At 70.9% G+C, this 110658-nt stretch carries 119 protein-coding genes and 1 pseudogene (2 of these 120 cut by a window edge); 67 read left to right on the top strand and 53 right to left on the bottom strand.

Annotated elements, in window-relative coordinates; all coding sequences use genetic code 11:
• Positions 1-991, top strand: partial view of an N-acetylmuramoyl-L-alanine amidase family protein gene (locus BLQ62_RS24370; protein ID WP_083350814.1) — the 3' portion only. The gene continues 434 nt to the left of window position 1, outside the view; the window shows 991 of its 1425 coding nt (coding positions 435-1425); its start codon lies beyond the left edge, outside the window; its stop codon occupies positions 989-991.
• Positions 992-1071: 80 nt separating this feature from the next.
• A complete protein-coding gene (locus BLQ62_RS16895; protein ID WP_068529373.1) occupies positions 1072-1965 on the top strand; it encodes an SDR family oxidoreductase in 894 nt (297 codons plus the stop codon).
• On the opposite strand, the gene BLQ62_RS16890 is transcribed toward BLQ62_RS16895, so the two are convergent.
• Positions 1948-2544, bottom strand: a complete 597-nt coding sequence (locus BLQ62_RS16890) for a TetR/AcrR family transcriptional regulator (RefSeq protein ID WP_068567927.1) — start codon at positions 2542-2544, stop codon at positions 1948-1950. The two genes, BLQ62_RS16895 and BLQ62_RS16890, sit on opposite strands and share 18 nt — an antisense overlap.
• 130 nt (positions 2545-2674) lie before the next feature.
• On the opposite strand from BLQ62_RS16890, the gene BLQ62_RS16885 reads away from it, so the two are divergent.
• From BLQ62_RS16885 to BLQ62_RS16865, 5 genes are all read left to right on the top strand, one after another.
• The gene (locus BLQ62_RS16885) at positions 2675-3208 is read left to right on the top strand and encodes an NAD(P)H-dependent oxidoreductase (protein WP_068567923.1); all 534 of its coding nucleotides are present in this window, start codon (positions 2675-2677) and stop codon (positions 3206-3208) included.
• A gap of 386 nt (positions 3209-3594) precedes the next feature.
• Positions 3595-3843, top strand: a complete 249-nt coding sequence (gene nrdH, locus BLQ62_RS16880; RefSeq protein WP_068567921.1) for a glutaredoxin-like protein NrdH — start codon at positions 3595-3597, stop codon at positions 3841-3843.
• Positions 3844-3845: 2 nt separating this feature from the next.
• On the top strand, positions 3846-4295 hold the full coding sequence (gene nrdI / locus BLQ62_RS16875; protein ID WP_068529387.1) for a class Ib ribonucleoside-diphosphate reductase assembly flavoprotein NrdI: 450 nt from the start codon (positions 3846-3848) through the stop codon (positions 4293-4295).
• A complete protein-coding gene (gene nrdE, locus BLQ62_RS16870) occupies positions 4292-6472 on the top strand; it encodes a class 1b ribonucleoside-diphosphate reductase subunit alpha (RefSeq protein ID WP_068529391.1) in 2181 nt (726 codons plus the stop codon). Before nrdI ends, nrdE begins: the two co-directional genes overlap by 4 nt.
• A gap of 131 nt (positions 6473-6603) precedes the next feature.
• Complete coding sequence (locus tag BLQ62_RS16865) at positions 6604-7038, top strand: B-4DMT family transporter (protein ID WP_068529397.1); 435 nt, start codon at positions 6604-6606, stop codon at positions 7036-7038.
• Positions 7039-7055: 17 nt separating this feature from the next.
• Here BLQ62_RS16865 and BLQ62_RS16860 read toward each other — a convergent pair whose 3' ends face one another.
• The 10 genes from BLQ62_RS16860 to BLQ62_RS16815 form a co-directional block, all read right to left on the bottom strand.
• Positions 7056-7868 carry a hypothetical protein gene (locus BLQ62_RS16860; RefSeq protein WP_068567918.1) on the bottom strand — a complete coding sequence of 271 codons (813 nt, stop codon included), beginning with the start codon at positions 7866-7868 and terminating at the stop codon, positions 7056-7058.
• The gene (locus BLQ62_RS16855) at positions 7865-8512 is read right to left on the bottom strand and encodes a hypothetical protein (RefSeq protein ID WP_068567916.1); all 648 of its coding nucleotides are present in this window, start codon (positions 8510-8512) and stop codon (positions 7865-7867) included. The genes BLQ62_RS16860 and BLQ62_RS16855 overlap by 4 nt, the downstream gene beginning before the upstream one ends.
• The gene (locus BLQ62_RS16850; protein WP_068567914.1) at positions 8509-9771 is read right to left on the bottom strand and encodes an MCE family protein; all 1263 of its coding nucleotides are present in this window, start codon (positions 9769-9771) and stop codon (positions 8509-8511) included. Before BLQ62_RS16850 ends, BLQ62_RS16855 begins: the two co-directional genes overlap by 4 nt.
• Positions 9768-10847, bottom strand: a complete 1080-nt coding sequence (locus tag BLQ62_RS16845) for an MCE family protein (RefSeq protein ID WP_082756784.1) — start codon at positions 10845-10847, stop codon at positions 9768-9770. The genes BLQ62_RS16850 and BLQ62_RS16845 overlap by 4 nt, the downstream gene beginning before the upstream one ends.
• Complete coding sequence (locus BLQ62_RS16840) at positions 10844-12235, bottom strand: MCE family protein (protein WP_068567910.1); 1392 nt, start codon at positions 12233-12235, stop codon at positions 10844-10846. Before BLQ62_RS16840 ends, BLQ62_RS16845 begins: the two co-directional genes overlap by 4 nt.
• Positions 12232-13281: an MlaD family protein gene (locus tag BLQ62_RS16835; RefSeq protein ID WP_068567908.1), complete on the bottom strand. Its 1050-nt coding sequence runs from the start codon at positions 13279-13281 to the stop codon at positions 12232-12234. The genes BLQ62_RS16840 and BLQ62_RS16835 overlap by 4 nt, the downstream gene beginning before the upstream one ends.
• Positions 13278-14369, bottom strand: a complete 1092-nt coding sequence (locus BLQ62_RS16830) for an MCE family protein (protein WP_068529417.1) — start codon at positions 14367-14369, stop codon at positions 13278-13280. The genes BLQ62_RS16835 and BLQ62_RS16830 overlap by 4 nt, the downstream gene beginning before the upstream one ends.
• Positions 14366-15700, bottom strand: a complete 1335-nt coding sequence (locus BLQ62_RS16825; protein WP_068529420.1) for an MCE family protein — start codon at positions 15698-15700, stop codon at positions 14366-14368. The genes BLQ62_RS16830 and BLQ62_RS16825 overlap by 4 nt, the downstream gene beginning before the upstream one ends.
• Positions 15700-16461, bottom strand: a complete 762-nt coding sequence (locus BLQ62_RS16820; RefSeq protein ID WP_231857703.1) for an ABC transporter permease — start codon at positions 16459-16461, stop codon at positions 15700-15702. The genes BLQ62_RS16825 and BLQ62_RS16820 overlap by 1 nt, the downstream gene beginning before the upstream one ends.
• 78 nt (positions 16462-16539) lie before the next feature.
• The gene (locus BLQ62_RS16815; protein ID WP_082756790.1) at positions 16540-17274 is read right to left on the bottom strand and encodes an MlaE family ABC transporter permease; all 735 of its coding nucleotides are present in this window, start codon (positions 17272-17274) and stop codon (positions 16540-16542) included.
• A 525-nt stretch (positions 17275-17799) separates the two neighbouring features.
• Between BLQ62_RS16815 and BLQ62_RS16810 the strand changes: the two genes are divergently transcribed.
• Entirely contained in the window at positions 17800-18405 is a 606-nt protein-coding gene (locus BLQ62_RS16810) for a flavodoxin family protein (RefSeq protein WP_068567902.1), read from the top strand.
• Complete coding sequence (locus BLQ62_RS16805; protein ID WP_331711120.1) at positions 18402-19001, top strand: Dps family protein; 600 nt, start codon at positions 18402-18404, stop codon at positions 18999-19001. The genes BLQ62_RS16810 and BLQ62_RS16805 overlap by 4 nt, the downstream gene beginning before the upstream one ends.
• Positions 19002-19093: 92 nt before the next feature.
• On the opposite strand, the gene BLQ62_RS16800 is transcribed toward BLQ62_RS16805, so the two are convergent.
• Together BLQ62_RS16800 and BLQ62_RS16795 are read right to left on the bottom strand one after the other, a co-directional pair.
• On the bottom strand, positions 19094-19273 hold the full coding sequence (locus BLQ62_RS16800; RefSeq protein ID WP_331711119.1) for a CDGSH iron-sulfur domain-containing protein: 180 nt from the start codon (positions 19271-19273) through the stop codon (positions 19094-19096).
• 47 nt (positions 19274-19320) lie between these two features.
• Positions 19321-20091 carry a HemK2/MTQ2 family protein methyltransferase gene (locus tag BLQ62_RS16795; protein WP_082756782.1) on the bottom strand — a complete coding sequence of 257 codons (771 nt, stop codon included), beginning with the start codon at positions 20089-20091 and terminating at the stop codon, positions 19321-19323.
• Between the two features lie 191 nt (positions 20092-20282).
• Between BLQ62_RS16795 and BLQ62_RS16790 the strand changes: the two genes are divergently transcribed.
• From BLQ62_RS16790 to BLQ62_RS16780, 3 genes are all read left to right on the top strand, one after another.
• On the top strand, positions 20283-21314 hold the full coding sequence (locus tag BLQ62_RS16790) for an iron-containing redox enzyme family protein (RefSeq protein WP_068567898.1): 1032 nt from the start codon (positions 20283-20285) through the stop codon (positions 21312-21314).
• Complete coding sequence (locus tag BLQ62_RS16785; RefSeq protein WP_068567896.1) at positions 21314-22057, top strand: hypothetical protein; 744 nt, start codon at positions 21314-21316, stop codon at positions 22055-22057. The genes BLQ62_RS16790 and BLQ62_RS16785 overlap by 1 nt, the downstream gene beginning before the upstream one ends.
• 137 nt (positions 22058-22194) lie before the next feature.
• The gene (locus tag BLQ62_RS16780) at positions 22195-22686 is read left to right on the top strand and encodes a DUF6098 family protein (RefSeq protein ID WP_231857700.1); all 492 of its coding nucleotides are present in this window, start codon (positions 22195-22197) and stop codon (positions 22684-22686) included.
• 1 nt (position 22687) lies between these two features.
• On the opposite strand, the gene BLQ62_RS16775 is transcribed toward BLQ62_RS16780, so the two are convergent.
• Positions 22688-23485, bottom strand: a complete 798-nt coding sequence (locus BLQ62_RS16775; RefSeq protein WP_068530477.1) for an SDR family oxidoreductase — start codon at positions 23483-23485, stop codon at positions 22688-22690.
• 181 nt (positions 23486-23666) lie between these two features.
• Here BLQ62_RS16775 and BLQ62_RS16770 point away from each other — a divergent pair, with 181 nt between their 5' ends.
• The 8 genes from BLQ62_RS16770 to BLQ62_RS16735 all read left to right on the top strand — a co-directional run bounded on the left by BLQ62_RS16770 (position 23667) and on the right by BLQ62_RS16735 (position 29201).
• Positions 23667-24077, top strand: coding sequence for a ChaB family protein (locus tag BLQ62_RS16770; protein ID WP_068529439.1), 411 nt, complete (start codon positions 23667-23669; stop codon positions 24075-24077).
• Between the two features lie 139 nt (positions 24078-24216).
• Positions 24217-24618 (top strand): ATP-binding protein, encoded by a 402-nt coding sequence (locus tag BLQ62_RS16765; RefSeq protein WP_133298598.1) that lies wholly within the window; start codon positions 24217-24219, stop codon positions 24616-24618.
• 50 nt (positions 24619-24668) lie between these two features.
• Positions 24669-25397 (top strand): SigB/SigF/SigG family RNA polymerase sigma factor, encoded by a 729-nt coding sequence (locus BLQ62_RS16760; RefSeq protein WP_231857699.1) that lies wholly within the window; start codon positions 24669-24671, stop codon positions 25395-25397.
• A 169-nt stretch (positions 25398-25566) separates the two neighbouring features.
• Positions 25567-25893, top strand: coding sequence for an STAS domain-containing protein (locus BLQ62_RS16755; RefSeq protein ID WP_139184233.1), 327 nt, complete (start codon positions 25567-25569; stop codon positions 25891-25893).
• Between the two features lie 74 nt (positions 25894-25967).
• Complete coding sequence (locus BLQ62_RS16750; RefSeq protein ID WP_414929927.1) at positions 25968-26534, top strand: hemerythrin domain-containing protein; 567 nt, start codon at positions 25968-25970, stop codon at positions 26532-26534.
• Entirely contained in the window at positions 26534-26842 is a 309-nt protein-coding gene (locus BLQ62_RS16745; protein ID WP_068529450.1) for a hypothetical protein, read from the top strand. The genes BLQ62_RS16750 and BLQ62_RS16745 overlap by 1 nt, the downstream gene beginning before the upstream one ends.
• 29 nt (positions 26843-26871) lie before the next feature.
• A complete protein-coding gene (locus tag BLQ62_RS16740; RefSeq protein WP_068567893.1) occupies positions 26872-28962 on the top strand; it encodes a catalase in 2091 nt (696 codons plus the stop codon).
• A 5-nt stretch (positions 28963-28967) separates the two neighbouring features.
• Entirely contained in the window at positions 28968-29201 is a 234-nt protein-coding gene (locus BLQ62_RS16735; protein ID WP_231857698.1) for a hypothetical protein, read from the top strand.
• Positions 29202-29259: 58 nt separating this feature from the next.
• Here BLQ62_RS16735 and BLQ62_RS23885 read toward each other — a convergent pair whose 3' ends face one another.
• Complete coding sequence (locus BLQ62_RS23885) at positions 29260-29397, bottom strand: hypothetical protein (protein WP_160126302.1); 138 nt, start codon at positions 29395-29397, stop codon at positions 29260-29262.
• Between BLQ62_RS23885 and BLQ62_RS16730 the strand changes: the two genes are divergently transcribed.
• Genes BLQ62_RS16730 through BLQ62_RS16720 form a run of 3 tightly spaced genes read left to right on the top strand, consistent with a single transcriptional unit; the run spans position 29378 to position 33552 of the window.
• Entirely contained in the window at positions 29378-30142 is a 765-nt protein-coding gene (locus BLQ62_RS16730; RefSeq protein WP_269451329.1) for an alpha/beta hydrolase, read from the top strand. The two genes, BLQ62_RS23885 and BLQ62_RS16730, sit on opposite strands and share 20 nt — an antisense overlap.
• A gap of 35 nt (positions 30143-30177) precedes the next feature.
• Entirely contained in the window at positions 30178-31491 is a 1314-nt protein-coding gene (locus tag BLQ62_RS16725; RefSeq protein WP_231857697.1) for an ATP-grasp domain-containing protein, read from the top strand.
• Positions 31492-31512: 21 nt separating this feature from the next.
• A complete protein-coding gene (locus tag BLQ62_RS16720) occupies positions 31513-33552 on the top strand; it encodes a CocE/NonD family hydrolase (RefSeq protein WP_068567887.1) in 2040 nt (679 codons plus the stop codon).
• Between the two features lie 62 nt (positions 33553-33614).
• Here BLQ62_RS16720 and BLQ62_RS16715 read toward each other — a convergent pair whose 3' ends face one another.
• The 7 genes from BLQ62_RS16715 to BLQ62_RS16685 all read right to left on the bottom strand — a co-directional run bounded on the left by BLQ62_RS16715 (position 33615) and on the right by BLQ62_RS16685 (position 37266).
• On the bottom strand, positions 33615-33956 hold the full coding sequence (locus tag BLQ62_RS16715; RefSeq protein ID WP_231857696.1) for a low affinity iron permease family protein: 342 nt from the start codon (positions 33954-33956) through the stop codon (positions 33615-33617).
• 125 nt (positions 33957-34081) lie between these two features.
• Complete coding sequence (locus tag BLQ62_RS16710; RefSeq protein ID WP_068529466.1) at positions 34082-34282, bottom strand: hypothetical protein; 201 nt, start codon at positions 34280-34282, stop codon at positions 34082-34084.
• A gap of 102 nt (positions 34283-34384) precedes the next feature.
• Positions 34385-34636: a hypothetical protein gene (locus BLQ62_RS24200; protein ID WP_082756779.1), complete on the bottom strand. Its 252-nt coding sequence runs from the start codon at positions 34634-34636 to the stop codon at positions 34385-34387.
• 9 nt (positions 34637-34645) lie between these two features.
• Entirely contained in the window at positions 34646-35062 is a 417-nt protein-coding gene (locus BLQ62_RS16700) for a CBS domain-containing protein (protein WP_068567885.1), read from the bottom strand.
• A 117-nt stretch (positions 35063-35179) separates the two neighbouring features.
• On the bottom strand, positions 35180-35836 hold the full coding sequence (locus BLQ62_RS16695) for a PAS and ANTAR domain-containing protein (RefSeq protein WP_068567883.1): 657 nt from the start codon (positions 35834-35836) through the stop codon (positions 35180-35182).
• A 147-nt stretch (positions 35837-35983) separates the two neighbouring features.
• Entirely contained in the window at positions 35984-36586 is a 603-nt protein-coding gene (locus tag BLQ62_RS16690; RefSeq protein ID WP_068530484.1) for an LON peptidase substrate-binding domain-containing protein, read from the bottom strand.
• Between the two features lie 50 nt (positions 36587-36636).
• Positions 36637-37266, bottom strand: a complete 630-nt coding sequence (locus tag BLQ62_RS16685) for a hypothetical protein (protein WP_068567881.1) — start codon at positions 37264-37266, stop codon at positions 36637-36639.
• A 120-nt stretch (positions 37267-37386) separates the two neighbouring features.
• Here BLQ62_RS16685 and BLQ62_RS16680 point away from each other — a divergent pair, with 120 nt between their 5' ends.
• From BLQ62_RS16680 to BLQ62_RS16665, 4 genes are all read left to right on the top strand, one after another.
• Entirely contained in the window at positions 37387-38127 is a 741-nt protein-coding gene (locus BLQ62_RS16680) for a maleylpyruvate isomerase family mycothiol-dependent enzyme (protein WP_068567879.1), read from the top strand.
• Positions 38128-38322: 195 nt separating this feature from the next.
• Positions 38323-39327: a class 1b ribonucleoside-diphosphate reductase subunit beta gene (gene nrdF / locus BLQ62_RS16675; protein WP_068529480.1), complete on the top strand. Its 1005-nt coding sequence runs from the start codon at positions 38323-38325 to the stop codon at positions 39325-39327.
• 74 nt (positions 39328-39401) lie between these two features.
• Positions 39402-40001, top strand: a complete 600-nt coding sequence (locus tag BLQ62_RS16670) for a hypothetical protein (protein ID WP_139184231.1) — start codon at positions 39402-39404, stop codon at positions 39999-40001.
• Between the two features lie 79 nt (positions 40002-40080).
• Positions 40081-40323 carry a DUF1272 domain-containing protein gene (locus BLQ62_RS16665; RefSeq protein ID WP_197467321.1) on the top strand — a complete coding sequence of 81 codons (243 nt, stop codon included), beginning with the start codon at positions 40081-40083 and terminating at the stop codon, positions 40321-40323.
• 26 nt (positions 40324-40349) lie between these two features.
• Here BLQ62_RS16665 and BLQ62_RS16660 read toward each other — a convergent pair whose 3' ends face one another.
• The 6 genes from BLQ62_RS16660 to BLQ62_RS16635 form a co-directional block, all read right to left on the bottom strand.
• Positions 40350-40730 carry a hypothetical protein gene (locus BLQ62_RS16660; protein WP_139184230.1) on the bottom strand — a complete coding sequence of 127 codons (381 nt, stop codon included), beginning with the start codon at positions 40728-40730 and terminating at the stop codon, positions 40350-40352.
• Positions 40731-40837: 107 nt separating this feature from the next.
• Complete coding sequence (locus BLQ62_RS16655; protein WP_139184229.1) at positions 40838-41482, bottom strand: hypothetical protein; 645 nt, start codon at positions 41480-41482, stop codon at positions 40838-40840.
• A gap of 70 nt (positions 41483-41552) precedes the next feature.
• Complete coding sequence (gene ligD / locus BLQ62_RS16650; RefSeq protein WP_068567870.1) at positions 41553-42500, bottom strand: non-homologous end-joining DNA ligase; 948 nt, start codon at positions 42498-42500, stop codon at positions 41553-41555.
• A gap of 10 nt (positions 42501-42510) precedes the next feature.
• The gene (locus BLQ62_RS16645) at positions 42511-44034 is read right to left on the bottom strand and encodes an FAD-dependent oxidoreductase (RefSeq protein ID WP_068567868.1); all 1524 of its coding nucleotides are present in this window, start codon (positions 44032-44034) and stop codon (positions 42511-42513) included.
• A gap of 93 nt (positions 44035-44127) precedes the next feature.
• Positions 44128-45132, bottom strand: a complete 1005-nt coding sequence (locus tag BLQ62_RS16640) for an AurF N-oxygenase family protein (RefSeq protein ID WP_414929928.1) — start codon at positions 45130-45132, stop codon at positions 44128-44130.
• 338 nt (positions 45133-45470) lie between these two features.
• Positions 45471-46415, bottom strand: coding sequence for a TroA family protein (locus BLQ62_RS16635; protein ID WP_068567866.1), 945 nt, complete (start codon positions 46413-46415; stop codon positions 45471-45473).
• A 279-nt stretch (positions 46416-46694) separates the two neighbouring features.
• On the opposite strand from BLQ62_RS16635, the gene ctaD reads away from it, so the two are divergent.
• Positions 46695-48398, top strand: coding sequence for an aa3-type cytochrome oxidase subunit I (gene ctaD / locus BLQ62_RS16630; protein ID WP_115391330.1), 1704 nt, complete (start codon positions 46695-46697; stop codon positions 48396-48398).
• A gap of 90 nt (positions 48399-48488) precedes the next feature.
• Positions 48489-49718, top strand: a complete 1230-nt coding sequence (serB, locus tag BLQ62_RS16625; protein ID WP_115391331.1) for a phosphoserine phosphatase SerB — start codon at positions 48489-48491, stop codon at positions 49716-49718.
• Between the two features lie 5 nt (positions 49719-49723).
• Here the strand turns inward: serB and glgX are convergent, their stop codons facing one another.
• Positions 49724-51868, bottom strand: coding sequence for a glycogen debranching protein GlgX (gene glgX / locus BLQ62_RS16620; protein WP_068567860.1), 2145 nt, complete (start codon positions 51866-51868; stop codon positions 49724-49726).
• Between the two features lie 40 nt (positions 51869-51908).
• On the opposite strand from glgX, the gene BLQ62_RS16615 reads away from it, so the two are divergent.
• From BLQ62_RS16615 to BLQ62_RS16590, 6 genes are all read left to right on the top strand, one after another.
• Positions 51909-52766: an ABC transporter ATP-binding protein gene (locus BLQ62_RS16615; RefSeq protein WP_068567858.1), complete on the top strand. Its 858-nt coding sequence runs from the start codon at positions 51909-51911 to the stop codon at positions 52764-52766.
• Complete coding sequence (locus BLQ62_RS16610) at positions 52763-53401, top strand: NUDIX hydrolase (protein WP_068529503.1); 639 nt, start codon at positions 52763-52765, stop codon at positions 53399-53401. Before BLQ62_RS16615 ends, BLQ62_RS16610 begins: the two co-directional genes overlap by 4 nt.
• A 66-nt stretch (positions 53402-53467) precedes the next feature.
• Positions 53468-54256, top strand: a complete 789-nt coding sequence (locus BLQ62_RS16605) for an enoyl-CoA hydratase/isomerase family protein (RefSeq protein ID WP_068529506.1) — start codon at positions 53468-53470, stop codon at positions 54254-54256.
• A gap of 100 nt (positions 54257-54356) precedes the next feature.
• Positions 54357-55319, top strand: a complete 963-nt coding sequence (locus BLQ62_RS16600; RefSeq protein WP_068529509.1) for a class I SAM-dependent methyltransferase — start codon at positions 54357-54359, stop codon at positions 55317-55319.
• Between the two features lie 16 nt (positions 55320-55335).
• Complete coding sequence (locus tag BLQ62_RS16595; RefSeq protein ID WP_068529512.1) at positions 55336-56490, top strand: class I SAM-dependent methyltransferase; 1155 nt, start codon at positions 55336-55338, stop codon at positions 56488-56490.
• Positions 56491-56585: 95 nt separating this feature from the next.
• On the top strand, positions 56586-57746 hold the full coding sequence (locus BLQ62_RS16590) for a pyridoxal phosphate-dependent aminotransferase (RefSeq protein ID WP_068567856.1): 1161 nt from the start codon (positions 56586-56588) through the stop codon (positions 57744-57746).
• A gap of 1 nt (position 57747) precedes the next feature.
• Here the strand turns inward: BLQ62_RS16590 and BLQ62_RS16585 are convergent, their stop codons facing one another.
• Complete coding sequence (locus tag BLQ62_RS16585; RefSeq protein ID WP_170842922.1) at positions 57748-58509, bottom strand: alpha/beta hydrolase; 762 nt, start codon at positions 58507-58509, stop codon at positions 57748-57750.
• A gap of 278 nt (positions 58510-58787) precedes the next feature.
• Here BLQ62_RS16585 and BLQ62_RS16580 point away from each other — a divergent pair, with 278 nt between their 5' ends.
• Together BLQ62_RS16580 and metA are read left to right on the top strand one after the other, a co-directional pair.
• Positions 58788-59342, top strand: a complete 555-nt coding sequence (locus BLQ62_RS16580; RefSeq protein WP_068529520.1) for a TetR/AcrR family transcriptional regulator — start codon at positions 58788-58790, stop codon at positions 59340-59342.
• A 91-nt stretch (positions 59343-59433) separates the two neighbouring features.
• Positions 59434-60345 carry a homoserine O-acetyltransferase MetA gene (gene metA, locus BLQ62_RS16575; RefSeq protein ID WP_068567854.1) on the top strand — a complete coding sequence of 304 codons (912 nt, stop codon included), beginning with the start codon at positions 59434-59436 and terminating at the stop codon, positions 60343-60345.
• A gap of 13 nt (positions 60346-60358) precedes the next feature.
• Here the strand turns inward: metA and map are convergent, their stop codons facing one another.
• The 3 genes from map to BLQ62_RS16560 form a co-directional block, all read right to left on the bottom strand.
• A complete protein-coding gene (gene map, locus BLQ62_RS16570) occupies positions 60359-61126 on the bottom strand; it encodes a type I methionyl aminopeptidase (protein ID WP_068529526.1) in 768 nt (255 codons plus the stop codon).
• A gap of 18 nt (positions 61127-61144) precedes the next feature.
• Complete coding sequence (locus BLQ62_RS16565; RefSeq protein ID WP_068530502.1) at positions 61145-62107, bottom strand: acyl-CoA thioesterase; 963 nt, start codon at positions 62105-62107, stop codon at positions 61145-61147.
• Between the two features lie 165 nt (positions 62108-62272).
• Entirely contained in the window at positions 62273-63640 is a 1368-nt protein-coding gene (locus BLQ62_RS16560; RefSeq protein WP_068567852.1) for an outer membrane protein assembly factor BamB family protein, read from the bottom strand.
• 96 nt (positions 63641-63736) lie between these two features.
• Between BLQ62_RS16560 and BLQ62_RS16555 the strand changes: the two genes are divergently transcribed.
• Positions 63737-64492, top strand: a complete 756-nt coding sequence (locus tag BLQ62_RS16555; protein WP_068529531.1) for an acyltransferase — start codon at positions 63737-63739, stop codon at positions 64490-64492.
• A gap of 21 nt (positions 64493-64513) precedes the next feature.
• Here the strand turns inward: BLQ62_RS16555 and BLQ62_RS16550 are convergent, their stop codons facing one another.
• The 5 genes from BLQ62_RS16550 to BLQ62_RS16530 are packed head-to-tail and all read right to left on the bottom strand — an operon-like array spanning position 64514 to position 68976.
• Positions 64514-65041, bottom strand: coding sequence for a GNAT family N-acetyltransferase (locus BLQ62_RS16550; protein ID WP_068529533.1), 528 nt, complete (start codon positions 65039-65041; stop codon positions 64514-64516).
• A 2-nt stretch (positions 65042-65043) separates the two neighbouring features.
• Positions 65044-65307, bottom strand: a complete 264-nt coding sequence (locus BLQ62_RS16545) for a hypothetical protein (RefSeq protein WP_068529536.1) — start codon at positions 65305-65307, stop codon at positions 65044-65046.
• 60 nt (positions 65308-65367) lie between these two features.
• On the bottom strand, positions 65368-66678 hold the full coding sequence (locus BLQ62_RS16540; protein ID WP_068567849.1) for a glycosyltransferase family 4 protein: 1311 nt from the start codon (positions 66676-66678) through the stop codon (positions 65368-65370).
• A gap of 1 nt (position 66679) precedes the next feature.
• Complete coding sequence (locus tag BLQ62_RS16535; RefSeq protein WP_068567934.1) at positions 66680-68215, bottom strand: 1,4-alpha-glucan branching protein domain-containing protein; 1536 nt, start codon at positions 68213-68215, stop codon at positions 66680-66682.
• 20 nt (positions 68216-68235) lie between these two features.
• On the bottom strand, positions 68236-68976 hold the full coding sequence (locus tag BLQ62_RS16530; protein WP_082756777.1) for a class I SAM-dependent methyltransferase: 741 nt from the start codon (positions 68974-68976) through the stop codon (positions 68236-68238).
• Positions 68977-69182: 206 nt separating this feature from the next.
• Between BLQ62_RS16530 and BLQ62_RS16525 the strand changes: the two genes are divergently transcribed.
• The 4 genes from BLQ62_RS16525 to BLQ62_RS16510 all read left to right on the top strand — a co-directional run bounded on the left by BLQ62_RS16525 (position 69183) and on the right by BLQ62_RS16510 (position 73242).
• Entirely contained in the window at positions 69183-69962 is a 780-nt protein-coding gene (locus BLQ62_RS16525; protein ID WP_068529549.1) for an electron transfer flavoprotein subunit beta/FixA family protein, read from the top strand.
• Positions 69963-69997: 35 nt separating this feature from the next.
• A complete protein-coding gene (locus BLQ62_RS16520; RefSeq protein WP_068529552.1) occupies positions 69998-70954 on the top strand; it encodes an electron transfer flavoprotein subunit alpha/FixB family protein in 957 nt (318 codons plus the stop codon).
• A gap of 155 nt (positions 70955-71109) precedes the next feature.
• The gene (locus BLQ62_RS16515; protein ID WP_068567847.1) at positions 71110-72564 is read left to right on the top strand and encodes a catalase; all 1455 of its coding nucleotides are present in this window, start codon (positions 71110-71112) and stop codon (positions 72562-72564) included.
• 39 nt (positions 72565-72603) lie between these two features.
• Positions 72604-73242 carry a response regulator gene (locus BLQ62_RS16510; protein ID WP_082756776.1) on the top strand — a complete coding sequence of 213 codons (639 nt, stop codon included), beginning with the start codon at positions 72604-72606 and terminating at the stop codon, positions 73240-73242.
• Between the two features lie 425 nt (positions 73243-73667).
• Here BLQ62_RS16510 and BLQ62_RS24365 read toward each other — a convergent pair.
• Positions 73668-73928 (bottom strand): annotated as a pseudogene (locus tag BLQ62_RS24365) (histidine kinase); the annotation flags it as partial.
• A gap of 706 nt (positions 73929-74634) precedes the next feature.
• Here BLQ62_RS24365 and BLQ62_RS16500 point away from each other — a divergent pair.
• The 3 genes from BLQ62_RS16500 to BLQ62_RS16490 all read left to right on the top strand — a co-directional run bounded on the left by BLQ62_RS16500 (position 74635) and on the right by BLQ62_RS16490 (position 77996).
• Entirely contained in the window at positions 74635-76167 is a 1533-nt protein-coding gene (locus BLQ62_RS16500) for a multicopper oxidase family protein (protein ID WP_331711118.1), read from the top strand.
• Positions 76168-76247: 80 nt separating this feature from the next.
• Entirely contained in the window at positions 76248-77453 is a 1206-nt protein-coding gene (locus BLQ62_RS16495) for a DUF418 domain-containing protein (protein WP_082756774.1), read from the top strand.
• Positions 77454-77549: 96 nt separating this feature from the next.
• Positions 77550-77996 (top strand): hypothetical protein, encoded by a 447-nt coding sequence (locus BLQ62_RS16490; protein WP_068567841.1) that lies wholly within the window; start codon positions 77550-77552, stop codon positions 77994-77996.
• A gap of 25 nt (positions 77997-78021) precedes the next feature.
• Here BLQ62_RS16490 and BLQ62_RS16485 read toward each other — a convergent pair whose 3' ends face one another.
• Positions 78022-78621 carry a TetR/AcrR family transcriptional regulator gene (locus tag BLQ62_RS16485; protein ID WP_068567839.1) on the bottom strand — a complete coding sequence of 200 codons (600 nt, stop codon included), beginning with the start codon at positions 78619-78621 and terminating at the stop codon, positions 78022-78024.
• 23 nt (positions 78622-78644) lie between these two features.
• Between BLQ62_RS16485 and BLQ62_RS16480 the strand changes: the two genes are divergently transcribed.
• Complete coding sequence (locus BLQ62_RS16480) at positions 78645-79133, top strand: HXXEE domain-containing protein (RefSeq protein WP_068529573.1); 489 nt, start codon at positions 78645-78647, stop codon at positions 79131-79133.
• A gap of 142 nt (positions 79134-79275) precedes the next feature.
• On the top strand, positions 79276-80676 hold the full coding sequence (locus BLQ62_RS16475) for an MFS transporter (protein WP_068567835.1): 1401 nt from the start codon (positions 79276-79278) through the stop codon (positions 80674-80676).
• Here BLQ62_RS16475 and BLQ62_RS16470 read toward each other — a convergent pair.
• Entirely contained in the window at positions 80661-81971 is a 1311-nt protein-coding gene (locus tag BLQ62_RS16470; RefSeq protein WP_068567832.1) for an oxygenase MpaB family protein, read from the bottom strand. The genes BLQ62_RS16475 and BLQ62_RS16470 overlap by 16 nt on opposite strands.
• Before the next feature lie 130 nt (positions 81972-82101).
• The gene (locus BLQ62_RS16465; RefSeq protein WP_068529582.1) at positions 82102-82530 is read right to left on the bottom strand and encodes a MarR family winged helix-turn-helix transcriptional regulator; all 429 of its coding nucleotides are present in this window, start codon (positions 82528-82530) and stop codon (positions 82102-82104) included.
• Between the two features lie 97 nt (positions 82531-82627).
• Here BLQ62_RS16465 and BLQ62_RS16460 point away from each other — a divergent pair, with 97 nt between their 5' ends.
• The 8 genes from BLQ62_RS16460 to BLQ62_RS16425 all read left to right on the top strand — a co-directional run bounded on the left by BLQ62_RS16460 (position 82628) and on the right by BLQ62_RS16425 (position 89404).
• Positions 82628-82990: a hypothetical protein gene (locus BLQ62_RS16460; protein ID WP_068567830.1), complete on the top strand. Its 363-nt coding sequence runs from the start codon at positions 82628-82630 to the stop codon at positions 82988-82990.
• Between the two features lie 59 nt (positions 82991-83049).
• Positions 83050-83868 carry an NUDIX hydrolase gene (locus BLQ62_RS16455; RefSeq protein WP_068567828.1) on the top strand — a complete coding sequence of 273 codons (819 nt, stop codon included), beginning with the start codon at positions 83050-83052 and terminating at the stop codon, positions 83866-83868.
• Positions 83869-83971: 103 nt separating this feature from the next.
• Complete coding sequence (locus tag BLQ62_RS16450; RefSeq protein ID WP_068529590.1) at positions 83972-84772, top strand: GNAT family N-acetyltransferase; 801 nt, start codon at positions 83972-83974, stop codon at positions 84770-84772.
• Positions 84773-84774: 2 nt separating this feature from the next.
• On the top strand, positions 84775-85647 hold the full coding sequence (locus BLQ62_RS16445; protein ID WP_068529594.1) for a lysophospholipid acyltransferase family protein: 873 nt from the start codon (positions 84775-84777) through the stop codon (positions 85645-85647).
• Between the two features lie 54 nt (positions 85648-85701).
• Complete coding sequence (locus BLQ62_RS16440; protein WP_068567826.1) at positions 85702-86907, top strand: cysteine desulfurase family protein; 1206 nt, start codon at positions 85702-85704, stop codon at positions 86905-86907.
• Positions 86907-88004: a tRNA 2-thiouridine(34) synthase MnmA gene (gene mnmA, locus BLQ62_RS16435; RefSeq protein WP_068567824.1), complete on the top strand. Its 1098-nt coding sequence runs from the start codon at positions 86907-86909 to the stop codon at positions 88002-88004. Before BLQ62_RS16440 ends, mnmA begins: the two co-directional genes overlap by 1 nt.
• The gene (locus BLQ62_RS16430) at positions 87997-88998 is read left to right on the top strand and encodes a uroporphyrinogen decarboxylase/cobalamine-independent methonine synthase family protein (protein ID WP_068567822.1); all 1002 of its coding nucleotides are present in this window, start codon (positions 87997-87999) and stop codon (positions 88996-88998) included. The genes mnmA and BLQ62_RS16430 overlap by 8 nt, the downstream gene beginning before the upstream one ends.
• Before the next feature lie 22 nt (positions 88999-89020).
• Positions 89021-89404: an Atu4866 domain-containing protein gene (locus tag BLQ62_RS16425; RefSeq protein WP_068567820.1), complete on the top strand. Its 384-nt coding sequence runs from the start codon at positions 89021-89023 to the stop codon at positions 89402-89404.
• Here the strand turns inward: BLQ62_RS16425 and BLQ62_RS16420 are convergent.
• Together BLQ62_RS16420 and BLQ62_RS16415 are read right to left on the bottom strand one after the other, a co-directional pair.
• The gene (locus BLQ62_RS16420) at positions 89391-89801 is read right to left on the bottom strand and encodes an MmcQ/YjbR family DNA-binding protein (RefSeq protein WP_068529610.1); all 411 of its coding nucleotides are present in this window, start codon (positions 89799-89801) and stop codon (positions 89391-89393) included. The genes BLQ62_RS16425 and BLQ62_RS16420 overlap by 14 nt on opposite strands.
• A 50-nt stretch (positions 89802-89851) precedes the next feature.
• Positions 89852-92269 (bottom strand): hypothetical protein, encoded by a 2418-nt coding sequence (locus BLQ62_RS16415; RefSeq protein ID WP_115391332.1) that lies wholly within the window; start codon positions 92267-92269, stop codon positions 89852-89854.
• A gap of 187 nt (positions 92270-92456) precedes the next feature.
• Here BLQ62_RS16415 and BLQ62_RS16405 point away from each other — a divergent pair, with 187 nt between their 5' ends.
• A complete protein-coding gene (locus BLQ62_RS16405; protein ID WP_244499918.1) occupies positions 92457-93323 on the top strand; it encodes a TIGR03619 family F420-dependent LLM class oxidoreductase in 867 nt (288 codons plus the stop codon).
• A 25-nt stretch (positions 93324-93348) separates the two neighbouring features.
• Here the strand turns inward: BLQ62_RS16405 and BLQ62_RS16400 are convergent, their stop codons facing one another.
• Both BLQ62_RS16400 and BLQ62_RS16395 read right to left on the bottom strand, forming a co-directional pair.
• Complete coding sequence (locus tag BLQ62_RS16400) at positions 93349-94557, bottom strand: tetratricopeptide repeat protein (RefSeq protein WP_068567812.1); 1209 nt, start codon at positions 94555-94557, stop codon at positions 93349-93351.
• Complete coding sequence (locus tag BLQ62_RS16395) at positions 94554-95804, bottom strand: AAA family ATPase (RefSeq protein ID WP_068567810.1); 1251 nt, start codon at positions 95802-95804, stop codon at positions 94554-94556. Before BLQ62_RS16395 ends, BLQ62_RS16400 begins: the two co-directional genes overlap by 4 nt.
• 147 nt (positions 95805-95951) lie before the next feature.
• On the opposite strand from BLQ62_RS16395, the gene ligA reads away from it, so the two are divergent.
• Positions 95952-98045, top strand: coding sequence for an NAD-dependent DNA ligase LigA (gene ligA, locus BLQ62_RS16390; protein ID WP_068567808.1), 2094 nt, complete (start codon positions 95952-95954; stop codon positions 98043-98045).
• On the opposite strand, the gene BLQ62_RS16385 is transcribed toward ligA, so the two are convergent.
• Positions 98038-98691: an ACT domain-containing protein gene (locus tag BLQ62_RS16385; RefSeq protein ID WP_068529621.1), complete on the bottom strand. Its 654-nt coding sequence runs from the start codon at positions 98689-98691 to the stop codon at positions 98038-98040. The genes ligA and BLQ62_RS16385 overlap by 8 nt on opposite strands.
• A gap of 131 nt (positions 98692-98822) precedes the next feature.
• Between BLQ62_RS16385 and BLQ62_RS16380 the strand changes: the two genes are divergently transcribed.
• Genes BLQ62_RS16380 through gatA form a run of 5 tightly spaced genes read left to right on the top strand, consistent with a single transcriptional unit; the run spans position 98823 to position 102787 of the window.
• Positions 98823-99440: an antibiotic biosynthesis monooxygenase gene (locus BLQ62_RS16380; protein WP_068529624.1), complete on the top strand. Its 618-nt coding sequence runs from the start codon at positions 98823-98825 to the stop codon at positions 99438-99440.
• Between the two features lie 49 nt (positions 99441-99489).
• Positions 99490-100425: a helix-turn-helix domain-containing protein gene (locus BLQ62_RS16375; protein ID WP_068567806.1), complete on the top strand. Its 936-nt coding sequence runs from the start codon at positions 99490-99492 to the stop codon at positions 100423-100425.
• The gene (locus BLQ62_RS16370) at positions 100422-100967 is read left to right on the top strand and encodes a dihydrofolate reductase family protein (RefSeq protein WP_068529630.1); all 546 of its coding nucleotides are present in this window, start codon (positions 100422-100424) and stop codon (positions 100965-100967) included. Before BLQ62_RS16375 ends, BLQ62_RS16370 begins: the two co-directional genes overlap by 4 nt.
• A 21-nt stretch (positions 100968-100988) precedes the next feature.
• Positions 100989-101285 (top strand): Asp-tRNA(Asn)/Glu-tRNA(Gln) amidotransferase subunit GatC, encoded by a 297-nt coding sequence (gene gatC / locus BLQ62_RS16365; RefSeq protein WP_068529633.1) that lies wholly within the window; start codon positions 100989-100991, stop codon positions 101283-101285.
• A gap of 2 nt (positions 101286-101287) precedes the next feature.
• A complete protein-coding gene (gene gatA, locus BLQ62_RS16360) occupies positions 101288-102787 on the top strand; it encodes an Asp-tRNA(Asn)/Glu-tRNA(Gln) amidotransferase subunit GatA (protein ID WP_068529635.1) in 1500 nt (499 codons plus the stop codon).
• 324 nt (positions 102788-103111) lie between these two features.
• Here gatA and BLQ62_RS24360 read toward each other — a convergent pair whose 3' ends face one another.
• Positions 103112-103237: a hypothetical protein gene (locus tag BLQ62_RS24360; RefSeq protein ID WP_273546467.1), complete on the bottom strand. Its 126-nt coding sequence runs from the start codon at positions 103235-103237 to the stop codon at positions 103112-103114.
• Here BLQ62_RS24360 and BLQ62_RS16355 point away from each other — a divergent pair.
• Positions 103237-103548, top strand: a complete 312-nt coding sequence (locus tag BLQ62_RS16355; RefSeq protein WP_068567805.1) for a transposase — start codon at positions 103237-103239, stop codon at positions 103546-103548. The genes BLQ62_RS24360 and BLQ62_RS16355 overlap by 1 nt on opposite strands.
• A gap of 32 nt (positions 103549-103580) precedes the next feature.
• On the opposite strand, the gene BLQ62_RS16350 is transcribed toward BLQ62_RS16355, so the two are convergent.
• The 5 genes from BLQ62_RS16350 to BLQ62_RS16330 all read right to left on the bottom strand — a co-directional run bounded on the left by BLQ62_RS16350 (position 103581) and on the right by BLQ62_RS16330 (position 107109).
• Positions 103581-104054 carry a DoxX family membrane protein gene (locus BLQ62_RS16350; RefSeq protein ID WP_068529642.1) on the bottom strand — a complete coding sequence of 158 codons (474 nt, stop codon included), beginning with the start codon at positions 104052-104054 and terminating at the stop codon, positions 103581-103583.
• Positions 104055-104328: 274 nt separating this feature from the next.
• On the bottom strand, positions 104329-104760 hold the full coding sequence (locus tag BLQ62_RS16345; protein WP_068567801.1) for a carboxymuconolactone decarboxylase family protein: 432 nt from the start codon (positions 104758-104760) through the stop codon (positions 104329-104331).
• A 79-nt stretch (positions 104761-104839) separates the two neighbouring features.
• Positions 104840-105319 (bottom strand): RrF2 family transcriptional regulator, encoded by a 480-nt coding sequence (locus BLQ62_RS16340; protein WP_068567799.1) that lies wholly within the window; start codon positions 105317-105319, stop codon positions 104840-104842.
• A gap of 33 nt (positions 105320-105352) precedes the next feature.
• A complete protein-coding gene (locus BLQ62_RS16335) occupies positions 105353-106495 on the bottom strand; it encodes an alpha/beta-hydrolase family protein (RefSeq protein ID WP_139184228.1) in 1143 nt (380 codons plus the stop codon).
• A gap of 50 nt (positions 106496-106545) precedes the next feature.
• Positions 106546-107109, bottom strand: coding sequence for a phospholipase A2 (locus BLQ62_RS16330; RefSeq protein WP_160126304.1), 564 nt, complete (start codon positions 107107-107109; stop codon positions 106546-106548).
• A gap of 112 nt (positions 107110-107221) precedes the next feature.
• Here BLQ62_RS16330 and BLQ62_RS16325 point away from each other — a divergent pair, with 112 nt between their 5' ends.
• The 4 genes from BLQ62_RS16325 to BLQ62_RS16310 all read left to right on the top strand — a co-directional run.
• Entirely contained in the window at positions 107222-108493 is a 1272-nt protein-coding gene (locus BLQ62_RS16325) for a sensor histidine kinase (protein ID WP_068529655.1), read from the top strand.
• A 10-nt stretch (positions 108494-108503) separates the two neighbouring features.
• Positions 108504-109160 carry a response regulator gene (locus BLQ62_RS16320; protein WP_068567794.1) on the top strand — a complete coding sequence of 219 codons (657 nt, stop codon included), beginning with the start codon at positions 108504-108506 and terminating at the stop codon, positions 109158-109160.
• Between the two features lie 60 nt (positions 109161-109220).
• The gene (locus BLQ62_RS16315; RefSeq protein WP_068530511.1) at positions 109221-110252 is read left to right on the top strand and encodes an ATP-dependent 6-phosphofructokinase; all 1032 of its coding nucleotides are present in this window, start codon (positions 109221-109223) and stop codon (positions 110250-110252) included.
• 83 nt (positions 110253-110335) lie between these two features.
• Positions 110336-110658 carry the beginning of a hypothetical protein gene (locus BLQ62_RS16310; protein WP_068529661.1) on the top strand. 850 nt of this gene lie beyond the right edge of the window, so the window shows 323 of its 1173 coding nt (coding positions 1-323); the start codon lies at positions 110336-110338; its stop codon lies beyond the right edge, outside the window.

Genomic DNA, 110658 nt, shown 5'->3' with positions numbered 1-110658 from the left:
GGCCCAGCGCGGCTTCCTGCTCGAGACCCCCGCCCCGGCTGCCGACGGCAAGGCCACGCCGCAGCAGGCGGTCAGCGATCCGGCGACCACCGTGATCCGCGACGCCTCCCGCGCCGGCGGCTTCGTGCCCGCCGAGTACCTCGGCGGCAAGGACGGCATCGCGAAGACCACCAACGCCCTGGCCTCACTGGTCAACATCCCGCTCGTCTACGCCAACCTGGGCAACCTCGCCAACGCCGACGATGCGGCGCTGCTGACCTCGCGCGAGGGGCAGACCCAGTACGCCTCGGTGCTCACCAACGGCGTGATCCAGCAGCTGACCGGCAAGGTCGTGCCGGGCGGCGTCGTCGATCAGCCGGTGCAGCAGCCCGTCGCGCCGCAGGTCGACCCTGCCGTGCCCGTGACCCCGGCCGCGCCCGCCGCCCCGGCTGCGGCAGCTCCGGCCGCCCCGGCCGCCGCCGCGCCCGCCGCTCCCGCCGCCGCCGCTCCCGCGGCCCCGGCCGCCGCGGCTCCTGCGGCACCCGCCCAGACCCCGATCGTCCCGGCCGTGCCGGGTGCACCGGCCGCCGCGGCGCCCGTGGCACCGAGCACCGGCGGCACCGCACCGTCGCCGATCGTCTCGGGCGTGCCGATGCTCCAGGGCGGTGCACCCCAGGCCGGGGCCGTCGCTCCGGCCGCCCCCGCCGCGCCGGCTCCGGCCGCCGCGCCGCAGGGCACGACGGTCACGATCCCGGGCCTCGGGCAGCTCGCGCTGCCGCAGCTGCCCACGATCTCGATCCCCGGACAGGCCCAGCCGCTGGGGGTGAACACCCTGTTCGAGATGGGCCCCAAGGCCGCCGAGTTCCTGACCAGCACGCAGGGGCAGCAGCTGGTGAACACCCTGATCTCGAGCCCGCAGGCGTTCAACTCCCTGCAGTCCGCGCAGGGACCGGCCGCCGCCCAGGAGATCCTCAAGGCGATCCTGAGCGCCGGCGCGCTGCTGCCGAAGTAGCACACGCTGCACCGACTTCCGTCGGGGACGTCACGCCCCGGCGGAAGCGGTAGCGCGGCCCGATCTGGCAAGCTGGCGACATGGCATTGCGCGATATCGTCCGGCTCGTCCACATGAGCACGCCGGTCAAGGACCTGAAGGGGAAGAAGGTCCTCGTCACCGGTGCGGCCAGCGGGATCGGCCGCGCTACCGCGAATCTTCTCGCGGCGCACGGCGCCGAGCTGGTGTTGACCGACATCAACGCCGAGCAGCTCGACGCCGTCACCCGCCACGTCACCGCCCTGGGCGCGAAGGTCATCGCGTCCAGGGCGTTCGACGTCTCCGACTACGACGCCGTCCGGGCCTTCGCCGACGAGGTGCACGCCGCCGCCGGCTCCCTGGACGTGGTGATGAACGTCGCGGGGATCGCGGTGTGGGGCACCGTCGAGAACCTGACGCACGAGCAGTGGCGCAAGACCGTGGACGTCAACCTCATGGGCCCGATCCACGTGATCGAGACGTTCGTCCCACCGATGATCGCCGCCGGCCGCGGTGGTCAATTGGTCAACGTCTCGTCCACCGCCGGGCTGATCGCACTGCCGTGGCACGCCGCCTACTCGGCCGCCAAGTTCGGCCTCGTCGGCGTCTCCGAGGTGCTCCGCTACGACCTGCGCCGCCACGGGATCGGCGTCTCGGTGGTCGTGCCCGGCGCGGTGGAGACGGGCCTGGTGAAGACCGTCGAGATCAATGGGGTGGACCGCGGCAACCCGAAGGTGAACAAGGGGATCGACGCGTTCCCGAAGGTGACGGCGGAGAAGGCCGCGCAGGCCATCGTCGACGGCGTCCTGCACAACCGGTTCATCGTCTACACCTCGCTGGACACGCGCTTCGGCTACTTCTGGAAGCGCAAGTTCGCGCTGCCCTACGAGATCGCGATGCGCGTGGCCAACGACCGGTTCGCGTACCTGGCGAAGATCTCAGAGCGCGGTCACTAGGTGCACGTGCTGCGCCCACACGCTCTCGAGCTCGTCCTGTGCGACGCCCGCGGCGAGTTGGTGCAGCACCCAGCCGGGGCTCAGAGTGGCCATCAGCGCGGCCGCCCAGACCGCGGTGCTGTCCGTGCACCCGGCCTCGACCAGCATCGCGCGCACCGTCATCGCCGAGACCCGCCACGGCGGCTCGTCGTAGGGGTCCCGGGCCGCCTGCTCGGCGCCGCGCAGCAGATCCCCGTGGCGCGCGATGAGCTGCATCCGGGCCTTGCCGTACTCGGTGAGGCGGTGCACGGGATCGCCGCCGGGGCCCAGCGGCGGTGGGCCGAACATGAAGCGCTGCTGCAGCTCCGTCTCGTCGTGATCGAGCAGCGCCTGCAACAGGCCCGCGCGCGAACCGAAACGGCGGAACACCGTGCCCTTGCCCACACCGGCCGCCTGCGCCACCGCGTCCATGCTCACCGCGTCGACGCCGCGCTCGGCGAAGAGCCGCTGCGCCGCGTCGATCAGCAGCTCGCGGTTTCGGGCGGCGTCGCGCCGCGGCTCGGCCGCCGGCTGCGCGAGGGGGAGGAGTGGTCCGGTCATCGGATGGAGCCTACCGTGCGGTTTTTGCACTCACCATGATCCCGGGGAAGAAATCCGGACCGAAGTCCGTTAGCGTGTTCGGACGCGGCTCGGGGTGGGCCGCCCGAGAACGTCAGGAGAACTGAGGAACATGTCGGACATCACCGTGCTCGCCGTCGTCGGATCGCTGCGCAGCAGCTCGCTCAACCGTGAACTGGCCGAGGTCGCCGTGGCCAACGCGCCCGAGGGGGTGCGTGTCGAGATCGCCGAGGGCATCGCCGAGGTGCCCTTCTACAACGAGGACATCGACGGGGAGACGGCACCGGCCGCCGCCGCGGCCCTGCGCGACCGGATCGCCGCCGCCGACGCCCTGCTGCTGCTCGCCCCGCCCAACAACGGCACCCTCAGCGCCGTGCTCAAGAACGTCATCGACTGGGGCTCGCGGCCCTACGGCGCCAGCGCGCTCTCGGGCAAGCGCGTCGCCCTGGCGGGCGTCGGACACCGCCTGGACACCACGCTCGCGGACGCCGAGCGTGCCGTCACCATCGCCGGCGGCGAGGTGCCGGAGGGGCTCGTCGAGGAGTTCCCGATCTCCGGTCTCGAGGGGCGGTCGGTGCGCGGGCACGACGCCGTCGCCCGCCGTGCGGGCGACCTCCTCGAGCGCCTCGTGGCACCCGTCCGGTAGCGCCCGCGGAGGGCGGTCCGACGCGCCTGCGGAGCGCGGCTCGACGGTGCCGGGCGTGTCGGATCGGCGTGTCGGCGATCCTCGGCGTGTCCTGGGGATTCACGATGAAAAACGCCCCGAACGGGGTCTTGCGAGCTGGTAATTCCACGAATGTTGTTCGCAAGTGGTTGTGTCGCTTCCTCGGGGGCACCACTAGGTGTAGTGTTCAGTCCACTGCGCGAGCGGACGAGCCGAAAGGCGGTCCGGGAGGTGCGGGGACGTCGTTGAGGAGTCCCTGGGTCGACCGAGTTCACGCAGGTAAACGTGGCGAGAAAACTTGTCAGTCCGTAGGTCGATAATCGGGTTCCGAGCAGTCTTCGGGACCGTCCAGCGAAGGGGAGCCGTCCATGAGCCAGGTCGAGATCACCGTCTACACCAAGCCCGCCTGCGTGCAGTGCAACGCCACGTACAAGGCGCTCGACAAGGCCGGCCTCGACTACCGCGTGGTGGACATCACCGAGGACGCGGAGGCCCGCGACTACGTGATGGCCCTCGGCTACCTGCAGGCCCCCGTCGTCGTCGCCGGTGACGCGCACTGGTCGGGCTTCCGCCCGGACCGGGTCAAGGCGCTCGCCGCCGTCGCCGCCACGGCGTAGCGATGGCTTCGCCCCTCGTCGTCTACTTCTCATCGGTGTCGGAGAACACGCACCGATTCGTGACGAAGCTGGGCATGCGCGCGCTGCGGATCCCCGTGACGCGCGGCGAGGAGCCCCTTACCGTCGACGAGCCGTTCGTCCTGATCACCCCGACCTACGGCGGAGGCAAGCAGGCCACCGCGGTCTCCGGCGGGGGATACGTCCCCAAACAGGTGATCCGGTTCCTCAACGACCAGCACAACCGTTCCCTGCTCCGCGGCGTCGTCGCGGCCGGGAACACCAATTTCGGCGAAGAGTTCTGCTACGCGGGTGATGTGATCTCCCGCAAATGCCGGGTCCCGTACCTGTACCGCTTCGAGCTGATGGGTACCACCGAGGACGTCGAGCGCGTCCGCACCGGTCTCGTCGACTTCTTCACCCGCAACGATCTCAAGGAAAGCGCGCGCTCATGACCGCAACACAGGAAGACCTCGTCCCCTCCGCGAGCCAGTCCGGCGTCCACGGCGGCCCCGGCCACAGCGAGCTGGACTTCCACGCCCTGAACGCGATGCTGAACCTGTACGACAAGGACGGCCGCATCCAGTTCGACAAGGACCGCGAGGCCGCGCGGCAGTACTTCCTGCAGCACGTCAACCAGAACACCGTCTTCTTCCACAACCTGGACGAGAAGCTCGACTACCTCGTCGAGGAGAACTACTACGAGCCCGAGGTGCTGAACAAGTACAGCCGCGAGTTCGTCAAGGGCCTCTTCGACGCGGCCTACGCCAAGAAGTTCCGGTTCCCCACCTTCCTCGGCGCGTTCAAGTACTACACCAGCTACACGCTCAAGACCTTCGACGGCAAGCGCTACCTGGAGCGCTTCGAGGACCGCGTCTGCATGGTCGCGCTCACCCTGGCCGACGGTGACGAGAAGCTCGCCGTGAACCTGGTGGACGAGATCATCGCCGGCCGGTTCCAGCCAGCCACCCCCACCTTCCTCAACTCGGGCAAGAAGCAGCGCGGCGAGCCCGTCTCCTGCTTCCTGCTGCGCATCGAGGACAACATGGAGTCGATCGGCCGCTCCATCAACTCGGCGCTGCAGCTGTCCAAGCGCGGCGGCGGAGTCGCGCTGCTACTCAGCAACATCCGCGAGCACGGCGCCCCGATCAAGAAGATCGAGAACCAGAGCTCGGGCGTCATCCCGATCATGAAGCTGCTCGAGGACTCGTTCAGCTACGCCAACCAGCTCGGCGCACGCCAGGGCGCGGGCGCGGTGTACCTGCACGCGCACCACCCCGACATCTACCGCTTCCTCGACACCAAGCGGGAGAACGCGGACGAGAAGATCCGCATCAAGACCCTGTCGCTGGGCGTGGTGATCCCGGACATCACGTTCGAGCTCGCGAAGAACAACGACGACATGTACCTGTTCTCCCCGTACGACGTGGAGCGGGTGTACGGCGTGCCCTTCGCCGATGTCAACGTCTCGGAGAAGTACCACGAGATGGTGGACGACTCGCGGATCCGCAAGACCAAGATCAACGCGCGCGAGTTCTTCCAGACCCTCGCCGAGCTGCAGTTCGAGTCCGGCTACCCGTACATCATGTACGAGGACACGGTGAACCGGGCGAACCCGATCGCCGGCAAGATCACCCACTCGAACCTGTGCAGCGAGATCCTGCAGGTGAGCACCCCGTCGACCTACAACGACGACCTGTCCTACGCCGAGATCGGCAAGGACATCTCCTGCAACCTGGGCTCGCTGAACATCGCGAAGACCATGGACAGCCCCGACTTCGGCGCCACCATCGAGACCGCCATCCGCGGCCTCACCGCCGTCTCGGACCAGACCGACATCAGCTCCGTGCCGTCGATCGAGTACGGCAACAAGCTGAGCCATGCCATCGGCCTGGGGCAGATGAACCTGCACGGCTATCTGGCGCGCGAGCGGGTCTTCTACGGCTCCGACGAGGGCGTCGACTTCACGAACATCTACTTCTACACGGTGCTCTTCCACGCGATCCGCGCGTCGAACAACATCGCTCGCGAGCGCGGCCAGTCCTTCGGCGGTTTCGAGAACAGCAAGTACGCCTCGGGGGAGTTCTTCGACAAGTACACCGAGCAGGAGTGGAAGCCGGCCACCGACAAGGTCGCCGGGCTCTTCGCCGACGCCGAGATCCACATCCCCACCCAGGACGACTGGCGCGAGCTCAAGTCCGACGTGCAGAAGCACGGGCTCTACAACCAGAACCTGCAGGCGGTGCCGCCCACCGGCTCGATCAGCTACATCAACCACTCCACGAGCTCGATCCACCCCGTCGCGGCGAAGGTCGAGATCCGCAAGGAGGGCAAGATCGGCCGCGTGTACTACCCGGCGCCGTACATGGACAACGACAACCTGGAGTACTACCAGGACGCGTACGAGATCGGCTACGAGAAGATCATCGACACGTACGCAGCCGCCACCCAGCACGTGGACCAGGGCCTGTCGCTGACGCTGTTCTTCAAGGACACCGCCACCACCCGCGACGTGAACCGCGCGCAGATCTACGCATGGCGCAAGGGCATCAAGACCCTCTACTACATCCGCCTGCGCCAGATGGCGCTCGAGGGCACCGAGGTCGAGGGCTGCGTCAGCTGCATGCTCTAAGAGGGTGATTCGTCGCGAGCGCCGGCCGGGAGATCCCGCCCGGCGCTCCGTCGTTTCGGGCTGTTCGGTACGGCGGTCTCGTGAGGAGGCCGACGACGAGCACGCGGGCGCGCGGCGGATAGAATCGGCGCATGAAACCATGGCTGATCCGTGGCATCGCCCTCGCGGCGGTGCAGGTCGTCGTGCGCTCCGCGCTGGCGTGGGGCATCGTCGCCTTCCCGACCCACGGGACCGCGCAGCGCTTCACAGCGGTCGCAGTGGTGGTGGCCGTGGCCATCGTGTTCGGCGGATACGACGGGCTCACCGACGCGCGCCGGTACCCGGTGTCGGAGCAGGGGATCGACCTCGTCGGCCGCTGGTTCAAGGCCGGGTTGTTCGCGGGCGTCGTCTCCGGCGCGGTGTGCTGGGTGCTCGGCACGTGGCTGCTGCCCGGGATCGGACAGGGCTCGCTGCCCTTCGAGCTGGTCGTCGGCGCGTGCTTCACCGCGCTGCTCATCGTGATCCCGGCGTCCCTCGGCACGGTCGTCGGGCGACGACTCGCGGCGAAGCGTCCCGCGCCGGCCTGACGCCCGCGCCGCCGCCGTCAGAGCGGCGTGATCGAGCTGACCTTCCACGCGCCGTCGAACCGGTCGAGTACGAACTTCATGGGCGACTGCATCGTCGCGACGGGCACGCCCTGCGTCGACACCTGCTGGCGGACGTTGAGCAGCACCTCGGCGTGGTCCTCGCGCGCGAGGGAGACACCGGCCGTGAGATCGCCGTCGTCGACCTTGACCTTGACGTCCTGCAGCGCGCCCGCCGTCTGGGTGATCGCGGTCCGCAGCTTCTTGGCCTCGTCGATCATGCCCGGCGTGAGCACCTTGCCCAGGTCCTTCTCCCACGGGCCCAGGTCGTTCATGTCGATCGTGTAGATCTGCGTGGCCGCCTGCTTCGACACCGACACGACCTCGGTGGTCAGTCCGGTGTCCACGAACGCGCGGTTGTCCACGGCCGCGGCACCGGGGCGCGCGATCGCGACGGTCGCCGCTGCCGCGCCGATCACCACGGCCGCCGCGGCGATCGCGATCGGGAGGCGCAGCGACGAGCCCTTCGACGGGCTCTGCTCCGTATCCGGCGCGGACGACGGTTCCTCCGCGGAACGCTTGCCGAGATCGATCTTCTTCTGCAGGGCCGACGGTGCGTCGGCGTCCGGGCCGGCCCCTGCGGGGGCGGGCGCGGTCTCGCCCGCGTCGGCGTCCCCGGAGTCGGACGGTGCGTCCGTGGCGGGCCGGCGCAGCGACGTGCCGCGGGCGACGGGGCGCCGCTTCCCGGCCTGCTTGGGCTCGGTGGCGGACCCGTCCGGCGTCGGCGCCGTCTCGTCCGGCTCGGTGCCCTCGGGCTTCGCGTCGTCGGTCACGGCGTGCCTCCCTCGGTCGGTGCGGGCGGGGTGTCCGACGGTGCAGGCGGGGCCGCGGCACCGTCGGGCGCGGCTCCGGTCGCGGGCCGGGACGGATCCGCGGGCCCGATGGCGGCGCGTTCCTGCAGAGGCTGCATGCCCGACGCCTTCCAGGCTCCGTCGACCTCGGTCATCGACATGACGTAGGTCCAGCGGTAGGCGTTCTCGGCCTGCTTGCCGTTCTCGGACTGCCGCACCACGAGGTACACCAGCACCTTCGCCGTGCCGCCGTCCTCATCGAACTCGATCGGCGCGGCGGACGCGACCACGGGATCGGTCTGCAGCGCGACGCCCGTGTACTGCTTCAGCATGTCCTGGGTGGAGACCCGCTCGCGCTCGTCCCAGTCCTTGCGCAGGTCGCCGGTCATCGCCTCGCCCATGCGCCGCAGCGTGCCGTCGACGTCCTTGGTGTCGATCTTCTGGATGTCGATCACGGCCTGGCGGGCACCGTCGACGGCGGCGTCCCGGGCGGCGGCGCGGGAGTGCTCCGCGTGCTGGCCCCACCAGATCACGCCCACGACGATCGCGGCGATGAGCGCGACGGCGAGCAGGACCAGGGACAGGGCGAGGGCGGGCGTCCTGCGGTCGGTGGCGGGCTGCGTCACTTCGGGTGCCCTCCCAGGATCGTGGCGGCGGCCTGCGCGACGGGGCCGAGGTCGAGACGGTCCGGCGCGATCACCTTCGGCTTGCCGTCCCACGGCTGCGGCACCCGCGGATCGGCGTACCGCGCGCGGTCGGCGCTGCGGACGCCGGTGGGGTTGCCCTGCGGCACGTCGCAGCCGACCTGCGTGTTGAACGGGAACGGATCCCGGGTGATGTCGAAATCCGGGTTCTGCTTCTTGATCTCGTCGATCATCTTCTGCGTCGATTCGTAGCCGACGGTGCACGCCGGCGGGTTGTTCACTTCGAGGACCACACCGTAGTGCAGCAGACCGTCGCCGGGCGAGGTGGCGAAAGCGCCGGACGCGATCATCGGGAACAGGATCAGGATCTGCTTGAGGTTCGGCGCGACGGGGTCCACGGCGGTGAGCTGGGCCGCGAGATCGTGCACCACCTTCGTCACGTCGCCGCCGGCTTGCTGCACCAGGGCGCTGAGCTGCGTCGCCGACAGGTTGCCGGTCTGCAGCAGCCGCCGCACATCGGGATCGCTGTTGGCGAGGGTCGCGGTGACCACCTGGAGGCTGTCGGCCCATTGCCGGATCGCCGACGACTGCTCGGCCTGCGTCGCGAGCGCGGTGCGGCCGTTGGAGATGAGCGAGAGCGTCGGGTCGAGCGTATCGGAGCCGGTCTGCGCCAGGCGCGAGAGCGAGTCGACGAGGGCCCGCAGGTTCTGGCCGTTGCCGCCCAGGGCCACCGACAGCTCGGTGACCACCGTCTTGAGTTTGGCGGGATCGACCGATTCACTGAGCACGGTCACATGCTTGAGGAAGTCCTCGATCGGCTCCTGAATCCTGGTGTCGCGGATGACCGAGCCGTCGGCGAGCAGACCCTTCGACGGTGCGGTGCCCACGGGCAGCTTCCTCGGCACCAGGTCCATGTACTGCTCGCCGATGGACGAGCGCTCCGCGACGACGGCCTGCACGTCGTCGGGCACCGACGGCCTGTTCTTGTCGAGCTGCAGGTCCACCTGCACGCCGTCGGGGACGAGGTGCAGCTGCCCGACGCGCCCGACGGGCGTGCCGCGGTAGGTCACCTCGGCGTTGGTGAAGATGCCGCCGGAATCGCCGAGCATCACCTTGACGGTGTAGACACCGAAGCCGAGCATCTTGTCGATCCGGGCGTACTGAGCGCCGACGAAGGCGATGCCCACGACGGCGAGCACGGCGAAGACGAGCAGCTGACGGCGTTGCAGCTTGGGGATCATCGCGTGCCTCCCTGCGTGGTGGCCGTCGACGAACGACCGGAGCCGGGGCCGTACTTCGGGGTGACCGGGGTCGGGGGACCGGCGCCGGCGCCGAGCGCCTCGAGCTGGTTGATCAGGCGGGTGTCGAGCGAGATGAACAGGTTCATCGAGTCGCCCTTGATCGCGTCCACACCGGCGTCGGGGAACGGGAAGGTGGCGATGAACGGCAGGGCGGTGACGATGTCGTCGGCCGCGCCCGCGAGCGCGCGCAGGGTGGGCCGCAGCGAGAGCAGGTCCTCGATGAGTTCGCGCTGCGACTTCGACAGCACCTCCGTCCCGACCTTGCCGAGTCGGTCGAGCTGCTTGATCATTTCGATGATCTCGGGCCGCTGCTCGTTGAGGATCGCGGTGCCCCGCGGCAGCTCCGCGAGGATCCGGCTGATCTGCTCGGTCTGGCCGGCGGCCCGCTCCGAGAGGCGCGCGACCCCGTCGATCGCGGCGGTGATGTCGGTGCGCTGCTTGTTCAGTCCCGCGATGAGCCGGTCGGTCTGCGTGATCAGCGAGCGCACCCGGTGGGGGTTGCTCATCGCCGTGTTGAGCTCGTCGACGATCGGCTTGAGCTGGCCCACGCCGCCGTCGTTGAGCACCAGCGAGAGCACTCCGAGGACCTGCTCGATCGACGCGTTGGTCTTGTTGGAGGCGGCGCGGATGGTCGCGCCGTTCTGGAGGGCGGCACCGTCGGACCCGCCGGACGAGACGAGCGTGACGTACTTCTCTCCCAACAGGTTCGACTGCTCGATGGCGGCGCGGCTGTCGACGGCCACCTTCACGCCGTCGCGCACCTTGACCACCACGTCGGCGGTCCAGCCGTCCTCGGCGAGGCCGATGGACTCGACCTTGCCGACGGTGGCGCCGCCGATCCGCACGGACGATTCGGGCACGAGGTCCATGACGTTCTCGAACTGCAGGTGCAGCGTCGTCGGGCGCGCGCCCAGCGCGGGGCCGCCGGGCAGTGGGACCGAGTAGATCCCGCCGCAGGCGGTGAGCAGCACCGCCGACATCGCCAGCGCGCCACCGGCGAGGAGCCTGCGCATCATCGCGCGCCTCCCGTCGCCGGGGCCGTGGGCCGGGTGCTCGACGGGGCCGAGGGCTTGGCGGACGCCGAGGGCGTCGCCGACGCGGACGACGGCGCGGGCTTCGCCGACGTCGCCGGGCCCGTGCCCGCCGGCGTGGAGGGGAGCACCCCGTCGACCGACGGTGCCGTGCGCCCGGGCACGGTGCCGGGGACACTGCCGCGCTGCAGGTTCGCGCCCGAGAGAATGCCGAGCGGCAGGTTCAGCGAGGGGGTACGCACTCCGTCCGTGATCTGCTTGGCGATGTTGCCGCACTGCGCGAGCAGGGGGCCGAGCGTCGCCGAGATCTGCGCGAACTGCGGGTTGCCGGGCATGAGCTTGCCGAGATCGGCCAGCTTGCAGGCGGTGCCCAGCGGGTCCTGCAGGTCCGGGAGGTTGGGGCGCAGCGTCAGGGTGCCGGAATCCGGGTCGTAGGCCTGATCGAGGTTGCTCGCGGCGACGGGCAGGTACGACAGGATCTGCGCCTGCGCCGTCTTGGTGTCGTTGAGGACCTTGGTGACCTCGGTGAGCCCCTGCACGTTCGAGCTGAGCGCGTCGCGGTTGTCGCGGACGAAGGCGCCCACGTCGCTGAGGGCGGTGGCCAGCAGGTTCAGCGCCTTGGTGAAGTCCTCCCGCTCGCCGGCGAGGTACTGCGTCAGGTCCGCGAGCTGGGTGTTGAAGGTGCGCACCTGCTTGTCGTTCTCGGCGAGCATGGTGACGAAGGTGTTGAGCCCCTTGACCGTTGCGGCGATGTTGTCCCGCGAGTCCGCCAGCGTGGTGCTCGCCTTGGACAGGCCGGCGATCGCGTCGGCCATGGCCTGCCCGTTGCCGGCGAGGTTCTCGGCGGAGACGTCGAGCAGGTCCGTCAGCGCGCCCTGCTCGCCCGGCTTCGCCTTGTTCGCGCCCTCCGGGCCCAGCGCCTGCGCGAGCGTGCTGATCGAGGCGTACACCTGGTCGATCTCGACGGGCGTCATGGTGTGGTCCTCGGCGACCACGGTGCCGCTCTGCGCCGTCGGACCATCGGTGTAGACGGGCAGGAGCTGGACGTAGCGGTCCGAGATCACCGACGGGGTGACCTGCGCGGCCCACAGGTCCTTGGGGAGCTTCACGCCCCGGTCCACGTGCAACTGCACCCGGACCCGGTCGCGCTCGGGGGTCACCTCGTCGATCTCGCCGACCTTGACTCCGAGGATCCGCACGTCCGATCCGGCGTAGATGCCGACGCCACGGTCGAAGTAGGCGGTCACCCGGGTCGCGCCCATGGTGCGCACGAGCCACCACCCGCAGCCCGCGATCACGACGATCGCGGCGAGCGCGGCCGCCAGGATCGCGAGGCGACGGGGCGTGAGGCCGAGTTTCTCGAGGCTGGTCACTTCTGGCCTCCGTTGGTCAGGAACTCCGAGCGGACCGGCGGGCGGCTGCCCGGGATCACGGGCAGGCCGGGCGGGGTGAGGTTGGTGACCACCGACTCCTGCCAGCGGCCGTTGCCGAAGACGTTGCTGTAGACCTTGTAGAACGGCGCGAGCAGCGTGATCGTGCTCTCGAGGCCCTTCTTGTTGTCCTGCAACAGTTGCACGACCTGGCGCAGCGAGGTCAGCGCCGGGCCGATCTGCTGCTCGTTGTCGCGCACGATCCCGGTCAGGGTGCTCGACAGCGACTGCACGGTGTCGAGCAGCCGGGTGATGTCGTCCTGCCGCTGGTTGAGCGTGGTGAGCAGGGCGCCGGCGTCGGTGATCAGCTTGCGGAAGTTCTCGGTCCTGTCCGCCAACAGCTTCGAGGTCTTACCGGTCTCGGCGAGCAGGCGCTGCAGATCCTCGTCGCGCTTGTTGATCGTCTCGGACAGCCGGGTGATGCCGGTGAGGGATTCGCGCACGTTCGGCGGCGTCTCGCGGAAGGCGTCCGCGAGCGAGTGCATGCTCTGCGCGAGTCGCTTGGTGTCCGTCTTGTCGATCGTGCTGGAGGCGTCGGAGACCGCCGCGACCACGTCGTACGGGGAGGTGGTGTCGGTGATGGTGCGCCGCGGATCGAGGCGGTTCGCGCCGCGCGGGTCCAGGGCCAGGTACTTCTGGCCCAGCACCGTCTTGATCTGGATGCTGGCCGAGGTGTTCTCGCCGAGCCAGACGTCCTTGGCGCGGAAGGTCACTCGTGCCTTCGCGGCCTCGAGATCGAGATCCACCGACTGGACGGTGCCGACCTTCACGCCCGCGACGCGCACCTCGTTGTTCGGCAGCAGCCCGGCCGCCTCGCTGAACAGTGCTGTGTACGTGGTGCCCGCGCCGACGAGGGGCAGGCGGTCGATGAAGAACGCCGACGTCGTCGCCATCAGCAGGAGGATCAGGCCCATCGCGCCGGTCTGCACGGGCGAGCGCCGCTGGCCGCGGCGCCGTTCGCCGGTGGGAGTGGTGGTGGAGTCGGTCATCGCGGATTCCCGTCCCGATAGCACCGCGTGGCGGTGTTCGTGTACACGGGCTGGTTCACCGACGGGATGTCGATCGCCAGCGAGAGGCGGTCGCCCTTGCCGGTGCCGGCGACGAGATCGACGCCGCAGAGGTAGAACTGGAACCAGCCGCCGAAGGAGGCGAGGCGGCCGACCGCCTCGATCTTCTCGGGCAGGAAGTTCAGGGTCTGCGCGATGTCGGCGCTGCGGCCGTTGAGCTTGTCGGTGAGGGCCTTCAGGCCCGCGATGTCGTCCTTGATCGCGCCCCGGGTGGGCGTGAGGATCGACTCGGTCACCGAGGTCAACTGCGAGAGCGAGCCCAGCGAGGAGCCGATGGCGCCCCGGTCCTGCGCGAGGCCGGTCACCAACTGCTGCGTGGTGGTCAGCAGGTCGGTGAACTGCTTGTCGCGCTCGTTGATCGTGCCCAGCACCTTGGTCAGGTTCGTGATCAGCTCACCGATCACCCGGTCCTTGTCGGCGATGGTGTTGGTCAGCGACGAGGTGTTCACCAGCAGGTCGTTGACGGTGCCGCCCTGTCCCTGGAAGACGGTGATGATCTGGTTCGCGAGCTTGTTCACGTCGTCGGCGGTCAGCTGTTTGAACAGCGGCCGGAACCCGTTGAACAGGTCGGTCAGGTTCACCGCGGGGCGCGTGCGCTCGATCGGGATGGTGTCGCCCGGCCGGTAGGGAGAGGTGCGCTCGGGGCCGCGCGCGGGCTCGTCGTCGGTGGGGCTCTGCATCAGCTCCAGGTACCGCTGCCCGACGAGGTTCTTCAGCCGCAGCGCGGCGGTCGCCGTGCCGGGGATCGCATCGCGGTCGGTGAGGGTGAAGGCCACGTCCGCCTGGCCGCGGTCGTGGATCGTGACGTCCTTGACCTGGCCCACGCGCACGCCCGCGATCCGCACGTCGTCGCCGGACTGCACCATCGTCGCGTCGGAGAAGATCGCGTGGTACGCCCGGGAGAACGACAGATCGGACTGCGCGATCGACGAGCCGAGGACGCCCGTCGCCGCGGCGGTGATCACGGCGAAGGCGATCAGCTTGAGCAGGGGACCGGTGATGGGCTTCATCGGATCTCCACCTCCTTGCCGGTGAGGGCGGGAACGAAGGCGGCGGTCAGCCACTCGGGCACGTCGTTGGCGTCGACCCCGGAGGCGGCGCCGAAGGCGGTGCGCGTGGCGCGCGAGTTCTGCGCCGCGACAGCGGCCGTCGGCATCTCCGACGGTGCCGAGACGTCCGGCTCGGGCAGCTGGAACCGGCCGTCCTGCGGGCCGACGTTGCGCAGCGGCGGCGCGTACGAGCCGCCGGCGTGGGGTCCGCCCTTGTAGCCCGGCGTCGGCTTGCCCTTGGCCGCGTTGTAGCAGGCCGGTCCGCGGTCGTCGAACCAGCGCGGCTCGTCCTGGTTGGGCAGGTAGCGGCCGCGCGAGTTGGCGATGATCATCGAGATCCGGGCGCCCGGCTGGTTCGTGCCCTCGCCGACGATCCGGTTGGCCTCGGGCAGAAGGGTCGCGAATCGTTCGAAGGTGCAGCCGAACTCGGGGGAGTAGCGGGCCAGGATGGTCAGTGTGGTGTGGGACTTGTTCGCGACGGTGACCAGCTCCGAGCGATTGGCCTCGAGCAGCCCGGCGGTGCGCCCGGCACCGTCGGCCACCGACGTCCAGAAGGCGTGGAAGGCCTGCTTCCCCGAGACGACGGTGGTGTTCGTCGTGCGGAAGGTGTCGAGTGCGGTGATGAGGTCGGGCAGCGCGTCCGCGTAGGTGTCGGTGACGGTCGCGAGGGACCGCAGGGAGGACTGCAGATCCGGCATCACGGCGTTGACCCGGGTGAAGATGGTGGTGAACTGCTCGAAGGCCGTGTCCAGGTTCTTCCCGTTGCCGGACAGGCCGTTCGCGAGTGCGCCGAGGGTGGCGTTGAGGTCCTCGGGCGGCACCGCGCGCAGCAGCGGCAGGAGCTTGTCGAAGAGCTGATTGAGCTCGGTGGCGTTGCCGGAGGTGTCGGTGCGGATCGTGGCGCCGTCGCGCAGCGCACCCGCCGCGGGGGTGCCGGTGCCGCCCTGGCCTTCGGGCACCTGCAGCGCCACGTAGCGCTGGCCGAAGAGCGTCTTGGGCAGGATGCGGGCGGTCACGTCGCCGGGGAGCTGCCGGGCCTGCTCGGGCTTCAGGCCCATGCGGATCACCGCGTGGCCGTCGCGGACCGAGACGTCGCGCACCGTCCCCACCTCGACGCCCCGCGCCCGGACCTCGGAGTTGACGGGCAGTGAGGCGCCGGCGGTGTCGGTCTCCAGCTCGACCCAGGTGAACGTCTCGAACCGCTGCTGGTACTTGCCGATCGTGACGAACAGGAACAGGGCGCAGACCCCGAAGAAGGCCAGGCCCAGCAGGCGGCGGCGGAGCGTGCGCATCAGGCGATCTTCACGGTCGTCGTGGTGCCCCAGATGGCGAGGCTGAGGAAGAAGTCGAGCAGCGCGATCGCGACGAGGGAGGTGCGCACCGCGCGACCCACGGCCACGCCGACGCCCGCGGGGCCGCCCGACGCGTGGTAGCCGTAGTAGCAGTGCACCAGCACCAGCACGAACGCGAAGACCAGCACCTTGCCGAAGGACCACAGCACGTCGGCCGGGGAGAGGAACAGGTTGAAGTAGTGGTCGTAGGTGCCCGTCGACTGTCCCAGCAGCGTGGTGTTGACGAACCGGGTCATCACGTAGGACGAGAGCAGGCCGACGATGTAGAGCGGGATCACGGCGATGAAGCCGGCGATCACGCGGGTGGCGGTGAGGAAGGCGATGGACGGGATGGCCATGGCCTCCAGCGCGTCGATCTCCTCGGAGATCCGCATGGCGCCGAGCTGCGCGGTGAACCCGCAGCCGACCGTGGCGGACATCGCCAGCGCGGCGACGAGCGGCGTCAGCTCGCGGGTGTTGACGTAGGCGGAGAGGAAGCCCGTCATCACCGAGGCGCCGAGCTGCTGCAGCGCGGCGTTGCCCTGCAGGCCGACGACGACGCCGGTGAACCCGCACAGCATGAGGACCACGCCCACAGTGCCGGCGATCACGGCGAGCGCCCCGCTGCCGAACGCCACCTCGGCCAGGACGCGCCCGACCTCCTTGGGGTAGCGGCGCAGCGACTGCGGGATGAAGCCGATGGACCGGGCGTAGAAGGACATTTGCTCGCCGGCACCGTCGAGCACCTTGAGCGGGGCCTCGGCGGCCCGGCGGACCCTGCGCGTCACGTTCGTCATGGTCTACGAGCCCTTCGCCGGGACGATCTGCAGGTACACCGCGGTGAGGATGATGTTCGCGAAGAACAGCAGCAGGAAGGTGATCACCACGGACTGGTTGACGGCGTCGCCGACGCCCTTCGGGCCGCCGCCCGGGTTGAGGCCCTTGTACGCGGCGACGACGCCGGCGATGAGTCCGAAGACGAGGGCCTTGAGCTCGCCGACGAGGAGGTCGGGCAGCTGGGCCAGCGCGGAGAACGAGGCGAGGTACGCGCCCGGGGTGCCGTGCTGCAGCACCACGTTGAAGAAGTAGCCGCCGACCACGCCGACCACGGAGACCAGGCCGTTGAGGAAGGCGCTGACCAGCATCATGCCGAGGACGCGGGGGACCACGAGGCGATGCACGGGGTCGATGCCGAGCACCTCCATCGCCGCGATCTCCTCGCGGACGGTACGGGCACCCAGATCGGCGCACACCGCGCTGCCCGCCGCGCCGGCGACGAGGAGGGCTGTGACCACGGGCGCGCCCTGCTGCACGACGGCGAGGACGCTCGCGGCGCCGGTGAAGCTCTCGGCGCCGAGCTGGCCGATCAGTGAGCCGGTCTGCAGCGAGACGATCGCGCCGAAGGGAACTGCCACCAGTGCTGTGGGCAGGATGGTGACGCTGGCGATGAACCAGGACTGCTCGATGAACTCGCGGAACTGGAACGGCCGCCGGAAGGTGTTGCGGACGATGCTCGCGAACAGCTGGAAGATCATGCCCACCTGGCCGAGCGCGGAGACGCCGCCCTGCGCGACCTTGGCGACGCCGGTTTGAATGATCGACACGAGCCCTCACAACTGCTAGCCGCACGGAGGCGTCCGAATCCGGATGCCGCCGTGCCCCGAGCCTCCTCGGAGCAGGGGTAGATTAGCGCCTGGCCGCGCCTGGTCACACGCTTGTTGCGGGCCGAAACACGGGCCAACCGACGGAGCTGTCGCCGCTCTATCAGGACTCTGTGTGTCCGCCCCGCCGGCGCGCCCCGGTGGCGGCCGATCACCGCTCGGTCGCGCTGCGCCGGGGCAACGCCCCTTGACCTGGCTGATCGCGTCACGCGCGGGCCGCGCCGCCGGTGCTCCCGGTACGTGAGGCTCGAACACCCGCGCGGGCGTGACGGGCGCGCGGGGACGTTGCAGCCGCACGTGATTCACATCACCATTCTTCTTTACTTGTGAGTAAGATCATGGTCCCGCGATGTCGGCGCACGATGTTTGCGCGCCGCCCCCGGTGGTTACCCCGGTCGCATGACTTCAGCACTCGCGATCACCTGCACCCTCAAGCCCTCGCCCGCGGCGTCGAGCAGCGAGCTACTCGCGCGGCAGGTGCTCGAAGCACTCGCCGGCCACGACGTGTCCGGTTCCCTGCTACGCGCCGTGGACTACGACATCCGGCCCGGGGTGCAACGCGACATGGGCGACGGTGACCAGTGGCCGGCGGTACTCGAGCGGGTCCGCGCGGCGGACATCGTCCTCCTCGCGACCCCCACCTGGCTGGGCCACATGGCCAGTGTCACGCAGCGGGTACTCGAGCGGCTCGACGCGGACCTGTCGGAGACCGACGAGCAGGGGCGTCCGAGCCTGCTGGGCAAGGTCGCGATGTGCGCGGTCGTCGGCAACGAGGACGGCGCCCACAAGATCATCGCCGACGTCTTCGACGCCATGGGTGACCTCGGTTTCACGATCCCCGCTCAGGGCTCGACGTACTGGAACGACGAGGCGATGGGCGGCCGCGACTACCGGGATCTGGACGCGGTCCCGGAGGCGGTCGCCGCGACGACCGCCAACGCCGCGCGGAACGCGGCGCATCTGGCGGCGCTGCTCGGGCGAGCGCAGTACCCGCCTTACCGGTGAGCGCCCGCGCCGCGCAGTCCGGGCCGGCACGCGTCGGCCGCCACGACGGAAAGGAAACACCGATGACCGCCTTTGATGAGAACGTGCCCGCCACAGTGGAGTTCAGCGTTCCGGGGCTGGTGGCTGCCGATGCCGACGAGCTCGTCGGCGTGCTGCGCTACCGGCTCGCCGCCCTGCTCGATCTGTCGTTGACCCTCAAACATGTGCATTGGAACGTCGTCGGCCCGCACTTCATCGGCATTCACACGATGCTCGATGAGCACGCGGAACAGGTGCGGCGCGCAGTCGACGAGACCGCTGAGCGGATCGCGGCGCTCGGTGGCGCCCCGCGGGGGACGCCGGGAGCGATCGTCGCGCAACGGACGTGGGACGACTACCCGCTGGACCGCGCCGATGCCTCGTCCCACCTGCGGGCGCTCGACGCCGTCTACGTCGGTGTCATCGAATCGCAGCGCGAGGCGATCGGTGGCGGTACCGAACGGGATCCCGTCACCCAGGACATGCTGATCGGCCACTGCCGGGTGCTCGAGCAGCTTCACTGGATGGTTCGCGCTCACCTCGAGGGCGAGGACGGCGAGATCGGCCGGGCACGCTGACGGGGCGCTCCTCAAGCTCCCGACCGCCCGCCCCGAGGGGCGCGGTTGCGCCTCCCGGGCGGGCCCTGGGTGGCCCCGTCCGGAGCGCGGGGTCACCCGTCCCGTCGGGGACGCCGTCTCCGGTGGCTGCTGTCGCACAACGGCGGGATGCGCGTGCCGCCACATGTGCACAGTGCGACCACGAAGCGATCGCAGGTCGTCGGGGTACCGTCGGGGCCGACGACCTCGATGGGCCCCTCGACCAGGACGGGACCGCCCGGGACGACGCGCACGCGTCGACGGTGCCCCGTCGGCGGATCCCCGCCGGGCTGCACCGGGCTCACCTGAGCGCTCCGCTCCGCCGCGCACGCAGCACGACGATCTCCTCCCGATCGCACCCGGTCGGGATCACTCCCGCGAGCCCGAGCAGTTCCCGACGGGCGCGGAGGACGGGACCGAACCGGATGGTGCGGCGGCGGACCACGTCCGACGCGAATCCCGCCCCGCGCATCCTGGTGAGCGTCTCCTCGCATCCCGCGAGAACGGATTGGACGATCAGGGCCGTGCCGGTCGGCGCGAGCAGTGCGTCCAGGTGCCCGCAGACGAGATCGAGCACCGCGCGGCCGTCGGGGCCGGCGTTCCAGGCGTCGGCCGGTCCCAGTGCAGGACCGGGAAGGTCCTCACTGCCGCTGGGGGTCGGTACATAGGGCGGGTTGCAGGTGATCACGTCGAACGCCTCGGCCGGCGAGTAGTCGGCCACGCTCGCCAGCCGCACGTCGACGGCGAGCCCGGCCCGTGCGGCGGCCGTCCGCGCCACGTCCACGGCCGCGGGCGACGAGTCGACTGCGGTGACGTGCGCGCCGCGCCGCGCCGCTTCGAGAGCGAGTACGCCCGAACCGGAGCACAGATCGAGAACACGCGCACCCCACAGCGGTAGGTCATCGAGTGCACCCAGCAGGAGCATGGTGTCCTCCTGGGGTGTGTAAACGCGCGGGCCGGTGATCGCCGTCGAGGCCGCCGTCGTGGCGACTTCCGGCTCCGGTTCCGCGACACCGGGCGGCACGTCCGACCTGCCGGGAACCCGTGTCACCGTACGAGTAGTGCTCGTCATCCTCACTCCTTCCGCCGGCGCCACGGATCGCGCCGCTCTCGCCGCATAGCGGGCCGACGGTCCGGTCTACCCCGTGCCGCGTCCGGACAAACCCCGGTCGCGGTCTCCGCCGCACGCGGCCCGACGCCACCGGTTTGAGGTTCGCCCCGAACGGGTACGGGCGACGGACTCGACAGGAACGGTGGTGGAACATGGCACGGATCGCCGAGCCGGTGCGCACTGGGCGAGCGGCGCGTTTGCCCGTCCCGCGAGGCCCGCTGTCCCAGTGGGCGATCAGGGCTCTGGAAACAGGGGCCCCGGACCCGCGACCGCAGATGGCGGGTCACATCCGGGACGAGGGTGCGACGGACGTCTGGGGTGAGGACGCCCAGTTGGCGCTCTTCGTCTGCCAGGAGATGCACTACCGCGGGTGGGGAGGAGTGGATCCCGCGCTGGAGTGGCATCCGGCGATCATCGCCGCGCGGGTCGCTCTCGAGGATGCGCTGCTGACGGCCGTCGAGCGTGAGGTGGAACCGATCACGGACGGCGCCACCGCCTCCGGGGCGCTCGCCGCGCTCGCCCGCGACAGCGTGTACGCCGGAGGTGCTGTGGAACGCCTCGGCGCGGCCGCGGACGCGGCGCGGTTCAGGGACTACTTCGCCGCGCGATCGATCTATCACCTCAAGGAGGCGGATCCCCACGCCTGGGCCATCCCCAGGCTCGGCCCGATGTGCAAGGCGCCCTTCGTCGCCGTGGCCTTCGACGAATACGGTGCAGGGCACGGCAGGAACGTGCACCAGTGCCTGTACGCGGATCTGCTCGACGCGATGGGGATGGCGTCCGGTTACCTCGAGCACCTCGATCGCGTTCCCGCCGCGGCGATCGCGCCGGTGACACTGATGTCCGCCCTCGGTCTGCGTCGGGCGCGCCTGGGCGCGGCGATAGGACACTTCGCCGCGACCGAAGTCGCCTCCCCGCCGGGTTCGGCGCGGATGGTGGCTGCGCTCGAGCGGATCGGAGCGCCCGACGCGGCAGTGCGGTTCTACCGAGAGCACGTCGAGGCCGACGCCGTGCACGAGCTCGTTATGCGGCACGACGTGGTCGGCGGCCTGGTCACCGACGACCCTGGGGCGGAGCGCGACGTCCTGTGGGGAATCGCGGCGTGGCGCCTGGTGGAGGACCGGCTCGACGACGCGCTGCTCGCCGCGTGGCGAAGCGGGAAGACCCTCGTGCGCGATCCGTGATGAGCACCGGCGTCTACATCCCCCTCATTCTCATCCCGCTGTTCGCCCTCGCGGTGGCGTGGAAACAGCTCGCCCTGTCCAAGGACACCACCGGCGGACACGGGTTGACCATCGGCGCGCGGCGGATCGAGCGTGTGCCCGGTGTCGGTCCGACCGGCGTCGGCCGCGACGACCAGTGGAACTCCGTGGAGTTCCGGATCGTCGCGCGCGGTCCGGGGACCTGGTACGACGTGGTCGGGACGATGCTGCGCGAGGACCGCGGCGAAGACGTCGTGGTGGATCGCGTTGCCCGCCTGGACAACACCACCGGCGCGCTCACCGCGACTGTGCAGGTGCGCACCCGTGATCTCGACAGCAGTTGGTTCGTCGTCGACTGGCTGGCCCCGCACGGCGCCGGCGTCCGCAGGCAGGCGTACCGGATCCGCGTGCGGGGCGCGGGCACCAGCCCCGCGCGGGCCCGGCGGCGGCCCCTTCCCTCGGGTGCGGCCGTCTCGCCGATCCTCGGCGACAACCCGTTCGCGGTCCCGGAACTCGAGGAGTGGCGCTGGGATCGCACCTGGAAGGCCCGGTACTGGGTGTGGTCGCTACTCCCCGTCGGGGACGGACGGACGGACGCGACACCCCGATGGACCGCCCGGATCGTGCGACGGTGGCTGCAGGCGGGGTCCTGGCGGACCGTGCACCCGCGTGAACCGGTGCGGACCGGGTGGATGCCCGGCGTCCCCGACGGTACGGAACGGTGACGCGCACGGGAAACCAGGGGGCCGTTGGGGTTTCGGATCTCCCTGCGCCGGGTAGCCGATCGCGGGTGCCCCGTCGCACGGACGGTGGTCGCATCGAGCGCCGTCGAGTGACGGGTCGAGGAACGGAGGGCGGAGCAATGGAGTGCAGCCGAGTGACGGACGAGTGCAGCGCGCCCTTGTTCCGCTGGCACGGTCGCGACGACGACGTGCCCCTGATTCGGTCGCTGGCCGAACTCGTCCGTACGGTACGGACCGGTCCCACGCTCTACGTCCGGTACTCCGAGGGGCCGGCGGCCGATCGGCGGCACGGGCCGAGCCGGGACTACGAGGCCGAGTACGTCCTCCCGGGGCTGTCGGTGGCCACGCTGACCCCCGAGCTGTGGTGGCGCCTGCCGGCTCGGACGTGGATCGTGCGCCGGGTCTGTACGTATCGCGAACTCGATGTCGCGGACCGGTTCGCCTGGGTGCTGACGGGGCGCCGTGTCGCCCGCGGACCTGATCACGAACCACTGGTCAGAGAGGTCCTCCCCGTCGGTCGGCTGACCGATGACGTGCTCGACGAAGCCGCGGACGAGTACCGGCGGCGCCTCGCGGCGGGGAGGGACTCGCGCGACCGCGGCAACCGGTGACTCAGCCCGGAAGGGTCTCGCCGCCGATCGGGGCGAGCGTCTCGCCGGAGTAGTACGAGGACATGGTGCTCGAGGCGAAGAACACGTACGACGGAGCGATCTCGTCGGGGTCGGCGGCCCGGCCGTACGGGGCCTGTTCGCCGAAACCTGCGACCGCCTCTTCATCGAAGGTCGCCGGGATCAGGGGTGTCCAGACCGGACCGGGGGCGACGCAGTTGACGCGGATTCCGCGGTCCACCAGCGACTGCGCCATCGCGTACGTGAACGCCAGCACCGCACCCTTGGTGGCGGAGTAGTCGATGAGGTGGCGGTTGCCCCGTAGCCCGTTGATGGAGGCGGTGTTGATGATGCACGAGCCGCGCGCCAGGAGCGGGAGTGCGGCGCGGGTCACGTGGAAGAAGCTGTCGATGTTGACCGCGAAGGTCCGGCGCCACTGCTCCGTCGTGATCTCGGTGAGATCGCCCGCCGGCTGCTGCGTACCGACGTTGTTGACGATGATGGATAGCGCCCCGAGCTCGGAGTGCGCGCGTTCGACCACCTCGCGGCAGTGGGCGGGGTCACCGAGGTCACCCGCGTACCGCACGCACCGCCGACCCTCACGTTCGATCAGGTCCACGGTGCGCGCGGCGTCGTCGCCTTCGTCGAGGTAGGCGATCGCCACGTCCGCGCCCTCCTTGGCGTAGGCGATCGCCGTCGCCCGCCCGATTCCCGAGTCGCCGCCCGTGATGAGTGCCTTCTTGCCCTTGAGCAGCCCGCGGCCCCGGTAATCGCGCATCTCGTCGCGTGGTTGGTCCTTCATCTCGGCGGTGTCGCCGGGGTACCGGATGGTCTGGCTTCGCACGTTCTCCTCCTTCGACGGTGATCTTCGGCCCAGGCGTACCCGCCTGGGCCGCCGGGCAAACCCGGGCCGCATGTTTGCCGGTACGAAATCCGGGTACGACATGCGGTGGAGCATCGGTACGACGAGAAGGAGGACTGCGATGCCGAAGACCACGGAGCGGGGAACCGCCACGACGGACGAGCTGCCCGGTACCCTGCGACGCTCGAGTGCCAAGGCGCAGCGGACGTTCGCGAAGGCTCACGATTCCGCGCTCGACGAGTACGGCGACGAGGAGCGAGCGCACCGGGTCGCGTACGCGGCGCTCAAGCGCGGCTACGAGCGCGTCGGCGATCGCTGGGAGCGCAAGCCGGGTGGGAAGCGGGGCACGTCGGAGCGCCGCGGCAGGCGTCGCGACGAGCCGACTCACGAGGGCGTCGACGTGAACGCGACGAAGGCGCATCTCGTCGACGTCGCCCGTCGGCTGGAGATCCGTGGGCGCTCGACGATGCGGAAGTCGGAGTTGATCGATGCGATCGAACGCGCCAACGAGCGCGCGAGGAGTGATGACTGATGGTCGGTGCGGACCACCGCGGGCGGGAGCCCGTGCCGCGGTGGCGCCCCGGTACCGGGGAGATGCGCGGCTGTACACGGGAGGGGCGAGCGTGTTAGCACGGAAGGCGCCCATCGATGAACGGAGCCTCATGGCGCACATGGCACGCACCACCCCGACTCACCCTGTCGACCTGCGCGTTCCTGCCGATCTCGTGTACCTCCCGGTGGTACGGGCGGTCCCCGAAGCACTGGCGATCATGCTCGACCTCGACATCGATCGGGTGGCGGACCTCGGGTTGGCGATCGATCAGGTCTGCACCGAGTTGATCGCGGACGCGCTGCCGGACGCGAGGGTCGAGATCAGGGTCGACACCGGTGCGGAGGGGCTGACCACGACGGTCGCCACGCACACCCGGACCGATCGTGCGCCGGACCGATCCGGCTTCGGCTGGCGCGTACTGACGACGCTCACCGAGGGGCTCGAGGTCGGCCGTACCCGGTCCCCGGACGGCGGTTGGTGGACAAGCGTGTCGTTCCAGTCCGCGCGGAGCGCCGTGTAGTGCCGCCGCAACCTCGGGAGCCGCGGCCCTCGAGTGATGACTACGCCGACGTGGCGGTGATCCTGCAGGCCGGGCGACGTGACGGCGGCGAGCGCGCGGCCGCGGCCAGGGACGAGGTCATCACCCGGTGCCTTCCGCTCGCAGAGAATCTCGCCCGGCGATTCGTCGGGCGCGGCGAGCCCTACGACGATCTCGTTCAGGTGGCCCGCGTAGGCCTGGTCAATGCGGTCGATCGCTTCGATCCGGACAAGGGGACCGATTTCCTGTCCTTCGCCGTGCCCACCATGTTGGGTGGTCTGCGGAGGCACTTCCGTGACACGGGATGGGCCACCCGGGTCCCGCGTCGCATGCAGGAGATCCACCTGCGCATGAACGCAGCGATAGCGGAGGCGGCACAGGACCTCGGCCGTACGCCGACGTACCGAGAACTCGCGGAGCGCATGGAGGTCGGCCTGGACGAGGTCCGGGAGGCAGCGCTGGCCGGGAACGGCTACCGGGCCAGATCGATCGATCAACCGGTCGGGGGCGACGACGACCGGTCCGCGCCGGCGGAGCGGATCGGGGAGAACGACCCGGGCTTCGAACTCGTCGACGAATACGCGTCGTTGCGCCCCGCGGTCGAGCGACTCGACGAGCGTGAGCGGACGGTGCTCGCTCTGCGGTTCTACCGGTCGATGACGCAGTCGGAGATCGCCGCACGCCTGGGGATCTCACAGATGCACGTCTCGCGGATCCTCGGCCGCGCGCTGGACCGGTTGCGCGCCCACGTCGCCGACTGACATCCGCCCCTCGTGCGGAGGGCGTTGCAACGGTGAATCCACAGCGGCGTAGTCGGTTTCAGGTTCCACATAGATGGCCGATTTCTGTACAACGCGGTGTGCCTGTGGTACGAACGAAGCAGGTTGAGTGCCGCAGCCGGAACATCACGATCTGTTGCTGGAGGCCCCCATGTCGTCATCCGTCATCGAACACCCCGACGTCTTCCGGATCACAGCGTCGCGGGCATCGTCCTCGTGCACCGAAGTGGTGCCCGAGGGCGACCTCGACGCCGTCACCCTGCCCGCGCTCGTCGAAGCGGTCGACGGGGCACTGCGGGCCGGGGCCCGCGTCGAACTGGATCTCGGCGGCGTGGACTTCATGAGCATCGCCGCGGCCGCGTACGTGTGGCGCCGGGTCGTGCCCCGGAGCGGCGCGACGGTGACGGTCACCGCCGCGAGCGCCGCCGCGTCGCGCGCGCTCGTCGTCACCGGATTCAGCGGCGCCGTCGACGTTTGACGACGCTCCTACGGGGTAGACCTCTGCTGCAGCTCCGCCATAGGCGGACACATCGGACAGAGAGGACGATCACCGTGACGTTCATCAACCCGTACACCTTCATCGACGAACTCGCGTTCCAGCACCAGCGGATTCTGCAACTCTTCGACCGCGTCCGCGAGGGTGAGGCAGAGGAACGCGACGAAACGTTCCTCGAACTGCGCAGGCTGCTCGCCGTGCACGAGGCCGCCGAGGAAGTAGTGGTGCATCCCCGGGCCCGGTCCTCGATCACGTCCGGCCCGAAGGTTGTGGGCGAGCGGCTGTCGGAGGAGCGCGCCGTCAAACGCCTTCTCGCCGAGCTCGAAGGCCTGGGCATGCAGTCCGCGGAGTTCGATGCGAAGCTCGAGGCCCTGCGCGAGATCGTCGAGGGGCATATCGAGCGCGAGGAGCGCGACGAGTTCATCGCACTGCGCAACGAACTCGACGACGACGAGGCCGCCCGTATGGCCGATGCCGTCCGGGTGATCGAGGCCGTCGCTCCCACGCATCCGCACCCGGGGACGGAGTCCGCATCTGCCAACCTGCTCGTCGGGCCGTTCGCGGCGATGCTCGATCGCGCCCGTGATGCGGTCGCGGTGCGCCTGGGACAGGGGGCGCACTGATGCATCATGTCGCACGGCAGTGGGGTGGTGTCGGATTCATCGGCGTCCTGACCGGAATAGGTGTCCTCGCCATCGGGATCAGCGCGACGGCGATCGGCGCGCCGTGGGCCTGGTTCGCGATCGCTGGGGGGATCGCGCTGATCGTCGTCGGCGGCGCGGCCATGGCCGCGGTCTCCCTCACTCACCGCAGGAACGCATGGGACGACCGGGGGCAGCGTGATCCGGTGCTCGGCGAACAACTGAGCCCTGCGGAGGAACGGCGGTACCTGCGGCGCTATCGCAGGGGCAGCGGACGACGGACGCGGTGAACATCGACCACGAGCCGAGGAGGCGGACCATGGCGGACGAACAGATCGAGGCGGTGACCGGGGTCGGCCGCGGCGGTGAGCCGCACCAGGTGGCGGCGGAGGGCCTGACCACCTCGCAGGGGGCGCCGGTACCCGACAACCAGAACTCGTTGCGGGCCGGCGCACGCGGGCCGGCGTTGCTGGAGGACTTCGTCCTACGGGACAAGATCTTCCGGTTCGATCACGAGCGCATCCCCGAGCGGGTGGTGCACGCGCGCGGATACGGTGCGCACGGGGTCTTCGAGTGCACCCGATCGCTCACCGAGATCACCGCGGCGGACCTGTTCGGTGAGGTGGGGAGGCAGACGGAGGTGTTCGTCCGTTTCTCCACCGTCGCCGGCCGGGCAGGATCGTTCGATCTGGCGCGTGACGTTCGCGGTTTCGCCGTGAAGTTCTACACGCGCGAGGGCAACTGGGATCTGGTGGGCAACAACATCCCCGTCTTCTTCATCCAGGACGCGATGAAGTTCCCCGACCTGGTGCACGCGGTCAAGGAGGATCCGGACCGGGGTTTCCCGCAGGCGCAGTCAGCGCACGACACGTACTGGGACTTCGTCTCCTGTCTCCCGGAATCGACGCACATGACTCTGTGGCAGATGTCGGATCGTGCGATACCGCGCTCGTTCCGGTTCATGGAGGGCTTCGGGGTGCACACGTTCCGATTCCTCGCCGACGACGGTGCATCGACGTACGTGAAATTCCACTGGAAGCCCGTGCTCGGGTGCCAATCGGTGCTCTGGGACGAGGCGGTCAAGATCAACGGTGCCGACCCGGACTTCCACCGCCGCGACCTGTGGAACGCGCTCTCGTCGGGGGAGTACCCGCAATGGGACTTGGCGGTGCAGCTGTTCGACCAGGCCACTGCGGACGCTCTGCCCTTCGACGTCCTCGACCCGACCAAGATCGTTCCGGAGGAGAGCGTGCCACTGCAGGTGATCGGCAGGCTCACACTCGACCGGACGGTCGACAACGATTTCGCCGAGACCGAGCAGGTGGCGTTCTGCACGCAGAACGTCGTGCCCGGCATCGGGTTCACCGAGGATCCGCTCTTGCAGGGCCGGAACTTCTCCTACCTCGACACGCAGCTCTCGCGGTTGGGCGGACCGAACTTCACCCACCTCCCGGTCAACCGCGCCCGGTGTCCGATGGCCTTCTTCCACCGGGACGGCCACATGCAGCACGAGGTGCCCTCCGGCCCGATCAACTACGAGCCGAACTCGAGCGATCAGGGCGGGCCGCGTGAGCGCGCGGGCGCGCAGGCACTGACGACTTTCGCCGAACCGGCGGAGGGGGCGAAGACGCGGTTGCGCCCCGAGTCCTTCGCCGATCACTACAGCCAGGCCGCGGTGTTCTGGCACAGCCAGACCCCGGTCGAACAGGATCACATCGTCGCCGCCTACGTTTTCGAGCTGAGCAAAGTGGTGGAGCCGGCGATCAGGACCCGGATGGTCGCGAACCTCCGCAACGTCGACGACGCGCTCGCCGCCCGGATCGCCGCCGGCCTGGGGCTCGAGCTCCCCGGGGCCTCGGCCTGCGCAGTGCCCGTGCGGACCGACCTGCCGGAGTCGCCGTCGGTGAGCATGCTCCGCAACCCGCCGGGGACGTTCGCCGGGCGGGTCCTCGGCGTCCTGGTCACCGATGGTGTCGAGCGCGCGCTCGTCGACGGGCTGCGGCACCGGGCGCGCGACGCCGGCGCCGCGGTTGTGCTCGTCGCGCCGCGAGTGGGTGGAGTGGCGGACGCCGATGGCGATCCGCTCGCGGTCGACGCCCAGCTCGCCGGCGCCCCGTCGGTGCTCTTCGACGCGGTGGCGATCCTCACCTCGATGGCGGGCGCGGAGGAACTGGCCTTCGATCCCGCGGCGCAGGACTTCATCACGGACGCCTTCCACCACAGCAAGTTCCTGGGACTCGGACAGCATTGCGAACCACTGCTGCGCCGGACCGGGCTGTTCGGGAGAACCGACGACGGATGCTTCGTCCTCTCCTCTGACATGGACGCCGGCGCGTTCCTCCGCGCCTGTGCGGAACTGCGCCATTGGCCCCGTACCGCGGTCGGTGGCGCCAACCCTCCGAAGGAGTGATCACGATGCGCTCGCACCCCGATGACATGTCGCCCGACGACGGGAGCGCCGCCATCCCGGGCGGCGCTGAGGCGCTGGATGAGGACCTGCTCGAGCACGACCCGTGGGCCGCGGCACTCGATCCCCCCGACGGCTGGGCGGAGAGTGATCGAGCCGGCATCACCGGTCCCGAGCAACGGGAGGGACCGTCGCTGGAGGAGCGGCTCGCACAGGAGGAGCGAGAGGAGGGCCGACGGTGATCTCGGTTCGCGCACGGTGCGTGAGTGCCTCCTTACGTGCACGACGCAGCAAGCGGTTCTACCGCGACCCCGAGGCGATGATCGCGGGTCTCCCCGCCCGCCAGCGCGTGTCGACGGCGATGCCGCCGTGGTGGATCAGGCGCGGCGCCGAGGTCGGCTCGGCCACCGTCGGCGGGGTGCCGTGCTTGAGTATCACCCCGCCGGAACCCTTCGGGACGCGCGTCCTCCATCTGCACGGAGGAGCGTTCGTGGAACAGCCGGAACACCATCACTGGCGGTTCCTGCGGTGGCTCGCGCTGACCACCGGAGCATCGGTCGTCGCGCCGCTGTACCCGCTGTGCCCCGTCGCGGACCGCCGCGCGATCGACGAGAGCGTGCGGCGGGTGTACGACGGCACCGTCGCCGGACACGACGGCCCCGTGCTCCTTTCCGGTGACTCGGCAGGCGGCCGCCTCGCCCTCGATCTGGCCCGGACCGCGTGCGCCGGTGGTGCTCGCCGGCCCGACGCCCTTCTCCTGAGCTCGCCCTGGATCGACCTGGAGGTGACGGACAGTCGATCCGCGCGGATCGAGCCGTTCGACCCCGAACTCGCGATCCGTGGCCTCCGGATGGCCGGGCGGTGGTACGCCGCCGGGGTACGGGGAGGGCTCGCCGGGACGGACCCGTTCGCGGCGGACCTGTCCGACCTTCCGCCCACCATGGTGTGCTCGGGTACCCGGGACATCCTCAACCCCGACGCGGAACGGCTGCACGGCGTGCTGACCACCGCGGGGGTCGCGGTGACGCTGCTCGAGTCCCCGCGAATGTTCCACAACTGGATCATGCACGCCGTCCCGGAGGGGGCCGCGGCGCGGAGGCGGATCGTCGACTTCCTGCGCGGCCTGGGGATCGCCGCATCCGCGACCGCGGACCTGCGCAACGCGGGGTCCTTCCTGGTTTGACGAGCGGACGTACGGGGAACCCGACCGCCATGGTGATGAACATCTTCGTACCCGGCCTGACCCGCCAGCAGCGCGACGAATTGAGAACCGTCGACGTAGGGAGCGACGTCCGCTTCCATTCGCTGTTGGACGTCGACTCACTCACGCGGGCAGAGCATCTCGACTTCCAGGATCTGCTCCGTCGCGCGCGAGTGGAATTGGACGACTTCGACGGCACGGTCGACGCGATCATCGCTCACTGGGACTTCCCGACGAGCGTCCTCGCGCCGGTACTGGCCGCCGAGCGGTCGCTCCCCGCGCCGTCGGTGGAGAGCGTGCTCTCCTTCGAGCACAAGTACTGGTCCCGATTGATCCAGCGCCGGGCGATCCCGGAGTGCGTACCGCGATTCGCCGCGTTCGACCCGTTCGATCCCGCGATCGAGAAATCCGGTGTGGATCTCCCGTTCCCGTACTGGGTCAAGCCGGTGAAATCGCACTCCTCGCAGCTCGGCTTCGAGGTCCGCGATCGGGCCGGTTTCGAGGCCGCGCTCGATGAGATCAGGCGGGAGATCCGCACGGTCGGAGACGCCTTCGACGAAGTACTCAGCACCATCGACGTGCCCGAGGCCGTACGGGGCGTGACCGGCACGTCGTGCATCGCGGAGGAGATCATCGAGGGGATCCAGGCCGCACCAGAGGTGTCCATGTTCCGCGGCGAGTTCGTGGTGCACGGTCTTTTCGACATGCAGCGCAGCGAGGATGGGCACAGCTTCGATCGGCTGTCCTATCCGGCCCGCTCGGTACCCTCCGACGTCCAGGAGCGGATGCTGGCCGCGACGGAGTCGGTGTTGCGGGAGGCCGGATTCGACAACGGTTGCGCGAACGCCGAGTTCATGTGGGACGAGAGGGTGGACCGGATCAGCATGATCGAGGTGAACACCCGGATCTCGCAGTCTCACAGTGAACTCTTCGTGAAGGTCGACGGTACTTCGAATCACGCCTACGCCACAGCCGTCGCGCTGGGCAGGCGCCCCCACCCCGAGGCGGGCGCGGGCAGGTACGGCGCTGCGACGAAGCATCTGATCGGTGTCCACTCCGATGGCGTGGTCCGGGCGGTCCCCACCCCGGAGGACATCGCTCGGCTCCGCGAGGAATTGCCGGACACGGTGGTGCAGTTGGATGTCGCCCCGGGTGACAGGCTCTCCGAGCTACCCAACCAGGACCCGTACCGCTACGTCCTCGCCACCGTCTACCTCGGCGCCGCCGATGCCGACGGACTCGCCGAGGCGGCCGCGCGGGCGGAGGGCTTCCTACCGTTCCAGATCGACCACGGCGCGGCGGAGCGGTTCGCCCCGCGGCGAACGGCGTGATCGCACACAGAGAGGAGCAGAGTGCGCACAGTCGATGAATTCCCCTGTTCCACAATATCGATCGAGAACGTCTTCATCCCGCTCTCGGACGGGACCCGGCTGGCGGCCCGTATCTGGCTGCCTGTCGACGCCGAGGCGGCCCCGGTGCCGGCGGTGCTGGAATACCTGCCGTACCGCAAACGCGACGACACACGGGCCCGGGATGCGCTGAACCACCCGTACATCGCGGGGCACGGCTACGCCTGTGTCCGCGTGGATCTGCGGGGGAGCGGCGACTCGGACGGAGTGCTGCGCGATGAGTACCTTCCGGTGGAGCAGGAGGACGCCTGCGAGGTGATCGCCTGGCTGGCCGAGCAGCCCTGGTGCGATGGGAATGTCGGGATGATGGGGATCTCGTGGGGCGGATTCAACAGCCTCCATGTCGCAGCGCGACGCCCTCCGGCCCTCCGGGCGATCATCTCGGCTTCGGCGACGGAGGACCTGTACGTCGACAACATGCACTACATGGGCGGATGCCTATTGTCGGACAATCTCTCGGAAGCGACCGTCATGTTCGCGTGTACCAGTCTCCCGCCCGATCCTGCGATCGTCGGCGACCGGTGGCGTCAGATGTGGCTGGAGCGGCTGCGCGGAAGCGGCCTGTGGATCGAGAACTGGCTCGAGCACCAGCACCGCGACGACTACTGGTTGCGCGCATCGGTGAACGAGGACTACTCCGCGATCGAGTGCCCCGTGTTCGCGGTCGGCGGGTGGGCGGACGGCTATACGAACGCGATCTTCCGCTTGATGGAGCACCTCGACGTGCCGCGCAAGGGGCTCATCGGTCCCTGGGGCCACAAGTACCCCCACCTCGGGGTGCCGGGGCCGCCGATCGACTTCCTCGACGAAGTGGTGCGCTGGTGGGACCACTGGCTCAAGGGGGTCCCGAACGGGGTGATGGATGAGCCGATGTTGCGTGTCTGGATGCAGGACAGCGTCGAGCCCAACCCCGCCTACGAGGCTCGGCCGGGCCGCTGGGTCGCGGAGGAGCGTTGGCCCGCACCGGCGATCGGACCCCGTACCTACGAACTCGCCGCCGAGGGGCTCGTCGCACCGGGGGCTTCCGCATTACCGGCCGGGGCGTTCAGCGTGAGCTCGCCGCTCAGTGTCGGTATGGCGGCGGGGAAGTGGGCCTCCTACGCGGCCACCCCGGACCTGCCGACCGATCAGCGCAACGAGGACGGCGGTGCCCTGGTCTTCGATACGGCGCCCCTCGAGAGCCCCGTGGAGATACTCGGCAGGCCCGAGCTGGAGTTGCAGCTCGAGGTCGACAGGCCCGTCGCGCTCGTCGCCGCACGGCTCTCCGACGTCGCGCCCACGGGAGAGGCGACCCGCGTGACGTACGGCGTCGTCAACCTGACACACCGGAACGGCAGCGCCCGCCCCGAGTCGATGGACGTCGGTCGATCGATGCGGATCAGTATGGAACTGAACGGGATCGCTCAGATCGTCCCGGCCGGGCACAGGATCCGGCTCTCCTTGTCGACCTCCTACTTCCCGCTGGTGTGGCCGCCGCCCGAGCCGGTGGTCATGACGGTGCACACCCGTGAGAGCGAGCTGCGGGTCCCCGCGCGATCGCCCCGCGCCGAGGACGAACTGCTGCGTACCTTCGGCCCGCCGACCGCGGCCGCCCCGCTCGCGCTGACACGGGTGTCGCCGGGAGAGCACCACTGGCGCACCACCAACGATCTGGCCACCGGAGGCACCACGCTGGAGATCGCCGACGACGACGGGGAGTACGTCATCGACGAGACCGGCACTGCCGTCACGAGGGCGACCACTGAATGGTTCGGGTTCCGTCGTGACGATGTGACCTCGGCTCGTGGCGAGACCCGCACGCTGCGTCGCTTCCGGCGCGACGACTGGAACATCGAGGTACGCACCCGCACCGTTCTGACGAGTACGCGGAGCACCTTCGTGGTCACCGCGGAACTGGACGCCTATGAGGACGACGGCGACCGTGGGATGCGCCGGGTGTTCGCGGACAGCTGGTTCCGGGAGATCCCGCGACGCAGCGTCTGATCCGTCCGGGCCCGAGCACCCCGCCGCCGCGGACCCCGGTGCGGAGCGGCGCGTCGGCGGGATCACGACGACTCGCGACGCTCCACTCCGATGGCCTCGTCCAACTGGCGCCTCACCGTCTCGGAGCGGACACCGGGGTCCTGGTCGAGGGCCGCCTCGATCAATGCGTTGAGCTTCTGCTGGATCGCGGCGTCCGCGCGGGTCGACTGGTTCTGCACGAGCGCCACGAGCAGGAAGGTGATGATCGTGGTCGCGGTGTTGATGACCAACTGCCAGGTGTCGACGTTGCGCAACACCAGGATCGACGGAGCCCATATCACCACCAGAACGACGCAGAAGCTGAAGAACCAGGCCCGCGAGACCCAGCGGCCGGTCCAGTCGGCGAAGCGGTCGAAGACCGACACGCGCCCGTCGACCGAGCCGGGCAGAAGCGGCGGGCGATGGCCTGAAGTGCTCTCGCGGTCGGACGCGGCGGACGGCGGGGCCCCGTGGGGCCCCGCCGTCGCCGGTTCCTCGCGCGGTGAGTGCGTCACCGGCCGGAGTGGCTGTGCTCGCCACCACGGGCCTTGGCCTCCTCCGGCTGGGCCTCCGCGCCCTTGCGGCCGGCCTCGTGCGGGTCCGCGCCCTCCGTCGAGCCGAACTGGCCCGGGCTGTTCTCGCCGCCCTTGCGGGCCTGCTCCTCGGTGTCGGTACGGTTGCCGAACTGTCCGGGGTTGTTGGGGTCTGCCATTGTGCCTACCTCCTCATGAATTGTGTCGGAAGGGGATTCACGCGAACCCCTGATCCGGGGGTACCCGTCGTCGCGCGGTTCAAACCTCGGTCGACGAGATTCTCACCGCCCGGTTGCGCTGGATGCGCGATCGGTGACCGACTCGTGCCCGTGATCACGGGCGCAGTGCGCGCAACAGAACACCGTCGCGTCGACCTGAACGCCGTGTCCGATGACGCGGCATCCACATCGTGCGCACGAGGGCGCGAACGACGTGATCGCGCACTCGAGACTGTCGAAGTGTCGCGTCGTGCCGCCCCGGATCATCGTGAACATGTCGTCGTACTCGTTGCCGCAGGTGTCGCACGTCGTCATCGGTCGCCCCTAGTCGAAGGACACGGCGGCGACGAGATCGCCGACCCGCTGGTCGGGGAGTGCTCGGGCGATGTCGGCCTGGGCGATGATGCCGACCAGCGAGTGACCGTCGATGACGGGTACGCGCCGAACCTGATGCTCAGCCATCGTCGCGAGTAGCTCGGTGGTGTCGTCGTCGGCTCCGATGGTGACGGCCTCGCCCTGAGCGAGTTCCCCGGCGCGGATCCGCTCCGGATCGTGCCCGCGTGCCACCACCTCGATCACGATGTCCCGGTCGGTGATCATGCCCTTGAGGCGGCCGTCCTCACCACAGATCGGTAGTGCGCCGACGTGCAACTCGCTCATCCGGCGTGCAGCATCGGCCGCCGAATCGGTACTGCCGATGCACTCGACGGTCGGCTGCATGATGTCCCGTGCTCGTGTCATATCCGCTCTCCTTTCCCTCGTAGGACCGTTCTGGCCCGTGGCCGGGGCCTACCCGGAGGGGAGTGCATGCAAACACCGTCGACCGGCCACCGTTGTGGAGGTCGTGCCGGAAGGCGGTCAGTCGATGCGGTGATGGGCCGTGAGCAGGAGATGGTCGAACCGTTCGCGCGCGCTGCGCGAGAGCAACGGTTCCTGGGAGGCGAAATCCTCGATCAACTGCGCAGCGAGCACCCGGAGTTTCACGTTCGTCTCCTGCGAGCGCCACCGCAGGATGTCGAAGGCGCGGTCGGCGGAGACGCCGTAGACGAACATCAGTACGCCCTTGGCACGGTCGATGTCCTCCCGCGCGGCGATGACGTCCGGCATCGTCTCGGCGAGGGATTGCCGGACCTCCGATTCGACGGTCTCCGTGATGTCGATGTAGTACCCCTCCGTGCCGATCACCTCGTGGTCGTCGGAGAGCATGCGGTCCGCGACCACGATGATGTGGTGTACTGCGCCGGCCGTATCGATGATGCGATGCCGGCTGCTGAAGGGATCGCCGGAGGAGAGGGTGTGCCGAACCCGCTCGCGGACGGCTGGAGCATCGTCGGGATGTTTGTGGGAGAGGATCAGCTCGGTCGTCGGTATCACCTCCCCGGGTGCGTACCCGTGCATCCGGGCGACGTCGCCCGACCACTCCCACCGCTCCCCGTCGAAGAAGAGGCGGAAGGCGCCGAACGACTGCGGGGCTCCATCGACGGCCTCCATGGCCTCGTGACCGGAAGGGTGCATGTGCCCATTCTACGGTGGGAAACGCACTGCGCCTGAATGATTCGAATTTCGCAAACCGAAAACGAGAGCATCCTGCCTACTCCTGTAGGAGACGGTCCGCGGTGCTGCGGGCGATGATCCAGTCGGCAATCCGGATTCGACGTCCTCCTATTGCAAACGGAACCGCAGCGTCGCGATCACGTCGTCGAGCGCGTCGGTGAGCACACGCACCCGGTCCGCGGGGCCGGGTGCCGCCAGTGCCCGGTACCGATCGGCGGCCGAGAGCGGCAGTGCGCGGGCGAGGTAGTAGCTGCGCTCCACCGGATTCTCGGGGAGCGTGAGCTTGGGCCAGGAGCGCGGCCGGACGCCTTCGCCCCGTGCGAGCTTCGCGGCGAGCCGCTCGATCTCGTCGCGCTTGCCCAGCAGCGGAATCAGGTCCACCGCCGGCTGGGTCTCGTCGGGCCAGGGCTCCGCCTCGGCGCGCGGGTAGGGATCGTCGGGCAGCCACTGCGTGACGCGAACGCGGTCCGTCCCGTTGCAACTGAGGGTGAACCCGCCGCCCGTGCGCCGGACGTACCGGTCGATGAGCGCCACCGTGCCCACGTCGGTGCGGACGTCGCCGCCGCCCACCTCGCTGCCGCGCTCGATGAGCACCACGCCGAACCGGCCGTCGGTGGCGAGGCAGTGCTCCACCATGTGCCGGTAGCGGGGCTCGAAGACGCGCAGCGGCAACTCCTCGCCGGGCAGCAGCACGGCGCCGAGCGGGAACATCGGCAGTTCGGTCACCGCTACAGCATGCACCCCGTGGGGCGATCCGAGCGTCAGCGGACCTGCAGCCCTCGGATCACCGCGTCGACCTTGCCCCGCGCCTCCTTGTTCGCCTTGTTGGAGCCGCCCAGGAAGTAGGACGTGGGCGTGGTGTCGAGCACGAAGATCGTGAACCAGTCCGTCTCGGCCGGTTCGCCCTGTCGCGCAGCGATGTTGATGTTCAGGTCCAGGCGCGTGCCCTTGACGCCGTCGATGCGCACCGGAGTCGTCTGCCGGTCGGTCGTATCGCGTGCCTTGTCGTCCGTCGTCCTGGCGTCGGGGAAGCGGCACAGGGAGAACGCCAGCGCCATGCCCAGCGTGTCGTGGCTGCCGGGCTCCACTCGGAGGCGGCCGACCTCCACGAGGTTCATCACGTTGCCGCCGGGGGAGTACCGCGCCGACGCGGTGGTCGCGGCGCCGCGGGAGTATCCCGAGCCCAGGTCCCACCCCCCGACCAGCGGCGCGGGGAAGGTGAGGGGTGCGGTGCCGAACCGGCCGCCTGCCGTCGACGGTGCGCCCACGTCGGGCGAGGAGGTGCACGCGACGCTGTTCGGCTCGGCCTGCGCCGCGCCCGGAGGCGCGAGGACGAGTGCGGTCGTGGCGGCGGCCGTGCACGCCGTGGCGGTGAGTGTGCGGATGCGCATGAGTCCCCCGGTCGGATGTGTGAAGCCGAACGATCGAACGCTATCACCAAAGCCTTGATTCTTGGTGGCGAATTCGCGACACCGGAGCGGTGCGCGGCGCGCCGCTCGTAAGGTCGGGGCATGACCACTCAGCTCTGGTTCGACTCCATCGCCGCCGACGGTGCCCGCGTCGCCGCGATCGACCCCGCCCACCTCGCGCTGCCCGTCGCCACGTGCCCGGGGTGGACCGTGCACAACGGCATCGTGCACACCGCTGGGGCCCACCGCTGGGCGACGACCTTCCTGCAGGCGGGGCCCGATTCGCGGGAGCGCTTCATCCCCGACGTCGCCGACGCGCCCGAGGGCGCCGAGGTGCTCGCGTGGTACGCGGCGATCAACGCCGCGCTGCTCGACGAGCTCCGCAAGCACGAGCCCGACGCGCCCGCGCGGGCTTTCATCGGTCGCACCACCGCGTCGTTCTGGATGCGCCGGATGACGCAGGAACTGTCGATCCACCGTTGGGACCTGCAGAACTCGCTGCCCGGCGGCGCCGAACCCCTGCCCGCCGCGACCGCCGCCGACGGCATCACCGAGCTGACCCAGATGCAGATCCCGCTCATCGTCGGCAAGAAGGGGCTGCCGGACGCTCTCACGGGGAAGGTGCTCGCGATCGAGGCGACCGACACCGGTGACCGGTGGACCCTGCGCCTGCGCGCCGACGGGATCGACGTGCTGGATGCGCCCGTCGCGGCGGACCTGACGCTGCGCGGCACCGCGTCGGACCTGGACCTGGTGCTCTGGCGCCGGATCGCGCCCGACGCCGTCGAGCTGGAGGGCGATCGCACCGTACTCGACGGGCTGCTCGACGTCGTGATCATCTGACGGGTGGCCTGCGCGGGATAGTGCTCGCTCAGCGGAGGGGATCCAGCACGGAATGGGGTCGGTCGATCGGCGTCCGCCGGCATGCGACACGCCGAACAGGTCGGATGGCACAAGGTCTTGCGGTTCCTGGAGTTGTCGGCCCCAAGGGGTAGTGTCATGGGCGTTGAAATCCAGCTCCGCGAAAACCGAGGTGTCATGTCTGAAACCGCCGCTCACAGCCCCGCCGACGGAGCCCCGCTCAAGCTTGTCAGTCGGGTCTCGGCGATCAACTGGAACCGCGTCCAGGACGAGAAGGACGCCGAGGTCTGGGACCGTCTGACGGGGAACTTCTGGCTGCCCGAGAAGGTGCCGGTCAGCAATGACATCCCGTCGTGGGGCACGCTCACCGATCACGAGAAGCAGCTCACGATGCGGGTCTTCACGGGCCTGACGCTGCTCGACACGATCCAGGGCACCGTCGGCGCCGTGTCGCTGATCCCCGATGCGCTCACTCCCCACGAGGAGGCGGTGTACACCAACATCGCGTTCATGGAGTCCGTCCACGCCAAGAGCTACAGCGCCATCTTCTCGACGCTGTGCAGCTCGCGTGAGATCGACGACGCCTTCCGCTGGTCGGAGGAGAACGAGCACCTGCAGGCCAAGGCGAACATCGTCATGGGCTACTACAGCGGTGACGACCCGCTCAAGCGCAAGGTCGCCTCGACCCTGCTCGAGTCCTTCCTGTTCTACAGCGGCTTCTACCTGCCGATGTACTGGTCTTCGCGGGCCAAGCTGACCAACACGGCCGACATGATCCGGCTGATCATCCGTGACGAGGCGGTGCACGGGTACTACATCGGCTACAAGTACCAGCGCGGACTCGAGACCGCGAGCCCCGAGCGTCGCGAGGAGCTCAAGGACTACACCTACGACCTGCTCATGGAGCTCTACTCCAACGAGGAGGACTACACCGAGTCGCTCTACGACGAGGTCGGGCTCACCGAGGACGTCAAGAAGTTCCTGCGCTACAACGCCAACAAGGCCCTGATGAACCTGGGCTACGAGGCGCTGTTCCCCAAGGACGCCACCGACGTGAACCCGGCGATCCTCTCCGCCCTGTCGCCGAACGCCGACGAGAACCACGACTTCTTCTCCGGTTCGGGTTCGTCGTACGTGATCGGCAAGGCCGTCAACACCGAGGACGAGGACTGGGACTTCTGATCCCGGACGAGACCCGCCCGCGGACCCACTTCTGGTGGCTGTTCGGGGCGGGTCTTCTCGTGTTCGGGTTCCTCGTGGCGCCGCGGCAGGTAGTGGGGAGCGGCTTCGATGAGCGGGCCGGCGCGGAGTTCCCGTCCTGGCTACAGAGAGGTCACGCTGAGCTGACGCCGGGACTGGCTGCGCTGGTCGATGACTGGCAGCGGTACCACCTGATCAAGGCGCTCTTCGCGCTGCTGCTCGTGGCGCTGGCCCTCTACCTCGGCCATCGAGCGTTGGCGTTGATCCCGACGGTCCTGCTGATCGCGAACGTGCAGGGCATCGTCGCGCCTCTGTCGTCGGCGTTCTCGCTGCTCGGCGATCGGGTATCGGAATCGGACGGACCGCTGGCGCAGGCGCTGTCGGCGATGCGGCGACAACTGCGGGGTGATCGTTCACCCGCCGTGCAGGAGCTCGTCGACGACTTCGCCCGCTACCACCTGGCCGTCGTCGTCATGGCCGGGGTGCTGACGGTGATCCTCGTGGTCTTCGCCGTGCGCGCATGGCGGCAGGATCGTCGCCGCTGGGCGATCGCCACCCTGATCGCTGCCGCGCTCGCCGCTGCGGTCACGGCCGCGAATGTCACGAACACACTCGATCCGGTGAGCGGCTTGCTCGGCTTCCTCGGTGATTTCTAGCGGTTTCCGCGGCGCCATCCAGGGGGTTCGCTCACGGAAACCGCAGGGAACTGCGAGAGTTGAGGCTGAGGAACGGGGGATGATGCTGGAGATCAGGCCGAACTGCGAGTGCTGCGGACGTGACGTGGCGCCGGATTCGCGCGACGTGCTCATCTGCACCTTCGAGTGCACCTGGTGCGGGGACTGCAACCGCGAGAAGCTGCACGGCACGTGCCCCAACTGCGGCGGCGAGCTCGTCCGACGCCCCGTCCGGCCCGCGCCTCTTCTCGCCGAGCACCCCGCCTCGACGGTGCGTGTGGTCAGCGATACCTGTCGCGCGTAGGCGTGCCGCTGCCGAGGTGACAGAACTCAGTGACCTTGCGCGTCGACCGCGATCCACGCGGTCTCGGACGTGCGCGAGATGCGCAGGGTCGTGGTGTCGAATCCGCCACTGCCGGGTGGGTACTCGATGACAAGGAAGTTCGTCGGGCACGGATCCGCCTCCGATGGCACGCACCCCACAGGACTGGGGTCGACCATCCCTGGTGCCTTCGCGACGATCTGTCGATAATCGTCGAAGCGGTCGGCCGGCGCAGAGAAGGTCCCGCGGTAGGACGACCGGCCGACGAACACCGGGTACACGGTCATCGAGTCGAGGTGGAAGCTCGAGGGAATGTGGATGTTCCGGCGCTCGAGTTCCTCGCGGGCCTCCTGCTCACTGATCGTGTGCGGCGGCCCGACGTCGAACATGCCGTTCACGAACCACCGCATGCCAAGGTAGATCGCCGTGAGTACGGCGACGGGCACCAGCAGGACGATGCTCCAGTAGAAGGAGCGTGGCTTCCGTCGATTCGCGGTCATCTCGTGAGCGCGGCTTCCACGCCGATCGCGAACGCCAACGGGAACCGGATCTGTCCGATGTCGCGGGCGGGGCCGACGACGCGCCGCGAAGCGGTGTCGCGAGGCTCGGCGAGCACGCGGCTCACGCGACTGAGCCGGTGCACCTCGAATCGCTGCTGAGCCAGTTCGGGTTGTGTCCTGCGGATGCCGGCGCAACTTCCCTTCGCCGTGGATCGCTGGATCGCCGGGTTGTCTGGTCCGGTGGGGCCACGATGACGGGTTCGCTCGACCGCCACAGTGAAGTCCTTCTCCTCCCCGACCTCGCAGAATGCGATCGGGGCCAGGCCGGGGGTGCGGTAGAGGCCGGCAATGGTCTCGCTCCATACCCGGAACGTGGTGTCGGAGAGGCAACGTCCCTCTTCGCCGAGGCGGCCGGCGCCGCGGTAACCTGCCGGGCAGATCGACCAGGGGCCACGATCGACGGAGTCGGTCACCGACTGGGGCGCCGGCAGCAATGCGGAGTCGAGGAGCTGATCGTCGCAGTCCCCGCAGGGGCCGAGCGCATCGGCGCGCGGCGCGAACGGCCGTGGCGGGTCGGTGGACTCGGACAGCAGCGCGCCGAGGCTGCCTGCGGCGAGGCCGATGACCAGGACCGCGATCACCGCTGCGACGGACTGCCACCGAACTCCCACGCCAACAGTCTAGTGCATACTATGTTGAAGAAATCGAATTCTAGTCGGCGAGGGGGAGGTCGTCGCGGTCGGCCCACTCTACGAGGGTGTCGAGCGAGAACGCCTCGTCGTCGATCTCCGCGTGCAGATCGCCGAGCTCGGCGAAGCGGGCGGGAAGGGTGCGGAGCGTGAAGTCGTCGGGATGGACGTCGGGGATCTCGTCCCAGATGATCGGCGCGGACGCGGTGGCGATCGGGGTGCCGCGCAACGAGTACGCGCATGCGATCGTGTGGTCGCGCGCGTTCTGGTTGTAGTCCAGGAACACCGCGGACGGGTCGCGCTCCTTGCGCCACCACGCCGTCGTCACCTCCGACGGTGCGCGGCGCTCCACCTCCCGGGCGAAGGCGAGGGCGCACCGTCGGACCTCCGAGAACGTCCAGCGGGGCTCGATCCGCACGTAGACGTGCAGGCCCGAGCCGCCGGAGGTCTTCGGGAAACCGCGGATGCCCAACTCGTCCAGCACTTCCCGCACCACGCCGGCCACCGACTGCACCCGCGACCACGGGCAGTCCGGCATCGGGTCCAGGTCGATGCGCCACTCGTCGGGATGCTCGAGATCGCCGGCGCGGCAATTCCAGGGGTGGAACTCGACGGTCGACATCTGCGCCGCCCAGATCACCGACGCGGGCTCGGTCACCACGACCTCATCGGCGGTGCGGCCGAACCGGGGGAAGTAGATCTCCACCGTCTGGAGCCAGTCCGGGGCGCCCGCGGGGATCCGCTTCTGGTGCACCTTCGGTCCGTCGACGCCCTTCGGGTAGCGGTGCAGCATCGTCGGGCGATCGCGCAGCGCGCGGACGATGCCGGGCGCCACGGCCTCGTAGTACCGGACCACGTCGAGCTTCGTGGCGCCGATCGCCGGGAAGTACACGCGCTCCGGGCTGGAGACGCGCACCGCCCGGTCGCCGACGGACAGTTCGATCGGTGCGCCGTGCTCGGAGGAGGCCACGGCGCTGAGACTACGCGCCCAGGAACTTGCCGAGCGGGCGCTTGCGCTTCCCCGACGGGCGGCCCGTGATCACGCCGGCCACGACGTCCTCGGCGAACTTCTCGACCGTCTCCTGCGAGTCGGTCTTGTTCGTACCGATGAAGCCGTTGGGGCCGCGCTTGATCCAGCCCGTGACGTACACGCCGGGCAGCGGCGCATCGTCGTCGCCGAGGACGCGGCCGCCCTCGTTGGGCAGCACCGCGCGACGGTCGTCGAAGGGCAGTCCCGGGACCGGGACGCCGCGGTAGCCGACGGAGGTGAGCACCATGCCGACCGGCAGGTCGATGGGCTCGCCCGTGACGGTGTGCTTGGCGTGCAGCACCAGGCCGTCGTCCGTGGCCTCGATCGACTCGGGCGTGGTGAGGAACCGCAGGCGGATGCGACGGGGCGCATCGGACTGGGTCTCCAGCGACTCGAGCAGCGAGAGCTTGTGCCCGACGAGTTCGGAGTCGCTACCGGCGACCAGCGTCTCGGCGACGTCGGGATCGGGGTGCACGACGACGGTGCGCTCGTCCGCGAGGCCCAGTGCCTCGGGCAGGGTGAAGGCGGCGTGCTCGGGTCCGCGGCGGGCCACGATCACGACCTCCTCGACCTTCGACTCGCGCAGGGCGGCGAGTGCGGCGGGGGAGATGGTGGTGTCCTCGAGCTCGTCCGGGGAGGCCGTGAGGATGCGGGCCGCGTCGAGCGCGACGTTGCCGTTGCCGATGATGACGATGCGGTCGTGCGTCAGGTCGACGGCGTCGCCCTTGTGCTCGGGGTGGCCGTTGTACCAGGCGACGAAGTCGGTCGCGCTGCGGACGTTCGGGAGGTCCTCGCCGGTGATGCCCAGCTTCTTGTCGGTGCTGGCGCCGACGGCGACGACGATCGCGTCGTGCCGGGTGCGCAGTTCCTCGAGGCTCACGTCCGAGCCCACCTCGGTGTTGAGGTGGATCCGGAAGTTCGGGTCCGCCGCGACCTTGTCGAACAGGCCGGAGACCTTGCGGGTGCGCAGGTGGTCGGGCGCGACGCCGAAGCGGGCCAGGCCGTAGGGCGTGGACAGCTTCTCGTAGACGTCGACGGTGACGCCCGGGTAGCGCAGCAACTCGTCGGCCGCGTACATCGCGGCGGGGCCGCTGCCGATCACGCCGACACTGACGACGTTCCCGTCGGGGATCGGAAGGATCTTCGGGGGCACCGTGTGCGCCATCGGCGGCCGGCTGCGTTCCTGCGGGTTGGGACCGCCGAGCGACGAGTTCGCCGGATCGGCGGCGGCGAGCGAGCGGTTGAGCTCGATGTAGACCTTGTGCTCCTCGGGAAGGCGGTGCGCGGGCCCGATCGCGTCCACGGGGCACGCCGTCACGCAGGCGCCGCAGTCGACGCAGGTGGTCGGATCGACGTACAGCATCTCGGCCGTCGCGAAGCCCGGCTCATCGGGCGTCGGGTGGATGCAGTTGACGGGGCACGCGAACGTGCAGGACGCGTCGCTGCAGCAGGACTGGGTGATCACGTGGGGCATGGCGCCTCCTGGCGGGGTCATCCGCATCCGGGCCGGGATACGGGTCCGGCTCGGCGGGTGACCGCCGAGCCGGATATTCGGGGCTGTTGAAGACTACTGCGCCGTGTACGAGGGCTCGCTGCGGAATCGCGAAGCGCGACCGTCGATGCCCAGGACGCGCCACAGCACGCGGGCGACGGGGTTCATCAGGCCGGTGCGCTGCGCGAGCATCCGCACGTCGCCGAAGACCTCGCGCTTGAGGTGCTTCGACTCCGGCGAGCGCCAGAAGATGTCCTTCTTGACCTCGCGCGGGATCTCGAACGTGTCCCAGAACTGCTTCGGCGGCACCATGATGGCGCCCAGCAGGATGCGCATCACCAGCGGCAGGGCCAGCGACAGCAGGAAACGGGGCACCGGGCCGCGCGTGGGGATCTTGTGCTCGAGCAGCTGGTGCGCGAAGCCGATGTGGCGGGCCTCCTCGGCCACGTGGATCTGCATCACGGAGGTCATCGCCGGGTGCTGCGTGTCCGCGGAGCGCAGGAACTGCTTCTGCAGGTGGTCGATCGGCTCCTCGCCGGCCAGCACGCCCATGTAGAAGATGTTCGGGAAGGTCGTCGCCGCGAGCGGGATGATCGGCGAGAGCCGACGGAACCACCACGCGCCACCGGGGACGTCCATGCCCACGCGGTTGACGAACTCCTGGAACATCAGCGTGTGCTGGCATTCCTCCTTCGCCTCGTGCGTGGCGTAGCGGAACTCGGGGGAGTTGTTCGGCTGCACGGCGGTGTACTGCATGATGCCGCGGATCAGGATCGACTCGAACTGCAGGCCGACCTTGGCGACGTTGGCCTGGCGCCACATGCCGATCTCGATCTGCTTCGCCAGCGGCTGCGCCTGGTACCAGGGATGGCGGCCGATGGGGTCGAACCGCGGGTTGCAGACCCAGCGCGGGTCGTCGGGGACGATCGCCAGCTCGGGGGAGTCCCAATCGATGTCGATGTAGGGATCGAAGTTGCGGCGGACCGAGGCCTCCGACAGGTCGTTGAGCGTCTGCTCGTACTCGGCCTGTCCGGCGAACGAGCGACCGCGCATCCGCGCCATGTGCGTCATTCGGGGCATGTTCAGCAGGGCCATGATTGATCCTTTCCTGGCACCCTCTGTCGGCTCGTACCTGCGTGTTCCGCTTCGCTTCTGTGGGAAATCCCACAGACATCTGTGCTGGTAGAAGCCGCGTATGAGATTCAATCGCCTTCAGGCTATCACTTGCGACAAGCATGAATGAAGGCCTGCGCGGGAGGAATCCGTGAACAGGTGTACACCGAGCTCTGGGCCTGCGGTTTTACCCGTCCGATGTGAGGGGCGTCACGGTGATCGGCGGCGGTTCGGCGGTGCGTCCTCGCGCACGACGAGCGCCCCGGGCCGTGGGGCTCCGGGGCGCTCGTCGAGTGGGGTCGGGGCTAGGAGGACGCCTTGATGGTGTTGCTCACGTCGTGCAGCACGATCCCCGCCGCCACGGGGCCGCCCGCCGAGAACCACGCGGAGTCCTGCACCAGGAGCTGCCGCTTCGCGACCACCGCGCGCAGCTTCTTCCACGGCGTCGAGGTCATCACGGCCATGCCGTGCTCGCGCCCCTGATCGCCCTCGTAGCCCACGTAGATCAGGTCGCCCTCGGCGGCGGAGACGTCGGAATCCGACATCTCGACGGCCTCCGGGGTGCGCTGGACTTCGGGACGGACGACCTTGAGATCGGCGAGCACCTGCGCCGCCAGCGCCGAGGTGCCCAGTGCGAGGGACTTGCCGTCGGCGGTGAACCGCACCAGGGAGACCGTGTTGTGCACCGCGTCGATCTTCACGGACTTCTCGGCCGCGTCGCGCTGGTAGGCGTCGAGCACGGCGCGGGCCTCGGCCGGCATGCGCACCGCATCCGCGAGGGCGAGGAAGCTGCGGCGCCAGTCCTCCGACGGTGCCGGGACGGTCACCGTCCGGCCCGCGCGACGGTTCGCCTCCGCCGACCGGGCCGTGCCGACGGCAAGGTCGGCGCGCACGCCGTCGGTGAGCTTCGGGGCCTTGGCGAGCGTCGTGCCGAGGTACGTCGGGACGTCGCCGCCGACGGCCTTCACCCGCTCCTGCAGGCCCAGGGCGCAGAGGCCGTCCAGCAGAGCGGGGTCGGCCACGGCGATCGCGGCGGGTGCGGCGCCGCCGGCGACAGGGGCCGCACACGCCTCGTCCGGCGTCCGGTCGAGGCCGATGATGTTCGCCGACGCGAGGCGGGTGGTCGTGGTGGCGATCGAGGCGAAGGGCTGCTGGATCGGCTCCGACCCGCCGCACGCCGTCAGTGCCGTGCCGGCGACGACGGCGAGCGCTATCGCGGCGCCCGCCCTGGAAGTTCCGACCCTGTTCACGACGACTGTCCTCACCTGTAGTTCCGGCCGTGCGTCACGGTAGCAGCAGCGGCCCTGTGCGCCCGTTCCGCGACGCGAGTACGACGCAGAGTAGGACCGCGAGGACAAGCCCGGGGGCGAGGGGCTACGCTTACCCCACAAGGGTGACGTCCGCCGTGAGCGAACATCGCCCGAAAGACCTGATTGAAGAGGCCGCAAGCCGGTACCGACAGCCGCGGTACCGATAGGCCCAGGGCAGGAGGATTTGTGACCGCGCAAGCGCATCGTCCGGCAGTCGAGGTGACCGCCGCACGTCCGTACCCGCAGCGGACCGGGCCCAAGGGGTCGTTCATCTACAAGCTGGTGACGACGACCGATCACAAGACGCTGGGCATCATGTACATCGTCACGTGCTTCGCGTTCTTCCTCATCGGTGGTCTGATGGCGCTGCTCATGCGCGCCGAGCTGGCGAACCCGGGCCTGCAGTTCCTCTCCACGGAGCAGTTCAACCAGCTGTTCACGATGCACGGCACCGTGATGCTGCTGCTGTACGCGACGCCGATCGTCATCGGCTTCGCCAACTTCGTGCTGCCGCTGCAGATCGGCGCGCCCGACGTCGCCTTCCCGCGACTGAACGCCTTCGGCTACTGGCTGTTCGTGTTCGGCGCCATCATGGTCATCGCCGGCTTCATCACCCCCGGTGGTGCCGCCGACTTCGGTTGGACCGCGTACACCCCGCTGACGGACGCGCTGTACTCGCCCGGCCCCGGCGCCGACCTGTGGATCATGGGTCTCGGCGTGGGTGGTCTCGGCACCATCCTCGGCGCCGTCAACATGGTCACCACCGTGGTCTGCATGCGCGCACCCGGCATGACGATGTTCCGCATGCCGATCTTCACCTGGAACATCCTGGTGACCTCGCTGCTGATCCTGCTGGCCTTCCCGCTGCTGACCGCCGCTCTGATGGGCCTCGAGGTCGATCGCCAGTTCGGCGCCCACATCTACGACCCCGCCAACGGCGGCGTCATCCTGTGGCAGCACCTGTTCTGGTTCTTCGGCCACCCCGAGGTCTACATCATCGCGCTGCCCTTCTTCGGCATCGTCTCCGAGATCTTCCCCGTGTTCAGCCGCAAGCCGATCTTCGGCTACAGCGGCCTGGTCCTGGCCACGCTGGCCATCGCGGCGCTCTCCGTCGCGGTGTGGGCGCACCACATGTACGCCACCGGCGCGGTGCTGCTGCCCTTCTTCAGCTTCATGACCTTCCTCATCGCGGTGCCCACGGGCGTGAAGTTCTTCAACTGGATCCTCACCATGTGGAGAGGTCACATAACGTTCGAGTCGCCGATGCTGTTCTCGATCGGCTTCATCGTGACCTTCCTCTTCGGTGGCCTGACCGGTGTGCTCCTGGCGTCGCCGCCGCTCGACTTCGCGGTGTCCGACACCTACTTCGTGGTCGCGCACTTCCACTACGTGCTCTTCGGCACCATCGTGTTCGCCACCTACGCGGGAATCTACTTCTGGTTCCCGAAGATGACGGGCCGCATGCTCGACGAGGGCCTGGGCCGCTGGCACTTCTGGCTCACCTTCATCGGCTTCCACATGACCTTCCTCGTGCAGCACTGGGTCGGCGCCGAGGGCATGCCGCGTCGTTACGCCGACTACCTCGACACGGACGGCTTCACCACGCTGAACCAGATCTCGACGGTCGGCGCGTTCATCCTGGGCGCCTCGACGCTGCCCTTCGTGTGGAACGTCTTCAAGAGCTACCGCTACGGCGAGGTCGTCACCGTCGACGACCCGTGGGGCTTCGGCAACAGCCTCGAGTGGGCCACCAGCTGCCCGCCCCCGCGGCACAACTTCACCGAGCTGCCGCGCATCCGCTCCGAGCGCCCCGCGTTCGAGCTGCACTACCCGCACATGGTCGAGCGCATGCGCACCGAGGCCCACTCGGGCCCGGGTGTGGGTGACAAGCACTCGCAGGAGCGTGGCGACGCGAAGGTGTAACGCCCCGCTCGTGACCCGAACCGAACGGCGTCTCTCCCCCGTGGGAGGCGCCGTTCGGCGTTCCCGCAGGCGGCGACTACGATTTCCCCCGTGCACGATGCGACCTCGGACCCCACGATCCTCATCACCGTGACCGGCGGCGACAAGCCCGGCGTCAGCTCGGTTCTGTTCGGCGTGCTGGCCCGCGGAGAGGTCAGCGTCCTCGATGTGGAGCAGACCGTCATCCGGGGTCGGCTGACGCTCGGTGTCCTGGCGTCCGTGCACGGCGACCCCGAACACGTGCAGGAGCTCGTCGAGCAGGCGATGGCCACCGTCGGGATGGACGTCGCGGTGGAGATCACCGCCGAGCAGCCGGCGCGCCCCGCCGTGCCCACGCACGCGGTCGTCCTGCTGGGCGCGCCCGTGAGCGCTCGCGCCCTCTCGGCGCTCGCCACCGGGCTCGCCGCCCGCGACGTCAACATCGAGTCGATCGCCGGGCTCGCCGACTACCCCGTGACCGCGCTCGAGCTGATGGTCACGGTGCCCGACGGTGCCGACGAGGCCGCGGTCCGCGCGGGGCTGTCCATCGTCGCCAAGGAGCAGGGCGTCGACATCGCGACCTCGCGCGCCGGCATCGCCCGCCGCTCCAAGCGGCTGATCTGCTTCGACGTCGACTCCACCCTGGTACAGGGCGAGGTGATCGAGATGCTCGCCGCCCGCGCCGGTAAGGAGGCCGAGGTCGCGGCCGTCACCGAGGCCGCGATGCGCGGCGAGCTCGACTTCGAGCAGTCCCTGCACGCCCGCGTGCGCAACCTCGCGGGCCTGCCCGCGTCCGTCATCGACGACGTGGCCGCGGGCCTGCAGCTGACGCCCGGCGCGCGCACCACCATCCGCACGCTCAAGCGCCTCGGCTACCGCTGCGGCGTCGTCTCGGGCGGCTTCACCGCCGTCATCGAGCCGCTCGCGCGCGACCTCGAGCTCGACTTCGTCCGCGCCAACACCCTCGAGGTGGTCGACGGTGTGCTGACCGGTCGCGTCGTCGGTGAGGTGGTCGACCGGCCCGGCAAGGCCCGCGCGCTGCAGGAGTTCGCCGCGACCTTCGGCGTGCCGGTCGAGGAGACCGTGGCCGTGGGCGACGGCGCCAACGACATCGACATGCTCTCCGCCGCCGGCCTGGGCGTGGCCTTCAACGCCAAGCCCGCCCTGCGGGAGGTCGCCGACGCGGCCCTCTCGCACCCGTACCTCGACGCGGTGCTGTTCGTGCTCGGCGTGACGCGCGACGAGATCGAGGCGGCGGACGCCGTCGACGGGCAGGTCCGGCGCGTCCCGATCGAGTACTGAGCGTCTCAGACCTGCTGGAAGGCCAGCACCGTCGGACCGGAGACGGTGACCTCGGCGCGCGACGGGTACACCGTCCGCCCCGACGGCTCGCCCGTGGGGGCGGTGGTGTCGATGATCAGCTCCCAGTCGTGCGTGCACGACGCCGGGCCGCCGAGGACGACGACCGCCTCGCCGCCGGCGTGCCAGACGATGAGCGCGTCCTTCTCCGGTGCCGCGCCGTCGCGGCCGGGCGCGCGGACGTCGGAACCGTCGACCCAGGCCTGCAGCGTGCGCACCTGCGGCGACTGCCACGCCTCGCCGGACATCTCGGCACCGTCGGCGCCGAACCAGGCGAGGTCGGGCTCGCCGTCCTTGGTGGCGCGGCCGTCGAAGAACTCGTGCTGGCGCAGCACCGGCGCCGCCCGGCGCACCGCCGCGACGCGCGCGACGAACGCGGTCAGGTCCGCGTCGGCGGCGGCCCAGTCCACCGCGAAGGCGTCGGCGGCGGGCGTTCCCTCCGGCACGCAGTAGGCGTTGTTGTTGCCGAACTGGGTGTGCCCCAGCTCGTCGCCGCCGAGCAGCATGGGCGTGCCCGTGGAGAGCAGCAGCGTGGCCAGCAGGGCCCGCACGTGGGCCGCGCGTGCCGCGAGGATCGCGGGATCCGTCGTGCCGCCCTCGAACCCGTGGTTCACCGAGTGGTTGTTGTCGGTGCCGTCCCGGTTGTTCTCGCCGTTGGCCTCGTTGTGCTTGCGCTCGTAGCTCACCAGGTCGCGGGCCGTGAAACCGTCGTGGGCCGTGACGAAGTTGATCGACGAGAAGGGCGTGCGGCCCTGCGCGCCGAACAGGTCCTGGCTGCCCGAGACCCGGGAGGCCAGTGCGCCGACCGTCGCACCGCCCGCGAAGAAGTCGCGCACCGTGTCCCGGTAGCGGTCGTTCCACTCGGCCCAGACGGGCGGGAAGCCGCCCACCCGGTAGCCCTCGGCGGTGGCGTCCCAGGGCTCGGCGATGAGCTTGCGGGTGGACAGCACGGGGTCCGCGGCGATCGCGGTCAGCAGCGCCGCGCGGTGGTCGAACGGGATCACCGGGCCCTGCGGCCCCGCCCCCGTGCGGCCGCGGCCGAGGACGCTCGCCAGGTCGAACCGGAAGCCGTCGACGCCGAGCTCGCCGGCGAAGTACCGCAGGCTGTCGAGCACCATCCGCACGGTCGGCGGCGAGGCGCAGTCGACCGTGTTGCCGCAGCCGGTGTAGTCGAGGTCGTCGCCGTCCTCGAGCAGGTAGTAGCCGGGGGCGTCGAGGCCGCGCCAGGACAGCGACGGACCGGCCACCGATTCCTCGGCGGTGTGGTTGTAGACCACGTCCATCAGCACCTCGAGCCCGGCGGCGTGCAGCGCCGAGACCAGCTCGGCGAACTCCTCCACCTCGTGGCCGGGCCGCGCGGCGTACCGCGGGTCGGGTGCGAAGTAGGCCCCCGTCGAATAGCCCCAGTGGTTGCGCATGCCGCGGTCGCGGACCCCGGGCTCGGTGAGGCACGCCTGCACGGGCAACAACTCGACCGCGGTGACGCCGATGCGGCGCAGGTGCTCGATCACCGCCGGCTGGGCCAGGCCCAGGTAGGTGCCGCGCAGCTCCTCCGGGACGTCCGGGTGCCGCGCGGTGTACGAGCCGACGTGCACCTCGCAGATCACCGTCCGCTCCCAGGGCACACCCGGGCCGGGCTCGGGCGCGGGCGGGGCTGCGGTGACCACGGCGAGCGGGATGTCGGCGAGCGAATCCGTCTGCGACGGTCCACCGTCCTCGTCGTAGGGCAGCAGGGCGGCACCGTCGCCGAGGTCGCCCTCGATACGGCGGGCGTAGGGGTCGATGAGGGCCTTGTGCTCGTTGAAGCGCAGGCCGTTGCCGGGGTCCCACGGGCCGGCGGCGCGCAGGCAGTATCGGGTGCCCTCGCCGATCCCGGCGACGAAGCCGTGGTGCACGCCGGCGGTCTGCGCGGGCAGCCGCACGCGTTGCTCGTGCCGCGTACCGGACTCGTCGGTCTCGATCAGGCAGACCCAGACGTCGGTCGCGCGGGGCGCGTGCACGGCGAAGTTCACGCCGCCGGGCTGGGGGACGGCGCCGAGGGGGTGGGCGGCGCCGGGGGCGGGGGAGCGGTGGTCTGTGGACACGGGGACCATCCTGCCAACCGCGGCCGCTCCCGTGCGGCAGGATGGTGATGTGTCCGATCCCGCCGCCTCCGCCGCCCTCCCCGACGAACCCGACCAGGATCTGCTGATCGACTTCCGCGGCGTGAGCCTGCGGCGCGATGGCCGGAACCTGGTCGGCCCCATCGATTGGCGGGTCGAACTCGACGAGCGGTGGGTCGTGATCGGCCCCAACGGCGCGGGCAAGACCTCGCTCATGCGGCTCGCCTCGGCGCAGGACTTCCCGAGTGCGGGTACCGCGCACATCCTCGGTGAGGTGCTCGGGAAGACGGTGGTGCAGGACCTCACCGCCCGGATCGGTGTGTGCTCGGCGGCGCTCGCCTCGCGGGTGCCCGACGACGAGTTGGTGACCGATCTCGTGGTCTCCGCCGGGTACGCCGTGCTCGGCCGCTGGCGCGAGCGCTACGACGAGATGGACATCGGCCGCGCCGTCGACGTGCTCGAGTCGATGGGCGCCGAGCACCTGGCGAACCGTCGCTTCGGCACCCTCTCCGAGGGCGAGCGCAAGCGGGTGCTCATCGCCCGCGCGCTCATGACCGACCCGGAGCTCATGCTGCTCGACGAGCCCGCCGCGGGGCTGGACCTCGGCGGCCGCGAGGAGCTGGTCGCCCGCCTCGACACCCTCGCGCACGATCCCGATGCGCCCGCCACCGTGCTGGTGACCCATCACGTCGAGGAGGTGCCGCCGGGCTTCACGCACGCGCTCATGCTCAAGGAGGGCGGCGTCGTCGCGCAGGGCCTGATCGGCGACGTGCTCACGGCGGAGGTGCTCTCGGAGACCTTCAGCCAGCGCATCCTGCTCGACGAGGTGGACGGCCGGTTCTTCGCCCGCAGGGCGTCGCGCCCCGGCCGGAGGAGGTTGCAGGCATGAGCGGCGACGACGCGGCCCGCGCGGAGGGCGCGGATCACCCGAGGGACCTGCCGGACGTGCCGATCCGCCCGGCGGCCACCGTCCTGCTGCTGCGGACGACGGCCGCGGGCCTGGAGGTCTTCGTGCAGACCCGGGCGAGCGGGATGGAGTTCGCGCCCGACGTCACCGTCTTCCCCGGTGGCGGGGTGGAGCCCGAGGACGGCGACGACCTGCGGATCACCGCGGCCCGGGAGACCCACGAGGAGTGCGGGGTGCGGGTGGACCCGGACGATCTGGTGCCGCTCTCGCGGTGGGTGACCCCGCCCGGCCGGCCGCGCCGCTACGACACGATGTTCTACCTCGCCCCGCTGCCGGCGGGGCAGGAGGCGGAGTGTGTGACCACCGAGGCCGTCGCGGCGGGCTGGCAGCGCCCGCAGGCGGTGATCGACGCGTGGCTCGCGGGTCGCAACAAGCTGATGGCGCCCACGTACTCGCAGCTGTTCCAGCTGCTGCCCTTCGAGACGGTGGAGGACGTGCTGGGCTGGGCCGCGGAGGCGGCGGACCTGACGCCCGTCGCCATCGTCGACGGGATGACGCGCGAGGAACGACGGTTCCCGGGCTGGGCCGAGTACGCGGCCGGGGCCACCATCTACTGACGGACCGCCCGCGTATTTACGTGGACGTCCAACTAAATTTTCCAGCACCCGGTAGCCTCTGGGGTCATGACTGAATTCGTGACCCTCGAGACCTCCGACGAGCACCCCGGCATCGGCACCATCCGCCTCAATCGCCCGCCGATGAACGCGATCAACTCGCAGGTGCAGGCCGAGCTGGTGCAGCTCGCCGCCGAGGTCAACCGTCGCGACGACATCAAGGCCGTCGTCGTCTACGGCGGCCCGAAGGTCTTCGCGGCCGGCGCCGACATCAAGGAGATGCAGGCGATGGGCTACACCGACATGAGCGAGGCCATCGCGCTGCTCCAGGAGGGCCTGTCGGCGATCGCCGCGATCACCAAGCCCACCGTCGCCGCGATCACCGGTTACGCGCTCGGCGGCGGCCTCGAGGTCGCGCTCGGGGCCGACCGCCGCATCGTCGGCGACAACGCCAAGGTGGGCGTGCCGGAGATCCTGCTCGGCGTGATCCCCGGTGGCGGCGGCACGCAGCGCCTGGCCCGCCTGGTGGGCCCCGCGAAGGCCAAGGACATGGTGTTCACCGGCCGCTTCGTCGGCGCCGAGGAGGCCCTCCAGATCGGTCTCGTCGACGAGGTCGTCGCCCCCGACGAGGTCTACAACGCCGCGCTCGCCTGGGCCAAGCAGTTCTCCGGCGCCGCCTCGCAGGCGCTGCGCGCTGCGAAGCAGGCCATCGACCAGGGCCTGGACACCGACCTGAACACGGGCCTCGCCATCGAGCGGCACCTGTTCGCCGGGCTGTTCGCCACCGAGGACCGCACCATCGGCATGACCTCGTTCATCGAGAACGGCCCGGGCAAGGCGAAGTTCATCGGCAAGTGAGTGCCGCCGCCGTGGCGGAGGAACCTGTTCTCTTCCCGCGGGTTGGCGGTGATCTGACCGGGCGGTAACCTGACGGGAACAATCTTTCCGAAAGGCCTTCATGACCGACCAGCAGCCGGCCCCCAACCCGCACGCCACGGCGGACGAGGTTGAGGCCGCATTCGCCGATACGAAGCTCGCCCAGGTGCTCTACCACGACTGGGAAGCCGAGACGTACGACGAGAAGTGGCACATCAGCTTCGACGAGCGGTGCATCGACTACGCCCGCGACCGCTTCGAGGCCGCCACCGGCGGGGAGAACGAGAAGCCCTACGGCCGCGCCCTGGAGCTGGGCTGCGGCACCGGCTTCTTCCTGCTCAACCTCATGTCGGCGGGCGTCGCGGAGACCGGCTCGGTCACCGACCTCTCGCCGGGCATGGTCAAGGTCGCGCTGCGCAACGCGGAGGGCCTCGGCCACACGGTCGACGGCCGCGTCGCCGACGCAGAGACCATCCCCTACGAGGACGACACCTTCGACCTCGTGGTCGGCCACGCGGTGCTGCACCACATCCCCGATGTGGAGCAGTCGCTGCGCGAGGTCCTGCGCGTGCTCAAGCCGGGCGGCCGGTTCGTCTTCGCGGGCGAGCCCACCACCATCGGCGACTTCTACGCTCGCTGGCTGGGCCGGATCACCTGGGGCATCACCACCAACGCCACGAAGTTGCCCTTCCTCGCGGACTGGCGTCGCCCGCAGGCCGAGCTCGACGAGTCCTCCCGCGCCGCGGCGCTCGAGGCCGTCGTGGACATCCACACCTTCGACCCGGATGCGATGGAGGCCATGGCCGCCCGCGCCGGCGCCGTCGACGTGCAGGCCACCACCGACGAGTTCACCGCCGCCTTCCTCGGCTGGCCGGTGCGCACCTTCGAGGCCGCCGTGCCGCCCGAGAAGCTCGGTTTCGGCTGGGCCGGGTTCGCCTTCGGCGGCTGGAAGAAGCTCTCCGCGCTCGACGAGGCCGTGATGCGCCGCGTCGTGCCGCGCAAGTTCTTCTACAACCTCGCCATCACGGGCACCAAGCCCGAGTAGCCGGGGGCGCGCCGGGTTGGACGGGGCCGATCTCGCCTATCTCCGCACGGTCGACGGCGCCGCCGCCGTGACCGCGGCGGATCGTCTGGCGTTGACCGACCACTCGCTCGTCGCCGACGTGGTGACGGTGCGCGGTATCGCCGGGGCGCACGCCCCGGCGGTCATCGAGCAGGTCCGCGCCCGTCGGCGTGCGGCCGACAAGCTCGGCGACGTCGACGGCTGGCTGCTCACCGACGAGGCGGTGCAGCAGGCCACCCCCGCTGCCGTCGCGGAGCACCGTGCGCGCCGTCTGGCATGGCTCTCGGTGCATGATGTGACCTGCTCGATCGGCGCGGAACTGCGGGCACTGGTGCAGGTGTGTCCGCGCGTCGTCGGCAGTGATCTGGACCCGGTCCGCGCGCGGATGGCCGCGCACAACGTGCCCCGTGCACTGGTCTACGTCGCGGACGCCCTCACGCCCACCACCACGGCCGACGTGGTGATCGCCGATCCCGCGCGCCGGGCCGGCGGCCGGCGGATCGTCGATCCCGAACAGATGTCCCCGGCGCTCTCGGCCCTGCGCGGTGCGTACGCCGGGCGGTCGCTGGCGGTCAAGACCGCACCCGGGATCGACTACGACCGGCTGCGCCGTCAGGGCTTCGACGGGGAGGTGGAGATCGTCTCCCTCGACGGCGGCGTCCGCGAGGCCTGCCTGTGGTCGGGCCCCGTGGCGGTGCCGGGGCTCACCCGCGCGACCGTGCTGCGCGGCTCGGGTTCCGGTGGGTACGAGGTGTTCTCGACCGACCCGCACGACGTGGACCCGGAGCCGGCCGGCAAGTACCTGATCGAGCCCGACGGCGCCGTCATCCGCGCCGGGCTGGTGCGGCACTACGCGGCGCGGCACGGGCTCTGGCAGCTCGACCCGCACATCGCCTACCTCACCGGCGACGCCGTTCCCGCGGGGGAGCGCGGCTTCGAGATCCTCGACGCCGGGAAGTTCTCGGAGAAGTCGCTGCGGGCCGAGCTGCGGCGGCGCGACGTCGGGACACTCGAGATCCTCACCCGCGGCGCCGGCGTCGATCCCGACGTGCTGCGGCGGAAGCTGAAACTGGAGGGCTCGCAGCAGATGACCGTGGTGATCACGCGGATCGGTCGCGAGGTCACGGCGTTCCTGACCCGCCCTACCCGCTGAGCCCGTATCGAAACCGCCCCGTTTCGCGTCAGGATGCGCCATGTCGATCCTGAACGAAAAAAGGCCCGGTTTCGGAACGGGGCGGGCGTGAAACGATGGACGGCATGCAGGAATCGCTCCGCTCCGATGTCGAGATGTTCCACGTCATGGACGTGCTGGCCGCGGCAGCACGGCGCCGGGAGACCCACGGCGACGTGATCTCGCTGGCCGCCGGCCAGCCCAGCGCCGGGGCGCCGAAGCCGGTGCTCGCCGCCGCCCGCGCCGCGCTGGACGCCGGCCCCCTGGGCTACACCGAGTCGATGGGGATCGCGCCGCTGCGGGAGAGCATCGCCGCGCACTACGGCCGCGCGTACGGGCTGGACGTCGCGCCCGAGGCCGTCGCGGTGACCACCGGCTCCTCGGGCGCGTTCACCCTGGTCTTCCTCGCGGCGTTCGACGCCGGCGACACCGTGGTCATGGCGCGTCCCGGGTACCCCGCCTACCGCAACACGCTCACGGCGTTGGGCTGCACCGTCATCGAGCTCGACTGCGGCGCCGAGACCCGGTACCAGCCGACCGTCGCGATGCTGGAAGCGCTCGAGACACCGCCGAAGGGGCTCATCGTCGCGAGCCCGGCGAACCCCACCGGCACGATCCTCGCCCCGACGGAACTGGCGGATCTCGCGCGCTGGTGCGAGGCGCACGGGACCCTGCTCATCTCCGATGAGATCTATCACGGCGTGAGCTACGGGCGGCCCACCGCATGCGCCTGGGAGTCCTCGCGCGAGCAGGTCGTGATGGGCTCGGTGTCGAAGTACTTCGCCATGACCGGCTGGCGGTTGGGCTGGATGCTGCTCCCCGAATACCTGCGCCGGCCCGTCGAGCGGCTCACCGCCAACATGACGATCTGTCCGCCCGCGATCAGCCAGTACGCCGCGGTCGCCGCCTTCTCCGACGAGGCGCGCGAGGAACTCGACGGGCACGTCGCCGGCTACGCGCGCAACCGGGAGATCGTGCTCGCCGGGCTGCGCGGGCTCGGGGTCACCGAGGTCGCGCCGCCCGACGGCGCGTTCTACGCCTACGCCGACATCGGTCACCTCACCGACGATTCGCTCGCCTGGTGCGCGCGGGTGCTCGACGAGACGGGGGTGGCGATCACCCCGGGCCTGGATTTCGACACGGCCCGGGGGCATCGCACCATCCGGCTCAGCTTCGCCGGGGCGACCCCCGAGATCGAGGAGGCGCTGGTGCGGCTGGAGCCGGTCTTCCGGCGGTGACTCAGGCCAGGGCGCGGCGCAGGGCGCCGATGGCGAGGTCGAAACCGGCCTGGGCACCGTGGGTCTCGCGCAGCGCGTTGAGCATCATGAAGTCGTGGATGACCCCGCCGACGCGCACGGCCGTCACCGCGTTGCCGGCCTCGCGGAGCTTGGCGGCGTAGGCCTCGCCGCCGTCGCGCAGCACGTCCGCCTCCGCGGTGATGACGGTGGCGGGAGGCAGGTCGCGCAGCTGCTCGACGGTGGCGTTCAGCGGCGAGGCGAAGATCTCGGTGCGCTGCGCCTCCTCGGTCGTGTACTGGTCCCAGAACCACTGCATGGCGTCGCGGCGCAGGAAGTAGCCCTCGGCGAACTCGTGGTACGAGCCGGTCTCGAAGTCCGCGTCCACCACGGGGTAGAGCAGGACCTGTGCGGCCAGCTTCACGTCGCCGCGGGCCTTCGCCTGCAGGGCGAGCACCGCCGCCATGTCGCCGCCGACGGAGTCGCCGGACACGGCGATCCGGGTGCCGTCGAGGTTCTTCTCCGCGCCGTTGTTCACGACCCACTGTGCGACCGCGTAGTTCTGCTCGATCGCGATCGGGTAGCGCGCCTCGGGGGAGAGGTCGTACTCCGGGAAGACGACGGCCGCGCCGGTGCCGACGGCCAACTCGCGGACCAGGCGGTCGTGGGTGTGGGCGTTGCCGAACACCCAGCCGGCGCCGTGGATGTAGAAGATCACGGGCAGGACGCCGGTGGCACCCTTCGGTCGGACGATGCGGGTGCGCACCTCGCCGGTGGGGCCGCCGGCGACGGTGACCCAATCCTCGTCGACCTCGGGGTACGTGAAGCCCTCTGAGGATGCACCTCGTCGACCGTCTTCCGCCCCTCGACGGGGCCGAGGTCGAACAGGTACGGCGGGTTGGCGGTGGCATCGGAGAAGGCCTGGGCTGCGGGCTCGAGAACGGTCATGATCCACTCCTTGGTCGGCTGCGCGGAGAACGTTCGTTCTCCGGCTGGCTGCTACAGTAGGGGAACGATCGTTCTCGCGTCAAGGGGTGGTGGAAGATGGATGCCGAGCAGCAGCGCGCAGCCGTGCTGGAGGCCGCCGAGAAGCTGTTCTACGGCAAGGGGATCCAGGCCGTGGGCATGGACGAGATCCGCACCGCGGCCGGCGTCTCGCTCAAGGCGATCTACAAGCTCTTCCCGTCGAAGGACGCCCTCGTCGCGCAGGTGTTGACGATCCGCGACCGGCGCTGGACCGACGGCCTGCACAAGTACGTCGACAAGGCCCGCACCCCCGAGGCGAAGATCCTGGCGGTCTTCGACTGGCTCGAGGAGATGTTCGCGGACAACGACTTCCGAGGCTGTTCGTTCATCAACAGCTACGGTGAGCTCGGCGCCACCTCGCCCACCGTCGCCGACGCCGCGCAGCACAACAAGGCCTGCTACCAGGACGAGCTCTCGGCGCTGGTGGCCGACGCGGGCCTTCCGGACCGCGTCGCGGTGCAGATCGGGCTGCTCACCGAGGGGGCGCTGACCACCGCGGCGATCCTGGGCCCGGACGGCGTGGTCGACGGTGCGCGCGAGGCCGCCGCGGTGCTGATCGGCGCGCAGCGATGACCGGTGCGCCGGTCCTCTCCGGCCGGATCCGAGGGCGCAGGGCGGATCCGCGCGCGGTGCTCCGGGCGCCGCTGAACTAATCTGGACGACGATGCCTGTCACCGTGCCCCGCGACCTGCCCGCCGCCGCAGTCCTCGAGGCGGAGCAGGTCTTCGTCATGTCCGACGTGCGCGCCGCGCACCAGGACATCCGCCCCCTGCAGATCGCCATCCTCAACCTGATGCCGATGAAGGTCGCCACGGAGACCCAACTGCTCCGGCTGCTGGGGAACACGCCCCTGCAGGTCGAGGTCACACTGCTGCGCACGGCCAGCCACGTCTCGCGGACCACGCCGTCCGAGCATCTCGAATCGTTCTACTCGACCTTCGACGAGGTGGCCGATCGGCACTTCGACGGCATGATCGTCACCGGCGCGCCCATCGAGCGGCTGCCCTTCGAGGACGTCGACTACTGGCCGGAGATGACCAGGATCCTCGACTGGACGCGCACCAACGTGCAGTCCACGATGCACGTGTGCTGGGGCGCGCAGGCAGCGCTCTACCACCACTACGGCGTGGGCAAGCACGAGGTATCGCAGAAGATCTCCGGGGTCTTCCCACACCGTCTGACCGGGACGCGCTCGCCGATCCTCACCGGTTTCGACGACGAGTTCCTCGCGCCGCACTCACGGCACACCGATGTCCACGCCGCCGACGTCGAGGCCACCGGCGCCGTCGACGTGCTCGCGGTGAGCGACGAGGCGGGCATGTACCTCGCGGCCACCGCCGACGGCCGCCAGGTCTTCGTCACCGGACATCCCGAGTACGACGCCGACACGCTCGCGCTCGAGTACCGCCGCGACAGCGGGCAGGGGCTCGAGGTGGCGGTGCCCGCGCACTACTTCCCGGGCGACGACCCCGCGGCCGTGCCGCTGAGCCGCTGGCGCAGCCACGGGCAGCTCCTGTACGCCAACTGGCTCAATCGCTGCGTCTACCAGGAGACGCCGTTCGCGCCGGCGGACTGAGCCGGCGCGGAGATCATGCCGGGGCGGTGAGGATCAGCGGTCCGTCCTCGGTGATCGCGACGGTGTGCTCGCTGTGCGCCGCGCGCGAGCCGTCGGCCGAGCGCAGCGTCCACCCGTCCGGATCGAAGGTGATCTGATCGGTCGTGGCGCAGAACCACGGCTCCAGCGCGAGGGTGGTCCCCGTGCGCAGCAGCATGCCCTTGCGCGCCTTACCGGTGTTCGGGACGTGCGGATCCTCGTGCATGGTGCGCCCGAGGCCGTGCCCGCCGAACTGCGTGTTGACGGGGTAGCCGTACCGCTTGGCGGTCTCGCCGATGACGGACGAGACGGTGCCGAGCTTGTTTCCGGGCCGCATCTCCTCGATCGCCGCGTCCAGGGCGACCCGGGTGCACTCGATGAGCCGCGTGTCCTCCGGCCGCGGGGTGCCCACGCTGACGCTGCGGGCGGCATCGGCGACCCAGCCGTCGATGGAGACGGCGATGTCCACCGTGAGCAGGTCGCCGTCGGCGAAGACGTACTCGTGCGGCAGGCCGTGCAGGCAGGCGTCGTTGACCGACAGGCAGGTGACGTTGCGGAACGGGCCGCTGCCGAACGACGGTGCGTAGTCCCAGTAGCAGGAGACGGCGCCGCGCTCCTCGATCATCGTCCGCGCGCGGTACTCGAGCTCCATGAGGTTCATCCCGACCTCGGCCATGCCGGTGAGCTCCTCGAGCAACTCGGCGATGAAGATGCCGGTGGTGCGCATCTTCGCGATCTCGGCGGGGGTCTTGAGCTCCATCACCGGTGCGAGTCTACGCGGTCAGATCGCCACCATCCTGGTCGCCGCCGAGGCGTCGCGCCGACCGCGGATCGTGATCAGCTCGCGGGCGTGCGCATCGAGTGCCACGTCGCCCGGCAGCCGCGGCGACCACGGCCGCACGGCCGTCGCATCGCCGCCGGCGTCGAGGGCCGCCAGCACGTGCAGGGCGTGCGCCGCGGGCTGCGGCGCGTGCTCGTGCGGCCAGCATGTCGCCAGGTGCACGGAGACGTGCATGGTCTGGCGCCCCGTGTGCAGCAGCCGCGCCGAGACCTCGATGACCTGGCCGATCTGCACCGGCCGGTAGAAGCGCACGCCGCCGACGTACACGGTCACGGCCTCGCCGCCGCTCCAGCCCGCCGCGCACAGGTAGGCGGCGTCGTCCATCCAGCCCATCACCCGCCCGCCGTGCGCCTTGCCGCCCCAGTTGATGTCCGTGGGCGCGGCGAGGAAGCGGGTCCGGCGCCGCGCGGCCTCGCTCGGCAAGTCGTAGTCCACGCGCGCCATCGCCTCCTCGATCCGGCGCCGCACGTCGGCGCGGGCCCGCGCCTCCGCGGCGGCCCGGACGTCCTCGGCGAGGACGGGCTGCCACTGCCGCACGGGCGTCGGCTTGCCGGCCTCGTCGACCGCGACGAAGACGAGCAGGCACGTGCTGGCGACGGTGAAGGTGCCCACCCGCGGATCGGCGGAGGCGACCTCGCACTGGATGTGCATGCTGCTGCGGCCGGTGTGGACCAGCGTCGCCCGCACCTCGACGACATCGCCCGAGGCGATGTCGCGGCCGAAGCCGATGTTGCCGACGTAGGCGGTCACGGAGTAGCCGCCCGACCAGGCGGCGGCGCAGGCGTAGGCGGCCTTGTCGATCCACTCGAGGATGCGGCCCCCGCGGACGCCGCCGCCGAGGGTTGCGACGTCGGTCGGGGCGGCGAGGAACCGCAGGGTGATCCGGCGATCGGTGATGGGCATCGGGCTGAGCTCCTTCGCAGAGCGGTGGGCGGATCGCACCATCGTGGAGGGGTCCACGAACGCACTGCGCACCGGGGGAGCGCGATGAGGAGTCGGTGACGGGCGGGTAACCGCGCGGGTCATCCGGGCGTAACACTGCCCGCGGCCCGCCGGCCGGCGCAGCCGTCAGTCCTTGGCGACGCTGTCGCCCGTGCGGCGCCCGGAGGTGAAGGCGAAGACGGTGCCGTCGTTGCCGACGGTGACGAGCTCGCCGTCGGGACCGATCGAGACGCCGGAGGAGGCCGTGACCGAGTCGGGCAGGTCGAAGGTGCGCAGCGTGGTGCCCGTGTCCGTGCGGAACTCGATGAGCTGCGACTGCACCGCCGCCCACGAGCGCACGACCGCGTATCCGATGCCCCCGCGGATCTGCGTCACCGGGGAGATCATCGCGACGTCCGTGCGCTTGAAGACCTCGCGCACGCTCGAACCCTCGTCCTTGAGCGCGACGAACGAGGCGCGGTGCAGGCCCGGCGCGGCGGGGATGATCGTCCCGTCGGGTGAGACCGACGGCGGCAGCGTGCTCTGGTAGCCGAGGTCGTGCGTCCATTTGGTCTCGCCGGTCTTCGCATCCAGCGCGGCCAGCTTCTCGCCGCGCAGGTTCACGTACAGCGTGGAGCGGTCCGTGGACAGCGCGGGCGAGCCGATGACCCCGCCGGGCAGGTCCGCGCGTTCCCACGCGTACCGCAGGTCGTGCCGGTCGCCGCCGTTCTTGTCGTAGTCGACCGCCATCACCTTCGACGGTCCGCGTCCGCCGCCCCGCTGATCCGGCGCGGCCGCTCCGCTCCCGGCACCGACTACGACGAAGGCGCGCTCGGCCTGCGTGTCGACGGCCGGCGGCCCCGCGACCGGGCAGCCGGGGCCGTTGGTCGCGCAGTCCTCGATGCCGGCGCCGTTGGCGTTCGCCGAGACCTGCGGGAAGAGCCCGATGGCGGCGCCCGCGGCGGTGCCGTCGTGCGTGTCGACCAGCACCATCTGGCCCAGGTGGGTCACAGCGAGCACGGTGTTGTCGCCCGCGAGCTTGATCCACAGCGGCGCGCCCGCGGTGGGGTAGCGCCAGCGCACCTGGTTGTCGGCGTTGAAGCTGTAGAGCCAGCCGGGGATGCCGAGGTAGGTGTACTCGAACTGGTCCACCAGCGGGGCCTGCAGGTCGGCGCCCGGGGCGTCGCGGCGGCAGTAGGTCTTGCGGCCCACGGTGAGCTCGAGGCTGAAGGTGCTGCAGCCGGTCTCGGTGCGGGCGGTCACGGAGACCACACCGCGGTTGGAGATCGCGGGCGCCACGGTGTTCGGTCCGACGAGGTCGCGGTTCCACGCCGGTACCAGCGACGACGCGGCGTCGCGATCGGCGTAGGAGTTGTTGCGCGAATCGCCGTACATGCCGGGCCACGCGGCGGAGTCGTCGGCGTACACCCAGGTGTCATCGGGCGAGCACGAGACCAGCACCGCGGCGGCGGCCACCGTCGCGCCCAGTGTGAGCGCGCGCCTACCCAACCGCATGTGTCTCCCTCGATTCGAACCCACGGATCGCCACACAGACTATCGCGGCGAGGAGTACCGGATCGTCGGGGCGCACCGCCGGATAGGCTCCCCTGCATGACGAGCATGTGGAACGCCCCGTACCGATCGCGGTGGCGGCACGCGCGGCAGGCCGATCAGCAGGCGCGATTCCTGACGCCCGCGTCGCTGCGCTGGGTCCTCAAGAACAAGGCGTACACGCCCTGGTACCTGGTGCGCTACGTGCGGTTGCTCAAGTTCCGGCTCGCCAATCCGCACATCGTGCTCAAGGGGATGGTCTTCCTCGGCAAGAACGTGGAGATCCACGCCACGCCCGGGCTCGGGCGGATGGAGATCGGCCGCTGGGTGCACATCGGCGACTCGAACAAGATCCGCTGCCACGAGGGCTCGCTGCGCATCGGGGACAAGTCCGTCTTCGGCCGCGACAACGTGGTCAACTGCTACCTCGACATCGAGTTCGGCCCCGCCTCGCTCGTCGCCGACTGGTGTTACATCTGCGACTTCGACCACAAGATGGACGACATCCACGTTCCCATCAAGGACCAGGGGATCGTCAAGGGCCCCGTCCGGATCGGCGGCGACACCTGGGTGGGTACCAAGGTCACCGTCACCCGCAACACCCTCATCGGCCATGGCACCGTGCTCGGCGCGCACGCCGTGGTGCGCGGCGAGATCCCGCCCTACTCGATCGCCGTCGGCTCGCCCGCCAAGGTGGTCAAGAACCGCAAGGACATGTGGGACGCGAACGTCGCCGAGCGCGCCGAACTCGAGCGCGCGCTCGCCGACATCGAGCGCAAGAAGGAGCAGGCCCGCGGCCTGCCGGGGAACGCCTGACCGGCGAGGGCGCGGGGCCGGCTAGAGCACGTAGAACGGGCGGGCGTAGCGGAACTCGCCTCGCACGTCCGGCGTGTACGCGCCCAGCGTCCGGACCATGAAGGAATCGCCCGCCCACTCCGGGACGTCGGGCGTGATGCCGAGTTCGGAGCCGGCGACGAAGCCGAACCGCGGGTAGTAGTCCTTGTGCCCGAGCAGTGCCACGAGCCGCTCGCCGAGGGCGTCGGCGGCGCCGAGCGCGGCCAGGATCAGGGCCGAGCCGGTGCCCTGCCCCTGCGCCTCGGAGCGCACCCCCAGCGGCCCCGCGGCCAGCGCGGGCGTCCCACCCACGGCGGCCCGGGTCAGGCAGACGTGACCGATCACCGCACCGTCGTCGTCCTCGGCGACGAACGAGAGCTCGTCGATCCACGCGCCGCTCAGGCGCAGCGCCTCGACGAGGACCACTTCGACGGGCTCCGTCCGCCCGGGCGGGGTCATCGGCGCGAACGCGGAGCGGTGCACGTCGGCGACCGCGGCGGCGTCGGCCGCGGTCTCGTTGCGGACCAGCACGCTCAGCTCTCCACGGCGTCGACGACGGCGCGGACGCGGGGCGAGACCGGCGCGAAGACGTCCAGCACACCGATCGCGCGCAGCTGCGGCACGGCGTCCGCCAGCGCGGCGACGAGCTGCTCGGCCTCGGGCGAGCCCTCCGGCGCCGCCTCCAGCGACTGCGCGTTCCGCACGAACGCGGCGACGGTTCCCTTACGCAGCGGGACGCCGCCGAAATCGGCCGTGTCCTGATCGTCGGGCAGCACGTCTTCCGGTCGTACAGTCATGAATCGACGGTGCCACAGGATTCACGATAATGCACATCGCGCAGGTGGGAGGCCCGGCGCTCACGCGGGGTTGGTCGGATCCCGTTCCGGCAGTGGGCGTTCGTCGATGACGCGGCGCCCGAGCGGGGTGCGCGGGCGGCGCTTGGCGGCGAGGTAGACCTGCGCGGTCTCGCGCGCGACGGCCTCCCAGGTCAGCTCCTCGACCTCGGTGCGGGCCGCGCGTGCCCAGCCGTTCGCGGCGGCGGGATCGTCGAGCACGGTGCGGATCGCCGCCGTCAGGGCGGGCACGTCGGCCGGTTCGACGGACAGGCCGGTCTCGCCGGTGCGGATGAAGTCCGCGAGTCCGCCCGCGGTCGTGGCGATGACGGGGATGCCGGTGGCCGCCCCCTCGAGCGCGACGATGCCGAAGGGCTCGTAGCGCGACGGGATCACCAGCACGTCGGCCGAGTGCAGCTGGGCGACGAGCTCCTCGTGGTCCAGGGCGCCGGTGAACTCCACGGCCCGTAGCACGCGGTGCTCGCGGGCCACCTCGCGCAGCCACGTTGCCTGCGTGCCGTCGCCGGCGACCGTCAGGGTGGTGCCGGGGTGCGTGCGGCGCACCCGGGCCAGCGCCGCGATGAGGTCCTGCACCCCCTTCTCGTACTCGAGTCGCCCGACGTACAGCAGGCGGGGTGCCGCGCTGCGGACGGCCGCGCGGTCCGCGCGATCGCGGTAGGGCCAGGCCGTGGCGTCGATGCCGTTGGCGATGGTGTGCAGTTGCGCGAGGCCCGGCCCGAACAACCGGTTGACCTCGTCGGACATCGAGCGCGAGCAGGTGATCACCGCGTCCGCCTCGTTCGCCAGCCACCACTCGGTGGAGTGCACCTGCCGGTTCACCGGTCCGGAGACCCAGCCGCTGTGCCGGCCCGCCTCGGTGGCGTGCACGGTGGCGACGAGCGGCGCGTCGAAGGCCTCCGCCAGGCCCACGGCCGCGTGTGCGGCGAGCCAGTCGTGCGCGTGCACCACGTCGGGAACCCAGGGCCGCCCGACGCTTCCCGCGCCGTGCAGCGCGTCCTCGCCCGCGGTCGGGTTGTACCCGGCCAAGCGCAACCCGGCCCGCAGCATGGAGTGCCCCATCGACAGCACCCACGGCATCATGTCGGTGCCGAAGTCGAGGGCCAGCGGGTCCTCCGCGGCCATGATCACCCGGATGCCGTCGAGCATCACGTCGGTCGTGGGGTGGCTGCGCGGGTCGGTGCCGGTGGGCTGCCGCGAGACCACGACCACCTCGTGACCCTGATCGCGCAGCTGAAGAGCGAGGTGGTGGACGTGCCGGCCCAGGCCGCCGACGACCACCGGCGGGTACTCCCAGGAGACGAGCAGGACGCGCATGTCAGAACCCTCCCAGCGGTGCCGGCAGGCGCCGCGCGTCGAGACCGGGGAACGGATCGTCGGCGTGGCGCCAGCCGCGGGCGAGCACGACCGCGCGGGTCTCATCACCGCGCTCGGCGGCCTCGGCGATCTCGCGCAGCGCGTGCGCGTGCTTGTACGCGCGGTCACGGGCGTAGCCGGCGGCGGTGTCCTTCGAGACCATGAACGGCCAGTCGGACTGCAGGCACATCAGCGCCTCCTGCAGGACCTGGTCGGCCACCACGTCCCGCGCACCGCGCTGCTCGGCGGCGCGTTTGTCGAGCACGCGCAGCACCGTCGCGGTGATGTCCTCGTTGAGCTCGACGAACTCCTGTACCTGCGGGCCCTCCCAGACCCGCCAGTCCTTGCCCGAGCCCCACGAACTGGCCGGGATCTCGCGCGGCGCGCCGACGAACCCCGCCTCGGCGGCGGAGCGCAGCGTGCCCACCCGCACCCCCGCCTCGGGAAGTGCGCGCAGCACCCGCTCCAACCAGATCGGCCCCTCGTACCACCAGTGCCCGAAGAGCTCGGTGTCGAACGCGGCGACGACGAGGGCGTCGCGCCCGATCCGCGTGCTCTCCTCGCGGAGGCGCGCGACCACGGTGTCCACGAAGTCGGCGACGTGCTTGTCGATCACGGCGTCGGCACGCTCGGGGTCGTACGGCGCCTTCTCCGACTCGGGGACGTTCTTGCCGGTGACCCGGCTGGGCTTGAGTCCCGTGGCGTGATCGTGGGCGTAGAAGTCGCGGTAGGCGGCGTGCCCGGGATACCCGGACTTCGGCGACCAGACGCGGTAGCTCACCGGCAGGTCGCGCCCGAAGGCGAGCACGGACGAGTCGCCGACCGGGCGCGCGAGGGCCGTGTCGCCGCCGAGCGTGGGCCCGTCGACCATGAAGTGCGTGACGCCCGCGGCCTCGTACCCCGTCTCCATCCCGGGTTTGTAGGCGCACTCGGGTGCCCAGATGCCCGTTCGCGCGGGCGATCCCAGGCGGGCGGTGCCGTAGGCGAGGCCCTCGCGCAGCGAGAGCTCCCGCAGGCGCGGGTGCAGCAGGGGCTGGAACGGGTGCGCCAACGGGCCGCCGAGCAGTTCGACGGTGCCGGCGTCCGCGAGGCGGCGCAGCACGGGGGTGCCGCCGTGGCGCCAGCGCGTCTCGAACAGTTCGAGCGCGTGCGCGGCGTTGCGGTGCTCGCGGGCGCCGAGCTCGGCCATCGGCGAGCGGTGCGCCGATCCCGTGGCCGGGCCGTCCGCCAGGGCGGCCTCGTGGGCGCGCAGCTGCCAGTTGCCCAGGTAGTGGTGCATGGCCTCGAGGCAGTACGGGTCGTCGAGCTGGGCCGCGAGCACCGGGGTCACGCCGAGCGTGAGCTGCTCTGTGCGGCCCTCGGCGGCGAGCCGGTCGAGCATCTCCGTCATCGGCAGGTAGGAGGCCGCCCACGACTGGTAGAGCCATTCCTCGCCCACGGGCCACGCGCCGTGGTGGGCGAGCCACGGCAGGTGGGAGTGCAGGACGAAGGCGATCATCCCGGGCTCACGCCCGGCGGTCACGGCTTCCTCGCGTAGAAGAACAGGTCGAGGCTGTCCGGGGCGTCCGCGCGCAGGTCGAAGTCCTGTGCGGCGACGGCGGCGACGTCGTTCGAGAGCTCCTCGGGCCAGGGCTCGCCGGCGAGTGAGCGCTCGATCTGCGCGTCGATGAAGCTGCCGCCGTGGCGGCGGTCCAGCTCGGCCAGTCGCGCGCCGTGGAAGACGCCGAGCTTCTCGGTGACCTCGAGGCCCGCCTCCTCGAGCAGCTCCACGAGCTCCGCCGAGTTCAGCTCCCGGGTGTGGAAGGGATTGAGCGGCGTGTCGCGGCCGGGGGAGAAGGTGACGCGGTTCGGCGTGGAGATCGCGAGCTCGCCGCCGGGGCGCAGGATCCGCGCCACCTCGCGCAGGAACTGCGGCTGGTCCCAGAGGTGCTCGATGACTTGGAAGTTCACGACGGCGTCGACGGAGGCGTCCTCCAGGGGCAGCTCGGCGAGGTTGCCGTGCAGCATCGTCACCGCCGGGTAGGCGGCGCGCACGTGCGCGACGGCCGACTCGTCGTAGTCCAGCGCCGTGACGCTCGCGCCGCCGTCGGCGAGCATGGCGGCGCCGTAGCCCTCACCGCTGCCGGCCTCGAAGACCGACTTCCCGGCGTAGCGGGAAGTGATCGCGAGGTAGGCGATCTCGTGCCGGCGGAACCAGTAGTTCTCCTCGGGGATACCGGGAACTGTTCGCTCGCCGGTCAGGGGCAGCGGGTCACACATTCTTCTCAGCCTAGTCGTCGTGGGGCGTGGGCCATCCCACATGGACAGTTACCAATCGGTAACTTACTCTGGCGTTAAACAGTGTTGTGAGGCGGTGCTACCTTCTACTCGCTGAAGCTGAGGCGGGGGAGGGTTAGCCGTACCTCGCTGCAGTGTGAGAATGTGCCTACGAGTATCCGATCATCGATGGAGGTCGACGAAGACCAATGACGAACGTAGTCGTACTGATCAAGCAGGCTCCCGATCCCGGGTCCGAACGCAAGCTGTCCGATGACTTCACGGTCGACCGGTCGATCGATCCGTGGCTCGAGGAGATCAACGAGCGCGCGGTCGAGGCGGCTCTCCAGATCAAGGAGGCCCACGGCGGCGAGGTCACCGTGCTGACCGTCGGACCCGCGAGCGCGACCGACGCGATCCGCAAGGCGCTGTCCATGGGCGCCGACAAGGCCGTCCACGTGCAGGACGACGCCATGCACGGCTCGGACGCCATTCAGACCGCGTGGGTCATCGCTCGCGCGCTGGGCACCATCGAGGGTGTCGAGCTGGTCATCGCCGGTAACGAGGCCACCGACGGTCGCGTCGGCGCCGTTCCGGCCATCCTGGCCGAGTACCTGGGCCTGCCGCAGCTGACCCACATGCGCACGCTCAACGTCGACGGTGACGCGCTCACCGGCGAGCGGGAGACCGACGAGGGCGTCTTCGCGCTCGAGGCCTCGCTGCCCGCGATCGTCTCGGTGAACGAGAAGATCAACGAGCCGCGCTTCCCCTCCTTCAAGGGCATCATGGCCGCGAAGAAGAAGGAGATCAACGTGCTCTCCCTCGCGGAGATCGGTGTCGAGCTCGATGAGGTCGGCGGCGCGAACGCCGGCACCACGGTCACGGGTGTCACCCCGAAGCCGCCCAAGCAGGCCGGCGAGAAGGTCGTGGACGAGGGTGACGGCGGCACGAAGGTGGCGCAGTTCCTCATCGGCCAGAAGATCATCTGAGACCCTCGAATCCACTCATAAGGAGAGAAGCCGTTATGGCAGACGTACTCGTCCTCGTCGAGCAGGTCGACGGGAAGCTCAAGAAGGTCACGGCTGAGCTGCTGACCGCCGCCAAGGCCATCGGTGAGCCGGCCGCCGTCGTCGTGGGTGCCCCCGGCACCACCGATGCCGTCGCCGATCAGCTCAAGGCCGCCGGCGCCGCCAAGATCTACCGCGCGGAGTCGGCCGAGGCGGCCGAGTACCTGGTCACCCCGAAGGTCGGCGTCCTCGCCGAGCTCGCGGAGAGCCAGGGCGCCGCAGCGGTCCTGACCGCCGCCACGTTCGAGGGCAAGGAGGTGGCCGGCCGTCTCGCCGCGCGCCTCGGCTCGGGCCTGGTCGCCGACGTGATCGCGTTCGGTCCCGGTGGCACCGCCACCCACTCGATCTTCGGTGGCGCGTTCACCGTCGAGGCCACCGCCGGTGGCGACACCCCGGTCGCGTCGCTGCGCCCGGGCTCCGTCGAGGCCGACGGTGTCGCCGGCGCCGGTGAGATCGTCGACGTCGCGGTTCCGGCCGAGGCCGAGAACGCGGTGAAGATCACCTCCAAGGAGCCGATCCAGGGCGGCAACCGCCCCGAGCTCACCGAGGCGTCGATCGTCGTCTCCGGTGGCCGTGGCGTCGGCTCGGCCGAGAAGTTCTCGGTCGTCGAGGAGCTCGCCGACTCGCTCGGCGCCGCCGTCGGCGCCTCGCGTGCCGCCGTCGACTCGGGCTACTACCCGGGCCAGTTCCAGGTGGGCCAGACCGGCAAGACCGTGTCGCCGCAGCTGTACATCGCCCTGGGCATCTCGGGCGCCATCCAGCACCGCGCCGGTATGCAGACCTCGAAGACCATCGTGGCCGTCAACAAGGACGAAGAGGCCCCGATCTTCGAGATCGCCGACTACGGCATCGTGGGCGACCTGTTCGACGTCGCCCCGCAGCTCACCGAGGCTGTGAAGTCCCACAAGGGCTGATCCGCAGTACATTTCGACGAGCCCCGCCCGGATCCCTCCGGGCGGGGCTCCGTCGTTTTCGCTACGGTGGGGGCAGGGCCGCGCCCCGCTCGCCTCTCAGCCCGGCGCGCGTGAACGGCCCTGAACGACAACCACATACGCGGAGGAGACCAGCCATGTCCGAGAACGCGAACTTCACCACCACGGATTCGGGTGCACCCGCCGGGAGCGACGAGCGGTCGTTGACAGTCGGCGCCGCGGGCCCGATCGTCCTGCACGATCACTACCTGATCGAGCAGATGGCGCAGTTCAATCGCGAGCGGATCCCCGAGCGCCAGCCGCACGCCAAGGGCAGCGGCGCCTTCGGCACCTTCGAGACCACCGGCGACGTCACCGCGTTCACGTGTGCGGAGGTGTTCGCGCCCGGCGCCAAGACCGAGATGATGGCGCGCTTCTCGACGGTGGCGGGTGAGCGCGGCAGCCCCGACACCTGGCGCGACCCGCGCGGTTTCGCCCTGAAGTTCTACACCACCCAGGGCGTGTACGACCTCGTGGGCAACAACACCCCGGTGTTCTTCATCAAGGACCCGATGAAGTTCCAGCACTTCATCCGATCGCAGAAGCGCCGCGCCGACAACAACCTTCGCGATCACGACATGCAGTGGGACTTCTGGACCCTCTCGCCCGAGTCCGCCCACCAGGTCACCTGGCTCATGGGCGACCGCGGCATCCCGCGCTCGTGGCGGCACATGAACGGCTACGGATCGCACACCTACCTGTGGGTCAACGCGGACGGCGTCAAGCACTGGGTCAAGTACCACTTCATCGCCGACCAGGGCATCGAGACGCTCACCCAGGACGAGGCCGACCGCCTCGCCGGCGCCGACGGGGACTTCCACGTCCGCGACCTGTTCGAGGCGATCGCGCGTGGCGAGCACCCGAGTTGGACGCTCAAGGTGCAGCTGATGCCCTTCGACGACGCCGCGGACTACCGGTTCAACCCGTTCGACCTGACCAAGGTCTGGCCGCACGCCGACTACCCGCTCCGCGAGGTCGGCCGGATGACGTTGCACACCAACCCGACCGACAACCACGCGCAGATCGAGCAGGCGGCGTTCGAGCCCAGCAACCTGGTCCCCGGTATCGGACTGAGCCCGGACCGGATGCTGCTCGGCCGGGTCTTCGCCTACGCCGATGCGCACCGCGCCCGGCTCGGCGCCAATTACAAGCAGATCCCGGTGAACCGGCCGCACAACGAGGTGCGCAGCTACTCCAAGGACGGCGCCATGCGCATCGACCCCGTGCGGGACCCGGTGTACGCGCCGAACTCGAAGGGCGGCCCGGCGGCCGACTACCCCGGACAGCCGGAGCCGCAGTGGGCGGCCGACGGCGAGATCGTGCGGGCGGCGTACGTCGCGCACCGCGAGGACGACGACTTCTCCCAACCGGGCACGCTGGTGCGCGAGGTGATGGGCGACGCGCAGCGCGACCGCCTGGTCTCCAACGTCTCCGGACACCTGCTCGACGGGGTCAGCGAGCCCGTCCTGGCTCGCGCCTTCGAGTACTGGCGCGCCATCGATCAGCAGATCGGGGAGCGGATCGAGCAGGCGGTGCGCGAGGGGCAGGGCTGACTCCGTTGAGGGCGCCGGTCCGCGTCTAGGATCGGCTGCGTGAGCAGCGTCCTGATCGTCGACGACCAGCGGTTGATCCGCGACGGCCTGAAGATGCTGCTCACCTCCGCTCCCGACTTCAGCGTGGCCGGCGAGGCCACCAACGGCGACGAGGCGGCCCGCGCCTACCGCGAGCTCGCGCCCGACGTCGTGCTGATGGACCTGCGGATGCCGGGTGTCGACGGGGTCCGCGGCATCGAGCAGATCATCGCCGCGGATCCCGCCGCCCGGATCGTCGTGCTCACGACGTTCGACGACGACGAGCACATGTACCCCGCGCTCGCCGCGGGGGCCGTCGGCTACCTGGTCAAGGACATCGCGCCCGAGGCGCTGCTCGACGGTCTGCGGCGCGCACTGGGCGGCGAGGTGCCGATGTCGCCGGGGCCCGCGCGCCGCGTGCTCGACGAGGCCCTGCGCGCCCGGTCCGCCCCGGCCGCGGCCGCCGAGCAGCCCGCCGTCCCGCTCACCGAGCGGGAGCGCGACGTGCTCGCGCTCGTCGCCGAGGGACTGGCCAACGCGGCCATCGCGCGCCGGCTGCACGTCGCCGAGTCCACGGTGAAGGCGCACATCGCGAACCTGCGGCAGAAGACGGGCGCGGGCTCGCGGGTGGAGCTCGCCCGGTTCGCCGGACGCGACTGAGCGCTCGTCAGGCCGCGCGCCGCGGCACCGAGAGTGCGACCACCCACTGCCCGCCGTCGGGCCCCGGCGGTGATGCTCCCGCCGGCCAGTTCGGCGCGCTCGGCCATACCGGTCAGGCCGTAGCCGTGCCCGTGGTGCGCGTGCGCGGGCAAGGGGCTCGCCACGCGGGCCCGCCAGGCGCCGTCGGCCGATTCCACGTCCACCGCGACCTCCGCGCCGCGCGGGGCGTGCTTCATGACGTTCGTCAGGGCCTCCTGCACGACCCGCACGAGCGTCAGCGCGTCGATCGCGGTGGGCTCGCTCCCGCCCAGATCGATCCGCGCGCGGACGTCGAAGCCTGCGTCGACGGTGCGCTCCACCGCGCGGCGCACCTCGGTCTCGGTGTCGTCGATCGTCCGGTCCGCCACCGGATCCCGCTCCCGCATCGCGGCGAGCAGCCGCCGGATGTCGGCGAGGGAATCCGTCGCCGTCTCGTGGATGTCGCTGAGCACCTCGTCGAGTCCGGGGTCGATGCCGGCGTAGACGCCGCGGGCCACGCCCACGCGCAGCGAGATGGCCGACATGTGGTGCGCCATCAGGTCGTGCAACTCCCGCGCCAGCGCGGCCCGCTCGTCCCGTCGGGCGTGCAGCGCCTGCTCCTCGAGCTCGCGCCGCTCCCGCTCGGCCTGGCTGAACCGCTCCCGCATGTAGAGGCCGCCCACCACGGGCAGGCCGACGAAGCTGATCGTCTCGGCCAGCACGCGGATCAGTGTGTGCTGCTCGTTGTCGAGCACGGAACCCGTGATGTAGCAGGCCGCCCAGACGATCGTCGCCGTGACCACTTCGCGGCGGGGCCGCTGGGAAGCGGCGAGCTCGGCCAGGGCGAGCGAGGCGAGGTACGGCACGAGGCCGGCCGGGCCCCACGCCTCCACCGACAGCAGCCAGCCGCCGAGCAGCGACAGGGCGATCGAGACGGCGAACGGCGCGCGCCCACCGAGCGCGAACAGCGCGGCGGCGAGCATCGACCCGGCGATGTACCCGGGCGAGGCGTGGAAGCGCCCGGGGTACACGCTCACCGCCAGCAGGACGGGCACCACCACGAGGGGCGCGACCCGCACGCCGACGGTCCAGCTGGTGCGCGACATGGCTGCACCGTACGACACCGCGGGACCGCGGCAAAGCTGTGACCAGCGTGCATACCGTGGCGATCGGAGGTTGTCAACCCCCTCCCGGCCGATCCGGGGCGGGGATTTCCGTGGCCGAAGGGCGGAGTCGCTCGGCAGCGCGGCCGGCGACGCTGGAAGCCATGATCAACGACATCGCCGAGCGGCCGCACGCCGTCGCCGGCACGAATCGCCGCCGCTTCCTCACCGCCCTCGTCGCCGCCCCGCTCGTGGGGTCCGCCGTCGCCGGGTGTCGCGCGTCGGCATCCCCGTCGGCGTCCTCGGCCGCCGAGCTCCCCGGTGGACGACGGGCGCTGCCGATCCCGCCCCTGGCCCGCTCTGTCGTCGGCGCCGACGGGGTGCGCCGGTTCGACCTCGCCACGCGCGCGGGTTCCGCGGAGATGTCGCGGGGCGGCGCAGCGCGACGTGGGGCTTCAACGGCGAGATCCTCGGCCCCACGCTGCGCGCCCGCGACGGCGAGAAGGTCGCGGTGACGGTGCGCAACGGCCTCGACGAGGCCACCAGCGTGCACTGGCACGGGATGCACGTCCCGGCCCGCGCCGACGGCGGACCGCACCAGATGGTCGAGCCCGGCGGAACCTGGCGGGCGGAATGGACGGTGCGGCAGCGGGCCGCGACGCTCTGGTACCACCCGCATCCGCACGGCGTGACCGAGAAGCACGTCTACCGCGGCCTCGCCGGGTTCTTCCTCCTCGACGACGACGCGCAGGACGCCCTGGGGCTGCCCTCCGAGTACGGGGTCGACGACGTCCCCGTGGTCATCCAGGACCGGAAGTTCGCGCCCGCAGGCGAACTGGACGAGACGGCGCCGGGCGAGACCGGCCTGATCGGCCCGACGGTGATCACCAACGGCATCGCCGGGGCGAGCCTGCTGGTGCGTCGGGACCGGCTGCGGCTACGGCTGCTCAACGGCGCATCGGCGCGCTGCTTCGAGCTGGGATTCGCCGACGGCCGACGGTTCGAGATGATCGCCTCCGACGGCGGCCTGCTCGCCGCACCGGTGGCGACGGACCGGCTGATGATCAGCCCGGGGGAGCGGGTGGAGATCGTGGTCCCGATGGCCGCGGGCGAGCGGGTCGTACTGCGCTCGTACCCGATCACTCAGCGCGGCAGGATCTCCGGTGAGACCGCCCGCGAGTACGGGCAGGACGACACCCTCGATGTGCTCGAACTCGTCGGAGCCGACGACCTCGCGGCGCGCGGCACCGCCGTACCCCGGACACTGAGCACCATCGTCCCGCTCGCCGCGGGCGCCACCGCCCCGACGCCGTCGTCGCGGTCCTTCGACCTGCAGTGGTACATGATCAACGGCGAGCGGATGGACATGAGCCGCATCGACCTCGCACCGACCGTCGACACCACCGAGGTGTGGACGGTGCGCAACAAGGACAACTGGCCGCACAACTTCCACATCCACGACGTCCAGTTCCAGATCGCCTCGTTCAACGGCGGGACGCCGCCGGCGCACCTGCGCGGGTGGAAGGACACCGTCTACCTCGCGCCGGGAGAGAGCTGCGCCCTCGCCCTGCGGTTCACCGACTACACCGACCTGACGATGCCGTACATGTACCACTGCCACCTCCTCTTCCACGAGGACCGCGGCATGATGGGGCAGTTCGTGGTGGCGGCGAAGGGGCGGACCGCGCCGACCCGGTTGGACATGCCCGGCATGTCGATGCCCGGGATGCCCATGCCCGCAGCGCCTTCGGGCGGCCCCGCCGCCGGTCCGTCCGGCGCCGGTGCGGCGCACGGTGGTCATTGATCCCCTCCTCCCTCCCGTCACGGACCCGTCCCGGGTCCCCATCGCGGGTGTCCGACGGCGCCCGCAGGAAGCGAAACATCATGAGTACCATCGCAACACCTCCGGTGTCCGCCCGTCCCGACGACGTGCACGCGGCGCCCTCCTTCGGCGGGCGAGGCTCCGTCGCGCGGATGGTCGGGCTCGACGTCGCCCGCGCCCTGGCCGTGCTCGGCATGTTCTACGCCCACGTCGGCCGCAAGCAGGAGTTCGTGCTGCTGTCACCGTCCACCTGGGACGGCGTCGTCGTCGGGCGGTCCTCCGCCCTGTTCGTCCTGCTCTCCGGGCTCGGCCTGGGGCTGATGACGCGCCGCCGCACCGGGAACGCCCTCGCGACGCGGCGGCGGGAGATCGTCTACCGCGGGGTGTTCCTGTTCTTCGTCGGGGGCGTGCTGGTCACCCTCGGTGTGCACATCTCCATCATTCTCGCCACGTACGCGGTGCTGTTCTGGCTCTCGCTCCCGCTCTTCTCGCTGAGCAGGCGGGCGCTCGTCGCGGTGGTGGCCGGTGCGATCCTGGTGGGCCCCTTCGCGAACGCCGCGGTGGTCGCAATCATCACCCGGTTCGGCGACCCCGACGCCGAGTTCGCGAAGCTGATCGCCACGGGCGACTACCCGGTCCTCATCTGGTTCGCCTACCTCGCCGCCGGTGTGGCGGTCGGGCGCCTGGCCCTCGACGCCGGACCCACCGCGATGCGCCTCGCGGCCGTCGGCGCGACGATGATGCTCGCCTACCCGCTGGCGTGGGCGCTCTCCTCGGTGTCGGGCACCGTCTTCGACGGCTACGGCGGCATGATCACCGCGGGCGGCCGCCCGCCGGCGACCGACGCCGAGCGCGGCGCCTGGGGGTGGGCGTGGAGCGACGGTTACCGGTTCCTCGGCGCCCAGCCGCATGCGGGGACGCAGCTCGAGGTCGTCGGCAACATCGGCTTCGCACTGCTGCTGATCGCGGCGTGCATGCTCGCGGGCGCGGCGGCGCCCCGGCTGCTCGCCCCGGCCGCCCGTGTCGGCCGGATGTCGTTGTCGCTGTACTGCCTGCACATCGTCGCCGTTTTCGTGCTGCTGCAGACCGTGCAGGAATCCCGCCAGGAGGCCTGGCTCGAGACCGATTGGCGCGGAACGGCGATGTGGCTCGCGTTCACGGTGGCGGCGTTCCTCGTCGCGACGCTCTGGTTCCGCACCCGCGACAACGGCCCGCTGGAGCACGTGATGCGCCGGCTTCCGGGACGGCTGGAGAACCGCGAGCGCTGAACGGGCGGGTGTAACGGGCGTCACGCCGGCCCCGACGTCCTTCGTGAAGGACCCGCGACGGCATCCGCCGGAGCGGGACGGACCGGAGGAGGAGACATGCACACGAAGAAACTCGTCACGGCGATCGCGACGGCGGGTCTGATCGCGGGGGTGGGCGCGGCGCCGGCGCAAGCGGCGCCGCTGTCCGTCCCGCAGGTCCCGCTGACCGCCGTCCAGGTCGCGGGCCTGGGGATCCCCCAGCCGTTCACCACCCGGATCGGGGCCGACACGACCGGTCGGCCCGGGGAGGTACGGCTCGCTGCGCACAGTTCCGTCGGCTACAACTCGTACATGTCGCTGGTGCGGATCGACTACCGCAACCTGCGCACCGGTGCCCGCGGCTCGGTCACCGTCAAGCCCTTCACGCTCGGGCAGGTGCCCGAGTCGGCTCTCGCGTCGACGGGCAGTGGCCGTGTCACCTACACGGCACGGTTCGTCAGCACCGGCACCGTCGCGGTGGTGCTGGTCCCCACGCCGGGCAGCGGCGCGTTCGACGTGCCCTGAGCCGGGGTAGGAGGGCGACGGCGGATCACGAAGGGGGTGAGTCGCTCCGGGGGCCGACGGCGGCGAGGGCGAGGTCGAGGAGCGCGCCGGTCTCGCCCTCGTCCGGCACATCGCCCAGCATCAGCCACCGGTAGACGGCGGGGCCGAAGAGGAGGTCGCGCACCTGGTCGTCGGTGACCTCGGGCCGGATCGCGCCCGCCGTCCGGGCCCGGGCGATGGTACCGGCGAGGGCCTCCGCGCGCGGGGCGAGGTAGTGCTCGTGGAGAGCAGCGCGGAGGTCCGGGCGGTGCGCACCGACCGCGTGCACGGCGAGGACCGCGCGGGCCGCGGGGGAGTGGGCGATCCCTGCGAGAAAGGCGGACGCCGACGCCCGAAGGTCGGCGACGGGATCGTCGCTGGTGGCGGGCGTGAGGGGCGGGACCGTCGCGATCAGTGCCCCGACGACGAGGGCGTCGCGGTCCGGCCAGCGGCGGTAGATCGTCGGCCTGCCGACGCCGGCCCGGCGCGCGACCGTCTCGATGGTCAGGCCGTGGTAGCCGACGGTCTGCAACTCGACGAGGACGGCGTCGACGATGGCGCGTTCGACGGCGGCGCTGCGCGGTCGTCCGGGGCTTGCTGAGGGCACGTCCTCAGTATAGATTCCGTTACATGACGGAACGTATCGAAACACCGGTGTTCGCTACGGCGGGCCTGTTCGCGGCCTGGGCGATCCACGACGCGGAGGAGTGGTTCACGATCGGACCGTGGGCGCGGGCGCACGGGCTCCCGGTCTCGGACGGATGGGCGCGCCGAGCCATCGGCGTCATGGGAGCGATGGTCGGGGCGGCGGCGCTCGACGGGGTCCGCACGGGCGGTCGTTCCGCGTGGTACCAGTCGGCCCTGCTCGCCTACGGGCTGCACGGCTTCTCGCACCTCGCGATCGCCGCACGGTTCCAGGGCTACGCGCCCGGCGTCGCCACGACGCCGGTGGCGGTGCTGCCGTTCTGGCTGTGGGCGTCGTCCCGGCTGACTCGCGCCGGGGTGAGGAGGCCGGCCACGGAACTGCTCCCCGGCACCGTCGCGATGCTGGCCGGAGGAGTAGCCGCCTCCTACGGCGCCGCCGCGCTGATGGGCGGAGGCGCCGGGCGCGCGGGCTGAGCGCGCGCCGGGCGGAACGGGCCTACCATCGAGCGGTGCCGCGGAACCGACCGTGGATCGCGGCGGGAACCGTAGGAGCGCAGATGACGAGCCCGGCGGAGCACGTGCGGACGGACCTCCCGGACGCGGAGACGGCGCGGTCGTGACGGAGCGACTGGCGCTGTCGTCGGCGTCGGGCCGCTGGCTGATCACCGCCGCGGCCCTGGGATCGGGGGTCGCCTTCCTGGACGGCTCCGTGGTCAACGTGGCGCTGCCCGCGATCGGCGGCGACCTCGGTGGCGGGCTGTCGGTGCTGCAGTGGGTGCTCGACGGGTACCTGCTGACGCTGAGCGCCCTGTTGCTGCTGGGTGGCGCGCTCGGCGACCGGTACGACCGGCGCCTGGTGTTCCTCGCGGGCCTGGTGCTCTTCACCCTCGCCTCGATCGCGTGCGGACTCGCCCCGACGGGGGAGTCCCTGATCCTGGCGCGGGTGGTGCAGGGCATCGGCGGGGCGCTGCTCGTGCCCAGCAGCCTCGCGATGATCGAGACCGTCATCCGGGTGGAGGACCGCGGCCGGGCGATCGGACTGTGGGCGGGCCTGAGTGGTGTCTCCTCCGCGCTCGGTCCGTTCGTCGGGGGCTGGCTCGTCGACGTCGCATCCTGGCGCTGGGTCTTCCTGATCAACGTGCCGCTCGCCGCGGTGGCGCTGCTGCTCACCGTCCGCCACGTGCCGCGCATTCGCGACGCGCGGGAACGGGGCCCGCTCGACGTGGCGGGCGCCGGCGCCGTCACCGTCGGCCTGGGCGGGGTGACGTTCGCGCTGATCGAGGCCCCGGTGCAGGGATGGACGCCGGTGGTCGTGGCGGCGCTCGTCGTCGGCGTGCTCGGGATCGCGGCCTTCCCGGCGATCGAGCACCGCGCCGCGGACCCGCTCGTCCCGCTGCGACTGTTCCGGTCGGCGCAGTTCACCGGCACCAACGTCGTGACCCTGGCCGTCTACACCGGTCTCGGCGGGGCGCTGTTCCTGCTCTCCCTGCACCTGCAGTCGAACCTGGGGTACTCGGCGCTCGAGGCCGGGCTGGCGTTCGCGCCGTTCACGCTCATCATGCTGCTGCTCTCCGGGCGGATGGGTGCGCTGGCCCAGCGCACCGGTCCGCGGGCGCTGATGACCTGTGGCCCCCTGGTGGCGGGCATCGGGCTGGCGCTGCTGATGCGGGTGGTCCCCGGGGCGGGTTATGCGAGCGGGGTGCTGCCCGGCATCGTGGTCTTCGGGCTGGGCATGGCGATGACGGTCGCCCCGCTCACGTCCACCGTGCTCGCGGCGGTGCCGCCGCAGTACGTCGGCGCCGCGTCCGGCGCCAACAACGCGATCTCCCGCTTCGCGAGCCTGCTCGCCGTCGCCGTGCTGCCCCTCGCGGTCGGGATCACGGATCCGAGCGGGCCGTCGCTGGAGGGCGGCTTCGCGCGGGCGATGCTCGTCTCCGCGGCGCTCTGCGCGGCCGGTGGCCTGGTCGCGTTCCTCACGGTGCGCGATCCGGAGGAGTCGGTTCAGGTGCGGGCGTAAGTCGCTCCGTCGGAGACGAACTCGGGATGACCGTACGTCGCGAGACGCTGGTGGATAAGCCGGGTGAGGTAGATGTCGACGCCGGTGCGCACCACCGGGATCCGGGCGCCGATCTCCGCGGCGATCGTGCGGCCGCCGATGAAAGGGGCGGTGACCGCGACCAGGGCCACGTCGAGCGGGGTGAAGTCCACGCCCATCCGCGCCGCCTTGGCGGGCTTGCCGCTGCAGAAGGCGAGCGCGAACGAGGTCTTGCTCCACGCCTTCTCGACGAGACTCGCCACCTCGTCGAAGGGGCTGTGGCCGGGCCGGAGGTAGGCCTCCATCGATGACCGCACCAGCGCGCCGCAGGTCTCGTCGTCGAAGTCGTCCCGCAGCAGCGCGGCCCGGCCGTTGAAGACCGCGACGATGCCCTTCGGTGTCGTGGGCAGCAGTTCCTCCGGCAGGCCCAGCACGAAGCAGCGGTAGCGGTTGAACTCGACGATCGCGCGTTCGTGGGCGTCGAAGTCGCGCCGCTCGCGGAGCGCCCTGATCGCCAGCAGATAGCTGCCGATGGTGCCCGCCGGCATCTGGTCGACCTGGGGGATCGGGATGCCGTACACCGCGCGGTCCCACGCACCCGGCCGGGTCAGCGCGTGGAAGCGCACCATCGAGTGCATCAGCCGCACCATCGCGGCCGCCTCGAAGCCCTCCCGGTGCCGTTCGAGGGCGCCCGGCAGTGTGGTCACCGCGAAGAAGTTCGCGGTCTCGTTGATCCGCCGCGCCGCGCGCTTGCCGGACAGGGCGCCGGTCAGCGCCATGGGGAGCGCCGCGTAGGTGTTGAGGAAGGTCGCGAGGAAGACGCCGCGCGTGATGAACGGGGACGTCAGTGCAGAGCCGACCCGCGCGAGGCGGGCGCCCTCTTCGACCATCCCCGGATCGCCCCACGCCGGGGTGTCCTCCATCGCGGCGAGGAACGCGCGCAGTTCCTCCGGCGCGTCGGGGACGGCGTCGATCCCTTCCCGACAGGCGCGGCGGAGCATCGAGACCAGGGTCTTGGTCCCGAAGCGCGGCTCCAGCGCGGCGTACGGATCCGCGACGACGTCGCCGAGCAGCGTGGTGGTCGCGATGAGCTCCACGGTCCGCGGGTCCTCGAGCGTCGCGGAGCGCCTGCCGACCCGCGGGCGCAGGGTGGAGCGGACCTCCGGGTCGGCGGTGTGTCGATGGGGCGCGGTGTCGAAGTCGATGTCGCCGTAGAGGTCCGGCTGCAGGGCCGCCTGGGAGCGCACGCGCTCCGCGAGTTCCGGGTAGTGCGTCATGCTGAACGCTCCTTAACTTCCATCCCGTGACTACGACCATGACAGCCGGTGAGTCCGCCGGTCAAGGCATCGCACGAAACCCGTCCGGGGCGGCGCCGGGGCCCGGTCGCAGCGCGCCGTCGGGCCCCGTTCAGTCCTCGGACAGGCGGAGGAGGAGGCGGCGCAGCGTCGCGGCTTCCTCGCCGGAGAGCCGGGCTGCGAGCATCGCGTCCTCCGCCCGACGGATCCCGTCCTTCGCGCGCCGCTGGGCGTCCGCCCCCGCGCCGGTCGCGCTGACGGTGCGCCGTCGCGCGTCGTCGGCCTGCTCGCGCGCGATCAGCCCGCGGGATTCCAAGTCGCTCAGGTGCTTGCCGAGGCGCGTGGTGTCACGCCCCGTGCGGCGCGACAGCTCGACCTGCGAGACCGCGCCGCCGCGCAGCAGCGTGGTGAGGATGGCGTACTCCCACATCGAGACGCCCGCCTCGCGCAGGATCGGCTCCTCGGCGGCCAGCAACCGGCGCCCCAGCACGCCGATCGCCTCCGCCAGGTCGGGCTCGGTGCCGGGTTCCTCGGTCGCCATCGCTCCTCCATGATCCTCTACCGCGGTGCACGGAAATCGTCTACTGTGGTGCACGGTATTGCTGTATCACCGACCATTGGAACCTACTGGGGGCGTCATGGACACATGCGATCTGCACCGGGCGGCCGAGGAGTACGCCGCACTCCTGTCGGAGGCGGTTTCGGCCGACCTCGCAGCTCCCGCCGGGGAGCGCACCGTCGGGGAGCTGACCGCGGCACTGGCCGAGAGCGCGTCCGGCCTCGCCTCCCGTCTCGGGGCCGCACCGTCGGTCGTTCCCGGCGGTGCCGGTCCGCCCGACCTCTACGGCGGCGGTTACGAGCACGCCTTCCGGCGGGCCGTCCAGCGGCTCCGCGCGGCCGCGGCATCGTCGGACGGGCGGGCGTGCGACGAACTCGCCGACCTGATCCGCGAGATCGACAGCGGCGCGGTGGCCCTGCGCGAGGCGCTGCGCCTCGACTGACCGGCGACGGTCCCGCTCGAACCGGACATTCGCGGCCGCCCGTCCGATACGGTGAGCGAATGTCTTCGAACATCGAATCTCCCTCGGCGCCTCCGGTGCCCAAGGACGCCGCCACCGTCGTGCTGGTGCGCGACGGCGCGGACGGGATCGAGGTCTTCCTCCAACGTCGCGTCCAGCAGATGGCCTTCGCCGGCGGTATGACCGTCTTCCCCGGCGGCGGCGTGGACCCCCGCGACGGCGAGGCCGACCTCGCCTGGCAGGGGCCCGAAGCCCCGTGGTGGGCCGAGCGTTTCGGCGCCACCGAACGCGATGCGCGCCAGCTGGTGTGCGCGGCGGTGCGCGAGACCTTCGAGGAGTGCGGCGTGCTCCTGGTCTCCGACGGTGACGGCGGCGCGCCGGACGTCTCCGCCCTCGCGCCCGCGCGGCGCAGGCTCGAGGCCAAGGAGCTCTCCCTCGCCCAGTTCCTCCGCGAGGAGGGGCTGGTCCTGCGCGCCGACCTGCTGCGGCCGCTGGCCCACTGGATCACGCCGAAGAACGAGAAGCGCCGCTACGACACCCGGTTCTTCCTCGCGGCTCTGCCGGCCGGGCAGCAGGCCGACGATCGGACCAGCGAGGTCGAGGAGGCCGGCTGGTGCACGGCGGCGCAGGCGCTCGAGGACTGGTCCGCGGGGCGCCGCTTCCTGCTGCCGCCCACGTGGTCGCAGCTGCGAGCGGTGGCGCGGTACGGCACCGTCGACGAGCTGCTGGCCGCCGAGTGCGTGATCGAGCCGGTCGAACCGGAGCTTCCCCTCGGCGGCACGATCACCTCGTTGCAGTTCGCGGAGGCGGCGGAGTACGTGGCGTCGATGCCGCCGACCATCGGGCGCACCGCGCTGTAGCACCGTCGCGTAGCCCGCTATTCACCCTCGTTCGGCAAGGGTTCACCGACCCGCGCGGTCGCGGTTCACCGCCCCGTCGTCTCCCGCGCCCACCCTGAGCGCCATGAGAACTCCGGGAACACTGGTCACCGGCCGAACCTCTGCCCACGAGACGCTGATCGACGGAGCCGAGTACGAGGTCGTGCTCACCACCCGTGCGGACGACATCGAGACCGTGCAGCGGTTGCGCTACGAGGTCTTCGGCACCGAGCCGGGGTTCGAGGCCTCGATGGCCGGCGTCGTCGACGGCCGGGACGCCGATCGCTTCGACGAGTTCTGCGACCACCTCGTGATCCGGCACAAGCCGAGCGATCAGGTCGTGGGCTGCTACCGGATCCTGCCGCCGCCCGGGGCCATCGCCGCCGGCGGCCTGTACCTGGCAACCGAGTTCGACTTGGATGCGCTCGATCACATCCGGCCCGAGACGCTGGAGATGGGCCGGGCCTGCGTCCGCGCCGACCACCGCACCGGCGGTGTGCTGTGCCTGATGTGGGCGGGCCTGCTCGCCTACAGCGATCTGCGGGGCATCCGGTACGCGATGGGCGCGGTGAGCGTTCCGATGCAGTACGAGGGGTACGACCGCGGTGCGACGGTCCGCGCCGTGCGCGAGCTGGTCGACGCCAAGCACCGCGCGCAGTGGGTGGTGACCCCGCGGAACGAGGTCGAGGAGATCACGGCCGAGCCCGCCTCCCGCCGCACCTTCCCGCCGCTGGTGACGGGCTACCTGCGGATGAACGCGGAGATCCTCGGCGCCCCGAGCTTCGATCCGGTCTTCGACGTCGCGGACTTCCCGATGATCATCGACCGCAGGCGGTTCAACGTCCGCTACCTCGAACGCCTGCAGCAGGCGGCGGGAAGCATCTAGCGATGATCCCCGTCGCGGAACTGCCCCGGCACCCCTGGCAGCAGGTCTCCCCGTGCGACGGGGCGTGCTCCGCCGCTGAGCCGCAGGAGAGCGCGGCGTGGCTGCGCGCGGTGCGCTGGGCGGCGCTGGTGACGGTGATGCTCGCCGGTCTGCTCGCGCTGGCACTGGCCTATCCGTGCGGCGCGACCGCCCGGCGGGTCGTGATCCGCGGCGGCGCCCGGGCGATGCTGTTCGCGATCGGCATGCGCGTGGAGCCGGTGGGCAACGTGCCTCTGCGCTCGCTGGTGGTGGCGAACCACCAGTCGCTGCTCGACATCGTCGCCATCGCCTCGATCGCCCCGGCGGCGTTCGTGGCCAAGGCCGACATCTTCGACGTGCGTCCCGTCGCGGTCCTGATGCGCGCCTTCGGCGCGATCCCGCTGCGCCGTGAACGGCTCAGCGAATTGCCGCGGACCGTCGAGCAGGTCGCGGAACTGCTGGGCAGGGGCCGCACGGTGGCCCTGTTCCCGGAGGGCACGACGTACTGCGGGTTCCACCGCGGGGAGTTCCGGCCCGCCTTCTTCCAGGCCGCGATCGACGCCCGCGTCGACGTGGTGCCCGTCTCGCTGCGCTACTCGATGCGGCTGCCCGGACCGGCGCGCGGCGCCCGGCAGAGCGCGGTCGCGGCGTACGTCGGCGCCGACACCGAGGTCTCCACCCTCGCCCGCGTGATCGGTGCCCGCGGCGTCGCGGTGCGCGTGCACGCCATCGAGGTGATCGACGCCGCGCAGTGGGCCCGCCCGGGGCGCGTGGCACTGGCCGCGCGCGCCGAAGCCGCCGTGTTCGCCGACGCGGAGTTCCTCGACGCCCCCGCGCGCCTGCCTCTCGTGGCCTGACCCGGAAAGGGGCCGGGCCACCGAGAACGGCGGCGGGCGTATTCTTGGGACGCGATGACTCCCGACCGCGAGAACCCCGTCTACCTCGACCACGCCGCGGACACCCCGATGGTGCCCGAGGCGCTGGCGGCGATGGCGCGGGTCGCCGCCCGACCGGGCAACGCCTCGTCGCAGCACGGCTCCGGTCGCCGGGCCCGGCGGATCCTCGAGGAGTCTCGCGAGTCGATCGCCCGCGAGCTGGGTGCCCGGCCGTCCGAGGTGGTCTTCACCGGCGGCGGCACCGAGGCCGTCAACCTCGCGGTGAAGGGGCTCTACTGGGCCCGCCGCGCCGAGAACCCCGCTGCCGTCACGGTGATCGCCTCGGCGATCGAGCACCACGCGGTCCTGGACGCGGTCGAATGGCTCGGCGAACACGAGGGCGCGCGCGTCGTGCTGCTGCCCGTGGACCGGAGCGGCCTCGTCGATCCCGCCGACCTGCGCGCCGCGCTCGACGAGGCGGCGGGCACCGTCGCACTGGTCAGCGTGATGTGGGCCAACAACGAGGTCGGCACGATCCAGCCGATCACCGAGCTCGCGGCCGAGTGCGCCCGCGACGGGGTGCCCATGCACTCCGACGCCACCCAGGCCACCGGTCACGTGCCCATCGACTTCGACTCCAGCGGCCTGGCCGTGCTCACCAACGCCGCGCACAAGTTCGGCGGACCGCAGGGCGTGGGCGCCATGCTCATCGGCCGCACCGTGTCCCTGGTGCCGCTGGCCCACGGCGGCGGTCACGAGCGGGACCTGCGCTCCGGCACTCCGAACGTCGCCGGCATCGCGGGCATGGCCGCAGCGCTGACCACCGCGATCGGCAGGATGGGCGAGGAATCGCCCCGACGCGCCGCACTGCGCGACCGCCTGATCGAGGGCGTGCGCCGTTTCCAGGGCGCCGTCATCAACGGCGGTGCCGCACACGGTGTCCCCGCACTCCCGGGCATCGCCCACGTCTCCTTCGCCGGCTGCGAGGGCGATTCGCTGCTCATGCTGCTCGACGCCCGCGGCATCGAGTGCGCCACCGGCTCGGCGTGCAGCGCCGGCGTCGCCCGGGTCAGCCACGTTCTCGAGGCGATGGGCGCCGACCCCGGCGTCGCGCGTGGCTCGCTGCGCTTCTCCTTCGGCCCCGAGACCACCGAGGCCGACATCGACGCGGTGCTCGATGCGCTGGCGCAGGTCGTCGAGCGCGCCCGCGCCGCCGGGCTCAGCTTCACGGGGGCCCCCTGATGCGCGTGCTCGCCGCGATGAGCGGCGGCGTCGACTCGGCCGTCGCGGCGGCCCGCGCGGTCGAGGCCGGTCACGACGTGGTCGGCGTGCACCTCGCGCTGTCCGAGGCCCCGGGAACCCTGCGCACCGGCTCGCGCGGCTGCTGCTCCAAGGAGGACGCGGGCGACGCCCGCCGCGCCGCCGACGTGCTGGGCATCCCGTTCTACGTCTGGGACTTCGCGGACCGCTTCCGCGAGGACGTGATCGACGACTTCGTCGCCGCCTACGCGGCGGGCGAGACGCCGAACCCGTGCCTGCGCTGCAACGAGAAGATCAAGTTCTCCGCGCTCGCCGAGCGCGCCTACGCGCTGGGCTTCGACGCCGTCGCCACCGGCCACTACGCCCGGCTCGAGGACGGCGAGCTGCGTCGCGCCGTCGACGCGGACAAGGACCAGTCCTACGTGCTCGCCGTGCTCACGGCCGAGCAGCTCGCGCGCGCGATGTTCCCCGTCGGGGACACGCCGAAGCCCGCGATCCGCGAGGAGGCGGCGCGCCGCGGCCTCGCCGTCGCGGACAAGCCCGACAGCCACGACATCTGCTTCATCCCGTCCGGCGACACGCAGGCCTTCCTCGGCGCCCGGATCGGCGTGCGGCCCGGGGCCGTCGTCGATGCCGCGACCGGCGAACGGCTCGGCGAGCACGGCGGCGTGCACGAGTTCACCATCGGGCAGCGCAAGGGACTGGGCCTGCCGGGCCCGGGACCCGACGGCGCGCCCCGCTACGTCACGGCCATCGACGCCGAGAGCGGCGAGGTCCGGGTCGGCAGCGGCGAGCAGCTCGACGTCGCCCGGATCGTCGCCGACGGTGCCGTCTGGACCTCGGGGGCCGCGCCCGCCGCCCCGATCGAGGCGATGGTGCAGGTACGCGCGCACGGCGGCCTCGCGCCCGTCACCGCCCACGCCGACGGGGACCGGCTGATCCTGGACCTGCACGAGCCGCTGCGCGGCGTGGCGCCCGGCCAGGCCGCGGTGCTCTACGCGCCCGACGGCGAGCGCGGCGATCTGGTGCTCGGTTCCGGCACCATCCGCTCGACCGCGCACGACGGCGCGCATGTCTGATCCGCTCGCCCCTCTGATCGGCGGGGTGACGGGGATCGGCTCGCTGCCGGGGACCGACCCCCGCGAGGCCGCCGCCACCGTCGTGGGCGAACTCGCGGTGCCCTTCCTACCCGAGCTCCCGCACCGGGGGATCGGCGCCGACATGATCGGCCGCGGCGCGGGCCTGCTCGTCGACATCGGGCTCGACGTCTCGACCACCGGCTACCGGATCGGGGTGCCGGACGGTCGCGTCGCGCGGCTCACCGGCGACTACCTGGAGCGGGACCTCGACGCGCTGGAGGAGGCCTACGAGATGGCCCGTCGCCGCGGCGGTGGCCTGGTCAAGACGCAGTTCGCCGGTCCGCTGACCCTCGCCGCCGGCCTGGAACTGCCGAACGGGCACCGGGTGGCCCGCGACCGCGGGGCGATGCGCGACGTCGCGGCCTCACTGGCGGAGGGGCTGCGCCGGCACGTCGCCGACCTGCGCCGCCGCCTCGGCGCGGACGTCGTGCTGCAGCTGGACGAGCCGTCGATGTGGTCGGTCGTCCACGGCACGGTGCCAGCGCTGACCAAGCTCGATCCCGTGCGCGCGGTGCCCGCGCCGGAGGCCGCCGAACTGCTCGCCTCCGTGATCGAGGCCGTCGACGCCCCGGTGGCCCTGCACCTGTGCGGGCGGATCGACTGGGACGTGGTGCGGCGGGTGCCGGCCGCGGGCGCGTTCGTCGACGTGCCCCGGCTCGCCGTCGCCGACTACGAGGGCTTCGGCGAACTCGCCGAGTCCCGCACCCTCGTCGGGCTCGGCCTGGTCCCGGCCGCCCGGCGCCCCGATCCCGCCGCGCACGCCGCGGCGGCGGTCCGCCTCTACGAGGAGATCGGACTCGCCCGCCGTGACCTCGCGAAGACCGTCGTGACACCCGAGTGCGGGCTCGCAGGGGCGAAGCCGGAGAACGTGCGCCCGATCCTGGAGGCGTGCGGCCGCGTCGCCGCGGACCTCGCCGAGGCCGCACACGGCTGAGCCGGTGGCGTTAGTGTGCGGTATGACCGTGTGCAGGTGCATCGCCGCAACCACCACCGCCCTCGCCGCCGCCGTCGCCCTCGCCGGGTGCGGCGGCTCGTCGGAGCCCGCCTCGAGCGCGAGTACCACCCCGACCGGGGCGTCCGCTCCGAGCGTCGCCTCGCAGGTACCCACCGCGATCCCCGCGCACGTGCCCGGCACGTACGTCAACGGCGACTGGGTGGTCCGTCTCGCCGCGGACGGCACGTGGGAGGAGGATCTGCGCGGTCAGGTCAACGCCTACGGCGGCAGTTACACCGTCGACGGTGACCAGGTCGTGCTGCGGGATCGTCGCGGGTCCAGCGAGACCGCGACCCTGCAGGGCGACGAGCTGCGGCTGCCGTCGATCACCCTCACTCGCCGGTAGCGGCGTCGAGCGCCGCGATCGCCCGCTTCGGGGCGATCCGCCGGTAGCTCGCGTCGAGCAGCTCCCGCACCTCGTCCCAGTCGACGGTGCCGATCGTCAGATCGAGCCCGAGCCACCCGGCCGAGGCCATGTACGCGGGGAGGTAGAACCGTTCGTCCTGCTCGAGCGCTGCGCGCTCGGCGGGATCGGCGATGAACAGGAGGCTGGTGTTGCGCTGTTCGTGCGGCCGGTCGGCGGTCTTCTTGGTGCCGCCGCCGTAGACGCCGAACATCTTGCCGCAGCGGAACGTCGGGCGCCCGTGCGCGATCTTCTCCTCGGTCTCCGGGAAGGCCAGCGCGATCTCCCGCACCCGGGCGAGCATCGGATCGTCGTCGGAGAACATGATCGGATGGGGCATGCCGCCGAGCGTAGCGCCCGGCGGCACACCCCATCAGGACGATCGCCGGGTCAGGCGGCGGCGTCGACCGTCGTCGCGGACTCCGTCTCCGTCTCCGCCTCGGCGTCGGCCGCGACCTCGGTCGCCGAGGCCTCGCCGTCGACCCCTGCGGCGGCATCGGTGTCCGCGCCCGGGGCGCTCTCCGGCGTGCCCTCGGGATCCGGCGTCGAAGTGCTCTCGGTCGCGGTGTCCTCGGTCGTGGGCGCTGCGGGCTCAGGCGTCGTGGTGGTGGGCGCCTCGACCGCCTTCGTCTCCGTGCTGGGCGACGGTGCCGGCGTGGACTTCTCGTCGTCGGCGGTGACCCGCCGCGCGGCGCTGTCCGCGGGCGCCGACAGCGCCGCCGCGGCGACGGGCGCCGCGGCCTCGGTGACCGGCTCCTCGTCCTGCGACAGCGCCTTCTCCGCCAGCGGGAGAACGTCCTTGACGCGGTCGATGTCCTGCTTGAGAGTGATGCTCGAGATCCAGCTGTCCAGCGCCGAGAACGGTGCGAACGGGCGGATCGGCATCGTGCCCAGTCCGAACGGGTTCTCCAGCTCGATCAGCCCGATCCGGGGGATCAGGCTCGCCCCGCCGTCGAGCCTGGTGATGGTGGGCATGCCGAGGTAGTTGGGCCGCATCGTGCCGTTGACCTCGGCAGCGGGGAAGACCGTGAGGCGGTAGCCCAACCAGTCCACGGTGATCGGGGACCGCAGGCCGTAATCACTGGTCAACAGGTAGCGCGTACTGCTCGACGTCGAGGTCGTGACCTTCGGCGTGCCGTTCTCGTCGAGGACCGGTGCACCGTTCTCGTCGAGGACGGGGACCTCGGTGCCCGTGGTGGAGACCTCCTTGGTGAACCGGAGGAAGTCCTTGGTGAGCTTGAGTCGCTTCTCCTCCGAGAACAGGGCCTCCATCGCCTCCTTGACGACGGGGTTCTGCAGCAGCGCAGCGAGTTCCGCCGGCGGTATCGCGCTGAGGTCCCCGCCTGCGAGGGCGGTGAGCACCGCGATCGCACCGGGCGTGAGCCCGCGGGCGAGCAGGTTGCCGTTGCCGAGGAACAGGGACGTGGGGTCGGTCAGGCCCCACGAGGTCTGCCGGGTCTGGCCGACGGTGGCGGGCCGCAGGTCGCGGTAGTAGTCGAAGAGCCCCAGCGTGTTCGAGCATTCTCCGAGGCCGGACGCCGACGCGGAACTGGAGGCGCCGAGGCAGCTGACCTCCTTGAGGTCCGGCAGCGTGAGGTTCTGCGCGAGGTCCATCGCGTTGGTGATCGTGTCGGCGTCGATTCCCGCCGGCAGCATGTCGAAGCGGGCGAGGAGGTCGAGGACCTTCGACTCCTTGATCTTGTCGAAGTTCAACCGGGAACCGAACCAGTCCAGTCCCATCGTGCTGGTGTTCATGTTCAGCGCCAGAGCGAGGCCGAGGCCCGCGGTGGCCTGGGAGGTCGCGCCGGCGCCGTCCGCGCCGGCCAGGGCGAGGGCGAGCTTGAACTTCGTCTGCGCGAGCGCGGCGGCACCGTTGCGGGAGAGGGCGAACGAGTAGCCGTCGCCGAGGATCGTCGACGAGCCGGTCGGCCCCTGACTGAAGGTGAGGACGGTCGGCTGCGTGTAGTCGTACGTGCGGCCGGACAGTTGCCCGGCGATCTTCAGCGCTTCCGTGCGGGTGGCGAGGTTGCCGTCGACCGTCCGGTACGCCCAGCCGCCGATGATGCAGATCGTCCGGGTGCAGTAGCGCTCCTCGACCGGCTTGTACGGCAGGGCCGCCGCGGCGGTGACATCCGCGAGCGTCTTGTACTTCCCGATCGCGGTCGGATCCATGTCCGTGAGCCCGAAGACCGCGAGGCCGGTCTTGATCAGGCCGGTGGGCTGCACCGCCAGCGCGCTGAGCACGCCGAACGGGGTCTGCTCGCCGAGGGGGATCGTGACGATGATGACCTGCTTGTCGGGTCCGAGGTTGATCGTGATCTGATCCGCTACGCTCGCCAGGTCGACGCGGTCGGGCAGGACCAGGGCCGCGCCGGTACCGGTGGAGCCGCTGCAGTCGGCGCCCCCGCCACCCCCTGCCGAACCTCCGCCGGCGAGACCGCCGGTGCGGCAGGACTCGACGATCCGGCGCACCACCGGGTTGTCGAGGAGGGTGAGCAACTTCTGGACGTCGAGCTCGCTGAGGTCGGGGTTCTCGCCCCCGAGCTTGGTGATGTCGATCCCGTAGTCGCGCAGGTTGACTCCACCGATCACGATGTCGCCCTGCTGGCCGGTACTGCTCGTCGTGGCCGCGGCGGCCATCGGCGCCCCGGCGGTGCCGGCGAGGGCGGCGGTCGCGGCGGCGGCGACCAGGCCGGCGCGCCAGCGGCCGCCTCGGCGCCTCGTGCGGTTCGCGGCCCTGTGCGTGGCGCGGCGGGTGATGCGGTTCGGCTGTGCGGACGGTGTCGTGGGGGAGGTCATGATGGGCATGCGGGCTTCCTTGTTCTTGAACTACCCAGGTGGTGGTGTGACAACGGGCGTCATCAGTTCCGGACGCTAACTCAAGAGAATGACCGAGATCACTGATTTGCACGATTGACACATTGGCGATGTCGTGGGTGGTGATCGCGGATCCTGCGGGCCGCGTCGGCGCGGTGATGGAACATGTTCTAATTCGATGATGCGGGAACACGACGTACGCACCGGGATCGTCCAGTTCACTTCCGACCGCGGTCTGCCGCCGCAGCGGCTCGCGCCGCTGATCGAAGCGGCGGGCTTCGCGTCCTACTTCGTGCCCGAGCACGGACACATCCCCACCCGCCGGGACGCGGCGCACCCGGGAACCGGGACCGCGGAGCTGCCCGACGACCGCTACCTGCGCACCCTCGATCCGTGGACCACTCTCGCCGCCGCAGCAGCGGTGACCGAGCGGATCGAGCTCGCGACCGCCGTCGCCCTTCCCGTGCAGGCGGACCCGATCACGCTCGCCAAGACGATCGCCACCGTTGACCACCTGTCCGGCGGGCGGGTGAGCCTGGGCGTCGGATTCGGCTGGAACCTCGACGAGCTCGCCGACCACGGTGTGCCCGCCGGCCGCAGGCGGACCATGCTGCGCGAGTATCTCGAGGCCATGCGGGCGCTGTGGCGCGACGAGGAGGCGAGCTACGAGGGCGAGTTCGTGTCCTTCGGCCCCAGCTGGGCCTGGCCCAAACCGCCCGGCACGGTGCCCGTGCTGGTCGGGGCGGGCGGGACGGATAAGAACTTCACCTGGATCGCGAAGAACGCCGACGGTTGGATCACCACCCCGCGGGACCGCGGGATCACCGACGCGGCTCGCCGCCTCGCGGAGATCTGGCGGGAGCACGGGCGCGACGGCGCGCCCCGCATCGTCGCGCTGGACGGTCGCCCCGACCGCGACCGGTTGGCCCGCTGGGGCGAGGCCGGCGTCACCGATGTGCTCTACCCGGCAGTCGATTCCGACGAAGGCGCCGCCGAGGCGTACCTCGAGAGCGTCGCCGACGCCCTCGGTTCGGAGCAGGACTGAGCCCGACCGGTGCGGCCGGGACGGGCTACTGACCCCGGACGACGTGCGCCATGAACACGACTCCGCGGTAGACGCCGTACGCCACGATGGAACCGCTCATGACGACTCTGATCGGTCCGATGTGCCCTGATGCTAGTGCGATGCCCAGGAGGATGACTTGAGCGAGCACGATGACGCCCAGGACGGCCGACTCGAGGTTCCGGAGGGCCGTGCGCCGAAGGACGCGGCCGGCGTTCGCGGGGAGTGCGCGGAATGTCCAGACCGCGATCGCGGCGAGCCCACCGAGGGCGATTCCCGCGACGATGCGGACGGCGGCCGGGGACGGAGGCCCCATCGCGGGCTTTTCGGTCAGGCGGATGCGCGGAGAACTCCCGGGCTCCGGGGGCAGGGTCACCACGCGGTCCGGTTCGCTGGAGATCCCGGTCGGATCGACTCGCAGGTCACCGGGCACGGTGATGGTCCGCGGTCCGGCGGCCGTCGTCTCCGCCGCCGGCCGGGGAACCGGTTGCGCCGTCGTCATAGCGACGAGGCCGCCGATCACCGCGACGAGTCCCAGGGAGACGAACGCGATGGTCAGCGCCCGATCCACGATGACGCGCGCGACGGAGGGAAGCGCCTCGCTACCCGGCTCCAGCATCCCGGCGTGCATCATGCGCCGCGTACCGGTGAGCAGGCGCCACCGGGAACCCTCCAGGATCGACAGGAGCTGCAGCGCGGGTGCATGATCCGGGTCGATCGCCAGCGCCCGGGTCAGGGCCGCGCGCGCCTCCTTGATCCGCTTCAGGGTGATCAGTGCGCTACCGGCCGCGACGTGGGCGTCTGGGTTCTCGGGCTCCAGGGCGATCGCCCGGTGGGCGCTCGCCAACGCCCACGTCGGCTGGACCTCCACGGTCATCTGGGAGCGGGCCACATGCAGGCCGGCGTTCTCGGGCTCCGCGGCCAGCGCGCGGTCGATGGCCTGCACCGCGGCGCCCCGCTCGCCGAGGTGCCCGTGGGCGTGGGCCAGGAGGAGCATGCCGCTGGTGTCCTCCGGTGCGTCGGCGACGCACGATTCGGCGGTGGCCAGGGCATCGCGGTATCGCCCGTCGAGTAGCTGCGACCACCCGAGCACCACCAGGGCCAGTCGATGACGCGGGTCGTGTGCCAGCGCGGACTGCGCGTTCTCGATGGCCTTCGCGTAGTGCCCGCTCTGCTGGTAGGCGTGGGCGACGGCGGCGTAGTGCTCGGCGCTCACCGGCGTTTGCGCCTGCGCAGGTACGCGGCGAGTTCGTCGTAGGTGCCGTCCGCGTTGCCGAAGTCGACGACCCCGCGTGCGGTGGTGAACCATTCATCGGTGCTGGGGCGGGTCTCGGCGATCGCGGTGTCGAGGTCGCGCATCGTGATCGGCCGCACGGTTCCCGCGGCGACGGAGTCACGGAGCGCGGCGCGGGTGGCCGTGGCGCAGACACCGGCGATGTCCGCACCGCTGAAACCCTCCGTGCGGCGGGCGGCGGAGGCGAGGTCGATGCCCGCGATAGGGCGGCTGGAGAGGTGGTGGCTGAGGATGCCCGCGCGGGCGGGACCGTCTGGAAGGGGCACGAACACCGTGGCGTCGAAGCGCCCGGGCCGTCGCAGGGCGGGATCGACGTCCCACGGATGGTTCGTGGCGCCGAGGATGAACACGTCGTCGTTGGTGGCCGTCGCTGAATCCGTATCCGCGAGCAGCTGGTTGACCAGGGGGCGCAGGCCGTTGTCGCCCGACATGGCACTGCGCCGGTGGCCGAGCGCGTCGAGCTCGTCGAAGAACAGCACCGTCGGAGCGTTGCGCCGGGCGGCCTCGAAAATCGAGTGCAGCGCGCGTTCGCTCTCGCCCAGCCAGCGGCTCATGACCTCGGAGATGCCCACCTGGATGAACGAGGCGCCGAGCTCGCCGGCGATCGCGCGCGCCAGGAAGGTCTTCCCGCATCCTGGCGGGCCGTAGAGCAGCAGGCCGCCCCGTGCGGTCAGGTCGAACGCCTTCGCCACCTCGGGGTTGCGCAGCGGCGCGAACAGGGTCGTCTCCAGGCGCTGCTTGACCTCGGCCATGCCGGCGACCTCGGACAGGCGCAGGGGAGTGCGCTCGATCTCGATGTGCGCGTGTTCGGTCGCTGCGCCGTCCGCCTCGTCGCCGCCGACGAACGGTGGCGGCAGGGTCTCGCCCAGTTCCGTCTCGGCGCGCTCCCAGTCGAACGAGTCGCCCGACCGCGGTGCCGACGTCGGGGGCGGCGACTGCGGCGGCGTGCTAGTGGTGGGGGCGGGTGCGGCGCTGGTCGCGCGGGTGAGCAGCGCGACGAAGCGCTCGTCCCCGGGGAACGCCGCCAGTGCCTGCGCACACTCCGTCACCGCCTGCGCGGTGTCGGAGCGCTCGATGAGGACCTCGATGAGCCGTTCCCGGAGCTCGGGCAACTCGGGGGATGCGGCGATCGCCGTGGTGAGGGCCTGGACGACGGGGTCCTGCGACATGGGCGCTCCTAGTGAACTGGATATGTAACAACATAAAGGACTGCATCGACGGCCGGGACCTCGGCCCGTGTGACGTCGGTGGCGGTGGCGCCCGCCGGACGTGCGGAGCGCGCGGATCCGTCAGTGCCCTCGACTAATCTGGGGCGCATGTCGAAGGAGCTGACCGAGGACGACCGCCGCGCCTGGCAGGAACTCGCGGAGGAGGTGCGCGGGCACCAGTTCCGGTACTACGTGCAGGATGCGCCCGTCCTCTCCGACGGCGAGTTCGATGCGCTGCTGCGCCGGCTGCAGGAGATGGAGGCGGCCTTCCCGGAACTGGCGGTCGCCGATTCACCCACCAAGTTGGTCGGCGGCGGCTTCTCCACCGAGTTCACCGCGGTCGATCACCTCGAGCGGATGATGAGCCTGGACAACGTCTTCGACGAGGGCGAGCTGCGCGACTGGATCGCCCGGGTGCAGAAGGACGTCGGCGGAGAAGTGGTCTTCCTCACCGAGCTCAAGATCGACGGTGTCGCCCTGAACCTGGTGTACGAGAACGGCTCCCTCGTGCGGGGAGCCACCCGCGGGGATGGCCGCACCGGTGAGGATGTCACGCTCAACGCGCGCACCCTGCGGGACGTGCCGCACGTGCTGACCCCATCGGAGGAGTTCCCGATCCCGGAGGTGCTCGAGGTGCGCGGCGAGGTCTTCTTCCGGCTCGCCGATTTCGAGGAGCTCAACGCCGGCCTGGTGGCGGAGGGGAAGCCGCCCTTCGCCAATCCGCGCAACTCGGCGGCGGGGTCGTTGCGCCAGAAGAATCCGCAGGTCACCTCGCGACGCAAGCTCGGCATGATCTGCCACGGCCTGGGTCGCATCCAGGGTCAGTGGTCGCCGTCCTCGCTGCACGACGCGTACCGCGCCCTGGCCGCCTGGGGGCTGCCCGTCTCGCAGTACACCAAGCAGGTCACCGGCGCCGACGCCGTGGTCGACCGCGTCTTCTACTGGGGCGAGCACCGGCACGACCCGGAGCACGAGATCGACGGGCTCGTGGTCAAGGTCGACGAGATCGCCGTGCAGCGGCGGCTCGGCGCCACCTCCCGCGCGCCCCGGTGGGCCATCGCCTACAAGTACCCGCCGGAGGAGGTCACCACGAAGCTGCTCGACATCCGGGTGGGCGTGGGCCGGACCGGCCGGGTCACGCCGTACGCCTACATGGCGCCGGTCACCGTCGCCGGTTCCACCGTCGAGTTCGCGACGCTGCACAACCCCTCCGAGGTGGAGCGCAAGGGCGTCCTCATCGGCGACACCGTCACCATCCGCAAGGCGGGCGACGTGATCCCCGAGGTTCTCGGACCGGTGGTGGATCTGCGAGACGGTACTGAGCGGCCCTTCGTCATGCCGGTCACCTGCCCCGAGTGCGACACCGTGCTGGCGCCGTCGAAGGAGGGCGACGCCGACATCCGCTGCCCCAACACCGAGGCCTGCCCGGCCCAGCTCCGGGAGCGGCTGTTCTACCTCGCGGGCCGCAATTGCTTCGACATCGAGGGCCTGGGCTACGAGGCGGCCAGCGCGCTCACCGTCTCCCCGGTGCTGCACAACGAGGGCGACGTCTTCGCCCTCACCGAGGAGGACCTGCTGCAGGTCCCGCTGTTCACCAACGACGGCGGCAGCCTCTCCGCGAACGCGCAGCGGCTCCTCAAGAACCTCGACACGGCCAAGGACAAGCCGCTCTGGCGCGTGCTCGTGGGCCTGTCGATCCGGCACGTGGGTCCGTCGGCGGCCCGCGCGCTCGCGCAGGAGTTCGGCAGCCTCGACGCGATCGCCGCGGCCGATGTCGACCGGCTGGCCGAGGTGGACGGTGTGGGCCGCACCATCGCCGAGGCCGTGATCGAGTGGTTCAAGGTCGGCTGGCACCAGGAGATCGTCGAGAAGTGGCGGGCAGCCGGCGTGCGACTCGAGGACGAGCGGGACGACTCGATCCCGCGCACCCTCGAGGGCATGTCCATCGTGGTGACGGGCTCGCTACAGAACTTCTCCCGCGACGAGGCCAAGGAGGCGATCCTGGTGCGCGGCGGGAAGGCCGCGGGCAGCGTCTCCAAGAAGACGGCGTTCGTCGTGATCGGTGACGCTCCCGGGTCCAAGGCCGACAAGGCCGAGCAACTGGGCGTGCCGATCCTCGATGAGGACGGCTTCGCGAAGCTTCTGGCAGAGGGGCCCGACGCTGTGCGTCCGCCGGCGGGCGAGGAGCCGGACGCTACCTGACCAGCACCGTCGCCACGATGCCGGTGAGATAGCCGAGCCGGGCGACCTCGGAGGGGCGGAAGTCCGGCCCGCCGGGCCGGCCGACGAGCACGACCTTGCCGATCGCGCCCAGCGGCGCGGCGGCGAGCTTGGTGTCCATCTGCTGCCAGGTCTGGGGCACCCAGTCGGCCTCCGCGTCGAGGGCGACGGGGCCGCTCAGCGGCAGGAAGTCGAAATTCTCCGGCGGTGTCTCGGGCAGACCCGAGGAACCGAACACGGGCCACTCGGTCTCCGGGGTGTTGCCGAGCACGGCGCACCACCCGACGCGCAGCACGCGGGGGATCTGATCGGCCAGCATCTGCAGCTGGTCCCGGCCCGCGCCCGCGACGTGGTCGATGAGCTCCAGCTCGCGGTGGGTGTCGAGGACGTCGGCGTACGGGCGGATCGAGTCGACCGTGATCCCGTCCAGCGCCTCGGCGGCGGTGATCAACGTGTCCGGCAGGGACTGCGGGCCGAGGTCGACGACGATGTCGTCGACCGCGAAGCCGTCGCCGCGCTCGACGACGTCGAGGGACAGGATGTCGGCACCCACCGAGCCGAGGGCCACGGCCAGGGAACCCAGGCTGCCGGGGCGGTCGGTGAGGCGGACGCGCAGGAGGTAGGACACGCCCCGATTGTGGCACCCGCCCCCGCGGCGCGCAGATCCTGCCCACCGCGGGCGCGCGGGCGAGTCGGACGTCGGGAAGATCACACCGCCTCGGTTGGTGCCGGGCGCTCTCGGCCCCGACACTGGTACGCATGCCCCACACCGAAACCCGGGCGGAGGCAGGAGCGGCCCACAAGGCCTCGCTGACCTCCGTCGCCCGACGCATCGCCCCCGGCCGCGAACACGAATTCCTGGCCTGGACCGACGCGGGAATCGCACTGGCCCGTACCTACCGCGGCTTCCTGGGCGGCGGTTGGGTCCGCGCCGCCGACGACCCCGAGCTGTACTTCGTGATCTACCGGTTCGCCTCCGACGAGGAGCTCGACGACTGGCAGCGCTCGCGGGTGCGCAAGCACTGGCTGGAGCGCTGCGAGGGCCTCGCGGTCGAGACCGCGACCCATCGTCTCTCGGGGATCGAGGGCTGGTTCGACCCGCAGGCCGACGGCGCCGGCCCCGTCGCCTCGCCCGTGGCGAAAGTGCCGCCGCGGTGGAAGCAGGCCGTCGCGATCTGGCTCGGCTTCTTCCCGCTGTCGCTGCTGATCAACTTCCTGGTGCTGCCGCACCTGAGCTTCCTGCCCACGCACGGCTGGGGCCTCGTGGGCCGCACCCTGATCGCGACGCTGATCAACACCCCGCTCATGGTCTTCCTCGTGCTGCCGTGGGTGACCGCGCGGATCAAGCCCTGGTTGGAGCGGCGCTCTCTCACCTGAGCAAGAACGGTCAAGCGGCAGCGGGGCGGGCCGGTCGATACTGTTTCCCATGTCCGAACCCGCCGATCCGCTGCGCCGCCTGCTCGAGGCCGTCCTCGCCGACCCGCACGACAGCCTCGACGCGATGGCCGCCGGCGCGTACAGCTCGCCGCACCACTTCGCCCGCCAGGTCCGTGCGGGCGCCGGTGAATCCCCGGTCGCGCTGCGCCGCCGCCTCCTCCTCGAACGCGCCGCGTGGCAGCTGCAGCGCGGCTCGACGGTGACCGACGCCGCCTTCGCGGCGGGCTACGAGTCCGTCGAGGGGTTCATCCGTGCGTTCGCACGGGCGTACGGGCACTCGCCGACGGGGCTGCCGCGCACCGTCGGGCATTGGTTGCCGGCGCCCAACGGCCTGCACTTCCACTCGCCGACGGTCCTGTACGTCGATGCCGCGGAGGGACACGAGGATTCGACGGGGGACGTGCTCGCCCTGCAGGTCCAGCACGACGCCGCCGACATCGGGGCGCTGCTCGAGGCAGCCGCGCAGCTGCCCGGCGAGGCGTACCGCAGGGTCCGGCTCCCGGGCTCGCACCCGCGCAGCTGGGACGGCCCCGACGAGTCGCTCGCTCAGGTGCTCTGGCACCTCGTGCACAGCGTGGAGCCGTGGCTCGCGACCATCGCGGGCGATCCCGATCCGCAGCGCGACCCCGACGACGCCCCCGACGTCCTTCGCGCGCACCACGAGCGGATCTCACCGCAGTGGCTGGCCCTGATCCGCGACATCGAGCGGCGCGGCGCCTGGGGCGACCGGGTGATCGACGCGCTGTGCGATCCGCCCGAATCGTTCCTGCTCTCCCAGATCGTCGCGCACGAGCTGACCTTCTCGGCGCACCGCCGCCTCCTGGCGCGCTGGATGCTCGCCGACGCCGGAATCCCCGTCGACACCCCCGAACTCGATCCCGACCCCATCATCTGGCACCGACGCATCACCGGAGGAGCATCATGACCGCCTACTCGTACTACACCGCGTCCACCCTCGACGGCTTCCTCGCCGACTCCAACGACAGCCTGGACTGGCTGCTCAGCCAGCCGATCGACGACGGCGGGCCGATGAGCATCGAGGACTACATGAAGGGCGTCGGCGCGATCGTGATGGGCTACACCACCTATCAGTGGGTGGTCGATCGCGTGCGGGCCGGCGACGAGCCCTGGTACTACGCCGACTACCCGGTGTTCGTCTTCACCCACCGTGAGCTCGCCCCCATCCACCCCGGCGTGCGGTTCGTGGCGGGCACTCCGGCCGAGCTCCGCGCGACGATCGAGGAGGCGGCGGGGGACAAGGGCGTGTGGGTGGTCGGCGGCGGCGACCTCGCCGCGCAATTCGCCGAGGCGGGCATGCTCGAGGAGGTGGTGATCAGCTACGCGCCCGCCACCGTCGGCTCCGGGCGGCCGCTGTTCCCGCGTGCCTTCGACTTCGAGCTCGTCGAATGGGCGCGCAACAAGGCCTTCCTCTGCGGCCGCTACCGGGTGGTGGGGCCGCGCGCCTGAACGCCGCCTAGGATTGCAGACATGTCTGCCATCTCCCGGGACGAGGTCGCCCACCTGGCGCGCCTGTCGCGCCTCGCCGTCACCGACGAAGAGCTCGACGTCTTCGCCACGCAGCTCGATTCGATCCTCGAGCACGTGAAGGTGGTGACCGAGCTGGGCGACGCCGACGTCGCACCGCTGACGCTGCCGGTCGGCAACGTCAACGTCAACCGCGCCGACGTCCCGACGGGATGCCTGACGCCGGAGCAGGCGCTCTCGGGTGCCCCGAGCCGCGAGGGCGACCGCTTCGCGGTTCCGCGCATCCTGGGGGAGGAGTGACCGTGTCTGAGAACAGCGCTCTGCGTGCCGCCAACGACATCACCGGCGCCACCGCCGCCGACCTGGCCGCGAAGATCGCCGCCGGGGACCTGAGCTCCGTCGAGGTGACCCAGGCCCACCTCGACCGGATCGCCGAGGTCGACGGCGAGCTCGGCGCCTTCCTGCACGTCTCCGGCGAGCAGGCTCTCGCGGCCGCTCGCGCCGTCGACGAGGCCCGCGCCCGCGGCGAGCAGCCCGCGTCCGCCCTCGCCGGCGTCCCGCTGGCGCTCAAGGACGTCTTCACCACGACCGACGCCCCGACCACGTGCGGCTCCAAGATCCTCGAGGGCTGGACCTCCCCGTACGACGCGACGGTGACCGCCAAGCTCCGCGCCGCCGGGATCCCGATCCTCGGCAAGACCAACATGGACGAGTTCGCCATGGGCAGCTCGACCGAGAACTCGGCCTACGGCGTGACCCGCAACCCGTGGGCGGCCGACCGCACGCCCGGCGGCTCGGGCGGCGGCAGCGCCGCGGCGCTCGCCTCGCACGAGGCGCCGCTGGCCATCGGCACCGACACGGGCGGCTCGATCCGCCAGCCCGCGTCGCTGACGGCCACCGTCGGCGTGCGCCCGACGTACGGCGCCGTGAGCCGCTACGGCCTGGTGGCCTGCGCGTCGTCGCTCGATCAGGGCGGGCCGTGCGCGCGCACCGTGCTCGACACGGCGCTGCTGCACGAGGTGATCGCCGGCCACGACCCCCTCGACTCCACCTCGCTCGACGCACCGGTGCCCGACGTCGTCGCGGCCGCCCGCGCGGGCGCCGGCGGTGACCTCACGGGCGTGCGCGTGGGCCTGGTCAAGGAGTTCGGCGCCGACGGCACCGCGGCCGGCGTGCAGGCGAGCTTCGAGAAGGCCGTCCAGCAGTTGCGCGATCTGGGCGCCGAGACCGTCGAGGTGTCGCTGCCCACACTGCAGTACTCGCTCGCCGCGTACTACCTGATCCTGCCGTCCGAGGTCTCCTCGAACCTCGCCCGGTTCGACGCCATGCGCTACGGCCTGCGCGTCGGCGACGACGGAACGCACTCCGCCGAGGAGGTCATGGCGCTCACCCGCGAGGCCGGCTTCGGCCCGGAGGTCAAGCGGCGCATCATGATCGGCACCTACGCGCTGAGCTCGGGCTACTACGACGCCTACTACGGCAGCGCGCAGAAGGTGCGCACCCTGCTGGCCGAGGACTTCGCCCGCGCCTACGAGAGCGTGGACGTCATCGTCTCGCCCACCACGCCCACCACGGCGTTCAAGCTGGGGGAGAAGGTCGGCGACCCGCTGGCGATGTACCTGTTCGACCTGTTCACGCTGCCGACCAACCTCGCGGGCCACTGCGGGATGTCGGTGCCGTCGGGCCTGTCGGACGACGACGGGCTCCCCGTCGGCCTGCAGATCCTGGCGCCCGCGCAGGCGGACGACCGGCTCTACCGCGTCGGCGCCGCGTACGAGGCCGCCCGCGGCCCCGTCGCCTGACGACGACGCCGCCGCGCGCGGCCGTGGGTCCTACCCGCGTGACGTAACAGCGTTTCCCCAGGATACTTCCTGGGGAAACGTCTGCGTCGACTGCTTCTTACTCACGGGGTAGCCGGCGAAGGCGGGTGATCGTGCTCGGAACGGGTGTCCTCGATGCGACATGTCGACGCTGTCCGGGGCGGCTCACCACCCGCGCAGACTCAGATCCAGAATCTCCTGGTCACCGCACCGGACGAGTTGCGTCAACAGATCAACGCCGCCGGCCCGGGAGCGAAGACCCGCGCCGCTGCGTGCCGCCGCCTCCGCCCTGACATGCACAAGCTCTCACAGCCGGCCCACGCGGCGAAGCTGGCCCTGCGGACCCTCGCATGCAGAATCGGCGACCTGGACACCGAAGTCGCGGCCCTGGACGAGCAGCTCGAGCAACTCGTTCAGCGACCGCCCCGACATTGCCCTCGAAGATCGGCATCGGGACCGTTCACGCCGCGCAGTTCCTGATCAGCGCCGGTGAGAACATCGAACGCGTCCACATCGACTCCGCCTTCGCCGTGCTGTGCGGAGCCGCGTCGATCCCCGCATCGTCCGGCCGGACCGACCGAATGCGGTTGCACCGCGGTGGTGACCGGCAAGCCAACCGATCCCTGCACCTGATCGCCGTCATCCGCCTGCGCTGGGACCCCAGAACTATCGCTTACATGGAACGCCGCCGCGCAGAAGGACTCTCCAAGCGAGACGTCCTCGTTGCCTGGAGCGGTTCATAGCGCGCGAGGTCTACAACGCGCTCAGAGCGGATCTACTGGGCGAGGTCCGCCGCCGAGGGGACGGCTCGCGGCAACAATAGGTACCGCAGCCGGGGCCATTCCCAACAGAGTAAGAAGACCACTCCCACCAGCATTCCTGCCGTGATGAAGCGGGTGTTCTCGAATGGCAGAGTCCAGGTCACCACGACGATCCCGATCGAAACCGGCAGGTAGATCAGAGCGCCGACGATCGTCAGCCACGGGACCAGCAGTAACACCGCGGCCACGAGCTGACTGATCCCGACGAGCCAGTACACGGAAGGCATTGCCTCAAGGTGGGCGAAGAAACCTCCGACCGGATCGGAGGACGGAAGTTGTGTGAACGGCTGACCGAGAACCTTCTTCGCTCCCGACGGGACGAACGCGGCAGCGAGCAACACCCGCACCGGCCAGACCACAAGACGAAGCGGTAGCGCGCCAGTCACAGCCAAGAAGAGACGGTCTCCCAGGACGACAAGAGATTCCATACGCCAACCATAGAAGGGGCCCGCTACACCCGACATCCGGTCATCCCCTGACATTCGACGCCCCGAGCCTCCAGAACATGCCCTACGGCGAGCCTGACTCGCCTGTTGACTTACATAGGACCGTCGCACCGACCCGGTGCCGCGGTCCCCTGCATCGACTACCGGCGAGTAGCTAGCAACCGATGCAGGAGAAGTCCCAGGACGGCGGATGGGCTAACGCTGTTAAGTCATGCGCGCGGGATCAGAACGATGGGGATCGACGGTGGCGGCCGTTCTACGGGGCCGGGTGCAGGTGGGTGGTGATGCCCAGCATGTTCCAGGTGTTGATGGTGCCGACGGCGACGAGGAGGTCGGTGCGGCGCTCCTCGCCGAGGAGCCGGCCGGCCTCGTCCCACAGCGCGTCGTCGACGGCGTCGATGCCGCCGGTGAGTCGCTCGACGAAAGCCAGTGCCACGCGCTGGGTCTCGTCGAAGAACGGGCTCTCCTCCCAGGCTGCGATGCCGTGGATGGTGCGGGTCGGCATGCCGAGTCGCTCGAGGTCGCTCGCGTGCATGTCCACGCAGTAGGCGCACCCGTTGATCTGGGACGCGCGCAGCTTGACGACGTCGTAGAGGACCTTGCCGAGCGACTTCGCCAGGCGCCCGTCGAGGGCGATCAGCGCCTTGTACGTCTCGGGTGACGACGTTGCTCCGGGTGTGCGGCTCATTGTCCGCTCCTTTCGTTAAATGGATATCAAATGTCCAGGTTTTGGAACCCGGAGGTCTCGGGGCGCTCGGTTGGAGCGATCAGGTGCCGCCGAAGTGGCGCCGGGCAGCGTCGGCGGCCCGGGTCGGCGTGGAGGAGGCCAGGTCGGCGATCGAGGTCGCGGCCAACTCGCGCCGCCACGCCAGTTCGGCGCCGCGCATGGCGTGCGCGATGCCGCAGGGCTGGGCGAACTCGCTGCGCGGCTTGCCGGCGTTCATTCCGCGCTGCCGGATCTCGGTGCAGGGGAAGGCTTGCGTCCCGCCCTCGATGGCGGTGACCACGTCCATGAGGGTGATGGCGGAGGCCGGGCGGGCGAGGCGGATCCCTCCCCGGCGCCCGGGGAGGGACTCGGTGATCCCGGCACGCGCAAGGGCTTGCACCTGCTTGCCCAGGTACGCCGCCGGGAGGTCGTAGGACTCGGCGAGCCGGGTGGCGGGTACCGGCGTCAGGCCGCCCTCGTCGAGCCAGTGCAGCAGCACGCACACGTGCGCCGCCCACTCGACGCCCTCGCTCATCCGCATCGCGACCTCCTAACCTGGATACAAAGTATCCGGTTAAGCCGCGCTGGACAAGTCCCGCCCGGCGACGAGGTCGGACACCAGCTGCGTCCCCTGGCTCTCGTCGTAGCGGTGCCCGAGTCCGGGGGGCGGCGCGGTCGCGCCCAGCAGGTCGACGGTGGCCTGAACGAACGAGAGCACGGGCAGCCACGGCGGCCGCGGGGTGGCCCGGCCGGTCGCCGTCGCGGCCCGCTCCGGCGGCGCGATCAGCAGTCGCGGCGACCAGATGCCCACCGGATCGGAGGCGTTGAGCTGCGCCGGACCGTCGATCGCCACGCCCGCGGGTGTGCCCACCTGCAGGGTCGCCCGCAGCGGTGCCTTCAGCTGCGCCGCCCGGCGCGCCGCCGCGTGCACGCCCACGGTCCCCAGGCTCTGTCCGTACACCCGGACCGGCGTCGACGGTGCCCGGCGGTGCAGTTCGTCGATCAGAGCGGCGGTGCTCGCGGCGGCCGCGTCGCGGTGCAGGACGAACGACTGCCAGCTCGGCATCTCGGTGTACTGCATCGCGACGATCGCGCTGTCGCCGTGCAGCGCCTCCTCGACCCCGCGGACGAAGTGCGGGTCCACCCAGCCCGATCCGGTCGGCACCGCGACCACCACCACACGACGGCTGAGCCCGCCGCCGGCGATGAGCCGCTCCACCGCCACCGCGGCCCGGGCGGCGGGGGAGGCGCCGTCGCCGAGCGCGGCGTACGCACGCACCCCCGGTGTCGCCGAGGCGATGCCCGCGAACCGCTGCGCGTACGACGCCGACTCCTCGGAGGATGCCGTGGCGGGCCAGGCGATCCCGGCGAGCACTGCCGATGCGGCCACCGCCGCCGCAGTGGCCCGCGCCCGCACCGGCCACAGCGCGGCGACGACGATGGGAACCGCGACGACCGCTCCCACGAGCGCCGCGAAGCCCAGCGGCCCCACCGGATCCACGCCCGCGGCCACCCGGAGATGGTTCTGCCACAGCACCCATCCGGCCAGCGCGGCCGAGCCGAGATACGCCGGCAGGCGGCCGCCGCCGTCGGTCCGGGGGCGGCGCCGCACGATCAGCCACCCCGCGAGCGCGCCGATCGCCCCGAACAGAACGCACACCGCGATCTGCATCATCACGCTGCGCGGCAACTGGTTCGGGAACAATGCGCATGCCACCCCGACCGCGTATCCGGTGAGGACGCCGCCGCGGGGACGCCGCCGGGCGATCACAGCCGGCCTCCGCCCGTGAGCCAGCCGGTGACCAGCTCGCGCACCGACTCGGCGCGCGGCGGACCGTCGTGCTGGCGCCAGGTGTTGGCGCGCACCGCCATCACGGTCAGCCCGGCCACCTCCGTGCAGTGGCGCCGCTGGCCGACCGGCCGCGCGGCGCACGCTGCGGCGAGCCGCTCGGCGAAGGCGTCGTCGATCCGCCGGCGCGCCCATCCGTCGAGCGGGTGGCCCGAGGAGTCGGCGTGCCGCAGCAGGTCGTAGCCCAGATCGTGCGCCTTGCAGGGCGCGTCGAAGTCGGCGGGCAGCCGCACCACCGACGAGCACTCACCGTGCGGATTGACCGCGTACCCGGGCCCGATCGCGGCCGCGTACCCGAGGGTGCGCGGAACGGACCGTACCTGGGCGGCGGCATCGAGCGCCGGGTCGGTGATCGCGCGGACGGCCGCCGCGGAGGCGACGTCCTCGCGCGCGGCGGCGTCGCCGGCTGCGACGGGGAGGGGGAGCCCGAAGGACAGGGGAACGGCGAGGACGGCTGCGGCGGCGAGCATACGACGTTTCATGGCAGCGACGCTAGGAACGCCGGACCGGCGGCCGGATCGGCTGCGCGAGTGGTTCGATATCACCCGAACGGGTGAGGACGGCGGGCGCGGGACACCCCTAGCGTTGCCTTCCATGAGGACGACCACGAACAGGATCGAGCGGTTCGGCCGCGCCGCGGTGCGCGCCGGACGGTACCTGGATCAGCAGAGCGCACTGCACATCGCCGACCCGAACGGCACCCTGCACGACACCCCGCTGGGCACCTTCTTGTCCCGCAAGATCAACTGGCTGTTCCTGATCGTCGCACTGATCATGTGGGCGGTCGCCTGGCCCACGCTCAACGAGCAGTTCACCGTCCCGGCGATCTTCCTGCCCATCTTCAGCGGCCTGTCGGTGCTGCCGCTCGCCCTGGTGTGGGCGCATCCCCGGCTCGCGTGGGGGATCATCGCCGCGACCGCCGCGGTCTTCCCGATGTTCTTCTGGTTCACCCCCAAGAACGACTGGAACTGGAACTGGCAGGTCTCGCTCATCATCGCGATGCTCGTCTCCACCGTCATGGTCTTCCTGCGTGCGAAGCCGCTCGACGCCATCGTCGTCTGGGTGGCCTCGTCCCTGCTGTTCTGGGTGAACGCGGAGCCGGGGACCGGCGGCGGCTGGGTCGCGGGGCTCGGCGTCGCGCTCGCGGTCTCCCTGCTGCTGCGGCTCGCGCTGCAGTCCCGTTCGCAGCTCGAGGAGCAGACCGAGGTCAGCGAGCTCGAGCGCGGGCGGCGCGCCATTCTCGAGGAGCGCACCCGCATCGCCCGCGACCTGCACGACATCGTCGCGCACCGGATGTCGCTGGTGGTGGTGCAGGCGCAGACCGCGCAGTACCGCGTGCCCGACGTCTCCGAGCGCGCCCGCGCCGAGTTCGACGGAATCGCCGTCTCGGCCCGCGAGGCGCTCAACGAGGTGCGCTCCCTGCTCGGTGTCCTCCGCCTCGACGACGCCTCCGCCGAGCTCGCGCCCGCCCCCGGGCTGGGCGGCGTCGACGAGCTCATCGACGGAGCCCGCGCGGCCGGCGTCGTCGTCGAGTACCTGCCCCTGCCCGATCCGTCGGCGATCGGGGAGAGCACGGCACTGGTCGCCTACCGGATCGTGCAGGAGTCCATCGCCAACGCCACCCGGCACGCACAGGGGGCCGCGATCACCGTCGCGCTCACGCTCGACGCCGGGACGCTCAACCTGAGCATCGAGAACGGCCCGCGCACCTCCGACGCCGACCTCGGTGGCCCCGGCCTCGGCCAGGGCATCCCGGGCATGGCCGAGCGGGCGCGCACCGTCGGGGGAACGCTGTCGGCGACCCCGACGGCGGGCGGGGGCTTCGCGGTCCGCGCCTCGCTCCCGGCGCGACCCGACGGGGCCTAGGCTGCTCAGAGTGTCCATCACCGTCTTCATCGCCGACGATCAAGCCATGGTCCGGCAGGGCTTCGGCGCCCTGCTGGGTGCGCAACCGGACATCTCCGTGATCGGGGACGCCCCCGACGGCAAGGCCGCGGTGGCGGAGGTCGCGCGGCTGCAACCCGACGTGGTGCTCATGGACGTGCGCATGCCCGAGATGAACGGGCTGCAGGCCGCCGCCGAGATCCTGCGCCGCCACGACGGCGTCCGCGTGCTGATGCTCACCACGTTCGACATCGACGACTACGTCTACGAGGCACTGCGCGTCGGGGCCTCGGGCTTCATGCTCAAGGACGCCCCCGCCGAGGAGCTCGTGCGCGCCGTCCGGGTGGTGCACGAGGGCCAGTCGCTGCTCGCCCCGTCGGTCACCCGGCGGATGATCGCCGAGGTCACCGCCGCCCGGGCGCACCGTCGGACCCCGCCGCCCGAGCTCGCGACGCTCACGCCCCGCGAGCGCGAGGTGCTCGAGGCCGTCGCCGCCGGCCGTTCCAACGCCGAGATCGCGGGGGCGCTGTTCGTCTCCGATCAGACCGTCAAGACGCACGTCAGCAAGGTGCTGCAGAAGCTGGGCCTGCGCGATCGCGCGCAGGCCGTGGTCTACGCCTACGAGACCGGGGTCGTCACGCCCGGGTGAACTACTCGTGAGTTGTCATGACAGGTTGGGGGTCGACCCGGCAAGATCGCTCCCATGAGTCTGCGAATCGGAGTCCTCACCGGCGGCGGCGACTGCCCGGGCCTGAACGCGGTGATCCGCGCGGTGGTCCGCACGAGCGCGTCACGGTACGGCTCCGCCGTCGTCGGTTTCCAGGACGGGTGGCGCGGCCTGCTCGAGGACCGGCGCGTGCAGCTCTCCGACGACGACCGCAACGATCGACTGCTGACCAAGGGCGGCACCCTGCTGGGCACCGCCCGCACCCATCCCGACGTGCTGCGCGCCGGCCTCGACCGGATCAAGCAGACCCTCGACGACAACGGCATCGACGTGCTCATCCCGATCGGCGGCGAGGGCACGCTCACCGCGGCGTCCTGGCTCGCCGACGAGGGCGTGCCCGTGGTCGGCGTCCCCAAGACGATCGACAACGACATCGACTGCACCGACGTCACCTTCGGTTTCGACACGGCCCTGACCATCGCCACCGACGCGATCGACCGGCTGCACTCCACCGCCGAATCGCACCAGCGCGTGATGATCGTCGAGGTGATGGGGCGGCACGCGGGCTGGATCGCGCTGAACTCGGGCCTGGCCTCCGGCGCGCACATGGTGCTCATCCCCGAGGTCCCGTTCGACGTCGAGGAGCTCTGCCGCCTGATCAAGCGCCGCTTCCAGCGCGGCCACTCCAGCTTCATCGTCGTGGTCGCCGAGGGGGCGAAGCCGGCCGAGGGCTCCATGGAGCTGCGGGTCGGCGGCACCGACGAGTTCGGCCACGAGCGGTTCACCGGGGTCGCCCACCAGCTGGGCGTCGAGATCGAGCAGCGGATCAACAAGGAGGTCCGCACCACGGTCCTCGGCCACGTGCAGCGCGGCGGCACTCCCACTCCCGCGGACCGCGTGCTCGCGACCCGGTACGGCGTCAACGCGGCCGACGCCGCGCACGCCGGGAAGTTCGGGCAGATGGTCTCGCTGCGCGGCACGCAGATCGGTCTGGTGCCGCTCGCCGACGCGGTCAAGCAGCTCAAGCGGGTGCCCCGGGACCGCTACGACGACGCCGCCGAGTTCTTCGGCTGAGCCGTCGCGCCGGCCGCCGACGGGGTCCGGGGGACTGGCGGACGCGAAGCGCCCGTTAAGCGCGCTCCCGCACGCTGACCGGCATGAACCAGAGTCCTCCCTCGAACCCCGGCTTCGACCCGCACGACCCGAACCAGTCCACCCAGCTGCGCCCGACGTGGCAGGGCCCCGAGTACGCGCAGGGCGGCGCACCGTCGTACCCCTCCTACCCGGCGGCCCAGGGATTCGCGACGCCCGGCCCGCAGGGGACACCGCCGTTCCCGCCGAGCCCCGGAGCCCCGAAGAAGCCCCGGCCGGGCTGGCTGATCCCCGCCCTGATCGGCGGCGGCGCCGTGCTGCTGGTGATCGTGCTCATCGCGGGGGTCGCCGTCGTCAAGAGCATCGGGGGTGGCGGCGGCGCGGGCTC

Source organism: Tsukamurella pulmonis, assembly GCF_900103175.1.
GTDB classification, from domain to species: Bacteria; Actinomycetota; Actinomycetes; order Mycobacteriales; family Mycobacteriaceae; genus Tsukamurella; species Tsukamurella pulmonis.
This window is presented reverse-complemented; position numbering and strand designations above follow the sequence as displayed.

Coding starts and splice junctions, on each gene's coding strand:
- BLQ62_RS16325 (WP_068529655.1), top strand. CDS start 107,222: ATGAGGACGACCACGAACAGGATCGAGCGGTTCGGCCGCGCCGCGGTG.
- metA (WP_068567854.1), top strand. CDS start 59,434: ATGCCTGTCACCGTGCCCCGCGACCTGCCCGCCGCCGCAGTCCTCGAG.
- BLQ62_RS16555 (WP_068529531.1), top strand. CDS start 63,737: ATGACGAGCATGTGGAACGCCCCGTACCGATCGCGGTGGCGGCACGCG.
- BLQ62_RS16685 (WP_068567881.1), bottom strand. CDS start 37,266: ATGCGCATCCGCACACTCACCGCCACGGCGTGCACGGCCGCCGCCACG.
- BLQ62_RS16590 (WP_068567856.1), top strand. CDS start 56,586: ATGGACGGCATGCAGGAATCGCTCCGCTCCGATGTCGAGATGTTCCAC.
- BLQ62_RS16780 (WP_231857700.1), top strand. CDS start 22,195: ATGGAGTGCAGCCGAGTGACGGACGAGTGCAGCGCGCCCTTGTTCCGC.
- BLQ62_RS16490 (WP_068567841.1), top strand. CDS start 77,550: ATGCACACGAAGAAACTCGTCACGGCGATCGCGACGGCGGGTCTGATC.
- BLQ62_RS16765 (WP_133298598.1), top strand. CDS start 24,217: ATGGCACGCACCACCCCGACTCACCCTGTCGACCTGCGCGTTCCTGCC.
- BLQ62_RS16515 (WP_068567847.1), top strand. CDS start 71,110: ATGTCCGAGAACGCGAACTTCACCACCACGGATTCGGGTGCACCCGCC.
- BLQ62_RS16330 (WP_160126304.1), bottom strand. CDS start 107,109: ATGAAACGTCGTATGCTCGCCGCCGCAGCCGTCCTCGCCGTTCCCCTG.
- BLQ62_RS16565 (WP_068530502.1), bottom strand. CDS start 62,107: ATGCCCATCACCGATCGCCGGATCACCCTGCGGTTCCTCGCCGCCCCG.
- BLQ62_RS16460 (WP_068567830.1), top strand. CDS start 82,628: ATGGACACATGCGATCTGCACCGGGCGGCCGAGGAGTACGCCGCACTC.
- BLQ62_RS16415 (WP_115391332.1), bottom strand. CDS start 92,269: ATGCCCATCATGACCTCCCCCACGACACCGTCCGCACAGCCGAACCGC.
- ligA (WP_068567808.1), top strand. CDS start 95,952: ATGTCGAAGGAGCTGACCGAGGACGACCGCCGCGCCTGGCAGGAACTC.
- nrdH (WP_068567921.1), top strand. CDS start 3,595: ATGAGCCAGGTCGAGATCACCGTCTACACCAAGCCCGCCTGCGTGCAG.
- BLQ62_RS16770 (WP_068529439.1), top strand. CDS start 23,667: ATGCCGAAGACCACGGAGCGGGGAACCGCCACGACGGACGAGCTGCCC.
- BLQ62_RS16345 (WP_068567801.1), bottom strand. CDS start 104,760: ATGAGCCGCACACCCGGAGCAACGTCGTCACCCGAGACGTACAAGGCG.
- BLQ62_RS16340 (WP_068567799.1), bottom strand. CDS start 105,319: ATGCGGATGAGCGAGGGCGTCGAGTGGGCGGCGCACGTGTGCGTGCTG.
- BLQ62_RS16755 (WP_139184233.1), top strand. CDS start 25,567: ATGTCGTCATCCGTCATCGAACACCCCGACGTCTTCCGGATCACAGCG.
- BLQ62_RS16525 (WP_068529549.1), top strand. CDS start 69,183: ATGACGAACGTAGTCGTACTGATCAAGCAGGCTCCCGATCCCGGGTCC.
- BLQ62_RS16375 (WP_068567806.1), top strand. CDS start 99,490: ATGTCCGAACCCGCCGATCCGCTGCGCCGCCTGCTCGAGGCCGTCCTC.
- BLQ62_RS16710 (WP_068529466.1), bottom strand. CDS start 34,282: ATGGCAGACCCCAACAACCCCGGACAGTTCGGCAACCGTACCGACACC.
- BLQ62_RS16530 (WP_082756777.1), bottom strand. CDS start 68,976: ATGTGTGACCCGCTGCCCCTGACCGGCGAGCGAACAGTTCCCGGTATC.
- BLQ62_RS16425 (WP_068567820.1), top strand. CDS start 89,021: ATGACCGTGTGCAGGTGCATCGCCGCAACCACCACCGCCCTCGCCGCC.
- BLQ62_RS16775 (WP_068530477.1), bottom strand. CDS start 23,485: ATGAAGGACCAACCACGCGACGAGATGCGCGATTACCGGGGCCGCGGG.
- mnmA (WP_068567824.1), top strand. CDS start 86,907: ATGCGCGTGCTCGCCGCGATGAGCGGCGGCGTCGACTCGGCCGTCGCG.
- BLQ62_RS16560 (WP_068567852.1), bottom strand. CDS start 63,640: ATGCGGTTGGGTAGGCGCGCGCTCACACTGGGCGCGACGGTGGCCGCC.
- BLQ62_RS16835 (WP_068567908.1), bottom strand. CDS start 13,281: ATGACCGACTCCACCACCACTCCCACCGGCGAACGGCGCCGCGGCCAG.
- BLQ62_RS16495 (WP_082756774.1), top strand. CDS start 76,248: ATGAGTACCATCGCAACACCTCCGGTGTCCGCCCGTCCCGACGACGTG.
- nrdI (WP_068529387.1), top strand. CDS start 3,846: ATGGCTTCGCCCCTCGTCGTCTACTTCTCATCGGTGTCGGAGAACACG.
- BLQ62_RS16795 (WP_082756782.1), bottom strand. CDS start 20,091: ATGACGAGCACTACTCGTACGGTGACACGGGTTCCCGGCAGGTCGGAC.
- BLQ62_RS16785 (WP_068567896.1), top strand. CDS start 21,314: ATGAGCACCGGCGTCTACATCCCCCTCATTCTCATCCCGCTGTTCGCC.
- BLQ62_RS16470 (WP_068567832.1), bottom strand. CDS start 81,971: ATGACGCACTACCCGGAACTCGCGGAGCGCGTGCGCTCCCAGGCGGCC.
- BLQ62_RS16700 (WP_068567885.1), bottom strand. CDS start 35,062: ATGACACGAGCACGGGACATCATGCAGCCGACCGTCGAGTGCATCGGC.
- BLQ62_RS16380 (WP_068529624.1), top strand. CDS start 98,823: ATGCCCCACACCGAAACCCGGGCGGAGGCAGGAGCGGCCCACAAGGCC.
- BLQ62_RS16350 (WP_068529642.1), bottom strand. CDS start 104,054: ATGGAATCTCTTGTCGTCCTGGGAGACCGTCTCTTCTTGGCTGTGACT.
- BLQ62_RS16440 (WP_068567826.1), top strand. CDS start 85,702: ATGACTCCCGACCGCGAGAACCCCGTCTACCTCGACCACGCCGCGGAC.
- BLQ62_RS16690 (WP_068530484.1), bottom strand. CDS start 36,586: ATGTTCCCGCTCGGCGCCGTGCTGCTGCCCGGCGAGGAGTTGCCGCTG.
- BLQ62_RS16745 (WP_068529450.1), top strand. CDS start 26,534: ATGCATCATGTCGCACGGCAGTGGGGTGGTGTCGGATTCATCGGCGTC.
- BLQ62_RS16545 (WP_068529536.1), bottom strand. CDS start 65,307: ATGACTGTACGACCGGAAGACGTGCTGCCCGACGATCAGGACACGGCC.
- BLQ62_RS16680 (WP_068567879.1), top strand. CDS start 37,387: ATGACCACTCAGCTCTGGTTCGACTCCATCGCCGCCGACGGTGCCCGC.
- BLQ62_RS24360 (WP_273546467.1), bottom strand. CDS start 103,237: ATGTCGGGGCGGTCGCTGAACGAGTTGCTCGAGCTGCTCGTCCAGGGC.
- BLQ62_RS16890 (WP_068567927.1), bottom strand. CDS start 2,544: ATGACCGGACCACTCCTCCCCCTCGCGCAGCCGGCGGCCGAGCCGCGG.
- nrdE (WP_068529391.1), top strand. CDS start 4,292: ATGACCGCAACACAGGAAGACCTCGTCCCCTCCGCGAGCCAGTCCGGC.
- BLQ62_RS16740 (WP_068567893.1), top strand. CDS start 26,872: ATGGCGGACGAACAGATCGAGGCGGTGACCGGGGTCGGCCGCGGCGGT.
- BLQ62_RS16640 (WP_414929928.1), bottom strand. CDS start 45,132: ATGCCCCGAATGACGCACATGGCGCGGATGCGCGGTCGCTCGTTCGCC.
- BLQ62_RS16450 (WP_068529590.1), top strand. CDS start 83,972: ATGAGAACTCCGGGAACACTGGTCACCGGCCGAACCTCTGCCCACGAG.
- nrdF (WP_068529480.1), top strand. CDS start 38,323: ATGTCTGAAACCGCCGCTCACAGCCCCGCCGACGGAGCCCCGCTCAAG.
- BLQ62_RS16830 (WP_068529417.1), bottom strand. CDS start 14,369: ATGAAGCCCATCACCGGTCCCCTGCTCAAGCTGATCGCCTTCGCCGTG.
- BLQ62_RS16885 (WP_068567923.1), top strand. CDS start 2,675: ATGTCGGACATCACCGTGCTCGCCGTCGTCGGATCGCTGCGCAGCAGC.
- BLQ62_RS16580 (WP_068529520.1), top strand. CDS start 58,788: ATGGATGCCGAGCAGCAGCGCGCAGCCGTGCTGGAGGCCGCCGAGAAG.
- BLQ62_RS16895 (WP_068529373.1), top strand. CDS start 1,072: ATGGCATTGCGCGATATCGTCCGGCTCGTCCACATGAGCACGCCGGTC.
- BLQ62_RS16520 (WP_068529552.1), top strand. CDS start 69,998: ATGGCAGACGTACTCGTCCTCGTCGAGCAGGTCGACGGGAAGCTCAAG.
- BLQ62_RS16825 (WP_068529420.1), bottom strand. CDS start 15,700: ATGCGCACGCTCCGCCGCCGCCTGCTGGGCCTGGCCTTCTTCGGGGTC.
- BLQ62_RS16865 (WP_068529397.1), top strand. CDS start 6,604: ATGAAACCATGGCTGATCCGTGGCATCGCCCTCGCGGCGGTGCAGGTC.
- BLQ62_RS16790 (WP_068567898.1), top strand. CDS start 20,283: ATGGCACGGATCGCCGAGCCGGTGCGCACTGGGCGAGCGGCGCGTTTG.
- BLQ62_RS16540 (WP_068567849.1), bottom strand. CDS start 66,678: ATGCGCGTCCTGCTCGTCTCCTGGGAGTACCCGCCGGTGGTCGTCGGC.
- BLQ62_RS16660 (WP_139184230.1), bottom strand. CDS start 40,730: ATGTTCGACGTCGGGCCGCCGCACACGATCAGTGAGCAGGAGGCCCGC.
- gatC (WP_068529633.1), top strand. CDS start 100,989: ATGTCTGCCATCTCCCGGGACGAGGTCGCCCACCTGGCGCGCCTGTCG.
- BLQ62_RS16815 (WP_082756790.1), bottom strand. CDS start 17,274: ATGATCTTCCAGCTGTTCGCGAGCATCGTCCGCAACACCTTCCGGCGG.
- BLQ62_RS16695 (WP_068567883.1), bottom strand. CDS start 35,836: ATGCACCCTTCCGGTCACGAGGCCATGGAGGCCGTCGATGGAGCCCCG.
- BLQ62_RS16420 (WP_068529610.1), bottom strand. CDS start 89,801: ATGCCCCATCCGATCATGTTCTCCGACGACGATCCGATGCTCGCCCGG.
- BLQ62_RS16480 (WP_068529573.1), top strand. CDS start 78,645: ATGACGGAACGTATCGAAACACCGGTGTTCGCTACGGCGGGCCTGTTC.
- BLQ62_RS16735 (WP_231857698.1), top strand. CDS start 28,968: ATGCGCTCGCACCCCGATGACATGTCGCCCGACGACGGGAGCGCCGCC.
- glgX (WP_068567860.1), bottom strand. CDS start 51,868: ATGGTCCCCGTGTCCACAGACCACCGCTCCCCCGCCCCCGGCGCCGCC.
- BLQ62_RS16610 (WP_068529503.1), top strand. CDS start 52,763: ATGAGCGGCGACGACGCGGCCCGCGCGGAGGGCGCGGATCACCCGAGG.
- BLQ62_RS16465 (WP_068529582.1), bottom strand. CDS start 82,530: ATGGCGACCGAGGAACCCGGCACCGAGCCCGACCTGGCGGAGGCGATC.
- BLQ62_RS16810 (WP_068567902.1), top strand. CDS start 17,800: ATGACTTCAGCACTCGCGATCACCTGCACCCTCAAGCCCTCGCCCGCG.
- BLQ62_RS16405 (WP_244499918.1), top strand. CDS start 92,457: ATGATGCGGGAACACGACGTACGCACCGGGATCGTCCAGTTCACTTCC.
- BLQ62_RS24200 (WP_082756779.1), bottom strand. CDS start 34,636: ATGACGACGTGCGACACCTGCGGCAACGAGTACGACGACATGTTCACG.
- BLQ62_RS16850 (WP_068567914.1), bottom strand. CDS start 9,771: ATGATCCCCAAGCTGCAACGCCGTCAGCTGCTCGTCTTCGCCGTGCTC.
- BLQ62_RS16845 (WP_082756784.1), bottom strand. CDS start 10,847: ATGATGCGCAGGCTCCTCGCCGGTGGCGCGCTGGCGATGTCGGCGGTG.
- BLQ62_RS16665 (WP_197467321.1), top strand. CDS start 40,081: ATGATGCTGGAGATCAGGCCGAACTGCGAGTGCTGCGGACGTGACGTG.
- BLQ62_RS16605 (WP_068529506.1), top strand. CDS start 53,468: ATGACTGAATTCGTGACCCTCGAGACCTCCGACGAGCACCCCGGCATC.
- BLQ62_RS16445 (WP_068529594.1), top strand. CDS start 84,775: ATGATCCCCGTCGCGGAACTGCCCCGGCACCCCTGGCAGCAGGTCTCC.
- BLQ62_RS16430 (WP_068567822.1), top strand. CDS start 87,997: ATGTCTGATCCGCTCGCCCCTCTGATCGGCGGGGTGACGGGGATCGGC.
- BLQ62_RS16370 (WP_068529630.1), top strand. CDS start 100,422: ATGACCGCCTACTCGTACTACACCGCGTCCACCCTCGACGGCTTCCTC.
- BLQ62_RS16645 (WP_068567868.1), bottom strand. CDS start 44,034: ATGCCCCACGTGATCACCCAGTCCTGCTGCAGCGACGCGTCCTGCACG.
- BLQ62_RS16535 (WP_068567934.1), bottom strand. CDS start 68,215: ATGATCGCCTTCGTCCTGCACTCCCACCTGCCGTGGCTCGCCCACCAC.
- BLQ62_RS16820 (WP_231857703.1), bottom strand. CDS start 16,461: ATGTCCTTCTACGCCCGGTCCATCGGCTTCATCCCGCAGTCGCTGCGC.
- BLQ62_RS16455 (WP_068567828.1), top strand. CDS start 83,050: ATGTCTTCGAACATCGAATCTCCCTCGGCGCCTCCGGTGCCCAAGGAC.
- BLQ62_RS16395 (WP_068567810.1), bottom strand. CDS start 95,804: ATGTCGCAGGACCCCGTCGTCCAGGCCCTCACCACGGCGATCGCCGCA.
- BLQ62_RS16600 (WP_068529509.1), top strand. CDS start 54,357: ATGACCGACCAGCAGCCGGCCCCCAACCCGCACGCCACGGCGGACGAG.
- BLQ62_RS16725 (WP_231857697.1), top strand. CDS start 30,178: ATGAACATCTTCGTACCCGGCCTGACCCGCCAGCAGCGCGACGAATTG.